Origin of the sequence: Mucilaginibacter sp. SG538B (genome assembly GCF_013376065.1) — a bacterium.
Taxonomy (GTDB): domain Bacteria; phylum Bacteroidota; class Bacteroidia; order Sphingobacteriales; family Sphingobacteriaceae; genus Mucilaginibacter; species Mucilaginibacter rubeus.
In genome coordinates this window covers 346,030-461,372 of the sequence record NZ_JABMJI010000004.1, presented here as the reverse complement: position 1 = coordinate 461,372, position 115,343 = coordinate 346,030, and the positions used below count along the sequence as shown (strand labels likewise).

At 42.5% G+C, this 115,343-nt stretch carries 105 protein-coding genes (2 of these 105 only partly in view); 56 read left to right on the top strand and 49 right to left on the bottom strand.

The annotated features are described in order from the left end of the window. Together FHW88_RS23000 and FHW88_RS22995 are read right to left on the bottom strand one after the other, a co-directional pair. Positions 1 to 170, bottom strand: partial view of a hypothetical protein gene (locus FHW88_RS23000; RefSeq protein WP_090528709.1) — the 5' portion only. Its footprint begins 376 nt before the window's first position; only the first 170 of its 546 coding nucleotides appear in the window; its start codon is at positions 168 to 170; its stop codon lies off the left edge, out of view. Then, entirely contained in the window at positions 170 to 1,021 is an 852-nt protein-coding gene (locus FHW88_RS22995; RefSeq protein WP_255485407.1) for a phytoene/squalene synthase family protein, read from the bottom strand. The genes FHW88_RS23000 and FHW88_RS22995 overlap by 1 nt, the downstream gene beginning before the upstream one ends. An 81-nt stretch (positions 1,022 to 1,102) precedes the next feature. Between FHW88_RS22995 and FHW88_RS22990 the strand changes: the two genes are divergently transcribed. Next, positions 1,103 to 2,578 (top strand): phytoene desaturase family protein, encoded by a 1,476-nt coding sequence (locus FHW88_RS22990; protein WP_176628038.1) that lies wholly within the window; start codon positions 1,103 to 1,105, stop codon positions 2,576 to 2,578. A gap of 93 nt (positions 2,579 to 2,671) precedes the next feature. Continuing rightward, positions 2,672 to 3,277 (top strand): helix-turn-helix domain-containing protein, encoded by a 606-nt coding sequence (locus FHW88_RS22985; protein ID WP_176628037.1) that lies wholly within the window; start codon positions 2,672 to 2,674, stop codon positions 3,275 to 3,277. Between the two features lie 86 nt (positions 3,278 to 3,363). Here the strand turns inward: FHW88_RS22985 and FHW88_RS22980 are convergent, their stop codons facing one another. Both FHW88_RS22980 and murB read right to left on the bottom strand, forming a co-directional pair. Beyond that, positions 3,364 to 3,900 (bottom strand): RNA polymerase sigma factor, encoded by a 537-nt coding sequence (locus FHW88_RS22980; RefSeq protein WP_090528721.1) that lies wholly within the window; start codon positions 3,898 to 3,900, stop codon positions 3,364 to 3,366. A 263-nt stretch (positions 3,901 to 4,163) separates the two neighbouring features. Next, on the bottom strand, positions 4,164 to 5,201 hold the full coding sequence (gene murB / locus FHW88_RS22975; protein WP_317171381.1) for a UDP-N-acetylmuramate dehydrogenase: 1,038 nt from the start codon (positions 5,199 to 5,201) through the stop codon (positions 4,164 to 4,166). A gap of 285 nt (positions 5,202 to 5,486) precedes the next feature. Between murB and FHW88_RS22970 the strand changes: the two genes are divergently transcribed. From FHW88_RS22970 to FHW88_RS22955, 4 genes are all read left to right on the top strand, one after another. Beyond that, positions 5,487 to 5,864 (top strand): BlaI/MecI/CopY family transcriptional regulator, encoded by a 378-nt coding sequence (locus tag FHW88_RS22970; RefSeq protein ID WP_091165901.1) that lies wholly within the window; start codon positions 5,487 to 5,489, stop codon positions 5,862 to 5,864. 4 nt (positions 5,865 to 5,868) lie between these two features. After that, positions 5,869 to 7,869, top strand: coding sequence for a M56 family metallopeptidase (locus tag FHW88_RS22965; RefSeq protein ID WP_176628035.1), 2,001 nt, complete (start codon positions 5,869 to 5,871; stop codon positions 7,867 to 7,869). Between the two features lie 173 nt (positions 7,870 to 8,042). Next, positions 8,043 to 9,731, top strand: a complete 1,689-nt coding sequence (gene recN / locus FHW88_RS22960) for a DNA repair protein RecN (RefSeq protein ID WP_176628034.1) — start codon at positions 8,043 to 8,045, stop codon at positions 9,729 to 9,731. 123 nt (positions 9,732 to 9,854) lie between these two features. Continuing rightward, positions 9,855 to 10,667, top strand: coding sequence for an enoyl-ACP reductase (locus FHW88_RS22955; protein WP_090528737.1), 813 nt, complete (start codon positions 9,855 to 9,857; stop codon positions 10,665 to 10,667). Positions 10,668 to 10,737: 70 nt separating this feature from the next. On the opposite strand, the gene FHW88_RS22950 is transcribed toward FHW88_RS22955, so the two are convergent. Then, positions 10,738 to 11,115 carry a hypothetical protein gene (locus FHW88_RS22950; RefSeq protein ID WP_090528741.1) on the bottom strand — a complete coding sequence of 126 codons (378 nt, stop codon included), beginning with the start codon at positions 11,113 to 11,115 and terminating at the stop codon, positions 10,738 to 10,740. A 148-nt stretch (positions 11,116 to 11,263) separates the two neighbouring features. Here FHW88_RS22950 and FHW88_RS22945 point away from each other — a divergent pair, with 148 nt between their 5' ends. After that, positions 11,264 to 12,373, top strand: coding sequence for a carboxypeptidase-like regulatory domain-containing protein (locus FHW88_RS22945; RefSeq protein WP_176628033.1), 1,110 nt, complete (start codon positions 11,264 to 11,266; stop codon positions 12,371 to 12,373). 245 nt (positions 12,374 to 12,618) lie between these two features. Here FHW88_RS22945 and FHW88_RS22940 read toward each other — a convergent pair whose 3' ends face one another. Further along, entirely contained in the window at positions 12,619 to 15,153 is a 2,535-nt protein-coding gene (locus tag FHW88_RS22940) for an ATP-dependent Clp protease ATP-binding subunit (RefSeq protein ID WP_090528747.1), read from the bottom strand. A gap of 524 nt (positions 15,154 to 15,677) precedes the next feature. Here FHW88_RS22940 and ettA point away from each other — a divergent pair. Together ettA and FHW88_RS22930 are read left to right on the top strand one after the other, a co-directional pair. After that, on the top strand, positions 15,678 to 17,360 hold the full coding sequence (ettA, locus tag FHW88_RS22935) for an energy-dependent translational throttle protein EttA (protein WP_176628032.1): 1,683 nt from the start codon (positions 15,678 to 15,680) through the stop codon (positions 17,358 to 17,360). Between the two features lie 53 nt (positions 17,361 to 17,413). Next, positions 17,414 to 17,830 (top strand): SMI1/KNR4 family protein, encoded by a 417-nt coding sequence (locus tag FHW88_RS22930; RefSeq protein WP_176628031.1) that lies wholly within the window; start codon positions 17,414 to 17,416, stop codon positions 17,828 to 17,830. A gap of 61 nt (positions 17,831 to 17,891) precedes the next feature. Here FHW88_RS22930 and FHW88_RS22925 read toward each other — a convergent pair whose 3' ends face one another. From FHW88_RS22925 to FHW88_RS22895, 7 genes are all read right to left on the bottom strand, one after another. Beyond that, positions 17,892 to 18,701, bottom strand: coding sequence for an SDR family oxidoreductase (locus FHW88_RS22925; RefSeq protein WP_139159984.1), 810 nt, complete (start codon positions 18,699 to 18,701; stop codon positions 17,892 to 17,894). A gap of 272 nt (positions 18,702 to 18,973) precedes the next feature. Beyond that, positions 18,974 to 20,296, bottom strand: a complete 1,323-nt coding sequence (locus FHW88_RS22920) for an MFS transporter (protein ID WP_317171379.1) — start codon at positions 20,294 to 20,296, stop codon at positions 18,974 to 18,976. A 139-nt stretch (positions 20,297 to 20,435) separates the two neighbouring features. Next, complete coding sequence (locus tag FHW88_RS22915; protein WP_176628030.1) at positions 20,436 to 21,818, bottom strand: M20/M25/M40 family metallo-hydrolase; 1,383 nt, start codon at positions 21,816 to 21,818, stop codon at positions 20,436 to 20,438. 209 nt (positions 21,819 to 22,027) lie between these two features. Further along, positions 22,028 to 24,127: an ATP-dependent DNA helicase RecG gene (recG, locus tag FHW88_RS22910; RefSeq protein WP_090528762.1), complete on the bottom strand. Its 2,100-nt coding sequence runs from the start codon at positions 24,125 to 24,127 to the stop codon at positions 22,028 to 22,030. Positions 24,128 to 24,545: 418 nt separating this feature from the next. Continuing rightward, complete coding sequence (locus FHW88_RS22905) at positions 24,546 to 24,923, bottom strand: RidA family protein (RefSeq protein ID WP_091165865.1); 378 nt, start codon at positions 24,921 to 24,923, stop codon at positions 24,546 to 24,548. Beyond that, entirely contained in the window at positions 24,920 to 25,063 is a 144-nt protein-coding gene (locus FHW88_RS22900; RefSeq protein ID WP_162997005.1) for a DUF6728 family protein, read from the bottom strand. Before FHW88_RS22900 ends, FHW88_RS22905 begins: the two co-directional genes overlap by 4 nt. Positions 25,064 to 25,200: 137 nt before the next feature. Beyond that, positions 25,201 to 26,565, bottom strand: coding sequence for an OmpA family protein (locus tag FHW88_RS22895; protein ID WP_090528769.1), 1,365 nt, complete (start codon positions 26,563 to 26,565; stop codon positions 25,201 to 25,203). A 148-nt stretch (positions 26,566 to 26,713) separates the two neighbouring features. Here FHW88_RS22895 and FHW88_RS22890 point away from each other — a divergent pair, with 148 nt between their 5' ends. Beyond that, on the top strand, positions 26,714 to 28,003 hold the full coding sequence (locus FHW88_RS22890; protein WP_176628029.1) for an aminopeptidase P N-terminal domain-containing protein: 1,290 nt from the start codon (positions 26,714 to 26,716) through the stop codon (positions 28,001 to 28,003). A gap of 69 nt (positions 28,004 to 28,072) precedes the next feature. On the opposite strand, the gene meaB is transcribed toward FHW88_RS22890, so the two are convergent. Then, a complete protein-coding gene (meaB, locus tag FHW88_RS22885) occupies positions 28,073 to 28,957 on the bottom strand; it encodes a methylmalonyl Co-A mutase-associated GTPase MeaB (RefSeq protein ID WP_176628028.1) in 885 nt (294 codons plus the stop codon). A gap of 99 nt (positions 28,958 to 29,056) precedes the next feature. Here meaB and FHW88_RS22880 point away from each other — a divergent pair, with 99 nt between their 5' ends. The 3 genes from FHW88_RS22880 to FHW88_RS22870 all read left to right on the top strand — a co-directional run bounded on the left by FHW88_RS22880 (position 29,057) and on the right by FHW88_RS22870 (position 32,058). Then, entirely contained in the window at positions 29,057 to 29,770 is a 714-nt protein-coding gene (locus FHW88_RS22880) for a hypothetical protein (RefSeq protein ID WP_090528777.1), read from the top strand. Positions 29,771 to 30,004: 234 nt separating this feature from the next. Continuing rightward, a complete protein-coding gene (locus tag FHW88_RS22875) occupies positions 30,005 to 30,997 on the top strand; it encodes a glycosyltransferase family 9 protein (RefSeq protein WP_090529660.1) in 993 nt (330 codons plus the stop codon). Further along, positions 30,988 to 32,058 carry a glycosyltransferase family 4 protein gene (locus FHW88_RS22870; protein ID WP_176628027.1) on the top strand — a complete coding sequence of 357 codons (1,071 nt, stop codon included), beginning with the start codon at positions 30,988 to 30,990 and terminating at the stop codon, positions 32,056 to 32,058. The genes FHW88_RS22875 and FHW88_RS22870 overlap by 10 nt, the downstream gene beginning before the upstream one ends. Here the strand turns inward: FHW88_RS22870 and FHW88_RS22865 are convergent, their stop codons facing one another. Further along, positions 32,059 to 32,796, bottom strand: coding sequence for a glycosyltransferase family 2 protein (locus FHW88_RS22865; protein ID WP_176628026.1), 738 nt, complete (start codon positions 32,794 to 32,796; stop codon positions 32,059 to 32,061). Between the two features lie 64 nt (positions 32,797 to 32,860). Between FHW88_RS22865 and FHW88_RS22860 the strand changes: the two genes are divergently transcribed. The 3 genes from FHW88_RS22860 to FHW88_RS22850 all read left to right on the top strand — a co-directional run bounded on the left by FHW88_RS22860 (position 32,861) and on the right by FHW88_RS22850 (position 37,086). Then, the gene (locus FHW88_RS22860; RefSeq protein WP_176628025.1) at positions 32,861 to 34,000 is read left to right on the top strand and encodes a glycosyltransferase family 9 protein; all 1,140 of its coding nucleotides are present in this window, start codon (positions 32,861 to 32,863) and stop codon (positions 33,998 to 34,000) included. Positions 34,001 to 34,069: 69 nt separating this feature from the next. Continuing rightward, positions 34,070 to 35,947 (top strand): ABC transporter ATP-binding protein, encoded by a 1,878-nt coding sequence (locus tag FHW88_RS22855; RefSeq protein WP_176628024.1) that lies wholly within the window; start codon positions 34,070 to 34,072, stop codon positions 35,945 to 35,947. A gap of 338 nt (positions 35,948 to 36,285) precedes the next feature. Then, positions 36,286 to 37,086 (top strand): DUF5672 family protein, encoded by an 801-nt coding sequence (locus tag FHW88_RS22850; protein ID WP_090528791.1) that lies wholly within the window; start codon positions 36,286 to 36,288, stop codon positions 37,084 to 37,086. Here FHW88_RS22850 and FHW88_RS22845 read toward each other — a convergent pair. The 3 genes from FHW88_RS22845 to FHW88_RS22835 are packed head-to-tail and all read right to left on the bottom strand — an operon-like array spanning position 37,083 to position 39,455. After that, the gene (locus FHW88_RS22845) at positions 37,083 to 37,448 is read right to left on the bottom strand and encodes a CoA-binding protein (protein WP_090528794.1); all 366 of its coding nucleotides are present in this window, start codon (positions 37,446 to 37,448) and stop codon (positions 37,083 to 37,085) included. The genes FHW88_RS22850 and FHW88_RS22845 overlap by 4 nt on opposite strands. Further along, complete coding sequence (locus FHW88_RS22840; protein ID WP_090528797.1) at positions 37,441 to 37,908, bottom strand: DinB family protein; 468 nt, start codon at positions 37,906 to 37,908, stop codon at positions 37,441 to 37,443. The genes FHW88_RS22845 and FHW88_RS22840 overlap by 8 nt, the downstream gene beginning before the upstream one ends. Continuing rightward, positions 37,905 to 39,455, bottom strand: coding sequence for an NAD(P)/FAD-dependent oxidoreductase (locus tag FHW88_RS22835; protein ID WP_176628023.1), 1,551 nt, complete (start codon positions 39,453 to 39,455; stop codon positions 37,905 to 37,907). The genes FHW88_RS22840 and FHW88_RS22835 overlap by 4 nt, the downstream gene beginning before the upstream one ends. A 509-nt stretch (positions 39,456 to 39,964) precedes the next feature. Between FHW88_RS22835 and FHW88_RS22830 the strand changes: the two genes are divergently transcribed. The 5 genes from FHW88_RS22830 to FHW88_RS22810 all read left to right on the top strand — a co-directional run bounded on the left by FHW88_RS22830 (position 39,965) and on the right by FHW88_RS22810 (position 43,441). Next, complete coding sequence (locus FHW88_RS22830; RefSeq protein WP_255485402.1) at positions 39,965 to 40,540, top strand: RNA polymerase sigma factor; 576 nt, start codon at positions 39,965 to 39,967, stop codon at positions 40,538 to 40,540. Positions 40,541 to 40,786: 246 nt separating this feature from the next. Further along, positions 40,787 to 41,368, top strand: a complete 582-nt coding sequence (locus tag FHW88_RS22825) for a LemA family protein (protein WP_176628021.1) — start codon at positions 40,787 to 40,789, stop codon at positions 41,366 to 41,368. 113 nt (positions 41,369 to 41,481) lie between these two features. Further along, positions 41,482 to 41,916, top strand: coding sequence for a TPM domain-containing protein (locus tag FHW88_RS22820; RefSeq protein ID WP_176628020.1), 435 nt, complete (start codon positions 41,482 to 41,484; stop codon positions 41,914 to 41,916). Positions 41,917 to 41,927: 11 nt separating this feature from the next. Further along, a complete protein-coding gene (locus FHW88_RS22815) occupies positions 41,928 to 42,710 on the top strand; it encodes a TPM domain-containing protein (RefSeq protein WP_176628019.1) in 783 nt (260 codons plus the stop codon). A 179-nt stretch (positions 42,711 to 42,889) separates the two neighbouring features. Next, entirely contained in the window at positions 42,890 to 43,441 is a 552-nt protein-coding gene (locus tag FHW88_RS22810; protein ID WP_176628018.1) for an NUDIX hydrolase, read from the top strand. A 2-nt stretch (positions 43,442 to 43,443) separates the two neighbouring features. Here the strand turns inward: FHW88_RS22810 and FHW88_RS22805 are convergent, their stop codons facing one another. Further along, positions 43,444 to 43,899 (bottom strand): nuclear transport factor 2 family protein, encoded by a 456-nt coding sequence (locus tag FHW88_RS22805; RefSeq protein WP_176628017.1) that lies wholly within the window; start codon positions 43,897 to 43,899, stop codon positions 43,444 to 43,446. 157 nt (positions 43,900 to 44,056) lie between these two features. Between FHW88_RS22805 and FHW88_RS22800 the strand changes: the two genes are divergently transcribed. Next, positions 44,057 to 44,941, top strand: a complete 885-nt coding sequence (locus FHW88_RS22800; protein WP_218117273.1) for a PhzF family phenazine biosynthesis protein — start codon at positions 44,057 to 44,059, stop codon at positions 44,939 to 44,941. Between the two features lie 91 nt (positions 44,942 to 45,032). On the opposite strand, the gene dnaA is transcribed toward FHW88_RS22800, so the two are convergent. From dnaA to FHW88_RS22785, 3 genes are all read right to left on the bottom strand, one after another. Then, positions 45,033 to 46,457 (bottom strand): chromosomal replication initiator protein DnaA, encoded by a 1,425-nt coding sequence (gene dnaA, locus FHW88_RS22795; protein ID WP_090528828.1) that lies wholly within the window; start codon positions 46,455 to 46,457, stop codon positions 45,033 to 45,035. A 433-nt stretch (positions 46,458 to 46,890) separates the two neighbouring features. Then, positions 46,891 to 48,441: a methylmalonyl-CoA mutase gene (locus FHW88_RS22790; protein ID WP_176628016.1), complete on the bottom strand. Its 1,551-nt coding sequence runs from the start codon at positions 48,439 to 48,441 to the stop codon at positions 46,891 to 46,893. Positions 48,442 to 48,445: 4 nt separating this feature from the next. After that, on the bottom strand, positions 48,446 to 48,976 hold the full coding sequence (locus FHW88_RS22785) for a hypothetical protein (protein ID WP_176628015.1): 531 nt from the start codon (positions 48,974 to 48,976) through the stop codon (positions 48,446 to 48,448). Between the two features lie 92 nt (positions 48,977 to 49,068). On the opposite strand from FHW88_RS22785, the gene FHW88_RS22780 reads away from it, so the two are divergent. Then, entirely contained in the window at positions 49,069 to 49,416 is a 348-nt protein-coding gene (locus FHW88_RS22780; protein WP_090528835.1) for a HesB/IscA family protein, read from the top strand. A 135-nt stretch (positions 49,417 to 49,551) separates the two neighbouring features. Here the strand turns inward: FHW88_RS22780 and FHW88_RS22775 are convergent, their stop codons facing one another. Beyond that, the gene (locus FHW88_RS22775) at positions 49,552 to 50,280 is read right to left on the bottom strand and encodes a TlpA family protein disulfide reductase (protein WP_176628014.1); all 729 of its coding nucleotides are present in this window, start codon (positions 50,278 to 50,280) and stop codon (positions 49,552 to 49,554) included. A gap of 153 nt (positions 50,281 to 50,433) precedes the next feature. Between FHW88_RS22775 and FHW88_RS22770 the strand changes: the two genes are divergently transcribed. Continuing rightward, positions 50,434 to 51,672, top strand: a complete 1,239-nt coding sequence (locus tag FHW88_RS22770) for an ABC transporter permease (RefSeq protein WP_090528841.1) — start codon at positions 50,434 to 50,436, stop codon at positions 51,670 to 51,672. Between the two features lie 438 nt (positions 51,673 to 52,110). Here the strand turns inward: FHW88_RS22770 and FHW88_RS22765 are convergent, their stop codons facing one another. The 5 genes from FHW88_RS22765 to FHW88_RS22745 all read right to left on the bottom strand — a co-directional run bounded on the left by FHW88_RS22765 (position 52,111) and on the right by FHW88_RS22745 (position 57,354). After that, a complete protein-coding gene (locus FHW88_RS22765; protein WP_090528842.1) occupies positions 52,111 to 52,851 on the bottom strand; it encodes a tyrosine-protein phosphatase in 741 nt (246 codons plus the stop codon). 2 nt (positions 52,852 to 52,853) lie between these two features. After that, the gene (gene rfbB, locus FHW88_RS22760; RefSeq protein ID WP_176628013.1) at positions 52,854 to 53,906 is read right to left on the bottom strand and encodes a dTDP-glucose 4,6-dehydratase; all 1,053 of its coding nucleotides are present in this window, start codon (positions 53,904 to 53,906) and stop codon (positions 52,854 to 52,856) included. A 15-nt stretch (positions 53,907 to 53,921) separates the two neighbouring features. Further along, positions 53,922 to 54,944, bottom strand: coding sequence for a UDP-glucose 4-epimerase GalE (gene galE / locus FHW88_RS22755; RefSeq protein ID WP_176628012.1), 1,023 nt, complete (start codon positions 54,942 to 54,944; stop codon positions 53,922 to 53,924). 113 nt (positions 54,945 to 55,057) lie between these two features. Beyond that, a complete protein-coding gene (locus FHW88_RS22750; RefSeq protein ID WP_090528849.1) occupies positions 55,058 to 56,041 on the bottom strand; it encodes a UDP-glucuronic acid decarboxylase family protein in 984 nt (327 codons plus the stop codon). After that, positions 56,038 to 57,354, bottom strand: coding sequence for a UDP-glucose dehydrogenase family protein (locus FHW88_RS22745; RefSeq protein WP_090528852.1), 1,317 nt, complete (start codon positions 57,352 to 57,354; stop codon positions 56,038 to 56,040). Before FHW88_RS22745 ends, FHW88_RS22750 begins: the two co-directional genes overlap by 4 nt. Before the next feature lie 154 nt (positions 57,355 to 57,508). Between FHW88_RS22745 and FHW88_RS22740 the strand changes: the two genes are divergently transcribed. From FHW88_RS22740 to hemH, 9 genes are all read left to right on the top strand, one after another. Beyond that, complete coding sequence (locus FHW88_RS22740; protein WP_317171378.1) at positions 57,509 to 58,759, top strand: glycosyltransferase N-terminal domain-containing protein; 1,251 nt, start codon at positions 57,509 to 57,511, stop codon at positions 58,757 to 58,759. Between the two features lie 224 nt (positions 58,760 to 58,983). Continuing rightward, positions 58,984 to 59,793 (top strand): alpha/beta fold hydrolase, encoded by an 810-nt coding sequence (locus tag FHW88_RS22735; protein WP_176628010.1) that lies wholly within the window; start codon positions 58,984 to 58,986, stop codon positions 59,791 to 59,793. 2 nt (positions 59,794 to 59,795) lie between these two features. Beyond that, on the top strand, positions 59,796 to 60,419 hold the full coding sequence (locus tag FHW88_RS22730) for a lysophospholipid acyltransferase family protein (protein ID WP_112652761.1): 624 nt from the start codon (positions 59,796 to 59,798) through the stop codon (positions 60,417 to 60,419). A gap of 122 nt (positions 60,420 to 60,541) precedes the next feature. Next, positions 60,542 to 61,168 carry a 1-acyl-sn-glycerol-3-phosphate acyltransferase gene (locus FHW88_RS22725; RefSeq protein ID WP_176628009.1) on the top strand — a complete coding sequence of 209 codons (627 nt, stop codon included), beginning with the start codon at positions 60,542 to 60,544 and terminating at the stop codon, positions 61,166 to 61,168. Positions 61,169 to 61,171: 3 nt separating this feature from the next. Then, positions 61,172 to 62,260, top strand: coding sequence for a glycosyltransferase (locus FHW88_RS22720; RefSeq protein WP_176628008.1), 1,089 nt, complete (start codon positions 61,172 to 61,174; stop codon positions 62,258 to 62,260). Continuing rightward, on the top strand, positions 62,239 to 62,916 hold the full coding sequence (locus FHW88_RS22715; protein WP_176628007.1) for a carotenoid biosynthesis protein: 678 nt from the start codon (positions 62,239 to 62,241) through the stop codon (positions 62,914 to 62,916). Before FHW88_RS22720 ends, FHW88_RS22715 begins: the two co-directional genes overlap by 22 nt. Positions 62,917 to 63,009: 93 nt before the next feature. Continuing rightward, positions 63,010 to 63,861: a 4-hydroxy-3-methylbut-2-enyl diphosphate reductase gene (locus FHW88_RS22710; RefSeq protein ID WP_176628006.1), complete on the top strand. Its 852-nt coding sequence runs from the start codon at positions 63,010 to 63,012 to the stop codon at positions 63,859 to 63,861. Positions 63,862 to 63,889: 28 nt separating this feature from the next. Continuing rightward, positions 63,890 to 64,579, top strand: coding sequence for a fatty acid desaturase (locus FHW88_RS22705; RefSeq protein ID WP_176628005.1), 690 nt, complete (start codon positions 63,890 to 63,892; stop codon positions 64,577 to 64,579). Between the two features lie 457 nt (positions 64,580 to 65,036). After that, positions 65,037 to 66,056: a ferrochelatase gene (gene hemH / locus FHW88_RS22700; RefSeq protein ID WP_090529663.1), complete on the top strand. Its 1,020-nt coding sequence runs from the start codon at positions 65,037 to 65,039 to the stop codon at positions 66,054 to 66,056. Between the two features lie 135 nt (positions 66,057 to 66,191). Here hemH and FHW88_RS22695 read toward each other — a convergent pair whose 3' ends face one another. The 14 genes from FHW88_RS22695 to FHW88_RS22630 all read right to left on the bottom strand — a co-directional run bounded on the left by FHW88_RS22695 (position 66,192) and on the right by FHW88_RS22630 (position 84,686). Beyond that, positions 66,192 to 66,383 (bottom strand): cold-shock protein, encoded by a 192-nt coding sequence (locus FHW88_RS22695; RefSeq protein ID WP_090528875.1) that lies wholly within the window; start codon positions 66,381 to 66,383, stop codon positions 66,192 to 66,194. A gap of 168 nt (positions 66,384 to 66,551) precedes the next feature. Beyond that, on the bottom strand, positions 66,552 to 68,489 hold the full coding sequence (locus tag FHW88_RS22690) for an alpha-amylase family glycosyl hydrolase (RefSeq protein ID WP_176628004.1): 1,938 nt from the start codon (positions 68,487 to 68,489) through the stop codon (positions 66,552 to 66,554). A gap of 209 nt (positions 68,490 to 68,698) precedes the next feature. Further along, positions 68,699 to 69,676 (bottom strand): glycoside hydrolase family 43 protein, encoded by a 978-nt coding sequence (locus FHW88_RS22685; RefSeq protein ID WP_176628003.1) that lies wholly within the window; start codon positions 69,674 to 69,676, stop codon positions 68,699 to 68,701. A 376-nt stretch (positions 69,677 to 70,052) separates the two neighbouring features. Further along, positions 70,053 to 71,057, bottom strand: a complete 1,005-nt coding sequence (locus tag FHW88_RS22680) for an arabinan endo-1,5-alpha-L-arabinosidase (protein WP_218117271.1) — start codon at positions 71,055 to 71,057, stop codon at positions 70,053 to 70,055. A gap of 2 nt (positions 71,058 to 71,059) precedes the next feature. Further along, a complete protein-coding gene (locus FHW88_RS22675) occupies positions 71,060 to 73,027 on the bottom strand; it encodes an alpha-L-arabinofuranosidase C-terminal domain-containing protein (RefSeq protein WP_255485400.1) in 1,968 nt (655 codons plus the stop codon). A 7-nt stretch (positions 73,028 to 73,034) separates the two neighbouring features. Continuing rightward, positions 73,035 to 74,207: an aldose epimerase family protein gene (locus FHW88_RS22670; RefSeq protein WP_255485398.1), complete on the bottom strand. Its 1,173-nt coding sequence runs from the start codon at positions 74,205 to 74,207 to the stop codon at positions 73,035 to 73,037. A gap of 211 nt (positions 74,208 to 74,418) precedes the next feature. Continuing rightward, positions 74,419 to 75,078 carry a fructose-6-phosphate aldolase gene (fsa, locus tag FHW88_RS22665; RefSeq protein WP_090528887.1) on the bottom strand — a complete coding sequence of 220 codons (660 nt, stop codon included), beginning with the start codon at positions 75,076 to 75,078 and terminating at the stop codon, positions 74,419 to 74,421. Positions 75,079 to 75,095: 17 nt separating this feature from the next. Continuing rightward, a complete protein-coding gene (locus FHW88_RS22660) occupies positions 75,096 to 76,796 on the bottom strand; it encodes a sodium:solute symporter family transporter (RefSeq protein WP_176628002.1) in 1,701 nt (566 codons plus the stop codon). Between the two features lie 507 nt (positions 76,797 to 77,303). Continuing rightward, a complete protein-coding gene (gene araA, locus FHW88_RS22655) occupies positions 77,304 to 78,794 on the bottom strand; it encodes an L-arabinose isomerase (RefSeq protein WP_176628001.1) in 1,491 nt (496 codons plus the stop codon). 46 nt (positions 78,795 to 78,840) lie between these two features. Continuing rightward, positions 78,841 to 80,202, bottom strand: coding sequence for a glycoside hydrolase family 27 protein (locus tag FHW88_RS22650; protein WP_176628000.1), 1,362 nt, complete (start codon positions 80,200 to 80,202; stop codon positions 78,841 to 78,843). Between the two features lie 5 nt (positions 80,203 to 80,207). Beyond that, positions 80,208 to 80,906, bottom strand: coding sequence for an L-ribulose-5-phosphate 4-epimerase (locus FHW88_RS22645; protein WP_176627999.1), 699 nt, complete (start codon positions 80,904 to 80,906; stop codon positions 80,208 to 80,210). Between the two features lie 7 nt (positions 80,907 to 80,913). Further along, the gene (locus FHW88_RS22640; protein WP_090528900.1) at positions 80,914 to 82,620 is read right to left on the bottom strand and encodes a ribulokinase; all 1,707 of its coding nucleotides are present in this window, start codon (positions 82,618 to 82,620) and stop codon (positions 80,914 to 80,916) included. Positions 82,621 to 83,047: 427 nt separating this feature from the next. After that, positions 83,048 to 83,839, bottom strand: coding sequence for an alpha/beta hydrolase (locus FHW88_RS22635; protein WP_090528903.1), 792 nt, complete (start codon positions 83,837 to 83,839; stop codon positions 83,048 to 83,050). Between the two features lie 172 nt (positions 83,840 to 84,011). After that, a complete protein-coding gene (locus tag FHW88_RS22630) occupies positions 84,012 to 84,686 on the bottom strand; it encodes an NAD-dependent epimerase/dehydratase family protein (protein WP_176627998.1) in 675 nt (224 codons plus the stop codon). Positions 84,687 to 84,828: 142 nt separating this feature from the next. On the opposite strand from FHW88_RS22630, the gene FHW88_RS22625 reads away from it, so the two are divergent. Both FHW88_RS22625 and FHW88_RS22620 read left to right on the top strand, forming a co-directional pair. Next, positions 84,829 to 87,339 (top strand): AsmA-like C-terminal region-containing protein, encoded by a 2,511-nt coding sequence (locus FHW88_RS22625; RefSeq protein WP_176627997.1) that lies wholly within the window; start codon positions 84,829 to 84,831, stop codon positions 87,337 to 87,339. 335 nt (positions 87,340 to 87,674) lie between these two features. Then, the gene (locus FHW88_RS22620) at positions 87,675 to 88,535 is read left to right on the top strand and encodes an RNA polymerase sigma factor RpoD/SigA (protein ID WP_090528912.1); all 861 of its coding nucleotides are present in this window, start codon (positions 87,675 to 87,677) and stop codon (positions 88,533 to 88,535) included. Positions 88,536 to 88,745: 210 nt separating this feature from the next. Here the strand turns inward: FHW88_RS22620 and FHW88_RS22615 are convergent, their stop codons facing one another. Next, the gene (locus FHW88_RS22615; protein WP_176627996.1) at positions 88,746 to 89,243 is read right to left on the bottom strand and encodes a helix-hairpin-helix domain-containing protein; all 498 of its coding nucleotides are present in this window, start codon (positions 89,241 to 89,243) and stop codon (positions 88,746 to 88,748) included. Between the two features lie 122 nt (positions 89,244 to 89,365). Next, positions 89,366 to 90,466: a glutamine-hydrolyzing carbamoyl-phosphate synthase small subunit gene (carA, locus tag FHW88_RS22610; RefSeq protein ID WP_176627995.1), complete on the bottom strand. Its 1,101-nt coding sequence runs from the start codon at positions 90,464 to 90,466 to the stop codon at positions 89,366 to 89,368. Positions 90,467 to 90,758: 292 nt separating this feature from the next. Between carA and panB the strand changes: the two genes are divergently transcribed. After that, positions 90,759 to 91,574: a 3-methyl-2-oxobutanoate hydroxymethyltransferase gene (gene panB, locus FHW88_RS22605; protein ID WP_176627994.1), complete on the top strand. Its 816-nt coding sequence runs from the start codon at positions 90,759 to 90,761 to the stop codon at positions 91,572 to 91,574. A 60-nt stretch (positions 91,575 to 91,634) separates the two neighbouring features. Next, entirely contained in the window at positions 91,635 to 92,381 is a 747-nt protein-coding gene (locus tag FHW88_RS22600) for an RluA family pseudouridine synthase (RefSeq protein ID WP_090528924.1), read from the top strand. Positions 92,382 to 92,406: 25 nt separating this feature from the next. Here the strand turns inward: FHW88_RS22600 and yiaK are convergent, their stop codons facing one another. Then, a complete protein-coding gene (gene yiaK / locus FHW88_RS22595; protein WP_090528927.1) occupies positions 92,407 to 93,390 on the bottom strand; it encodes a 3-dehydro-L-gulonate 2-dehydrogenase in 984 nt (327 codons plus the stop codon). An 89-nt stretch (positions 93,391 to 93,479) separates the two neighbouring features. Between yiaK and FHW88_RS22590 the strand changes: the two genes are divergently transcribed. Continuing rightward, entirely contained in the window at positions 93,480 to 93,986 is a 507-nt protein-coding gene (locus FHW88_RS22590) for a DUF5004 domain-containing protein (protein ID WP_176627993.1), read from the top strand. Positions 93,987 to 94,093: 107 nt separating this feature from the next. After that, on the top strand, positions 94,094 to 94,672 hold the full coding sequence (gene purN, locus FHW88_RS22585; protein WP_090528933.1) for a phosphoribosylglycinamide formyltransferase: 579 nt from the start codon (positions 94,094 to 94,096) through the stop codon (positions 94,670 to 94,672). 44 nt (positions 94,673 to 94,716) lie between these two features. On the opposite strand, the gene FHW88_RS22580 is transcribed toward purN, so the two are convergent. Together FHW88_RS22580 and FHW88_RS22575 are read right to left on the bottom strand one after the other, a co-directional pair. Then, a complete protein-coding gene (locus FHW88_RS22580) occupies positions 94,717 to 95,001 on the bottom strand; it encodes a type II toxin-antitoxin system RelE/ParE family toxin (protein WP_176627992.1) in 285 nt (94 codons plus the stop codon). Between the two features lie 14 nt (positions 95,002 to 95,015). Continuing rightward, the gene (locus FHW88_RS22575; RefSeq protein WP_176627991.1) at positions 95,016 to 95,252 is read right to left on the bottom strand and encodes a hypothetical protein; all 237 of its coding nucleotides are present in this window, start codon (positions 95,250 to 95,252) and stop codon (positions 95,016 to 95,018) included. Positions 95,253 to 95,447: 195 nt separating this feature from the next. On the opposite strand from FHW88_RS22575, the gene purH reads away from it, so the two are divergent. From purH to rodA, 6 genes are all read left to right on the top strand, one after another. Continuing rightward, complete coding sequence (gene purH, locus FHW88_RS22570) at positions 95,448 to 96,974, top strand: bifunctional phosphoribosylaminoimidazolecarboxamide formyltransferase/IMP cyclohydrolase (protein WP_176627990.1); 1,527 nt, start codon at positions 95,448 to 95,450, stop codon at positions 96,972 to 96,974. Between the two features lie 273 nt (positions 96,975 to 97,247). Then, positions 97,248 to 98,270, top strand: a complete 1,023-nt coding sequence (locus FHW88_RS22565) for a rod shape-determining protein (RefSeq protein WP_090528947.1) — start codon at positions 97,248 to 97,250, stop codon at positions 98,268 to 98,270. A gap of 116 nt (positions 98,271 to 98,386) precedes the next feature. Beyond that, positions 98,387 to 99,220 carry a rod shape-determining protein MreC gene (gene mreC / locus FHW88_RS22560; protein ID WP_176627989.1) on the top strand — a complete coding sequence of 278 codons (834 nt, stop codon included), beginning with the start codon at positions 98,387 to 98,389 and terminating at the stop codon, positions 99,218 to 99,220. Continuing rightward, the gene (locus FHW88_RS22555; protein ID WP_176627988.1) at positions 99,213 to 99,731 is read left to right on the top strand and encodes a rod shape-determining protein MreD; all 519 of its coding nucleotides are present in this window, start codon (positions 99,213 to 99,215) and stop codon (positions 99,729 to 99,731) included. The genes mreC and FHW88_RS22555 overlap by 8 nt, the downstream gene beginning before the upstream one ends. Further along, entirely contained in the window at positions 99,728 to 101,761 is a 2,034-nt protein-coding gene (gene mrdA, locus FHW88_RS22550; protein WP_176627987.1) for a penicillin-binding protein 2, read from the top strand. The genes FHW88_RS22555 and mrdA overlap by 4 nt, the downstream gene beginning before the upstream one ends. Then, complete coding sequence (rodA, locus tag FHW88_RS22545) at positions 101,758 to 103,023, top strand: rod shape-determining protein RodA (protein WP_176627986.1); 1,266 nt, start codon at positions 101,758 to 101,760, stop codon at positions 103,021 to 103,023. The genes mrdA and rodA overlap by 4 nt, the downstream gene beginning before the upstream one ends. 86 nt (positions 103,024 to 103,109) lie before the next feature. Here the strand turns inward: rodA and FHW88_RS22540 are convergent, their stop codons facing one another. Next, on the bottom strand, positions 103,110 to 104,177 hold the full coding sequence (locus FHW88_RS22540) for a hypothetical protein (protein WP_176627985.1): 1,068 nt from the start codon (positions 104,175 to 104,177) through the stop codon (positions 103,110 to 103,112). A gap of 73 nt (positions 104,178 to 104,250) precedes the next feature. On the opposite strand from FHW88_RS22540, the gene FHW88_RS22535 reads away from it, so the two are divergent. The 5 genes from FHW88_RS22535 to FHW88_RS22515 all read left to right on the top strand — a co-directional run bounded on the left by FHW88_RS22535 (position 104,251) and on the right by FHW88_RS22515 (position 107,840). Beyond that, the gene (locus tag FHW88_RS22535; protein WP_090528965.1) at positions 104,251 to 104,832 is read left to right on the top strand and encodes a thymidine kinase; all 582 of its coding nucleotides are present in this window, start codon (positions 104,251 to 104,253) and stop codon (positions 104,830 to 104,832) included. 138 nt (positions 104,833 to 104,970) lie between these two features. Continuing rightward, the gene (locus FHW88_RS22530) at positions 104,971 to 105,339 is read left to right on the top strand and encodes a response regulator (RefSeq protein ID WP_176627984.1); all 369 of its coding nucleotides are present in this window, start codon (positions 104,971 to 104,973) and stop codon (positions 105,337 to 105,339) included. A 368-nt stretch (positions 105,340 to 105,707) separates the two neighbouring features. Next, positions 105,708 to 106,034, top strand: coding sequence for a DUF6686 family protein (locus FHW88_RS22525; RefSeq protein WP_090528970.1), 327 nt, complete (start codon positions 105,708 to 105,710; stop codon positions 106,032 to 106,034). A 167-nt stretch (positions 106,035 to 106,201) separates the two neighbouring features. Further along, the gene (locus FHW88_RS22520) at positions 106,202 to 107,050 is read left to right on the top strand and encodes a helix-turn-helix domain-containing protein (RefSeq protein ID WP_176627983.1); all 849 of its coding nucleotides are present in this window, start codon (positions 106,202 to 106,204) and stop codon (positions 107,048 to 107,050) included. A 76-nt stretch (positions 107,051 to 107,126) separates the two neighbouring features. Next, positions 107,127 to 107,840 (top strand): SIP domain-containing protein, encoded by a 714-nt coding sequence (locus tag FHW88_RS22515; RefSeq protein WP_176627982.1) that lies wholly within the window; start codon positions 107,127 to 107,129, stop codon positions 107,838 to 107,840. Between the two features lie 305 nt (positions 107,841 to 108,145). On the opposite strand, the gene FHW88_RS22510 is transcribed toward FHW88_RS22515, so the two are convergent. After that, positions 108,146 to 108,622 (bottom strand): T6SS immunity protein Tdi1 domain-containing protein, encoded by a 477-nt coding sequence (locus tag FHW88_RS22510; RefSeq protein ID WP_176627981.1) that lies wholly within the window; start codon positions 108,620 to 108,622, stop codon positions 108,146 to 108,148. A gap of 740 nt (positions 108,623 to 109,362) precedes the next feature. Between FHW88_RS22510 and FHW88_RS22505 the strand changes: the two genes are divergently transcribed. The 6 genes from FHW88_RS22505 to FHW88_RS22480 all read left to right on the top strand — a co-directional run. Continuing rightward, positions 109,363 to 110,127, top strand: coding sequence for an ABC transporter ATP-binding protein (locus FHW88_RS22505; protein WP_176627980.1), 765 nt, complete (start codon positions 109,363 to 109,365; stop codon positions 110,125 to 110,127). Positions 110,128 to 110,268: 141 nt separating this feature from the next. Beyond that, entirely contained in the window at positions 110,269 to 111,393 is a 1,125-nt protein-coding gene (locus tag FHW88_RS22500; protein ID WP_090528984.1) for an ABC transporter permease, read from the top strand. Between the two features lie 234 nt (positions 111,394 to 111,627). Next, positions 111,628 to 112,365 (top strand): DUF2490 domain-containing protein, encoded by a 738-nt coding sequence (locus FHW88_RS22495; protein ID WP_176627979.1) that lies wholly within the window; start codon positions 111,628 to 111,630, stop codon positions 112,363 to 112,365. Positions 112,366 to 112,769: 404 nt separating this feature from the next. Next, a complete protein-coding gene (gene eno, locus FHW88_RS22490) occupies positions 112,770 to 114,065 on the top strand; it encodes a phosphopyruvate hydratase (RefSeq protein WP_090528991.1) in 1,296 nt (431 codons plus the stop codon). Between the two features lie 272 nt (positions 114,066 to 114,337). After that, positions 114,338 to 114,874, top strand: a complete 537-nt coding sequence (gene lspA / locus FHW88_RS22485) for a signal peptidase II (RefSeq protein WP_090528994.1) — start codon at positions 114,338 to 114,340, stop codon at positions 114,872 to 114,874. A 153-nt stretch (positions 114,875 to 115,027) separates the two neighbouring features. Continuing rightward, a protein-coding gene (locus FHW88_RS22480) for a DEAD/DEAH box helicase (RefSeq protein WP_176627978.1) crosses the window boundary here: on the top strand, positions 115,028 to 115,343 show its 5' end (the start). The gene runs 1,046 nt beyond the window's last position; the window shows 316 of its 1,362 coding nt (coding positions 1-316); the start codon lies at positions 115,028 to 115,030; its stop codon lies off the right edge, out of view.

Here is a 115,343-nt window from a genome sequence, read left to right as displayed (position 1 = left end):
TCTTTGATACTATTAAGATTATTATACAACGAATCGGTGGTTTTGCTTTTATCAATAGCAATAAGCATTTGCTTACGCAATACTTTCAGATTAGGCTCTTCGGCATTAGCGGTTTGCAACTTGAATACAACTGCCAATATACTGGCTACAAAAAAGATCTTCCTTAACATTAAATAACATTTAACTTTTGCTGCAGAACAGCTTTGATGTACAAACTCATTTTACGCGCATCAGAAACCCTGATGCGTTTTTGCAGTATTACGTTGGCAGGCGTGTAACTTATTTTTTTAAACAACTGCAGGTAGTAAATATAGGCAATATAAACCCCAAGCCTCGTACCAGCGGGCAGGCATTTTATTCCCTCAAATGCTTCGTCAAAATCGTGTTTAATTTCCGCCTCAATGGCAAGCTTATCATGCTCGGTAAAATTATTGAAATCAATCCCCGGAAAGTATGTACGCCCGCGTTCTGTATAATCTGCCTTAACATCCCGCAAAAAATTGATCTTTTGGAAAGCGGCCCCCAGGCTTCGGGCCTTGGGTACAAGAGCCTGGTAAAGACCATCATCATTGGTAAAAACACGCAGGCACATCATGCCGATAACTTCTGCCGAACCATAAATATAAGTTTGGTAGCTGCCCTTATCATAGGCTTTGTTATCCAGGTCCATTTCCATTGATCTCAGAAAAGCCCTGATCAATTCATGATCGATCTTAAACCGGTTAACTACCTGTTGAAAAGAATGAATTACGGGATTAGTGCTGATCCTTTCTCTGATAGCCTTGAAAGTCTCTTCCTCAAACCTGCTGATCAGTTGCTGCTGGTTATACCCATGAAAGGTATCTACAATTTCATCGGCGTAACGTACAAAGCCGTAGATAGCATAAATGGGATAACGAAAACTTTTATCGAAAGTTTTAATGCCGAGACTAAAGGAAGTGCTATATTTTTTAGTTATCAGTTTACTGCATTCAAAACAAGTTTCATCGTACAGGCTCATCATCGGCACTCGCGTGGTCATTTTTTCAAAAGTACAAATTCAAAGCGGTATTGTTTTTTATAGGCCTAAAACATTTTGCTTATCTTGGGCTTCACATTAAACATGAGCAGCAAGCATATTATTGTTATTGGTTCGGGCTTTGCTGGTTTATCGGCGGCCTGTGTTTTGGCTAAAGAAGGCTATAAAGTTACCATATTGGAAAAAAACGACCAGCCCGGCGGCCGTGCCCGGGTTTGGGAGCAGGATGGTTTCAGGTTTGATATGGGGCCAAGCTGGTACTGGATGCCCGACGTATTTGAAAACTTTTTTGCACTGTTCGGCAAAAAAACTTCCGATTATTACCAGTTAAAAAGATTGGATCCCGGCTACCGTATTTATTACAGCAAAAATGAAATATTTGATGTCCCCGCAGACATGATTGAGCTTGAAGCCCTGTTTGAACAAACCGAACCTGGCAGTAGTAAAGCATTACAGGATTTCTTAAACCAGGCGGCATATAAATATAAAGTAGGCATGGGTGAGTACGTTTTCCGCCCCTCCCATTCCATCACCGAATTTATCGACTTTAACCTGATCAAAAAAAGCTTCAGCATGCAGCTGCTTACCAGTATGAGCAGCCATGTAAGCAAATATTTTAAAAACCCCAAACTAATTAAACTACTGGAATTCCCCGTGTTATTTTTAGGAGCCACCCCACAAAATACCCCGGCCATGTATAGCATGATGAACTATGCCGACCTTGCCCTGGGCACCTGGTATCCCATGGGCGGTATGAACGAAATAGTAAAAGCTATGGTAAGCCTGGCTACCGAACTGGGAGTTGAGATCAGGCTCAATACAGAGGTTACAAAAATCAACATAGAAAATAAACAGGTTAATAAAATCCAAACCAATAATCGCGTGTTCACTGCCGATATGGTAATTGCAGGGGCAGATTATGAATATGTTGACCAGCATTTAATCGAGAAACCCCATCGTAACTATACTCCTAAATACTGGGATAACCGGACAATGTCGCCATCGAGTTTATTGTTCTATATCGGCACCAACAAAAAAGTGCCGGGCATACAGCATCATAATCTATTTTTTGACGAAGATTTTGAATTACATGCCAAAGAGATCTATGCTGTGCCCCAATGGCCTACCAATCCGCTGTTTTATGTTTGCTGCAGTTCAAAAACGGATAACAAGGTTGCCCCGGAAGGCGGCGAGAACCTGTTTTTCCTGATGCCGATAGCGCCGGGCTTAAATGATAACGAAACCATCCGCGAAAAATATTTTAACCTGATGATGGAAAGGTTTGCTCAGATTACCGGGCACGATATCAGGAGTTCGATTGTGGCGAAACGAAGCTATGCGCTTAATGATTTCAAAGTAGATTATCATTCATTTAAAGGCAATGCTTATGGGTTGGCAAATACACTTCCCCAAACTGCTTTTTTTAAACCCGCCATGCGGGCAAAACATATCAACAACCTGTTGTATACCGGCCAGCTCACTGTACCCGGGCCTGGTGTACCACCGGCAATTATCTCGGGGCAGGTGGTAGCGAAGGAAGCAATGAAGAAGTTGGCGTAGTAGCTTTAACAGCGATGTCGTAAACATGACGTAAACAAGTCGGCAGTTAATATCTTTAGGCTGTTATACTTTTGTTCAGCAAAATATATCAATATGAAAACCTATAACCCCGGAAAAAAGATTAAAGAATTGCGCAACCGTAAAGGATTAAGCCAGGAAGAATTGGCTGAACAAGCCCAACTAAGTTTAAGAACCGTACAACGAATAGAAAACGATGAAACAGACGCAAGGGGCGATACACTTAAAAGACTGGCAGCCGCGCTAAATATTACGCCCGAAGATTTAACAGAAATAAATGCCGAGCCAACGGAGATCTTGAGTAATGATAACCGAAACTTCTTGTTGCAATTCAATTTATCAGCCTTAAGTTTTATCATATTCCCATTATTAGGAATAGCATTGCCACTTGCCCTGTGGTTGTCTAACAGAAAAACATTAAACGATATCGATAAACCTTGCAAGCGGCTTATCAACTTTCAAATTTCGTGGTGCTTGTTTATCGCAGTAACGACAATCATCCTTATTAATAACGATTTTTTTCATATTCCATCTATACTAAATTTGGGCGCCGGCGAACTTTTACTTTTAGGTTTTCCGTTGTTTTATGCTATAAACTTTATTTATATTGTTTTCAACAGCGTACTTGTATATAACACCCGGCAAATATTTTATCAGCCAGCTGTACCTTTTTTAAGATAACACAAACCCGTTAATAACCCGAGCTAAAACAAGAAACCCGCCTCATGGGCGGGTTTCCTATATATATGATGGAGTTTAATTGAACATTAATTCTCTGCGTAAACGGGTTTGGCGATGCCGTTATCATATGCCTTAAGGTTTTTCTTGAGCAGCTTGCGTGCTACGTGTATGCGGGTTTTTACCGTACCGATCGGGATATCCAGGTGATCGGCAATTTCATGGTATTTATGGCCTTCAAAATACATAGTGAAGGGTACATAATAATCTTCGGGCAGCCTGTCTAAAGCTTTTTTAATATCATCCATAACAAATTTGGCTTCGCCCTGGTTTTTAGTTGAACTGAATACCAGGTTGGGCGACGATATTTCATCACTCTTGGTAACGAAAGTGCTCATTTTAACAAAACGGCGATAGTTGTTGATGAATGTGTTTTTCATGATGGTATATAACCATCCTTTTAAATTGGTGCCTTCCTTAAACTTGTTGTAGTAAGTTATGGCCTTCAACATTGTATCCTGGACAAGGTCGTTAGCATCGTCTGCGTCGTGCGTGAAATGTAAAGCGTATGATCTTAAAGAAGTCGCCTGACGTAGTACAAGGGTGTTAAACTCAATCTTTGTCATTTTGTTAAAGTTTTGTGTTAACAATTAGACAAGCATGATGCCATTAAGCCAAAGTGTGTAGTAAAAAGTCCACATTTAAACATCGGTATTGAAACTTACCCATTGTGTACTTTTCACACATTAAAAACAAATACAATACTGAAAAACAGAACGTTATGGATTTTTACATCAGAGAATCAAACTTATTTAGGGAACATTTGTAACAGGAATGTTATTCAGAAGAAATTTTATTAAAAATGAAAATTCACTTTAAATAAAGTTATTTAACTAATAATATTAACCTCTCGTTGTAGTGTAACGCCAAATTTAGTGTACACACTGTCTATGATTTGCGACGAAAAGTTATACACTTCCTGCCCCGTAGCGCCTCCGTGGTTCACCAAAACCAGGGCCTGGTTCTTCCATGTTCCTGTGTGCCCCACGGTTTTTCCTTTCCATCCACATTGTTCTATAAGCCATCCGGCAGCCAGTTTTACGCCGCCATCAGCAGCAGGATAGTTTACCACATCAGGAAATTTAGCTTGCACCACAGCAAATTCTTCGGCACTGATCACCGGATTTTTAAAGAAGCTGCCCGCGTTTCCTATAGTTGACGGATCGGGGAGTTTGGATACCCGGATATGCGCCACCACCTGCGATACATCTTTAATAGTAGGGTTTGAGATACCCCTGTTTTGTAATTCTTGCTCAATGGCCCCATACCTGGTGTTAATGCTTGCCACCAGCGATAAGTGGAACTTTACCGATACTATAATATACTGTTCTTTCAGTTCAGCTTTAAAAATGCTTTCGCGGTAACCAAATTTACAATCCTCTTTGCTGAAAGTTCTGAATGTTCCTGTCGCTATTTCAAAAGCGCGGCAACTGTGAAATACATCTTTAAGCTCAACGCCATAGGCGCCAATATTTTGTATAGGCGATGCCCCTACCGAACCCGGGATCAGGCTCAGATTTTCGACACCAGCATATTCATGTGCAACGCAATAATTAACCAGGTCATTCCATACCTCGCCACCACCCGCTTCTATATAAACATCATCATGACTAATCCGGTGCTCAATACCGCGGATGTTCATGCGCACAACCAGTCCGTCAAAATCATCAACCATAAGCATATTGCTGCCGCCACCGAGTATTAGTCGCTCTGTTTGCTGCCACTGCGGGTCGGCAAACAATTCTGTTAGTTCGGTTTCATGGGCTATCTCTACAAAATAACGGGCGCTGGTATCAATACCGAAAGTGTTAAAATTTTTGAGGGATACGTTTTCCTGTATTTGCAGCATGGGTATTTGATGTCGGATTTCGGATGTTCGATTTCGGAGTTTCCAGCGCAAAAATAGTTAAAAGATGGCGATTGTTTGATTTTGGATTTTTCACAATTTAATTGTTCTTTCAACGGTGTTCAAGAGGGCTACGCCGTTTCGGATGTTCGATTTCGGATTTTGTCTGAACAGACAAACCTCTTTCCCAATCAACTACTCGCTACCCACCCAACCGTTAAAATTTGTTAAATAATTTCAAAACCATTTGCAAATACGAAATCTATCGTAGATATTTGTACGAAGAAATTCGTAATAGAGAGACAGATGGAAATTAAACCAACAGAAAGCGAACTTGAAATTTTACAGGTAATCTGGAAAAAGGGCCAGTGCACCGTACGTGAGGTTCATGAAGAGCTTGCTAAAAACAAGGATGCCGGCTACACCACTACTTTAAAATTGATGCAGATCATGCATGATAAAGGAATGGTTGAGCGCGACACCACTTCAAAAACACATGTTTACAAAGCTTTATTCACAATGGAGCAGGCGCAAAGCAACGCTTTGGATAAAATCTTGTCTACTGTATTTAAAGGCTCCACTTCCGATTTGGTGATCCAGGCGCTTGGCCAGCACCGCGCATCAAAAGACGAGATTGACGCTATTAAAAATTTTTTGAATCAATTTGATCAGGATAAAAAATAAAGTGATGGAAAATTTATTCTATAATATAAGTCAGGTGTTGGGCGTAACTATTCTGCAATCGTTATGGCAGGGTTTGTTAGTATGGTTTGCCTTAAGGTTAGTGTTTATTTGCAGGCCGCAGTTATCGGCCATTAAAAAGCACAATTTGGCCATGGGCGCCATCCTTGCCATAAGCGCCTGGTTTATATATACGTTTATCCATCAGTTCAGGCTGCACGAGTGGATCAATTATACATCCGCCAATGCACCATCTTTATTACCACGTTTCTACCTTCCGCTGCATGAAGTAGCATTCAAACCGCAAAACAATTATTACGAATACGTTATAAAAGGCTATCTGCCTTATATATCAGCCCTTTACTTTGCTGGTTTGGTATTTAACCTGCTTAAAGTTAGCTTAAGCTGGCAAAGGATCAGCCTGATAAAACGTACCATGGTACCCGCCGACAGGCTGCAGGACTTTGCCGATGAGCTTTGCCAAAAGCTGGGCATTACTAAAAATGTGTGGGTAAACTTTAGCCGTATGGTTGATGCCCCTTGTATGATAGGCTTTTTAAGCCCCATTATTTTGTTGCCGATAACCCTTACTACATACTTATCGGCTACCGAGGTTGAAGCCATTTTACTGCACGAGCTATCGCACATTAAACGTAACGATTACCTGCTGAACCTGATGCAGCAATTTATTTCCATACTGTTATTCTTTAATCCCTTTGCCCAATTAATTAATCGAATCATTAACCAGGAGCGCGAAAACAGCTGCGATGACCTTGTTGTGCAAACAACACAGCAACCCTTGATCTATGCACACGCGCTTTTGAAGCTTGAGCAAACCAGGCAGCAGCATTTACAACTGGCCCTGGCTGCTAATGGCAAAAAATATCATTTATTAAACAGAATTGAACGCATTATGAAAACAAAGAAACCTATAGGCAATATCCGCCACCTGCTTGTGGCCATTGCCATAATGGCTGCCGGCGTTAGCAGCATTGCCTGGCTAAACCCCACCATAACAGATGGCAAGCTCACAGTTAAAAAAGTTGCTGCGCCTGTCGCCTTACATGCTCTATTTGTGGAAGATACCATACGCAAGGTGGCTCCTAAAACTAAAAAGCCTGTAACCTATAAAAAGAAAACCCAGGCCGAAATAGTTAAAGCCAAACAACGCCATGATTCTTTTAACTACGACGGTTTTAACGATACTGAGCTTGAAAAACTCAGCGCTGAAGTAAACAAACAAGGCGAGCTGATTGGTAAATACTACAACAGCAATGATTTCAAAAAGCAACAGGAAATGCTTGAAGCTAAAAGTAAAGCCCTGCAGGCCTATTATAACACTGAAGGTATGGAAAAAATGAAGCTGGAAATGCAAAAAATGGGCGAAGATTTTCAAAAGGAATATGGCGAAACATCCGAATCTAAAAAAACCAGTGAACAGATGGGTGAGATAGGCCGCAAGATTGGTGCTTATTACAGCAGTCCTGAGTTTAAAAAAATGAACGAAGAGCTGGAGAAAAAATATGGCATCCCGCATGATCGTGGGTATCGTGGTTATAACGACGATAGAGACCCTAACTACAAAAAATACCAGGACGAACTGCAAAGCAAGATCCCGGCTGATGTGAAGGCGCAAACAGAGCAGTTGAAAAACCTGGGCCAAAAAATCCGCAGCCGCTATGATTCGCCGGAGTTCATTGCTAAAAGAAACCGCATGCAGGCCATGGGCGATAGCATCAGGATGGCCTACAACAATCCCGACATGAAAAAACTACAGGAGGATATGAGGGACATTGGCCGGCAAATGCGCGGCTTCCAGGATAGCCCTGAAATTAGAGCGGCACAACAACGGCTTAAAGAGGCCAGCAAAAAACTGCGGGACTATATGAAAAGCCCGGCGTTTAAACAAAAAATGAAGCTTTACCGCGATAAAATGGATAAAGACTTTGATTATAAGTTTGATACCGACGATAAGGAAGATATAAAATCTGATACCGCTACAAACTGATGTTAAGTCAGAGGTCTTAAGTCTCAAGTCCAGCTTCGACTTTGAACTTTGGGCTTAAGACTTTTGACTTAGTCGATCAAGACTAAATAAATTAGCAATTAGCATTAAAAATCTTTTTTAAAGAACCTTAATTTGTAATTTAGTGTCCTCAATAAAATGAGGACACTTTTTTTATGCTTCAAAAGCTAACCATTAATAATTACGCGCTTATCGATAACCTGGAAATAGGTTTTGATAACGGCCTGAACATATTAACCGGCGAAACCGGTGCAGGTAAATCGATCATATTGGGTGCCCTTTCACTTATTTTAGGACAACGGGCCGAAAGCAAGTACTTTTTTAACCAGCAAAAAAAATGCGTTATTGAGGGCACTTTCAAAATCAGTGGCTTTCATTTAGCCGATTTTTTTGAGGATAACGATCTGGATTATGAAACCGAAACGGTATTACGCCGTGAAATTTCTGCCGATGGTAAATCCCGTGCTTTTGTAAACGATACGCCGGTTAACCTCACAGCATTGAAGCAACTGGGCGAAAAGCTGATCGACATCCATTCCCAGCATGCTACGCTGGAGATCAATGATCCGGATTTTCAACTGTTAGTGGTTGACTCCATCGCACGTCATTCAGATTTGCTATTTGATTATCAAACCAAATTCAAAGCATATAAAAAGTCGTTAAGCAAGCTGAACCAGCTCATAGCCGAAAATGATAAAGCCAAAGCCGATCTTGATTATTTCCAGTTTCAGTTTGATGAACTGGAAAAAGGCGCTTTAGTTGCTGATGAGCAGGAACATTTAGAACTGGAACTAAACACCCTCAACAATGCCGAAGAAATTAAACGCAACCTTTTAGGCGCAAACTATCTTTTACAGGATGGCGAAGCCGCAGCGTTGACTCAGCTAAAAGAAGCCGGACAGGCTTTGGGTTCTATAGAAAAATACAACCCAGCTGTGGCTGAATTGCACCAGCGCATCAATAGCACTATCATAGAATTGAAAGATATTGCTGCTGAAATTGATGCCATTGAACAGCATACTCTTATTGATGAAGCCCGTGCCGAAGAGGTGAACTACCGGTTAAGCATGATCTACAATCTGCAAAAAAAGCATCGGGTAAATACCATCGCCGAGCTATTGCAGATTCAGGAAGAATTATCAGACAAAGTGCAGCAAGCCCTTTTTGGTGACGAAGCTATCGAAAAACTGCAAAAACAAATTGCCGCCGATAAAGCCGAACTTGAAAAGCTGGCGACACAGTTATCAGTCAACCGCAAAAAAGCTATCCCGGATATTGAGAAACAGATATTGGCAACACTGGCCGAGATGGGGATGGGAAACTCGATGTTAAGCATTGAGCAAACGCCCCCCCCGCCCCCTAAAGGGGGAGCTACTGAGCAAGCTCCCTTACTTACTGCTACGGGGATCGACAACATTAAATTTTTGTTTTCGGCTAATAAGGGACATGCTTTGGCTGAGATGAGCAAGGTGGCATCTGGTGGCGAGCTTTCGAGACTGATGCTGAGCATTAAATCTATCGTAGCGCAATATACAGCCTTGCCTACCATTATTTTTGATGAGATAGATACAGGCGTATCGGGCGAAGTTGCCAACAAGGTTGGGCAGATCATGGAGCGCTTAGCCCAAAACCTGCAGGTAATTACCATTACCCATTTGCCGCAAATTGCCAGCAAGGGCCAAAGCCATTATTTTGTTTATAAGGATGACAGCGAGGCGGCTACTTTTACCCGCATTAAACAGCTGAGTAATGATGAACGGGTATTGGAAATTGCCAAAATGCTAAGCGGGGATAAACCAGGCGAGAGCGCTTTACAGAATGCGAGGGAGTTGCTTTTCAGTTAGCCGTTTTGAGTTTGCAGCAGGCAATAACTACCCTTATTTTAAACTGCCAATCAGCAACTGCAAACTGCGCACCGGCAACTGAAATAAAATTATAACTTTGCCCTAATTATAAAAACTTAACAAATGGCTTATAATTTATTAAAAGGTAAAAAAGGCATCATTTTCGGTGCACTAAATGAGCAATCAATAGCCTGGAAGGTAGCACAGCGTGCCGTACAGGAAGGTGCTGAAATTGTATTATCAAACGCCCCTATTGCTTTACGCATGGGCGAACTCAATAAACTGGCCGAAGAATGTAACGCGCCGGTTATTGGTGCCGATGTTACCAATGGCGATGATATCAATAACCTGTTCACCAAAACCATGGAGCATTTTGGCGGCAAGGTTGACTTCATCCTGCACTCAATAGGCATGAGCGTTAACGTACGCAAAAACATCCCTTACTTTGAAAACAATTACGATTTTACCCATAAAGGGTTTGATATATCTGCATTAAGCCTTCACCGCATTTTGCAGGCTGCCATGAAACATGATGCCATTAATGAATGGGGATCGGTATTGGCTTTAAGCTATATCGCCGCTCAGCGTTATTTCCCTGGCTACAATGACATGGCCGATAACAAAGCAGTATTAGAAAGCATTGCCCGTAACTTTGGTTATGAGTACGGCATGGCTAAAAAAGTACGTGTTAATACCATCTCTCAGTCGCCAACCCGTACAACCGCAGGTTCGGGCGTAAAAGGCTTCGACGGCTTTATTGAGTTTGCCGAAAAAATGAGCCCGCTGGGTAATGCTGATGCTGATCAGTGCGCTGATTACTGCGTTACTATGTTTAGCGATTTAACCAAAATGGTTACCATGCAAAACCTTTTCCATGACGGTGGTTTTTCTTACACTGGCGTAACCCAGGCGGTTATTGACCAGATGGGGAAATAATTTCAAATGTTCTTAAACAAAAAGGAGCGTTGCGTTTGCAAGGCTCCTTTTTGTTTTGAGTTAGATTGGATTACGGCACCAATACTATTTTCACTTTTCGGGGATCTGGTTTAGCCGGCACTGTACCATCAGCATTTTGAGCATCTATGTATAACACACCATTGCCGTACTCAGCTCTAAATGTTACACCTCCATACACATTAGGCAATTGCTCATACGTCCCATTGTTATCCAGATATACCAAAACAGCGCCATGCTTATCATAATAATCTGTAATTTCAGGAACATTTAAAGTTGATGTATATCCACCAACATCACTATTAGCAACAAAAGCTGGTAGGGTATCAAAAATAGTGGTAGCGCTCGGGCTGGTAGTTACATATTCCTTTTTACACGATGTTGCAGCAAGTACTATAGTGCAGCAAATTAAAGTCAAGATTTTTTTCATAAAGTATTGCGTTAGTTATATAACTGTTTGAACAAAAAATTGTTCAAAGGTTTAAACGTTTTTTAAATTATTTTATTTCGGATCATCGTTTCTGAAGATTTTTTATGCGTCTATATCGATTAACTAATGTTTTAGTTTAACTTTAACTATGCGTAAGTCCTTATTGCTTTTATTGTTACTGATACCTGCGTACTGTATGGCCCAGGTAAAAATTACCGGCAAAGTAATTAACATGACCGATACCAGGGCCGTGCCCAATGCCAGTGTGTTTTTAAACAATGCCCAGGTAGGCAACAAAACGGCTGATGACGGTACTTTCACCCTCAGCAACGTAAAGCCCGGCAAGTATGATTTCATTATATCTATAGTAGGTTATGAAACCTACACTTATAGTTTGCAGGCGGGCAGTACCAATATCAACCTGGGTACCATCAGCATTATCCCCAAAACTTTTCAGTTAAATGAAGTAAAGATCAGGCCTGATCCTAACCGTGAAAAATACTATGCTATTTTCAGGCAGCAATTTTTAGGCTATTCGGACAATGCCGCTAAATGTACAATCCTGAACTCAGATGTGCTTGATTTCGATTATGATGAAGCTACCCGAATCTTAAAAGCTACTTCTCACGATTTTTTGGAGATTGAAAACAAGGCACTGGGTTATAAGATCCGATACAAATTAACCAACTTCAATTACAACCCGGCAAAAGCTATGTTGTATTATGAGGGAATCTCCAACTTCGAAGTCCTGAAGGGAACCGAAAAACAAAAGCGTAAATGGCGTAAAGAACGACAATCAGCGTACCTTGGTTCATATATGCATTTCTATCGGTCGGCTATCAAGGATAGTCTCACACAAGAAAACTTCGTCGTGATGCGCCTGATCCGTAAACCCAATCCAAATTACCACGGTGGCCTCAATAATAAATACCTGCAAAGTCTTGTCAATAAACCCTTAGACAGGGCCGACTTTTTCAAGCTAACAGACCAGGAAGGCTTATTTGCTATAGGATTTACCGATTGCCTGTATGTTATGTATACTAAAAAAGGCCGAGCCCCTTCAGATAATACCGTACAGGCTTTTAATATGCCTAACAATGCCACAACCATTATTTCTTTCGATGAGCAATATGCCTTTTTTGATAACAATGGTATTGTAGCTAACCCTCATTCGGTAATCTATGAAGGTGACTGGGGCATAAGTCGCGTTGCCGAAATGTTACCGGTTGATTATGAGCCGGTGGTGGAAAAGAAGTGAGTCTGAATCAGAATTTTCAGAATTAAAGGATTTACAGAATATTGTCTGAACTCGAATTAAACGAATTGAGTGAATTATCAGAATGAAAAGGCACTTAAATAAATTCTTAAAATTCAAAAAATTCGAGTTCAGACAAAAATCCGATTAATCCCCAAAATCCACTAAAATCCCGGTTCAGACAGCAAACAAAACCCCGTTCCGAAAAATCGAAACGGGGTTTTAATATTACTTGCAGTACTGCAAAATTACTTTTGCTCTTCCTGCTCTGGTTTTTTGCTTTCGCCTTTACGGTCGGTGATTTTGATCTCTTTGGTTTCAGTATCAAAATCAACCACCATCACGTCACCTTCGGCCAATTCACCTTTAAGGATCTCTTCGGCAATTGGATCTTCCAGGTATTTCTGGATGGCACGTTTAAGCGGCCTTGCACCAAATTGCGAGTCATAACCTTTATCGGCAATAAACTCTTTGGCAGCTTCGGTAAGCTCGATTTTGAAACCTAAGCCATTTACACGGCTAAATAGGTAAGCAAGCTCGATATCGATGATCCTGAAGATCTCTTCTTTACCTAATGAGTTAAATACGATAACATCGTCAATACGGTTCAGGAACTCAGGGGCAAATGCACGTTTCAATGCATTCTCAATAACACCGCGTGAATGGCTTTCGGCCTGTAAAGTTTTAGCATTAGTGCTGAAACCTACGCCCTGGCCAAAGTCTTTCAACTGACGGGCACCGATATTTGATGTCATGATGATGATGGTATTCCTGAAATCAACCTTACGGCCTAATGAATCAGTAAGCTGACCTTCATCCAACACCTGCAACAGGATATTGAATACGTCAGGGTGAGCTTTTTCAATCTCATCCAGTAACACTACAGCATATGGTTTACGGCGTACTTTTTCAGTTAACTGACCGCCTTCTTCATAACCTACATAGCCCGGAGGCGCACCCACTAAACGGGATACCGCGAATTTTTCCATGTACTCGCTCATGTCAATCTGGATCAGGGCATCTTCAGTGTCAAACATAAAGCGGGCAAGCTCTTTAGCAAGCTCGGTTTTACCAACACCTGTAGGGCCCAGGAAGATGAATGAACCAATAGGTTTTTTAGGATCTTTTAAACCTGCACGCGTACGTTGTATAGCACGGGTTAGCTTTTTGATAGCCTCATCCTGACCAATGATCTTGCTGGCAACAGTATCGCTCATGTGCAACAGCTTTTGGCTGTCGGCCTGACCTACACGTTGTACAGGGATACCGGTCATCATTGATACAACTTCGGCAACGTTGTCTTCAGTTACAGTATAGCGTTTTGATTTTGTTTCGGCTTCCCAAACAGCTTTTGCCTGGTCAAGTTCAACCAACAAATTCTTTTCAGTATCACGTAACTGAGCAGCTTCTTCGTATTTCTGACTGCGAACAACTTTGTTTTTCTCAATCTTGATCTGTTCTATCTTCTGCTCAATATCTAAAATGTTTTGAGGCACGTGGATATTGGTTAAGTGAACACGTGAACCTGCTTCATCAAGCGCGTCGATAGCCTTGTCCGGTAAAAACCTGTCGGTAATGTAACGGGTGGTTAAATTAACACAGGCATTGATAGCTTCAGGAGTATAAGTAACACCGTGGTGCTCTTCATATTTATCCTTAATGCGGTTCAGGATCTCAATAGTTTCAGTCGGTGTAGCCGGCTCAACCATTACCTTTTGGAAACGACGGTCCAAAGCACCATCTTTTTCAATGTACTGGCGGTATTCATCTAAAGTGGTTGCGCCAATGCATTGTATCTCTCCCCTCGCCAAAGCTGGTTTAAACATGTTTGATGCATCAAGCGAACCTGAAGCACCACCAGCGCCTACTATAGTATGGATCTCGTCAATAAATAAAATTACATCAGGTGATTTTTCCAGTTCGTTCATTACCGCTTTCATACGCTCTTCAAACTGGCCACGGTATTTGGTACCAGCAACCAATGAGGCTAAATCAAGTGTAACTACACGCTTATTGAACAATACACGTGACACTTTACGCTGAACAATGCGTAATGCAAGCCCTTCGGCAATGGCCGATTTACCTACACCAGGCTCACCTATTAATATAGGGTTGTTCTTTTTACGGCGCGATAGAATTTGTGATACCCTTTCGATCTCTTTTTCACGACCAACAATAGGGTCAAGCTTGCCATCTTCAGCGGCGCGGGTTAAATCGCGGCCGAAGTTATCAAGCACCGGTGTTTTTGATTTGATGTCAGATACTTTTTTAGGCTGGCTAAATGATTCTTCTTCTTTAAAATCATCATCACCGCCTGTAGGTGATCCCGGCATTTCGTCAGTAACATCGTTTTTATGCGATTCAACTTCACCTTTAAATACTTCATAGTTCACATTGAACTGTACAAGTATTTGTGAGGCGATGTTGTCCTCATCGCGAAGGATAGACAGCAGCAGGTGCTCTGTACCAATCACATCGCTTTTAAATATTTTGGCTTCCAGATAAGTTATCTTCAATACCTTCTCGGCCTGTTTTGTTAACGGGATGCTGCCGATATGTACGTTTGTTCCAATAGTTCCCTTTACTGCATCCTCAACGGCGCGGCGAAGTTTTGCGGTATCAACGTTCAATCCCTTCAGCAATTTAATTGCTACACCATCCCCATCGCGGATAAGCCCAAGCAAAAGATGTTCTGTACCAATATAGTCATGCCCAAGGCGTAATGCCTCTTCCCTGCTATATTGAATAACATCCTTTACCCTCGGCGAAAATTTAGCTTCCATATATACCTTTCTAATTATTGAACGCCCTAATGTATAAATTATGTTTTTACAAATTACGACGCCTGTTTACTTTCATCAACAATATTGCCAACATTTAATGCTTTGCAGAAACAGACATTGTAATGATACGCAATGTATCAAAGTTTGGCATCAATCAACAGTTTTTATCTGAAAAGCCCGCTAACAAGCATTTTTTTTACAATATACGAACGAAACTTACCTGTTTGATATAAATATCCTAAAAAAGTTTAAACAAATTTCAAATATTTAATAACATTTCCACCTTTTAGGGCATTTCGTCATAAACATGACAATTAGGCATTAGCCAGCAGGTATCGTCATATAACTTATATACGGGAAACCCTCGGTGATGGTTGTGCGCTTCGCTTAAGATTCAATTAAATTTAAATTAACATTATAACTCAAAAAACAACTTAAAATTACTACCCCCTAATCATTAATCTACAACCTCCGTTTCATCTATTTTAGCCATATTTGAATTTCTATTTATTGATCCAATTATAATGGCAGACGAAAAGATAATTTTTTCAATGGCCGGGGTGAGCAAAGTTTATCCCCCGCAAAAAACAGTATTAAAAAACATATACCTGTCGTTTTTTTACGGCGCAAAAATTGGCGTTATCGGCTTAAATGGCTCCGGTAAATCGTCATTGCTCAAAATTATTGCAGGTATTGATAAAACCAATATAGGCGAAGTGGTGTTTTCGCCGGGCTATACCGTTGGCTACCTGAGCCAGGAACCGGAACTTGATCCTGAAAAAACCGTGCGCGAAATAGTTGAGGAAGGGGTTTCTGAAACTACTGCCCTATTAAAGGAGTACGAAGAGATCAACGAAAAATTCGGTCTTCCGGAATATTATGAAGATGCCGATGCCATGGAAAAACTCATGAACCGCCAGGGCGAATTACAGGATAAAATTGACGCTGTAAATGCATGGGAGTTGGATAGCAAACTGGAACGTGCTATGGACGCCCTCCGTTGCCCGGAACCCGACACCAAAATTTCGGTACTATCAGGAGGTGAGCGCCGTCGTGTGGCATTATGCCGCCTGTTATTAAAAGAACCGGATGTTTTATTGCTTGATGAGCCTACCAACCACCTGGATGCCGAATCTATTGATTGGCTGGAGCAACATTTACAACAATATAAAGGAACAGTTATCGCTGTAACGCACGACAGATATTTCCTTGACAACGTTGCCGGCTGGATCCTCGAACTCGACCGTGGAGAAGGAATCCCATGGAAAGGAAATTATTCCTCATGGCTGGATCAAAAAGCCAAGCGTTTGGCCCAGGAAGAGAAGAGCGAGAGCAAACGCCAGAAAACCCTGGAACGCGAGCTGGAGTGGGTACGCATGGGCCCGAAAGGTCGCCACGCCAAGTCAAAAGCCCGTTTAGGCAATTACGAAAAACTTGCATCCGAGGAAACCAAAGAACGCGAAGAAAAACTGGAGTTGTTCATTCCGCCGGGCCCGCGTTTGGGTAACGTGGTGATCGAGGCCAATAACGTTAGCAAATCATACGGCGACAAATTATTGTTTGATAACCTGAGCTTCTCATTGCCTCCGGCCGGGATTGTTGGTATTATTGGCCCCAACGGTGCCGGCAAAACAACGCTGTTCCGATTAATCACTGGACAAGATCAGCCAGATGCAGGTACTTTCCGTGTGGGCGAAACCGTAGCCTTAGGTTATGTTGACCAGATGCATGACGACCTTGACCCTAACAAATCTGTTTGGGAAAACGTAACCGGCGGTTTGGAAACCATTATGGTGGGTAACCGCCCGTTAAATTCAAGGGCATATGTATCCAAGTTTAACTTTAACGGTGCCGATCAGCAGAAAAAAGTAGGTGTTCTATCAGGCGGTGAGCGTAACCGAGTACACTTATCTATTACCCTCAAAAAAGGGTCGAACGTATTGCTGCTGGATGAGCCCACCAACGATATTGACGTAAACACTCTGCGTGCATTAGAAGAGGCACTGGAAAACTTTGGCGGCTGTGCCGTAGTGATCAGCCACGACCGCTGGTTCCTCGACCGCATCTGTACGCATATCCTGGCATTTGAAGGTAACTCACAGGTTTATTTCTTTGAAGGAAACTATTCTGATTATGAAGAAAACCGGAAGAAACGCCTAGGCGATGTTGCTCCGAAAAGGATTAAATATAAAAAGTTGACGGCATAATTGCCCCCTCTAAATCTCCCTCTAAAAGGGGAGATTTTCAATATTTTATTAATATGGAGAACCTTGTTGGACTACTAAGCAAATATGGTTTTGAACCACGATCCCAACCTTTGGCACTTGCCATCTTGGCAGCAATTCCTTTTGAACTTCCAGAAGACTACCTATTTTACCTGAAGAATTACGAAACATTTGAAGATTTTATCGTTAGTGAGTACGTTAGCCTTTGGACGGCAGATGAACTTTTAGAAACCAACGAGGGGTTCGGGATTACAGAAAATCTACCTAATGTTTTTGGCATAGGTGGCAATGGCGGCGGTGAATTTATAGGTATTGAGTTTTTAAGTAACGGGACTCATCGCATAATTCTTTCCGACTTAGTGAGTTTGGAAGAAGAATATTTTATAGAGATAGGCAAGTCTTTTTCAGATATGCTTATCCGATTGGATAATGGCAGAGAATGGTTTGAATAAAATTTAAAACAATAAAGCCACTTAACAGAGTGGCTTTATTGTTTATGCATGATACCAAAGCTTACTTTATACCATAATGATCATTCATCAATTTCTCAAACAAACCGCCCGGTAAAATCGCTTTCAGTGTAGGCACGATAGTTTGGCCAACCTGCCCAACCAAATAGCGGTGTTTAGGGCTTGATGAAGCTACTATCGAAACCAGCTTTTTAGCTAACGATTCCGGACTTGGGGCAATGCTTTCGTCTTTTTCCATAGCGGCAACTGCGGCATTATATTCAGTCTCGAGTTTATCGTTCTTGATTGGAAATTTAACCTTTGCGCGGTTCTGGCTAAAGTCAGATTTAAAGTCGCCGGGGTTAAGCAGCGTTACTTTAACACCGGTGTTGCGCAGTTCCATCCTCAAGCTTTGCGAATAACCTTCGATAGCGTATTTAGAAGCGCTATACATACCCTGATAAGGCAAACCGAACAAGCCGGCCAATGAGCTAATATTGACGATAAGTCCCTGACCTTTTTCGATCATGCCGGGTAATACCGCCGAACTAACACGGATCACACCGAAAAAGTTAACTTCAAACTGCTGCTTGGCGCTTTCAACCGGCATAGCATAAGCCGGACCGGTTACACCATTGCCGGCATTGTTCACCAATACGTCGATTTTGCCTTCGGCCTTAATAATAGTGTCGATTGCTGCCTTTACCGAAGCATCGTCGGTAACATCAAGTTGAACAGGTTTAAACGATACAGATTTCATGCGGTCGAGGTTACGTGATGACCCGTAAACCGTATGGCCTGCCGCCTGCAGTGCACTGGCACAAGCTAAGCCAATACCAGAAGATGCTCCTGTTACTAATATTACCTTTTTCATTGTTTGTAAGGGTGAGTTTGTTTTATTGTTTATTGGTTTGATGGTGCCGTTTTTTGGCAACGTAAAGATGTGAATTTATAATGCAGCAAAGCAAGGGGATAGATTAAAAATAATGCTGGCTACATAAAAAATTCATGATGGGAGAAGGAGGTTAAAACACATATCGTCATGCTGAACTTGTTTCAGCACCCCACGTGTTAAGTCGCCTTGCTAAGCAATTGCCGACCTTGCTTATGGGATGCTGAAACAAGTTCAGCATGACGGTTGGGGATCTATCCTTCCTTTATCCCCTCCTCACCCGGCGCGTGGATCTGTTGCAGGGATAGAGGGATCAGTTTCTTAGTTTTCAGATAAGTAATGCCAACTATAATCATCGTCATGCTCCCACCAAATAACACCGAGGGAACTGTACCCAGCAGTTGCGCAGCAGTACCCGATTCAAAAGCGCCGATCTCGTTAGATGAGCCGATAAACATCTGGTTCACGGCCGATACCCTGCCACGCATATGATCAGGTGTCAAAAGCTGCATCAGCGTACCTCGGATAATAACACTGATGCTATCAAAAGCTCCTTCAGTAAATATAAATAATAGCGAGAGGTAAAAATTAGTTGATAAACCAAAACATATGATTGACAAACCAAAACCGGTCACCGCAATAAGCAGGTTACGCCACGGCTTGCCCATCGGCGAAAAACGTGTCATCACCAACATAGTTAACACCGCCCCTAATGATGACATCGCCCTCATGATACCCAGTCCCTCAGCACCTACTTTTAATATTTCATTGGCAAAAACTGGCAGCAAAGCCACCGCACCACCAAAAAATACCGAAAACAGATCGAGGCTCATAGCGCCGATCATCATTTTGTTTCCAAACACAAAATGAATCCCTTCCGAAAGGCTTTTCCAGATACTTTCTTTAGGAACATATTGCGCCGGATATTGACGCAGCATGTATACCAATACCAGTGATACTAATAATAAAAATAGGATACAGCTAAACGTAGCGGTAATACCACTTAAGCCCTGTATTACTTTATCCGCATAACCGTATATTAAACCACCTGCTGCCGGGCCCAAAATAGATGCAACTTGCCAGCTGCTACTGCTCCAGGTACTGCCATTTGGATACAATTCTTTTGGGATACTGTTAGCGTAAATGGTGAATGTTGCCGGGCCATAAAAGGCACGCGCCACACCATTACAAAATATCATAGCGTACATAATAGGTACAATCCAACCAGTATGAATAATACCGCTCATGCTTTTGAGTGTTACGGTAAACATCACCAGGGATGTCAGTAACACTCCACTAAAGATCAGCAAAAGCATTTTTCGCTTTTCAGATTTATCGGCGATATAGCCGCCGTACAAAGCAATACCAATAGCCGGAATAGCCTCGCACAAGCCAATAAGGCCGAGGGCTATTTTACTATGGGTGATACTATAGATATAAAAGCCGAGGACTACGGCCTGCATGGAATATGCAAAGGTGAAACAAAAACGCATGCCTATGTAAGATCTGAAATCTTTATAACGCAATGCTGCAAAGGAGTCTATTTTCCGGGGTTTACTATCGCCTTCTTCGGTCACTATTTATTAATTTTAGATGTGCCGCAAAGGTAGCTATTTTTTTGAACCTTGATTTTTAGGATTAGAGGATTACTATGAATTTTATGCATGGTATCACATCAGGATCATCCTTTAATCCTAAAAATCATGGTTCGGTTCCTTACAATCCGTGCTGATCTATCAAATAAATTAACGCTGCCATGCCTGCCGCACCCAACTCAAGCTCACGTTTGTTTACGTTTTCAAAAACGTCTTTAGCGGTATGGTGCAAGTCAAAGTACCTCTGTGAATCCGGGCGGAAGCCAATCAATACTACGCCCGGTACCGTTTCTTTCATCGGTTCAATATCCGTACCTGCCCCTCCGATGCTCAACTTGTCAACATCGTATGGTTCCAGGATTGATTTGAAGTTAACATTCACTTTTTTGATAAAATCTTTTGATACATCGGCAAAGCTGAACCCGCGAGGCGTAAAGCCACCTTCGTCGGTTTCAATAGCGGCAATGTGCTGTTCTTTATTCTGAGCGGCCAGTTCGGCGTACTTGGTGCCGCCTTTATGACCGTTCTCCTCGTTCATGAAAAGCACGGCGCGTACCGAGTTTTTAGGTTTATAACCTACGGCCTTAAAAATACGCAATACCTCAACTGATTGCATGACTCCGGTACCATCGTCATGCGCGCCTTCGGCCAAATCCCATGAATCCAGGTGGCCGCCAACGGTAATAAATTTGTTAGGATTTTCAGAACCGGTAATTTCGCCTATAACGTTATATGATTTCACATCAGGCAGTAACTCGCAATTTTGCTTAAAGTAAAATTTTGCCGCCGGGAATTTCCTCAGCTTAAGCATAGCGCTTAACTTATTGGCTGCTTTTGTAGAGATGGCCGCAGCTGGAATCATTTTACTGCCCGGGGCAGCAAGGGTAGCGCCGGTATGCGGATAATCATCGATGATTTCAGTGAGCGAACGTACGATTACACCGGCTGCACCAAGTTTGGCGGCTACGGCCGGCCCCATAAAACGCTGATCGCCTGCTGTGCCGTAGGCCATACCTGTTTCAATAAAACGCGGGTCGAACGCGCGGTTAAAGAAAACGATCTTTCCTTTTATTACACTCTCGCCAAGGCCTTCAAGTTCTTTTATACTTTTAACCTCGATAACATTAGCTGTAATACCCGCTTTAGGCGTTGCTATCGACATACCCAGGGCAACAATTGGTACGGGGATGCGGGTTTTACCATCAATTATAGCGGCCTCCTCTTTCGCTCCGCGCACCCAATGCGGCACCATTACTTCCTGCAGGTAAACTTTATCGAAACCATAACCATCCATCAGTTTTTTACTCCAGTCGACAGCTTTTTGAGCATTGGCAGAACCGCTGAGGCGCTGACCTATATTTTTACACAGGTAATGGAGATTTTCATAACACTGGCCGTTAACCAATGCTTCATCATACATTTTGCGGATAGTTAATGAGTCCTGTGCCTTAACTTGTGTACACAGCAAGGCAGTAACAGAAAATAATAAAGTAAATTTCTTCATATATAAATAGTAAGATCAGTTTTAACAAATGTACTATTTGACAGCTAAAGGAGGAAGGGTTACGGGCATTATACTAAATTAAAAAAGACCTCATTGCGAGGTACGAAGCAATCCCAAACTTTACCGGGCGAACCTGCACAGCTACTCTGCACACCGGGGATTGCTTCGTTCCTCGCAATGACGCGGGATTATTCTGTAGTATTCCTGGCTTACGATATCTTATCCCAACTCAACCCTGCGTTCTTTACTTCAAAGGCATGATGCAAAATCTGGTTTTCGGGATGAGCCAGCTGCGGGTCTTTTTCAAATATGGCTTCAACACACTTGCGCACCTTAAAAAGCAGCTCCTGGTCGGTGGCCAGGTTAGCCAGCTTCAAATCTACCACGCCGCTTTGCTGGGTACCTTCTATATTGCCCGGTCCCCGCAACTGCAGGTCTATCTCCGAAATTTCAAAGCCATTGTTGGTTTTTACCATGGTATCCAAACGAATCTTGCCGTCGTGACTCAATTTATGACTGCTCATCAAAATACAATAGGATTGCTCGGCCCCGCGTCCTACCCTCCCCCTCAATTGGTGCAATTGCGACAGGCCAAAACGCTCGGCATTTTCAATGATCATCACCGAAGCATTCGGTACGTTTACCCCTACTTCTATTACGGTAGTGGCCACCATGATCTGCGTTTCTCCTTTAATAAAACGCTGCATTTCAAAATCTTTCTCGGCAGGCTTCATTTTGCCGTGTACAATGCTAAGCCGGTAATCAGGCAGCGGAAACTCGCGCGACATGGCTTCGATGCCGTCCTGTAGGTTTTTAAGGTCGAGCTTTTCACTTTCCTGGATCAGCGGATATACTACATAGATCTGCCTGCCCAATGCTATCTCCCGTTTCATAAAACCAAACATCCGTAAGCGCTGATTTTCATAAAAATGAACCGTTTGGATAGGTTTACGACCAGCCGGCAACTGGTCAATCACTGACACATCCAGGTCACCATATAATGTCATGGCCAATGTACGGGGAATAGGTGTAGCCGTCATTACCAATATATGCGGCGGAACAGCATTTTTTCGCCAAAGTTTAGCCCGTTGCTCAACCCCAAAGCGGTGCTGTTCATCAATTACCACAAAGCCCAGGTTTTTAAACTGTACTTTATCTTCAATAAGGGCATGGGTACCAACCAATATTTTAAGCGTACCTTCTTCAAGCTTTTGATGCAACACTTTACGCTCCTTTTGTTTGGTTGAACCCGTTAATAAAGCGACCTCAATAAAATCATCGCCTACGAGGCTTTTAATGGTTTGATAATGCTGGTTGGCCAGGATCTCGGTAGGCGCCATAATACAGGTTTGAAAACCGTTATCAATAGCTATTAACATGCTCATCAGCGCTACTACGGTTTTACCGCTACCCACATCACCCTGAAGCAGACGATTCATTTGTATGCCCCGTTGAGTATCCTGCCTAATCTCCTTCAATACCCGCTTCTGCGGATCGGTTAAGGTAAAAGGCAGCTTGTGATGATAAAACTCATTAAAATAATGCCCAACTTTATCAAATACATTCCCTTTAAACTTTTGCGTATGAAGCAGTTTATTTTTAAGTAGTTTAAGCTGAAGCAGAAACAACTCTTCAAACTTCAAACGGTGTAATGCTTCATTAAGAAATGTAGCATCAGCCGGGAAATGAATGTTACGATAAGCATCGGCCCGGTTGAGCAGCTTAAACTGATTGATGATATATAAAGGCAAGTTTTCGCGTATGTCCTTAGCATGCAGATCAAGCAATACCGCGGTAAGTTTTTGAATTCCTTTGCTATCCAGCGAAAACTGTTTAAGCTTTTCTGTTGAGTTGTAAACAGGTTGTAAGGATAGGTTGCCCTGTTTTTGAGCACCCGGCATATATAACTCCATTTCGGGATGCGCCATCTGTGGCATCATGTTAAAAAAGCCGGGCTTTCCGAACAATATATAAACCTTACCGGGAATAATGGTTTTCTCTATCCAGTTAATGCCTTTAAACCATACCAGCTCAATAATACCAGTATCGTCCTTAGCCTTTACCACCAGGCGGCGGCTTTGTTTTTCACCAACAATTTCTTTACTTATAATTCGCGCCAGCACCTGTACATAAGGCAGTTCTTCACGTATCTCCCTTACCTTATAAAAGCGGGTACGGTCAATATACCTGAACGGGAAATGGCGCAGCAGATCCTCAAAGGTGTGCAGTTCAAGTTCCTTTTTCAAAACCTCGGCCCTCGACTGGCCTACACCTTTTAAGTATACAAGTGGCGTTTGAAAAGGATTCATTGATTAACTGTTTTAACCTTTCTTTATAGCGGTAGAGTAAATGTAGTTTATGTGGTTTTCTTAAATTAACAGATGGCTATAAATAACCTATCGACTAATCTATAATATAACGAGACAATCGTTGGTTGGGCCAGGATGCAAGGTAAATGGAGCGTTCTTAAAATCTGCTTATCGAGTTTCATATGCAAACCTAATCTCTAACCTCTAACCGCCAATCTTTAATTTTGGGCGTTCCTGCGGCCGGACTATCCGCTCATACGCCTGCAGGCCTTAGGCTCAAGCCGGTATCCACTCCTATCCCTAACGCATTTGTCTGAATCAGAAATTACAGAATTTAGGAATTAGCAGAATTCAAAAAATTCAGTGAACCCCTAAATCCGTATAATCCCGGTTCAGACAAAATCCGAAATCGAAAAATCTACTTAACCGCAATAACCGAGATCTCAACGTTTACCCCTTTTGGTAAAGCGGATACCTGGATAGTTTCGCGGGCCGGAAAATCGGCAGTAAAATAGGTTCCGTAAACTTCATTAACCTGTACAAAATTTTGCAGATCGGTTAAGAAGATACTGGTTTTTACTATGCTATTGAAACCTAAGCCAGCTTCGGTTAAAATAGCTTTGATGTTTTCCATTACCTGTGTAGCCTCTGCCTTGATGTCACTGCTGATGAGTTCGCCACTTAGCGGATCAATAGGGATCTGACCCGAAACAAATAAAAAACCGCCGGCTAAGGTAGCCTGGCTATATGGCCCAATAGGGGCAGGTGCATTGTTGGTATTGATGATTGTTTTCATTTTTTAAGTATAAATACCTGTACCAGTTTCCAGATAATCCCGGCCAGGAACATAATAATAGCCAGCGCATTTATAAAATGCATCACCCTTAAATTAAAATTATCGGGGCGGTTCGGATCTTTTTTCCTGAAGAAATACATTACACAAACTTACGCAAAATTTTGCCGCTGTAAACCCATACCTATTATATAAGGTATAACTATCAAATACAAAACATTATAAAACAAAGAAGGCTCCGGGTTATCCGGAGCCTTCGCAAATAATATTTAATCAGATATTATTTCTTTTTGAATTGAACACGACGGTTAAGTACGCGACCTTCTTCAGTTGAGTTGTCAGCAATTGGGTTAGTTTCACCGTAACCTTTTACTTTCACTTTCTTAGCATCAACACCAGAGTTAACTAAGTAAGTTTTTACTGAGTTAGCACGGTCTTTAGATAATGATAAGTTGTGAGCAGCAGTACCTTCAGATGAAGCGAAACCGTCAACTTCAACAGCTGAACCAGATGAACGTAAATCAGCTGAAGTAGCATCTAATACTGGATAAGATGAAGTACGTAATACTGAGCTGTCAAATTCAAACTGGATGTTTGAGTAAGCAGTAGCAGGAGCAGCAACGGTAGAATCAGCTTTAGGGAATACGATAACGCAACCAGAGCCATCAACTACGCTACCTGCAGCAGTACCTGGGCATTTGTCAAACTGATCAGCAACACCGTCACCGTCAGAATCTTTTTTCAGGTCGTTAACTGCAGTTTCAACGTTAGCAACACGGCCTTTTAAAGCTTCAACTTCCTGACGTAAAGCTGCATCATACAGCTCGTCATACATCATAGCAACCGGGTTAACCCACTCTAATACTGGTTTCGATTTTGAACCTAAAGTAAATTCTAAACCAGCGTAACCGTATGAGTAGTGGTCTTTAGTAGGATAAGCCCTGTTGAAACCGTCAAGGTTATCGCCGTCAATATAGTTTTGAGTATAACCCAAATCTAAGGCAACCGCATCGCTTAAACGGAATTTAACACCTGCACCTACCGGGATAACCAGTTCTTTTACGTAATGAGTACCGTCAGTACCATTGTTTTTGAAATGACCGGTTATTTGGGTTCCACCGTTAATCCTTGTAATAGTTGGATCATACATTGCTAAACCAAAACCACCTTTGAAGTAGAAGTTAACAGCATTTTTACGACGGATGAAATCGATAGTAGCAACGTTAACAACCGCGCTTAAACTTCCCTGCCAGAATTTGGTATCATAGCTAACATAACCATTACGGTAAGTGCCGCCGGTACCATCATTTTCGCCTTTAATTTTACCGCCGTTCAGGTCTAATTGTAAAGCAAAAGAATGTGCTAATTGCTCTTTCAATGAAATACCATAACCAAGGCTAAGTTTTTTCTTTTGGAAATCGCTTGAACCACCGGTTGCTAATGATTGTGAGGTAACACCACCATTTACACCAATGCTAAATTTCCTGTACTGGCCTAAACCACCAAATACCTTAGCGGTTGAGGTTTCAGATGACGTTGTAGTTGCCGTTGTTTTGGTTGAATCGGTTTGCGCGTTCGCCAAACCTGCAACCATCAAAGAAGCAAAAGACAATGCGACTGTTTTCTTTAATGTAGAATAATTCATAGTTTTTAAGATTAAACGATTTTAATTGTGATTTTTTTCAAATTTAGTAATTATGTTTGAATCCATGACCAAACATTGTTCCAAAAATTGTAATAGTTACACAAATAACTAAAAAAAAATGATTTAATAAAATATTCAACCGATAAATATGAAATATCTGCCGATAAAAAATAGCTTATTTACAAATAATAGAAAAAATTTCGTTTCAAGAACAAAACCCAATTCAATCGCTATTTTTCATGCCAGTGACGAGTTCCCGCGCAGTGGTGATCAGGCATTTATGTTTAAACAAAACCCGGATTTTTTTTACCTAACGGGCATTGATCAGGAACAAAGCATCCTGGTTTTGTACCCCGATTGTCCTAATAAAGCATACAGAGAAGTACTTTTTTTAAGACAAACCAACGAACATATAGCTATTTGGGAGGGCCATAAATACACTAAAGAGGAAGCACGCGAAGCATCGGGCATTGAAAGTATTTTTTGGCTGAATGAATATGATACCATACTCCATGGCATTATTAACTACAGCGAAAATATCTACATCAATACTAACGAAAATGACAGGTACGCTCATACCGTTCCATATCGCGATTACCGCATGTATGAAGCTCTTAAATTAAAGTACCCGCTTCATAATTACACCCGTTCGGCACCGATTTTACGCGATCTTAGGGTAATAAAATCAGATATTGAAATAGAGCTCACGCAAAAAGCCTGCGACATTACGCGTGATGCTTTTGTACGTGTTTTAAAATATACCAAACCCGGTGTAACCGAGTATGAGATTGAAGCTGAGATCATTCATGAATTCATCAGACAGCGTGCTACGGGCCATGCTTACAATCCAATTATTGCTTCGGGCGGCAACGCTATTGTGCTGCACTACAATGATAATAACCAGGTATGTAACAAGGGCGATGTAATACTGCTTGATTTTGGTGCCGAATATGGCAATTATAATGCTGACATGACCCGGTCAATACCTGTTAGCGGCCGTTTCACTGAGCGGCAGCGCCAGGTTTATAATGCCGTTTTGAAAGTGATGCGGGAAGCTACAAAACTCATCGTGGCAGGCACAGTATGGAATGAATACCAGGATGAAGTTGGTAAAATCATGACGGGAGAGCTTATTGGCCTGGGCTTGCTTGACAGACATGATGTTGAAAAACAAGACAAAAACGCGCCTCTGTATAAAAAATACTTCATGCACGGCACCTCGCACCACCTGGGCCTGGATGTGCATGACTATGCCAGCAGGTATAAACCTTTTGAGGCGGGGAATATATTAACTTGCGAACCAGGCATTTACATTGCCGCTGAGGGGTTGGGTATCCGCCTTGAAAACAATATCCTCATCGCCGGCGCCGGCAATATAGATTTAATGGGTAGCATCCCGGTTGAAGCAGAGCACATTGAAGAAATTATGAACAGCTAAAACTCACATTAAATTTATATAAACAAAAAAGCTCAATCTGTATTTTCTTTACATTAAGCTATCAAATAACTATACATATGTATCCACAAAACTATACAGGTTAAAATTTCCGGCCCCCAAAGCTTTAGCTATATCAAGCTGAAGCTTTTTTTTATCGATTCCAGTCATCATTTTTTGCTGAATAAGTTTGTATACTTTTTCGGTCAGCAGCAATTTACGCCTGTTGTTTTGCTTTAAATTGGTGTGTTGTATAAAGGCGGCTATATCCCCGAGCCCCTGGTTTTGAGAGGCTATAGTTTTAAAAATTGGCGGCTGCTCGTCAACGCTGTGTCCAATGATCTTTTTTAAGTTATTGGCAAACACATCGGCCCCTTCCCGATCGGCTTTATTAATAATAAAAGCATCAGCAATTTCCATCAAGCCCGATTTAATATGTTGGATCTCGTCGCCTGCCTCAGGCACCAATACAACCAGCGTAATATCGGCCAGGCCGGTAATTTCAATTTCAGACTGCCCCACGCCTACTGTTTCAATCAGCACATAATCAAAACCTGCGGCCCTTAGCACATCGGCCATCTCAATAGTTTTTGCCGACAAGCCTCCTAAAGAGCCCCGTGTGGCTAATGACCGGATAAAAACATCGGGATGATTAAAATGGGATGCCATCCTGATTCTATCACCCAGTAATGATCCGAAATTAAATGGTGAAGTGGGGTCGATGGCTAACACGGCTATTTTTTTACCGCTGACCAAAAGTATATCAATGATACCGTTTACCAGGGTGCTCTTGCCGGCTCCGGGAGGGCCGGTAATGCCGATAACCGGGCAGCTTTTATCAAACTTAAGGCTTTTAAGCAATGCGCCGCTGCCATTAAGATCATTCTCAACGATAGTTAACGCGCGCGCAATTACACGAAAATCGTCACTTAGATTGATATCAGGTATTCCGTTCAATTAAATATTAATATAATATATAAAACATATTACAACATGTATATTATTTATATCTTCACAAGATTAATAACCTTAGCTCAAATAACCCAATTTATCTGTATGAAAAAAATCTTTCTAATTACAACCTGCCTATTTATTTTCTTAGGTTGTAGCAAAAATAACAACACCAATTTTACAGTTGTACCCAAACAAACAAAGTCCAAAGATCTTAATAAAAGTACCGGTACCGATAGCCTGCTTATTAACGATAGTGTCAAAAATGCTAAAAAAATCGCGATAAACAGTGATGTTTCATGTGCTTATTCAAAATCATATTCATCACCGTATCCGTCAAGCTACTATACAGTGATTTCACGTTTTCCAGTGGCTGGAGCCTCGTCTGTAATAATTCCTAAAGGATCATGGCAAGCAGGAATCTACGCATTCAATAACCAGGATGACGGAAACCTTGTTGTCTATGTAAAAAACACGGGCAAAGTATTATGGGCAAGCGGTACAAATAACAAAGTAACGAGATTAGACGCACAAAACGATCTGAATTTGGTGCTTTATCAGGTAAATGGCCCTCCCGTATTTGAATCTCAGACATATTATTATAAATGCGGCAGTAAAAACCCAAGAAACACGATGTTAGTTTTAACTAATGATGGAGACTTATCAATTATTGCAGATGGAATGGCAACATTTGGTCCTGTAACAGTAACGTTAGCGACAACCCGCACATTTGGGGGAGTAGTAAGCCCTAATAATGGTACGTTTTTCAAATTATACACAACATCTGGAGGCACCGGGGGTGTAAATTTTGTATATTAATTTTAAGAGATCCCAATCAAATTAGAAACAGAGCCAGGTTATTAATTAGTAGCAAAGGTGTGTAATCGAATAATAACGAGCACACCTTTGCTATTTTATCCATCGTATTAATTTTATCCATCGTATTAAATTATTTATATAATTAAAATACAAGAATAAAACTATTGTATAATTTAATCTTTATTATTGCCGTTGGTTAAATATAATAGCCGATCAACATCTGCAATAAAAATCATGTTCCAATTTCAGGATACAGAAGCGCCGCACATCTTAATAAGCAGGGTTGATGCTATTGGCGATGTTGTACTAACATTACCTGTGGCATCCTACCTTAAACAATTGTTCCCAGGCGCTAAAGTTTCGTTTTTGGGCCGAACATATACACAGCCGGTAATTAACGCTATGGCTTCGATAGATGCTTTTGTTAATTACGACGAACTAAAAACGCTCCCTGATACCAGCCAAATTGAATATCTGCAAAAGCAAAACATTGACGCAGTAATACACGTGCTGCCCAATAAACATATTGCCAGGATAGCAAAACAGGCAGGTATTAAACTCCGGATAGGAACAACCAACAGGGTTTTTCATTGGTACACCTGTAACAAGCTGGTAAAATTAAGCCGTAAAAAATCAGATCTGCATGAGTCGCAGCTTAACCTGGTCCTGTTAAAGCCATTAGGCCTTGAGCATATACCTTCCTTACCTGGAATTATAGCACATGATAATTTCCAGAATAATGTTGAGCTTACGCCAGCTTTGGGGGCTGTACTTGTAAACGATAAATTTAACCTGATCATCCATCCAAAATCGCATGGCAGTGGTATGGAGTGGGGCCTGGATAATTTTGCAGAGCTCATCAATAACTTGCCGCCCGACAAATTCAACATTATCATAACAGGGTCTGAAAACGAAAAAGCATTACTTGCAAACTGGATCAAAACACTCCCGACAACAGTACGGGATATGACCGGGCAGATGTCGCTGGGGCAATTGATAGCCTTCATAAGTAAAGCTGGCGGGCTTATTGCTTCAGGTACAGGTCCGCTGCATTTGGCCGCTCTAACCGGGATCAATACCCTTGGATTATTCCCCTCATTAAGGCCTATACACCCTGGCCGATGGGCACCTGTTGGCAAAAAGGCGGGCTATATTGAAAGCGGAACAAACAATTTAGAAACAATTACGCCGTTTATGGTGGCAGAACAAGTTAAAACATGGCTATAAATAAACCTCGTGTATTGGTAACGTTGGACTCCATGAGGTACCCGAATACCGGCCTATATCATTTTGGAAAGAGCCTTGGGAAAGCCCTGGCAAAAGAAAACACAGGTTTTAATTTGACATATTTTCTGCATAAATCAGTAACCGAATTTGATGCGGATGCGGCAATACACAGAACTTATTTACAAAAGCATCACAAGTTTTTTTTCTACAATAACAAAGGCATTGACCTATTCCATTTTACCGACCAGTTTTCAAGGCTAAAGCCTAAAAAAGTGCGGAGCAAATACAAAAAGATACTTACTATACATGACATTAACCAGGTGCATGAAAACGTAGGCAAAGAAAAACTGAACCTGTACCTTAAAAAGCTGGGGGAGCGAATTAATTCAAGTAATAAAATAGTAACAATATCAAACTTTGCTGCTAACGATGTTTTAACCTACTTCCCGCATATTGCAAACAGGTTAACAGTTATTCATAATGGTGCTGATAAATTGATATTAAAACAAGGGCACCAACCGGCTTACTTCCCTCAAAAACCTTTTTTATTTACCATTGGGATTGTGGCAGCCAAAAAAAACTTTCACGTACTACCTGCCTTACTTGCAAATAATGATTTTGAACTCGTCATTTCGGGCATCAAAACGCCCTATGAAGAAAAGATCATTGAAGAGGCAAAAAAACATGGCGTAGAAAACAGGGTTAAAATAACCGGGCCGATATCAGATGATGACAGGGCCTGGTATTATAAAAATTGTGAAGCATTTGTTTTTCCTTCCATTGCTGAAGGGTTCGGTTTACCAGTAATTGAAGCTATGCATTTTGGCAAACCTGTTTTTGTATCTACCCGCACCTCCCTACCCGAAATTGCGGGAGATTGTGCTTATTATTTTGACGATTTTGAACCTGCTGAAATGCAAAATGTATTTAATGCAGGTTTGGAAGATTTTCATAAAAATTCACCGTCAGATAAGATAATTGCCCACGCCGAAACTTTTAACTGGGATGAAACAGCTAAGCGGTATTTAGAGCTATATCAGGAAGTACTTAAAGGCAGGTAATTATGATTTGCCTCGCATTTTTCTGACCATAAACCTAAACCAGAATTTAAAACCAAAATTCTTTAATATCAGTTTAGGTTTATCCTTTTCAAATACCATATCTCGCGACTGGCCTGAAACACCATCATGACTAAAATTTGCTATTACATGGTTCAAATGCACAAACTTCAAACTTTTATCGCCAAAGCATTGCATATTCAGCGCAAAATCGGCCGAGGAACGATACTTAAAGTTATAGCTATATTTTTCAAAAACGATTTTAGGATAAATGATAGACTGTTGAATAATGCCGTGCTTGGCAAGATAGTAATCAGATACCTCGCCCAAGGGCTTTAATCCTCTTGTCAATACGCTTCCGTAATAAATGGTATCAGGCTCATTTAGTTCCATAGCCATATTTGAAAAATCAGGCAATAAATCATCATCAGCCCCTAAAAAATAAATCCAATCGCCTTTAGCTTGTTTTAAAGCCTTAGTCATAGCATCGTATATGCCGTTATCAGGTTCGCTTCTCCAGTAAGTGATCTTATCGTTATTGGCAATCAATATATCTTTTGTGCCATCGCTGCTGTTCCCATCAATAACAATGAGTTCAATATCAGGGTAACTTTGCATGTAAACGCTATCCAGGCTTTTTTGCAATGTGGCGGCAGCATTATAAGTAACAATTATAACTGTGAGCCTCCCTGCATACGCATCTACCTGTTTTGACGTTATATTTTGTGTATTTTCGCTCATTATTTAATTGTACAAAGTAAATATTATAAAGGCAAATACATTACCTTTTATCTGTTGTTTTTAAATGCAAAAAAACAGGAATCTATTCCGGCTAACACGCTTCATCTTACTAAAAATACCATACGTATTCCGATTTTTTGCTTTATTCAAACCCTCCAAAAAAAGAATACTAATCATTAAGGCCGATGCCATAGGTGATTACGTTTTGTTCAGAAATTTTATTGAGATCTTAAAGCAATCAACAAAGTACCGTAATTACGAAATAGATTTATTAGGTAACGAAATATGGCGCGATATTGCTACAACGCATGACGGACAATACATAACAAAATTTTTCTTTACAAAAGCAAATAATCTTTATTATTCGCCCGGGACAGTTTTTAAATTAGGATTGCAGTTATTTGGCAGAAGTTATGAGAAAGTTTTAAACCCTACCAGTACACGTACCTTTATTACGGATGGGCTCGCCGCGCTTTCGGGTTCATCAAACCTGATTGGTTTTGAAAGCGATACTGAAGGCATTGAACCTAAATACAAAGTTAAAACAGATAAATTTTATAAAACATTATTACCAATTCCCCCTTTAATACATTTTGAATTTGCCAGGAACCGATATTTTTTTGAACAGGCACTTGATCAACTTATCTCCATTCGAAAACAATTTATTGGTGCTAACCGAACAACAAAAAGTGGCATCATTGTCTTTCCGGGAGCAGGACTTAAAAGCCGGGGATGGGAAGCTGAAAAATTTGCGCTTTTAATTAAAAAGCTTAGGCAAAACACAAATGAAATCATTTACCTGGCGGGCGGTAAAGCTGAAATACCGCTCTGCAATTATATAATGGAACAATCGCAATCAGCATCAGTCGTCAACATCAGCGGTAAAACCAATTTAAACGAACTTATCGAGTTGGTTGCAAATTCAGCTATGATAATCTGTAATGATAGCAGCGCCGTTCACATAGCCGCGGCCGTTGACACTCCTTTTGTATGTATTGTTGGTGGTGGTCATTTCGATCGTTTTGTTCCTTATCCTGAAGACATCGTCAAAAACGGATCATTTATCTACGAAAAAATGGATTGCTATTATTGCAACTGGAACTGCGTATTTAAAGTACAAAGTGACGAATCTTTTCCATGCATTGCAGGTATAGATATCGAGCAAGTTTGGCAGGCAACCCAAAAGTATTTGCCCGTAGGATGATATGCTTTTAGACCACGTTACACGTTATTAGCTAATTACTATTAGCTTTGCATTTTATAATAAAATTTAATGAAGATTTATTTCAGGCTTCTTTCCTTCGCCCGTCCCATAGGTAAATTCGCGGTCCCTTATTTTATATGTACTTTATTTTCGGTAATATTTAATACTCTTAACCTTGCTTTACTGGCACCATTGCTAAAAACAATTTTTGACCCCAAAACCGGCGAAGCGGTTACCAAACCGGCAAACTGGTGGAACCCCCTAAAAGATTTCGACTATTTTGCCCACGAAGCCAATTTAACTTACGGGCCGCTTGGAGCTTTGAAATTTGTTTGCGCAGCTATAGTTGTGTCTGTATTACTAAGCAACCTGTTTCGTTATTTTTCACAGCGGATTATGGAAAACCTGCGTATATACACCCTGCTTAACCTGCGCCGTACTGTTTTTAACAATGTTATGAACCTGCACCTGGGTTATTTTAGTAATGAACGCAAGGGTGATATCCTTTCAAAGATCTCAGCAGATGTGCAGGTTGTTCAGTTTTCGGTAACAGGTACTTTGCAGGTTGCATTTAAAGAGCCTTTCCAGCTTTTAACCTATCTTGTATTTTTATTTGTAATATCAGTTAAACTGACGTTGTTTTCCATGCTGATAATCCCTGTTTCGGCATTTATCATATCAAGGATAGTTAAGCGTTTGAAAGAACAAGCTGCAGAATCACAGCAAACTTACGGCAACATGATCAGTAATCTTGATGAAGCCTTATCGGGTATTAAGATCATCAAAGCATTTAATGCCGTTTCGTTTATAAAAAACCGCTTTGATCACGAAAACAAAGAATATTCAAGAATTACCCGCTCTATGGCAAAGAGGCAGCAAATGGCCTCGCCGGTATCTGAATTTCTGGGTGTATTAATGGTTGCAGGAATAGTATTATATGGCGGCTCGTTAATTATCAGTCACCAGGGTACACTATCTGCCGATAATTTCATAGTTTATATTGCTATGTTTTCGCAGATCATGCGCCCGGCCAAGGCTATATCCGATTCATTTAGCAATATCCATTCGGGCATAGCAGCGGGTGAACGCGTATTGGCACTCATAGATGAGAAGCCATTAATTGTTAATGCACCCAATGCCACGGAGCTAACTGGTTTTGAGGATAGGATCAGTTTCGAAAACGTATCATTTGCATATACTATTAAACCTGATGCTGCCCAGGTTTCGGGTACCGAAAAACAGCTAATTGAAACTGAGAAATACGTACTTAAAAACATCAACCTCGAAATTCCGAAAGGAAAAACAGTAGCGCTGGTTGGGCCCTCAGGTGGTGGAAAATCTACTTTAATGGATCTACTGCCACGGTTCAGTGAGCCCCAGTCAGGTACGATCTCTATCGACGGTAAAAACATCCAAACTGTTACTATGGAATCATTAAGGGCTTTAATGGGCATTGTGAACCAGGAGTCGATTTTATTTAATGATACGATATTTAATAATATCGCATTCGGCAAGCCAAATGTGACCCAGGAAGAAGTTGAAGCGGCTGCCCGCATAGCTAATGCACATAACTTTATTATGGAAACAGGCAAAGGTTATCAAACCAACACCGGCGACCGCGGCACCAAACTATCAGGAGGCCAGCGTCAGCGTATCTGTATTGCCCGGGCGGTGCTGAACAACCCGCCGATTATGTTACTTGATGAAGCAACATCAGCCCTGGATACCGAATCAGAAAAGCTGGTTCAAGAAGCTTTAAACAATCTAATGAAGAACAGAACTTCACTTATCATAGCCCATCGCTTAAGCACCATTCAAAATGCAGACATTATAATTGTGCTTGAAAACGGCAGTATTGTTGAACGGGGATCACATGTAGAATTACTTCAAAACAATGGCGTATATAAAAAGCTGATAGATATGCAGGCTTTTAATGCCCAGGCGTAGGCTCTTATTTGCTTTGAAAGGTTTTTGATTTGCAAACCCAGGGCATGCTTACTTATAACTAAAGTGCACCTCCTGCCCTTATTATATACTAAAAAATCTAAAGATATTTCGTACATATATAGATTGCAGCCTGTTTATGTAGCTTAAGTGTTACACATTTTTTGATAACAATCTGTAGCGTTCGACGTTATTATTGCGCTAATATCACAGCAGTATTATTATAACGAACAACTGTTTTATCACAACAGCATTCGTGTGTGGAGTTTTTTCTAAACACAGCAACTGCCACAAACAGCTAAAGTTTAAAACAAAACATCAACTTTTTTCTTTTTTTACCCGTGAAAGCAGCAGTAGTGATCCCTTTTTATAAGCCTGTTATGAGCAATCTCGAACACACGGCTCTTGTACAGGCAACTAAAGTATTATCGGCCCATGATATAATAGTTATTAAACCACATAACCTTATATTGCCCGATGAAGCCCAATTAGATGCCATAGCTAATGTAATTAATTTCGACGACAGGTATTTTAAAAATATTAAAGGCTATAATGCACTTATGCTTTCGGAAGAATTTTACCGAAGCTTTTTAACTTACGATTTCATGCTGATACATCAACTGGATGCATTTGTATTTAGCGATGAATTAATGGAATGGTGCACACAGGGCTATGATTATATAGGTGCGCCATGGATCCATAAGTACGGTTACCCGGATGTTGTTAAAGCTGTAAAGTCCAAACTTCAGCGATGGCTGCATTTAAAGTTCGACGTTCAAAAAGATGGCCGGCCATCACCTATGCAATTTGAAAACGGGGTTGGTAACGGTGGTTTCTCCTTGCGCAGGGTAAATAAATTTCATGAACTCTGCATCAATATGAAAAACCAGGCAAAACGATATTTAAGCCTTAGCCATGATCATTACTTCAACGAAGATGTTTTTTGGAGCATCGAGGTTAACAGGAAAAGAAAAGTACTTAATATCCCTTCTTATAAAAAAGCCACGGGTTTCTCAATCGAATTATTTCCCGAACGAGCTATAAAAATAAACAATAATAAACTACCGTTTGGCTGCCATGCCTGGGATAAAAACCTTGACTATTGGCGGCCGGTAATTCAAAACTACGGTTACCAAATTTAATACTCCCCTATCGATAGCATTACCAGCGTACAGGCATACTCCGTTTCGATGCCTTGCTCATTAGCCTTGCGCCTCAGTTCGCTGTTTTCAGTCCCTGGATTAAATATGATCCGTTTTGGGTTTGTATTCAATATATAATCATACAGCGGAGGCTGATTCTGCGGGCCAACGTACAGCGTTATAGTATCAATATCATGGTGTATGGTTTCGGGCTTTTCAATAGCTACACCGGCAACTTCTCCTGTTTTTATGCCAACATTAACAATGGTATGCCCACTTTCAACCAAACGGGTAGCCGCAAAGTTGGCATACCTGCTGGTATCGGGCGTTGCCCCTAATATTAACGTTTTCTTATCAGCCATTGATCATCCTGTTTAATAACGCAATTTGCGCGGAATGATAAATATGATGTTGTATCAAACCGCTCACCTGATATTCGTAGGTTTCGGCTTCTTTACCGCCAACAGCTTTGTTCCAATTCTCCTCTGGAAAATTTTGAATAAAACCTGCCAGGTTTACGTTCACCAGTTTTAAATCTTCAACAATCCATTTCCATTTTTGTTCGTCGGGCAGGCCGGGTTCGGGCCAATCTCCACGCACCGGCAATTGGGCGTTCATGCCATTCATGCGGTCCATTACCTCTTCTGTCCAACCCACCATATGCAAAATGATTCCGGCAATGTTATGAATTGATCCGGCAGGCTTTTCATAAGCTGCCTCAAAACTGATGGCATCTACAATAGAATAAACCGACGGGCCATACCATGGTTCGCCAGACAAAACGCTTTGAAGCTGATTGAATAATTTTTGAGATGTTGTCATGATAATATTTTTAAAGCAGCAGTGGCACAATTAATCCCGTCAATAGCAGCAGAAATTATACCACCCGCATAGCCGGCTCCTTCACCACACGGAAATAAACCTGTAACCTGCGGATGTTGCAAGGTTTCCCTATCCCGCGGAATTTTCACAGGAGATGATGTGCGCGACTCAACACCTACTAAAATGGCTTCGTTGGTATAATAGCCTTTCATTTTTTTACCGAATACGGGCAGCGCTTTGCGTAGACGTTCGTTGATCCAATCAGGTAAAACTTCTTTCAGTTCAACACTTTTTGTACCGGGCAGGTATGAGTTAACCGGCAAATCGGCAGATAAACGACCCTGTACAAAATCAACCATGCGCTGGCCGGGCGCTACAAGATTACCGCCACCGGCTACAAAAGCAGCCTGTTCAACCTGCTTCTGAAAATTAAGCATCTTAAAAGGGTCGTTATCATCGCCGGCAACATCCTCTAAATTAATTTGCACCACAGTGCCCGAATTTGCGAAAGGGTTATTCCGTTTTGAGGGGCTCCAGCCATTAACTACGATCTCGCCGGGCTCGGTTGAACACGGTGCGATGATACCACCGGGGCACATACAAAAAGAAAACACACCGCGGTCGTCAACCTGCTCAACAAGGCTATAATATGATGGCGGCAGATCAGGGCCTCGCAATTCGCAATGATATTGCGCGCGGTCAATTATTTCCTGCGGGTGCTCTATCCTTACACCCAAAGCAAAAGGTTTAGCTTCGATCAGGATATTTTGGCTATGCAGCATTTCAAACACATCCCTTGCCGAGTGGCCTGTAGCCAGGATCACAGCATCAGCCACGATCTTTTCGCCTGTAGCTATTTTTACGCCTTTAATTTTTCCAAAATCCACCAGCAATTGGGTTACCTTGGTATCAAACATGATCTCTCCGCCAGCGTTCAGTACGGTTTCGCGCATAGCTGTAATGATCTGTGGCAGTTTATTGGTGCCGATGTGCGGTCGCGCATCAATCAAGATATCTTCGTCGGCACCATGGGCCACAAACATTTTAAGCACCTGGTTCACGTCTCCCCGCTTGGTTGAGCGGGTATACAGCTTACCATCCGAATAAGTACCTGCCCCGCCTTCCCCAAAGCAATAATTTGACTCGGGGTTAACGAGGCCTTGTTTGTTGATATTAGCCAAATCTCGGCGGCGTTGTTTTACATCCTTGCCCCGTTCAATAACAACTGGTTTTAATCCAAGTTCGATGCATTGCAGCGCGGCAAATAATCCGGCCGGGCCTGCACCAACGATGATTACTGGTCGGCCAAATTGCACGTTGGGGTAATTGATGGTAAATACTTCAGGGAGATAAGCTTCCTGCATAAAAACCCTCACCTGCATGCGGTAGACTACACGGCGGCCACGCGCATCAATGGAACGCTTTAAAATTTTTAATGCCGTAATATTTTTCAGGGGAATTTTAAGGGCTGCTGATGCCAGTTGCTTTAAAACCGCCTCATCTTCCTGTTGTCCGGGAGGACAAACTATCTCTGTTTCTTTTGTCATGACTAATGCCGGGTTTTTATCCCGGATGATGCAAAGTTAAGAAACCCCCTCTAAATCTCCCCCAAAGGGGGGGACTTTGATCAGCAATTTTTACCTGAGCTCATTTTCACCCGGAAGCTGTATCATAATCAAGATTAGCCTCTTTTTCTTATTAAGCTTTAGGCGGTATATAGTTTTGGGTTGGATTGACGCTGCTAGCAAATGGGGGTTAACAGGGTTAACAGAATTCAGGGCTAACATCTGCATATATATCTAACAATCAAACAATTGGGCGTTTTTTGTCCAAAAAAAGTGTTAACCCCCATTTTGTATAAATATTATCGGCTAAATTTTAATTATTACCCCCATTCTGTTAGTGCTCAATACGCTCAAAACCGTTCGGCTTTGCACATTGACCGTACGCTATCGAACAGTTTTAAAAACCAATAAAAAATAAAATACTGAAAATCAATAAATTACAAAATGGCACTTAGATTGGCATGCACCTCATGTATTTAAATAATAAAACAATGACTACCGCCGACGAACGCTTACAAACTATATGGAATGGCTGCATGACTAACGACAGGAAGAGCCAGGAACAATTATACAGGTTATTAGCACCACGTATGCTTGCTGTTTGCATGCGTTATGCAACCGATAAAGACGAGGCACAGGATATATTACAGGAAGGTTTTATAAAAATGTTCCGCAACATGAAAAACTACCGCGGTGAAGGAAGTTTGGAAGGATGGATCCGCCGCATCATGGTACATTGCGCCATATCACGTTATCGCAAGTTAAAGCCAATAGTTTTGGTTGATGATTTTGCAGCAGAGGAAGCCGCCGCTATACCTATCAGCAGCTCATTTAATGATAATGGACTTGAAGCTAAAGACCTGATGAAACTGGTACAAAAATTACCAAAAACATACCGCTCTGTTTTTAACATGTACGCCATTGAAGGATACTCGCACCAGGAAATAGGTTCGTCGCTGGGCATGAGCGAACTTTTATCACGCACTACACTGCACCGCGCCCGTATGCTTTTAAAAGATATGGTAGCGAAACTAACCATGCGCGAAGAACATTGCCTGGCAGGATAAGCCGGTCCCGCCATTAACCTTATACAAATCATTTACAAAGACGCAGCCCCTGATGGGGCTTTCGGCTTTTATAAAGAATAGATATTTGTGCAAAATTTTTCATATCGCACATCTTACACCTCCCATCTTTCTATAATTTACCAAAAAGCCGTAACTTGACACCTTGTCAGCAACTCACTCCCTTTGTAACAACGGTACGTGATTTGCACTCTAACCCAAAACGTCACAAAAACACACGAAAAACAAATGAAAAAGTTATTCACGGTTATATTAATCATAGCTGCAGCTATGTCCTTAAGTTCATGCAGCTATAACAGTATGGTTAAATTAGATGAAACTGTTAAAGCTAAATGGGGTGCCGTGCAAAGCGATTATCAGCGCCGCAGCGACTTGATCCCCAATTTAGTTAATACCGTAAAAGGCGCAGCAAATTTTGAAAAAAGCACCCTTACAGCTGTGGTTGAAGCCCGTTCAAAGGCAACATCGGTACAGGTTGACCCCAATAAGCTTACCCCCGAATCAATAAAAGCTTTCCAGGCCTCACAGGGTGAGTTAAGCGCGGCCCTGGGCAAATTGCTTTCCATTACCGAAAACTATCCCGATCTGAAATCGAACTCTAACTTCCATGACCTTCAGATTCAACTGGAAGGCACCGAAAACAGGATCAACGTATCGCGTAAAGACTTTAATGACGCCGTGCAGGAATACAACAGCAAGATCCGTTCGTTCCCAGCCAATATAACTGCCAAAATGTTCGGTTTCTCCGAAAAGGGTTATTTTACTGCCGAACCAGGCGCCGACAAAGCCCCTAAAGTAGAGTTTAATTAATTTGATGGGATTACACTGATTGTTCTGTGATTTCACCGATTTTTTGAAGGTTGGCGAAATCTCTGGTTATCGGTGAAATCATAACGAATCGGTGAAATCATAAATCAAAATATATGGCTGTATTTAACGAAGAGGAACAGCAGCGCATCCGCAAAGCTATTGAAGATGCTGAGCACCGCTCATCGGGCGAAATCAGGGTGTGCATCGAAAAGCGGTGCAGTGAAAATGTTCTTGACCGTGCTGCAAAATATTTCCAACAGCTCAATATGCATAAAACCAAGCTCAGGCATGGGGTGCTTGTATATGTGGCCACCGTCGACCGTAAATTTGCCATCATAGGCGATGCGGGCATTAACCAGGTAGTCCCACCCAATTTTTGGGACACAACCCGCGATGATATGCTGCAGCATTTTAAATATGGCGATATTGTTGAAGGAATTGTTACAGGCCTTAAAATTGCCGGCGAGCAACTGCAAAAGTACTTCCCTCACCTGGACGGCGATCAAAACGAACTTCCCGATGACATTGCCTTTATGGATGGCGATTAAAAACTAAAAACATGTTCAAAAAATTTATACTGTTCTTCGGGTTTATACTTTGCGTGATTGCCGCAATTGCTCAGGATTTTCCGGAACGCTCCAATACTCTCGTTACAGATTATACCAACACCTTAAACCCCGCTGATAAACAGCGACTGGAAACTAAATTGGTAGCCTTCAATGATTCCACTTCAACACAAATTGCAGTGGTGATCCTGAAATCTATAGGTAATTATGACATTAACGACTACGGCGTTCAACTGTTGCGGAAATGGGGCATAGGGCAAAAAGACAAAAATAATGGCGTATTGGTATTGGTTGCTATTGGCGACCGTAGAATGAGTATTCAAACCGGCTACGGCGCCGAGGGCGCCTTGCCTGATATTGTTACGCAGGATATTATCCAAAACGACCTTAAACCCCATTTTAAACAAGGCGACTATTATGGCGGCCTTGATGCTGGTACCAACAGTATCATCAAAGCCATGAAGGGTGAGTATAAAGCCGCTAAAAAACAAAAGCAAAGCAATGGTGGTCCGGCGGGTTTTATAGTTATAGTCATAATCGTAGTTATCCTGATCCTGGTGTTCCGCAACCGTGGGGGCGGCGGAGGCAGGCAGATCATCGGTCGCCGGGGGGGTGCAAGCCCGTTCTGGTGGTTCCTGGCAGGCAATATGCTTGGCGGCGGAGGCCGGAGCAGCGGTGGCGACTGGGGAGGTTTTTCCGGCGGTGGCGGAGGCGGTGGCTTCGGTGGTTTTGGCGGCGGAAGCGGCGGAGGAGGCGGCTCAAGCGGCAGCTGGTAACTGAACCATGATTGGCTTGATTTAAGGATAAGAGGATATGACTATCGCAACTCCACTTCAACCCGAAAACAACATTAAGTATCAAATAAAATTATTCACGAGCCTTGTATTCCAGAATAGGTTTATCCTCATGGTAATCCTTCAATCCTAAAAATCAAGGTTCAAATCTATAAGCATTAATGAGTAAAGATCTCACCTGGAAACTACTTTCATCATCATACATCCACAAAGGCCCCTGGGCCACCCTCCGCATTGATAAATGCGAAATGCCAAATGGCAAAATAGTTGAAGATTATTATGTACTTGAATATTCAAACTGGGTTAATGCAGTAGCCATAACCGAAGACAATAAAGTATTGATGGTGAAACAATATCGTCATGCGGCAGGTGTTATCTCGCTTGAAATCCCGGGTGGTGTAATTGATGCCGGCGAAGAACCTGTACACGCCATACGCCGGGAATTGCTGGAAGAAACCGGCTATCAGTTTGATGAATTTGAATTGATCTGCACCGTATACGGCAACCCATCAACAGCTAACAATAAAACATTTACCTATTTCACCAAAGGCGGCAAAAAAGTACAAGGCCAGCACCTTGACGAATTAGAAGACCTCATTGTTGAAGAATACACCATTGCAGAGGTAAAACAATTACTACTCAACAACGAAATAAAACAGGCCATGCATTGCGCCGGTTTATTTTATGGGATGATGAAGCTGGGAGTGATGTAAAATCACTCCGGGCAATTATCCTTTCGCCGGGTATCAACTATATAAATGATCTTCCAGCCATCGGCAGTTTTCATCAGCTGGAAAACATCTACCCCGCAATGGCTGTATTTATCATCTAAATAAAACTTATAAGGCGCCCAAACGCTGGCCAGCGGACCGTCGATCTTGATATCCGAAAAAGTTACGCGCTCATCGTATACGCCTTTGTGTGGCGTGCCAACCATTTTAACAAAGTCATCAGGGTTTTCAATTTCCAAAGCTGTTGAGCCATCTTTTTTGTTGGCTACGCTATGAAAAGCGATTCCTTTGGCAAAGGTGGATCTAAGCATCGTGCTATCGCCCTTGCGCATGGCATTAAACATAGTATTGATGGTTTGCTTAATAGCATCCGACTCCGTTTGCTGGGCGAAGGATTGGAACGATAATAAAATAAATACTGCAAGAATAAGTTTTTTCATAACTAAATATACCTCATTTGGAATCAAGTTGATATGCTGATTTAATCATTTGCTGATAAGAGAAAAAAACTATAATCCAATCTTTCTTCATTTTTAAACTGTGTTGACATTTAATCTGAAGACCTTCACTACTTTGCGACAAGCAAAAATCTACCAAATGAAAAAATTATCCTATTATATACTTGATGTATTCACTCACCAACGATATAAAGGCAACCCGCTATCGGTAGTGTGGTGTGACGACGAACTGGAATTATCTCAATACTACAACATAGCCCGCGAATTCGGCTATTCCGAAACATCCTTTGTACGGTACTCTGATGCTGAAAAATTATTGAAGGTACGTTCATTTACTCCGGGTAATTATGAGGTTGGTGGCGGCGGTCATAATTTGCTGGGCGCTGTATCCCTGGCTTTGCTTAAGGGATGGGATATTTTTAACGGTCAGGGTGATGAGCATTGGGTAACTATGAAGAATGAAAAATTGCCCGTTGTGATCAATGAAGAAAACGGCCTGATACTGGTATCAGTAAAACAGCAAGCTGCGAAGAACCTTGGTACTATTAGCCCGGAAATTGTGGCGCCAGCACTCGGCTTAGAAACAAGCGATCTGGAATTAAATAACTGGAAGCCTACCATCATGAAAACAGAAGTAGCCCACACCATGGTTCCTGTAAAAAACAGAGCGCTGCTTAATCAGGCTATACCCAACCCTGATAAGCTCAAAGAAATTTCAAAAAATTACGGCTTTGAAGGGTTTTACTTATTCACAACCGATGTTTCAGAGGGTGACTATCTAACCGAAACCCGCTTTTTTAATCCCGCATATGGCATTGATGAAGATCCTGCCACTGGAACAGCTGCTGGTCCCCTTGCCGGATTTTTGCAGCAGGTCAGTTACATAAACACCAACCAGGATTATACAATTTTGCAGGGAGTATTGGTAAATCATACATCTACCATCCATATCAAGGTAACAGCCGAAAATGTGCTGGTAAGTGGCTCGTCAGTGATTGTAATGGAGGGCACGTTGTTTTTATAAAACCAAACACAATCGCCTGCTTTAAAATTAATGCCAAACAAAAAAGCCCTGCATGAGATGCAAGGCCTTCGTATGTTAAATGTCGTGTTTATTACGACATTTTCAATTTCTTCTGAATATCTGCCACATAGCCTTTAAATTTCTTATCGGTATCGATCAAATCTTCTACAGTTTGGCAAGCATAGATCACGGTTGAGTGGTCACGACCGCCAAAGAAATGACCTATTGATTTCAATGAGCTTTTGGTATGTGCTTTGGCCAGGTACATCGATATTTGACGGGCCTGTACAATTTCACGTTTGCGGGTTTGAGATTTTACCATTTCAATAGGCACTTCAAAGTACTCGCACACTAAACTTTGGATATACTCCATCGAAATTTCTTTAGATGAGTTCTTCACAAAGTTTTTCAACATTTGTTTAGCCAGGTTCAGGTCAATCTCCTTGCGGTTAAGGGTTGATTGTGCCAGTAATGACACCATGGCGCCTTCCAGCTCACGTACGTTATTATCAATGTTATGGGCAACGTATTCGATCACATCGTTTGACAGATCGATACCATCCTGGTAAATTTTATTCTTCAGGATAGCCATACGGGTTTCCAGGTCAGGGATCTGCAAATCGGCAGATAAGCCCCATTTAAACCTCGAAAGCAGACGTTCTTCCAAACCAGCCAGATCCTTAGGCGCTTTATCTGATGTAATGATCAGTTGTTTGCCCGATTGGTGCAGATGGTTAAATATATGGAAGAAGAAATCCTGTGTTTTTTCTTTGCCGGCAAAGTTGTGCACATCGTCCATGATCAGCACGTCAATAGCCTGGTAAAAGTTCACAAAGTCGTTAATGTTGTTGTGCTTTAAGGCATCAACAAATTGCTGCGTAAATTTTTCGCATGATACATACAGTACCAGTTTATCGGGCAGGGTGCGCTTAATTTCGTTACCAATGGCTTGTGCCAGGTGGGTTTTACCCAAACCTACACCGCCGTAAATCATTAAAGGGTTAAATGAAGTACCTCCGGGTTTAGCGGCAACGGCATAACCGGCAGAGCGGGCCAAACGGTTGCAGTCACCTTCAACAAAGTTTTCGAAGGTATAGTTACGGTTAAGCTGAGGGTCTACGTTCAACTTTTTGAGCCCGGGTATAACAAAGGGGTTCTTAATATCCTTGTTAATTGAAATAGGTATCGGCATACTCTGATGTTTTGAATCAGCGCCATTTCCGTTTGAAGGCATATTAGTTGTGTATGGTTTACTTGATGATTGCTCAACAACTATATTATACTCTAAACGTCCTTCGTCGCCCAATTGTTTTTTGATCGTCTTGCGCAGTAACCCTACATAGTGCTCTTCAAGCCACTCGTAAAAGAATAAACTTGGTACTTGTATGGTTAATACGCTTCCCTCCATTCTCAAAGCTTTTATCGGCTCAAACCAGGTTTTAAAACTCTGGGCCGGTATGTTGTCTTTGATGATCTGAAGGCAGCTATTCCAAACGTTCGTACAAGTTTTTTCCATATAAATAAAAGTAAAATATTGATTTCCAACCCCCAGCGAAACAACTTTTGGCCTTGCTACGGAACATCGAATATTGCCAAAAAAAGCTTATAAAAAAATTAAATTTTCACTTTTTTAACATTTGGCTTTTTACTAACAAATTCGATTTTTTAATGAAATTTTCGTATGGATAACATAATTTTTGATATAAAAATCACAATCCGAATATTTCTCAATTGTTTTTTTCTTTTTTTGAAATTTCAAAAAAAAGAATAATAAAACTGTCAATTACAACCCTTAGTTATACGCCAAAACATGGGTAATGTTTGCGCTTTTTTGATGGTTACTGCAAACAAAAAAATAACGCACTGGTTTAGTGCCTTATAAAAAATAAAAACCAGGTTTGTTGATTTGTGGTGCACTATACTACATGCACGGAAGCCACACCACGACGCTAATACTCTCCAAAAACACCTCGCAATACATCGGCGATCTCCCCAAGGGTAGCATAGCTTTCTACCGAAGTTACGATAAAAGGAATTAAGTTTTCGGTACCGGTCGCAGCTATTCCCAAAAGGTGTAAACTTTTCTCAACATCGTTACTATTACGCTCCCTTTTTAGCTCAGCAATTTTTTCCGACTGCATTTTTCTGATCGCGTCATCCACCCTAAACACATTAACAGGGGCTTCCTCCTGCTGGGTAAACCGGTTAACGCCTACTATAACTTTTTCGCCCATTTCAATCTCCTGTTGGTACTGGTAAGCAGAGGCTGCTATTTCCTGCTGGATATAATCCTGCTCTATGGCTTTTACCGCGCCACCCATGGCATCAATCTTATCTATATACAATTGGGCAGCGGCTTCCATCTCATCTGTCAATGCTTCGATAAAGTATGAACCGGCAAGCGGGTCAACCGTATCGGTAACACCACTTTCAAACGCGATGATCTGCTGGGTGCGCAAGGCTATTTTGGCTGCGGCTTCTGTTGGTAACGACAAGGCTTCGTCATACCCATTGGTGTGTAATGATTGTGTGCCCCCCAGCACGGCAGCCATTGCCTGGTTGCTTACCCTTATAATATTATTAAGCGGCTGTTGTGCTGTTAACGTTGAGCCGCCCGTTTGCGTATGAAAGCGAAGTTTTTGGGCGCCGGCATCGGTAGCCCCCAATTGTTTGGTAATATGCGCCCACATGCGCCTGGCGGCACGGAACTTGGCTATTTCCTCAAAAAAATTACTGTGACAGTTAAAAAAGAAAGAAAGGCGCTTGGCAAACACATTAATATCAAGTCCCTTATCCAGCGCGGCCTTTAAATAGGCTTTGCCATTGGCCAAAGTAAATGCCAGTTCCTGCACGGCGGTTGAGCCTGCTTCGCGGATGTGATAACCTGATATGGAGATAGTATTCCATTTGGGCACCTCTTTACTGCAGTATTCAAATACATCGGTAATGAGCCGCATGGATGGCGCAGGGGGATATATATAGGTGCCGCGGGCAGCATACTCTTTTAATATATCGTTTTGTATGGTGCCGGAGATTTGCCTGAGATCTGCTTCCTGCTTTTTGGCCAGGGCAATGTACATGGCCAGCAAGATTGGGGCCGTGGCATTAATAGTCATGGAGGTAGTGATATTCTTAAGTTCAATACCCTCAAATAAAACCTCCATATCTTTTAATGAATCAATGGCTACGCCTACCTTGCCTACCTCACCCTCGGCAAGGGGGTGGTCGGAGTCATAGCCTATTTGTGTTGGGAGATCGAAGGCTACCGAAAGACCGTTTGTACCCTGGCTTAATAAATAGTGGTAGCGCTTGTTTGATTCTTCGGCAGTTGAAAAACCGGCGTATTGACGCATGGTCCAGGGTTTGCCCCGGTACATATCTTTTTGGATACCGCGGGTAAAGGGGAACTCACCGGGCAATTCACTCATATTTGAAGGTTCGGTATAAACCTCCTTAATTTCGATACCCGATGTAGTGGTAATTTTTTTATCCCTGGCCATAAGCTTAGTATAATTCTTCCATGTCCTGCCTGATGAGCCCAAGTGCCACATCATAAGGGTTATCTTCAAGCTTACTTAAATGCACCAGGATAACCTTACTTAACTCAATTGCTGAAGTATCAGGAGGTAAAGCCTTTACAGCATTATTGATCATGTTAATGGTATCGTCCTTTACCCTTTTTACCACAGTCCAAACCCGGGCGCTTACATAAATTTGCTGCGTAATGTTATGCTGAAACTCGTTGCGCACCTCGTTAACAATAATAGCCTGCAATTCGGCGGCAGTATCGGCCGATCCGTTGAGGCGGATAAGCAAACTTGCAGGATTAACCCTTTCAATAAAAAGTACAACCCTTTCATAGGCCTGTAAACGTAATGGCAGGGTTTGATTACTGATGGTACGCTTTAACTCCAATAACTGGATACTTTCTGATTTATCAAGATATGGTTTAAACAGGTAAAAAGCGATATACACAACGCCTAAGCCCGAAATAGTATATTTTAAAATATCAAACAAAAAAGGTAGAGTGGGCATGTTTATAAATGTTATACAGGGGTCATAAAATTATGACACTAACAAAAATCTGCATTTTACGTTATATTTGTGTGGAATAAATAAAAATAAAGATGAGTATAGCTGTTGAAGCTGCTCCGGTTTCTTTTACACCGGGCGCAGTAAAGGAACTTTTTAAATTAAAAGACCAGCAAGAAATAAACGACGAATTTGGTTTACGTGTTGGTGTTGAGGGTGGTGGCTGTTCGGGCATGAACTATATTTTAGGCTTCGACATGAAAAAAGACGGCGACCAGGAATATATTATTGATGGTATTAAAGTTTTCATGCACAAAGCGCACGGTTTATACCTGGCCGGTATGCAAATCGATTACCAGGACGGATTAAATGCCCGTGGTTTTACTTTCAACAACCCTAATGCTGCCAGCACCTGCGGCTGTGGTTCTTCGTTCTCGGTTTAATTACCCCCGGTTAAAATATAGGAAGCCGTTTCATTGTAAAACATGAAGCGGCTTTTGTTTTGAAGGGCTGCAACAATAACACGGTAAATCATTAAGCGGTATATATATTTAGTTAACGAGTGATATTTAAACCCACTATTTAATATCAGATATCGTTTTCCTGATCCAATCTGGCACCGTTCCATCGCCATAGCCCTGGCTGTTAAACCGTATAACCCCGTCCCTGTCAATAACCAGGCTCACCGGGCACTCATCAACTCCATAGTAAGAAAACAAAGGCATCGAATCGCTAACCACATGGTATTTAAACGGCGACACTTTCAGAAATCGCTCTACCTGTTCAGTTTTATCTAAAGAAATTGCAATAAATACAATATCCTTATTATCCTGATAAGCGTCGACAAGGCGGTTCAGTTCGGGCATTTCATATCTGCATGGCGGGCAGGCAATAAACCAAAAATTGAGCACAACTATTTTCCCTTTCAGCTCCGCAGCTGTAATTACATTACCGTTAACATCTCTCATATTGAAAAAGCTAAAGGTATTTCCCGTTTTAAAAAACCTGGTTTCGGGCGGCTTAATAGCATTAGCCGGCAAAATACCATCGGCAAGCGGGTCACGTTTGGTTAATATAAAAGCAGAGCTATCACTATCATGCTGTACTGGCTTCAACATATAATAGCCTGTTGCCATCAATTCACGCCATTTAGCGTAAGTATATTTCTCGCCTTTTGCATTGGTAACTACCGTTTTTTGATTGAAACCATATTGTTCTATTGGCCGTGTTATTTCAATCTGACCATATGCGCTTGAAATACTAAAAACAAGCGATGAGATAGCAAACAGGATGTAATAATTTTTCATTTTAAGCTTTAAATTCAACGGAAAATTATAACATAAATAGCACGTTACCAAATCGGGGCTTTAGCCACACCAATCACAAAAATTAAGTTAAATCAGCATGTAACAAACTGGTATAATGCTTAGTCATACCAGCAAGTTTTTTATATTTATACCATGCCGGTAAAAACCTCTTACAAAGAAAACATTTCCATTGCATTACAGTCTATAGCCGGCAACAGGCTGCGTACCTCGTTAACCGCGCTGATCATAGCGATAGGTATCATGGCGCTTGTAGGTATTTTAACGGCCATTGAAGGCATCAGGCAGTTCACCAACGATGCTTTCGCCGATCTTGGCGCCAACACATTCACCCTGCAAAACCGCGGCGAGGGGTTGAACTTCGGCAACGGCGGGCACCGTAAAGTGTATCCGGCCATTACTTATGACCAGGCTGTGCGTTTTAAAAATACTTTTAAATTGCCGGTAGCTGTAGCCATTAATTTAGAGGTAATTGGTACCGCGGTAGCCAAATACGGCAATCAAAAAACAAATCCCAATATATCCATCTCGGGCTCAAACGAAAATTACCTGGTTACAGCGGGTAAAAAGCTGGCTTTCGGGCGTAATTTTTCCGCTTCTGAGCTGGAACATGGATCGAACGTGGTCATTATTGGCGATGAGATCAAAAAGAAACTGTTTAAAACCGAAGACCCGATAAATAAATCGATATACCTTGGTACCGATAGGTTCAGGATAGTTGGTGTATTTGCATCAAAAGGTTCAAGCTCATTCGGGGGCGATAAATTTTGCGTGATCCCTGTATTGAAAGCTAAACAGATAGACAGTACCAAGAATGCGTCGTTCACGGTAACTATTAAAGTAGCCAGCCCCGGCGCCCTTGACGCTACCATTGGCGAAGCTACCTCCTTATTCAGAAACGTAAGGGGGCTTAATGTAATTAACCAGGATAACTTTGAAATCAGCCGGAGCGATTCCATTCAAAAGGAACTATCAGGCCAGCTTGCAGGTATTACTGCCGCCGGCTTTGCAGTTGGCATCATCACACTCATCGGTGCCGCCATCGGGCTTATGAACATCATGCTGGTATCAGTAACAGAACGCACACGCGAAATTGGTGTGCGGAAAGCTATAGGGGCAACTCCGGCAATTATTCGCAAACAATTTTTGATAGAGGCTATAGTGATCTGTCTTATAGGCGGTGCAGCAGGTATGATACTGGGCATGGCAGCAGGAAACCTTATTGCTGTACAAATAAGCGGATCGTTTGTAGTACCATGGGGATGGTTATTCTTTGCAGTGGTGTTGTGTACGTTTATCGGTTTGATATCGGGTTACTACCCGGCAAAAAAAGCAGCAAAACTGGATCCGGTGGAAGCGCTTAGGTACGAATAAAAACGATTGCAAAATCTTAGAGGCTGCCTACAAACAAAAAATGTCATTGCGAGTAACCATCAGGGAAGCCTGAAAAAAAACGTAATGACATGTAAAATATATTTTAGCGGTGTTGCGCGTGGGCCGCGTTAGGGATTGCAGTGTAAAGCCCGGAGCGTGTAGAGGGGTTGCGGGCAGGAAAGGCGAGGACTTGCAACGGAAAGCCCGGAGCGTGTAGAGGGGTTGCGGGCAGGAAAGGCGAGGACTTGCAACGGAAAGCCCGGGCCGTAGGCAACGCCCATGTTATAAAATCCATTAGAAAAATACACTTAATAATCAACAACTTACGATCACGCCATTATAGGGAACGAAGCAATCGTGAACCATACAGGGCGGACCTGCTAATCGGGGATTGCTTCGTTCCTCGCAATGACGCTTTTCTTGTTGGATAATACCTGTTTAAAACAACATCTTATTCTTAAGCGGATAGTCGACAAGCAATTTTTCAATATAGGTTGTTCTCAGCGCATCGCCAAATGCCGTGGCGTGCCTTAAGTGGTGCATATCGCTTGAAATGAAGTCTATCAAACTATTATCAACCAGGTCTTCGGCCATTTTTTTTATCTCTTTACCATAATACCCTGTGAGGGATATGGTATTAAGCTGAAAATCCAGGCCCCAACTATGCAGGTTTCTCAACATGTCTAAGTCAAGGTACTGGTAGCGCTCGGGGTGGGCCAAAATAGGTTTATACCCTTTATCATGAAGCTTTTGAATTACACTGTAAGTATTTGGCGGTTGATTTATAAATGAAAATTCAAATAATACGTGGTTGTCGCCCATGGTCATGATCGGGCCGTTCTCTACACGTGCTTCAAACGTTTCGTCAAAATAGTGTTCGGCAGCGGCTTCAACAGGTATATCAATCCCTTGTTTAACCAACTCGGCTTTTAATATAGTAAGCGCGTTTCCTATGGTTTCGGGGGTGTTGCGATAAAAATCTATCATGATGTGTGGCGTGGCGATAACTTTTTTTATCCCCAATTCCATCATCTTTTTTATCAACTCTACCGAATCTTCGGGTGTTTTAGCACCATCATCAATCCCCGGTAACACATGCGAGTGCATATCAACCATGATTCCTTCATAGTTGAGTTTTGATTCCCTTATTGCCTTCTTCTTCTTAAAAAGCCCGAACATTTTTATCTATCGTTATACTGACTGCTGTAATATTGCTGGTAATGTCCCGACGTTACATCATTAAGCCAATCTTCATTAGCCAGGTACCAATCAACTGTTTTTTCCAAACCTTCCTCAAAAGTTATACCCGGCACCCAACCTAAATCATTTTTTAATTTGGTTGCATCGATAGCATATCTCAGGTCATGCCCGGCCCTGTCTGTCACAAAAGTGATCAACTTAGCCGATTCTCCCTCAACCCTGCCTAATTTTTTGTCCAATATACTGCAAAGCAATTTGATGAGGTCAATATTTTTCCATTCGTTATGCCCGCCAATATTATAGGTTGAGCCCGATTTGGCATTATGGAAAATTACATCAATTGCCCGCGCATGGTCTTCAACCCAAAGCCAGTCGCGGATATTTTCGCCCTTACCATATACCGGTACAGGTTTACTTTGCTTGATATTATTAATTGCCAGCGGAATAAGTTTTTCCGGAAAATGGAATGACCCATAATTGTTTGAGCAATTTGATATAACGGTATCCATACCATAAGTATCCTGGTAGGCCCGCACAAAATGATCAGAACCTGCCTTTGAAGCCGAATATGGCGAATGCGGATCATAAGCGGTGTCTTCGGTAAACATGCCGTCTTCACCAAGCGTACCGTATACCTCGTCGGTAGAAACATGATAAAAACGGGTTTGATCATATTTGCCTTTCCAATGCTCGCGGGCGGTATTCAATAAATTTACGGTGCCTACCACATTGGTCATCACAAAATCAAGGGGGTTAGTGATCGACCGGTCTACGTGCGATTCGGCAGCAAGATGGATCACCGCATCTGGATTTTCAGCCGCAAAAAGCTCATTAATAAAAGCAATATCAACAATATCTCCCTTTACGAACTTATAATTAGGTTCATTTTCAATATCCTTTAAATTGGCCAGGTTACCCGCATAAGTAAGCTTATCTAAATTAACAATGCTGTAATCAGGATAGTTTTTCACAAACCTGCGCACTACATGCGAACCAATAAAACCAGCGCCCCCTGTTATAATGATCTTTTTCATTCCCTGCTGTTGATATTAATTGAACGGATTTTGAGCAATATATTTTTCCCACTCCCAGGCCGATGACATCATTTCGCCAATACCCAGTTCTGCCGTCCAGCCAAGTTTGGTTGATGATTTAGTAACATCGCCCCAAACCTGCTCTACGTCACCTTCGCGGCGCGGACCAATTTCATAGTTCAGTTTTTCGCCTGTTGTGCTTTCAAAAGCGTGAATTACTTCCAACACTGAAGTGCCGTTGCCTGTGCCCAGGTTAAACACATCATAACCTTTAAATTCGTCTTTTTCGGCAAGTCTTAACGCGGCTACGTGGGCTTTCGCTAAATCAACTACGTGAATATAATCGCGGATGCAGCTGCCATCAGGCGTGTTATAATCATTGCCAAAAACGGTTATTTTTTCGCGTTTGCCTATGGCAGTTTGTGTAATAAAAGGCACCAGGTTTTGCGGCACGCCTATTGGCAACTCCCCAATCAAAGCAGACTCATGGGCACCCACAGGATTAAAATAACGTAGCGAGATCACTTTATAATTGGTGCCGGAATTCACCATATCAACTAAAATTTCTTCGGCTATTTGCTTGGTATTACCATATGGCGACTGTGCGGGCTGTACCGGGGCATCCTCTGTAACGGGTAATTTTTCGGGCTGCCCGTAAACTGTACAGCTTGATGAAAATACAAAATTGATAGCCTTACCGTAATAAGCTTCGAGCAGATTGATAAGCGAATAAAAATTATTCCGATAGTATTTCATTGGTTTTTTTACCGATTCGCCCACCGCTTTAAAAGCTGCGAAGTGGATGATACCACCTATTTCGGGTTCGGCAAGAGCAAGTGATCTAACGGCGGCTTCATCGCAAAGGTCAAGCTTATGAAATACCGGGGTAAAGCCTAAGATCTTTGTAAGCTGATCTAATATTTTAGGGTCCGAGTTCGACAGGTCGTCAACGATAATGGGGGTATATCCCGCGTTAACCAGTTCAACAACGGTATGCGAACCAATAAAACCCAAACCGCCTGTTACTAATATTTTCATGGTTTAAATAGAGAGTATGTTTGAATGTTTGGCAAAGTAAGCAGATTGTGACAATTCATCCGCTTTTATATTATAAAAAAGGCCAAAAAAATTAATTTCCGGCCTCGTTACCCTTACTTATTGTAATACGTAAAGTCTTTATGATTTATTTCATGTTCGGGCAATGACTTGAAGTACTCTAAGGTGATCTTCAAACCTTCACTCCTGGATACTTTTGGCTCCCAGCCTAATATGGCTTTAGCCTTAGTAATATCCGGGCGGCGTTGTTTCGGATCGTCCGTTGGCAAAGGCAGGCTGATCAGCTCCTGGTTGGTGCCTGTCAGCTTAATGATCTCCTCGCCAAATTGTTTTATCGTGATTTCATCCGGGTTACCGATGTTCACCGGCTGGGCGTAATCGCTGTGCAGCAACCTGTAGATTCCTTCTATCAGGTCATCTACATAGCAAAACGACCGCGTTTGTGAGCCGTCGCCAAACATCGTCAGCGGTTCGCCCCGCAGTGCCTGCCCTATAAAAGCCGGTAATACCCTTCCATCGTTCAGTCGCATTCTTGGACCATAGGTATTGAAAATCCTGACAATCCTCGTTTCCAATCCGTGGAAGGTATGATATGCCATGGTAATAGCTTCCTGAAACCTTTTGGCTTCATCATACACCCCTCTCGGGCCTACCGGGTTTACATTACCCCAGTATTCCTCTGGCTGAGGATTGATGTTCGGATCGCCGTATACTTCCGAGGTGGAGGCAATCAGCATCCGTGCCTTCTTGTTCCGGGCCAGTCCCAGTAGGTTATGGGTTCCCAGTGAGCCCACTTTCAATGTCTGGATCGGAATTTTCAGGTAATCAATCGGGCTGGCCGGTGAGGCAAAATGCAGGATATAGTGCAGTTCACCTGGTACATATACAAACTTGGATACATCATGGTTATAAAACTCAAAGTTCTCCAGTTTGAACAAATGTTCGATATTCCTTAAATCGCCGGTGATCAGGTTATCCATCCCAATCACATGATAATCTTCCTTAATAAACCTGTCGCACAGGTGCGAGCCTAAAAAACCGGCCGCTCCCGTAATCAGGATCCTTTTTCTCGCTGTCATATTGCTACTATTTTACGGCCTATACTGTTATAATAAAACCCATATTCTTTCATCCTGTCCAGGTCATACAAGTTACGCCCGTCAAAGATCACCGGCGATTTCAGCTTTTCCTTCATAAAGTCAAAATCCGGCGTACGGAATACCGGCCATTCGGTCACAATCAGCAGGGCATCTGCATCATCAAGGGCATTGTACCGGTTGGTGGCATAGCTTATCTTATCGCCAAGTAGTTTTTTAACGTTTGGCATGCCTTCCGGGTCGTAGGCGGTAACTGTTGCCCCGGCTGCTAACAGCTCATCGATGATGTACAGCGCCGGTGCTTCGCGGATATCGTCGGTCTCCGGTTTAAAAGCCAGTCCCCACAAGGCAAAATGTTTGCCTTTCAGTCCGCCTTCACCATAATATTCACGCATTTTAACTACCAGCCGTTTCTTTTGAGTTTCGTTCACTTCCATCACCGAGTTGAGGATCTTGAAGTCGTATTTATTTTCTTCGGCTGCTTTGGACAGGGCCTGCACATCTTTAGGAAAACAGCTGCCCCCATAACCAACCCCCGGGAACAGGAAACGTTTGCCAATGCGGCCATCTGCCCCTACCCCCTTGCGTACCATATCTACGTCCGCCCCTACCAGCTCGCACATGTTGGCAATCTCGTTCATGAACGTGATCTTGGTGGCTAAAAATGAGTTGGCTGCATATTTGGTTAGCTCGGATGAGCGTTCGTCCATGTATAATATAGGGTTGCCCTGGCGCACATAGGGTGCATATAAATCGCCCATTACCTGGCGGGCTTTTTCATCCGTTGTGCCGATCACTACCCTATCCGGTTTCATGAAATCTTCTACGGCTACACCTTCGCGTAAAAACTCGGGGTTGGATACCACCGCAAACGGAACATCGGTATTGGCTTTCATCACTGCGGTTACCTTATCAGCCGTACCTACCGGTACGGTTGATTTGGTTACGATCACTTTATACTCGGTAATCAGTTTGGCTATATCTTTGGCCGCGCCGAGTACATAGCTCAAATCGGCTGCCCCATCGGCGCCCGGAGGCGTTGGTAACGCCAAAAAGATCACTTTGGCCGGGGCTATTGCTTCGGCAAGGTTGGTGGTAAAGGTTAACCTTTCCTGTTTAATGTTGCGCAGAAATAAAATATCAAGACCCGGTTCATAGATCGGCATCTCGCCATTCCGCATCTTGTTTACTTTTTCTTCCACGATATCCACACAGGTTACTTCATTTCCCGTTTCAGCTAAACAAGTTCCCGTTACCAGGCCTACATAACCTGTGCCAATTACTGCAATTTTCATAGTGTTAAATGTGTTTTAAATTAAGGTTAGCAATATTTGTATGATCAACCATATAACCAGCTTATTATAGCACCGGGCGGGCCATAAAACTAATATTGTAATTATTGTTATTACTTTTATGCCCGGCTAAGATAATCATTCAGCGTTAAAATTGATGTTATTATATAATATAGGTATCAAATTATATTCCCTTTTTATCCGTTTTGCCTCGCTATTTAACAACAAGGCAAAACTTTGGATTGCAGGACGTAAAAACATTGTTTTTGTACGTATAGATAGCAGTGTTTGGTTTCATTTTGCTTCACTTGGCGAATTTGAGCAAGGAAGGCCCATACTGGAAGCTATGAGAAATTTACATCCCGTAAAGAAAATAGTAATCACTTTTTTTTCTCCTTCGGGATATGAGATCAGGAAAAACACCCCATTGGCCGACTATGTTTACTACTTGCCTTTGGATACCGCCCGAAACGCCCGCAGGTTTATTGATGCCATTAACCCCAAAATTGTCATTTTTACTAAATACGAGTACTGGTTCCATTTTTTTAATGAAGCAAACAAGCGTAACATCCCTCTGTATATCGTATCGGGCATCTTCAGACCCGAACAGGTGTTTTTTAAATGGTATGGCGGTTTTAACCGCAAAATATTAAGCCTGGTAAGCCACTTTTTTTTACAGGATAACAAATCTAAGCAGCTATTGCAAAACATAGGGATTACCAATACATCGGTAAGCGGTGATACCCGTTTTGACCGTGTTTGGGCCAATGCACAAAATCCTAAACAATTGTCCCTGATTGAAGAATTTAAAAACGGGCATAAACTGTTTATCGCGGGCAGCACCTGGCCGCAAGATGAAGCCTTCCTGGCTAAACTGGTAATCCAATATCCCAACTGGAAATTCATCTTCGCTCCGCATGAAATACCGGAAGAAAAGATCAATAACTTGATAGAGTTGCTTCCGGAAGGAAAAGCCATCACGTTTTCACAGCTAAAAACCGAAGCCGAAGGTCTGAAGTCGGGAGATTTTATTAACCAATCGCTTACATCTAATAATCTTCAATCGCTGGTGATAGATAATATTGGCATGCTTTCATCGCTTTATGCTTATGCCGACGTTGCTTACATAGGTGGCGGCTTTGGTGTGGGAATTCATAATACCCTGGAGGCAGCCGCGTTCGGTCTGCCGGTTATTTTTGGCCCTAATTATCAGAAATTTAACGAAGCCAAGGAACTTATAGCCATTAAAGCTGGTTTTAGCATCAGCAATGAAACAGAATTAAAAGATATTGTTGACACACTGGTTAATGACGAGGCGTTTTATAATATTACCCGTAAAAAGGTATTTAATTATGTGAAGGAAAACGTAGGGGCTACGGACATGATCATGAAGTATATCGATAAATAAAAAAATGTCGTTTATCATATGAGGAACGGGTGAGAAATCTTGTACACCCGGTAAGTAAACCATGTATGGTGGATTTGCAGGAAGCAGAAGATTTCTCTTCACGCCCCGCTTCACCCCCTCCGCCGTTCATCGAAATGACAATTTTATAAAAAGACTATTCCATCATTCAAAACAAAACATGGTTGTTTACTGTACAAAAGCCATAAATTCTTAATATTGCCTTAATGGGGTTTTTACATCTGCCCGGCTTGGGCAAAGCACATTTTCACGAGTATGGTACCGGTCAAAAGCCGCTGCTGGCCTTTCATGGCTATGGCATGACAGGGAAGCAGTTTCATGTACTTGATCAATCTATCCTACCCCAATATCATATCTATGGTTTCGATCACTTTTTTCATGGCGAAAGCAGGCTGGATGGCTGGACAGAACAACAGATCGTGGCCGGGATGCCCAAAACCATGGTACGCAGCTACATGGAAGAATGGTTTAAGCTTTACGGCCGACAACGTTTTTCGGTAATGGGTTATTCTATAGGCGCCAACCTGGCCCTGATATTGGTTGAAGAATATGCCGATATGATCGATGATATCATTTTAATGGCCCCTGATGGCCTGGCTGTATTTAAAGGCTTTCATTTTATATTGCATAATAAGCTTGGACGCGCAATTTTCCGTACGGCCACAAAAAGCAAATGGCTGGCGCCTTTTTTAGTTAAAAGCATGAAAACCGTTGGCGCTATTGACGAAAGCCTTTACCGCATAGCTTATAATGAAATTGATACCGAACAAAAACGGCTTGACACCTATTATACCCTAAATTTGATCAGGCAGTTAAAGCCTGATGTGCAGAAAGTAGCACAACTAATCAATCAGCATAAAATTAAATGTTTGCTGATATTTGGCAGGCATGATAAGCTTTTCCCTAAATCGGCGGCAATGCCATTTTTAGGAATGCTCCATAATGCCGAAGTGCATGAAATTGAACTTGGGCACTGGTTGGTTACAAAGGCACTTGACGAGTATTTAGTTAAATAAACATGGTACCTTCGCGTAAAAAGAAATTTTGGAGTAAACTATTCATCCGTTGCGTAAAATGGTGGATCGGTCGTAATTTTAAAGAGGTTAATGTACAGCCCTTTGAGCCACGCCCGGGCCATTCAATATTGCTTTTGACCAATCATTTTAGCTGGTGGGATGGTTTCATTGCTAACCGGACAGCTGTTTATGATCTCAAAAAGCAATTCTACATCATGATGCAGCAGGACCAGTTCGATCAGCATCGTTATTTTCGGTACATTGGTGCTTACTCTATTCAAAAAGGGTCGAGGGCAATACTCGACTCGCTCAGTTACTCGGCCGGGATATTAAATGATCCTGATAACCTCATCGTGATATTTCCACAGGGCGAGCTCTATTCAAACCATGAAACGCATATCCGTGTTGAAACCGGTGTTTATAAACTGATGCGACAGATAAAAGGCCCCTGTCAGGTGGTTTATCATTGTACCCTGATCGATTACTTTGAAAGCCTGAAGCCCCGTGCCTATGTTCATTTGTTTGATTTAGGTGTTGCCGGCGAACTTAGTTTTGAGCAGTTGAAGGAGAACATTAATAACGCGCATCAGCAAGCGTTGAAGAACCAGATCAATATGGAGCACTAATTAATTGACACTAATTTCCTGAATTGTTTCGAATTGGTGCTAATTCCATTTGATAAGCCATCAGCAAAATTCGTGTAATTCGATAAAATTGTCGGCAACATGCAATACATTCGTGTCAAAATATGATCCGCAATAAAGAAAACCTTTTCATGAGCCGTATTGTCCATTATTATATTAAATGGATAGTTAGCAAAACGTTTCATGAGCTATTGTTTAACGATATTGTGATTGATGAAAACAAGTCGGTGCTGCTGATAGGCAACCATTTTAGTTTTTGGGATGGGTTGATATTATACTGCGTAAACGATAAATTGCTGAAGAAAAAGTTACATGTCATGATCCTGGAAGAGACTGCCCGTAACGAGCGCTTCCTGAAATATGTGGGTGCTTTTTCGGTAAAAAAAGATTCAAAAAGTATCATCCAATCACTTGACTATGCTGCCGGATTGCTTACCGATCCCGCAAATTTGGTTTTGATGTTTCCGCAGGGCAAACTGTACGCTAACTTTGTTACCAGCATAAACTTTGAAAAAGGGGTTATGAGAATCATTGAAAAAGCAAACGGGAATTTCCAGCTCGTTTTTGCTTCAACTTTTATTCAGTACTTTAAACATAAAAAGGCAACGGCAACCGTTTATTTAAAAAACGAACCAGAAAATTACACCGGTAAAAGCATAAGTAAATTACAAGAGGCTTACCAAAGGCATTATGAAGCCTCCAAAGCGCTGCAAACCGAATTTGATATATAAAAAGTGACCATAGCTATATTAATAACCCTCTTTTTTATCATACTCAGGTTTGCAGTAACGCTATTCAATTATATCTCCAACCCTAAGCTGCCCCATATAGGGCGGTATTATTCGGATAAAGTTTCTATCCTGATCCCTGCACGCAACGAGGCCGAAAACATATTAACCCTGTTAAATTCCATTCATCAGCAGGATTATAACAACTACGAGGTTATTATTTATGACGATGATTCAAGCGATGATACTTATCATGTTTGTACTGAATTTGCCGCCGGTCACCCTCATTTCAGGGTGTTAAAGGGAGGTAAATTACCGGATGGCTGGATGGGAAAAAATTACGCCTGCCATCAAATGGCTAAACAGGCCGATGGTAAATACCTGCTGTTTTTGGATGCTGACGAACAAGTTAGTAACCGCCTTATCAACAGCGCGGTACACCGTATGCATTTGCACCAGCTGGGTTTACTAAGCCTGTTCAGCAATCAAACCATGCTTACCTTTGGCGAGAACCTGGTAGTACCTCTCATGCATTTCATATTGCTAAACCTGCTGCCTTTACGCCTGGTATATATATTAAAAAACGCCTCAGTAGCAGCCGCCAGCGGGCAGTTTATGTTGTTTGATGCTGCTATTTATCACAAACACCAATGGCACAAAGCAGTAAAAAACAAGGTGGTGGAAGATGTGGAGATCATGCGCCTCATAAAAGCGGAGCGTTATAATGGCGAGGCCCTGCTGGCCAACGGCATGATCAGCTGCCGTATGTACCGGGGATATGGCGAAGCTATAAACGGGTTCAGTAAAAATTTCCTGGCGGCTTTTAACTATAGCATCATTGGTTTTTTGGTGTACATTACCATCACTATTGCCGGTCCGCTGATTATCCTGACAACCCTGAACATGCCGCTGATATTTTTTACCGCAGGGCTGATTTTTCTTACGCGGATCATGATCTCCCTTTCGGCCGGTCAAAAAGCGGAGTATAACATCCTTTTACATCCTGCCCAAATGTTTAGCCTGCTTGTCGTAGCTGTTTTATCCATCCAAAGGTATCTCACCAAAACCACGATGTGGAAAGGGCGAAAAATTTGAGACCCATAGCATCCGATAATTCTGACTGGCCAAAAAACAAGATCTGTATCATAGTTATTTTCCTGTTTCATTTGGTAGGGTTGGCAGGCTTTATTATCCCCTCATTAACCGTATTATTTATAACCCTGGTACCATGGCATTTACTATTGATGCTCGGGATTATCGTTTATAGTTATGACAATTTTGACAGCAGGTTTCTGCTGTTTGCATTGACCGCCTTCGGCATCGGCTTCCTGGCCGAATACATCGGTGTACATACCGGTTGGCTCTTCGGGCATTATCAATATGGCAGAACACTTGGCATTAAACTATTTGAAATTCCCCTGATGATAGGGGTAAATTGGTTCCTGCTGGTCTATGCCGCGGGCATTACCCTGCAGCGAAGCCGCCTAAAAAGCACATTAGTAAGGATACTTTCAGGAGCTACGATCCTTACCTTGCTCGATGTACTGATTGAGCCTATTGCCATACATTTTGATTACTGGCATTGGCTGGATGCCGGCGTTCCGTTTAAAAACTATGTTTGTTGGTTTGCGCTGAGTGCATTGCTGCTTTTTATATTTGAGCAGTTTAAATTTAAGCGGCAAGCTATTGTTGGTCCGGCATTACTGATTGCACAATTTGTATTTTTTGCTGTCTTGAATTTGATGTATTGAGCTAAGGGATCAACTATTTAGTGATATAATAATCATCAAAATCAACGCAATCATTACCATCAACGGTTATTTTTGCCGTAAATTTGCAACACCATGGGAGATTATCAGTTAAAGGTTACTATTGATCAGGATTCGGGCTTTTGCTTTGGGGTGGTTTATGCCATTGATATGGCCGAGGAGATTTTAGAAGAAGATGGCTACCTGTACTGCCTTGGCGATATTGTGCATAATGACGAGGAAGTTGAACGCCTTAAAGCAAAAGGCCTGCGTATCATTGAACACGACCAGCTTAAAGATCTCCGTAATGAAAAGGTGCTCATCCGTGCCCATGGTGAAGCTCCCGACACCTACCGTACGGCTTTAGAGAATAACATCACCCTTATTGATGCCTCATGTCCGGTAGTGCTTAAACTACAAAACCGCATCAAAACCTCATATGACTCGAACGAGAAGATCCTGATTTTTGGCAAGCACGGTCATGCAGAAGTGGTTGGCCTGCAGGGACAAACCAATAATGAGGCGATAGTTTTCCAGGATATTGCCGAGCTTGACAATGTAGAATTACCGCACAACATTACGTTGTATAGCCAAACCACCAAGAGTATGGATAAATTCTACTCGGTTAAAGATGAGCTTATTTCACGCGGCTACGCCCTTAAGGCTAATGATACTATTTGCCGCCAGGTAAGTAACCGGGATAAAGACCTGCCCAAATTTGCAACGCGCTTTGATAAGATTGTTTTTGTATCGGGCAAAAAATCATCAAACGGTAAGGTATTGTATGAAGTATGCCGCAAGCACAATCCCAATACTTACTTCATATCCTCAACCGACGAACTGGATAAAAACATGTTTGCACCAAATGATACCATTGGTATTGCCGGTGCAACATCAACCCCCATGTGGCTGATGCAGAAAGTAAAAGCCACTATAGAAAGCTTTTAACAGCACGCTTTTTGCTGTAATAGGTAACATGCAAAAAAGTCCGTCAAATACTGGTTTATTTGTAGCCGCGCTGGTAATTGGCTGTTGGGTAACAAGCATTACATTACTGATGCAATGGCATTTCAGTTTCAGCAATCCTCTTGTTTATGTACTGATGCTGGTGCAAATGCACCTTTATACCGGGCTGTTCATCACCGCACATGATGCTATGCATGGTACAGTTTCGCCTGATAAGGGCTTAAATAACTTTGTGGGTTACCTCAGCACGTTCCTATATGCCTCGTTCTGGTACCCGCAATTGTACACTAAACACCACAGGCACCATAGCCACGTACATACCCATGAAGATCCGGATTATCATCAGGGCAGCTTTTTTGCATGGTATGCACAATTTATCCGCAATTACCTGTCCATATGGCAAATTGTGGTGATGGCTGTTGTATTTAATATCCTGAAGATCTGGATCCCACAGCCAAACCTGATCATGTTTTGGGTTGTACCATCATTACTGAGCACATTACAGTTATTTTACTTTGGTACGTACCAACCGCATAAAGGCGAACACGATAACCGGCACTTTGCCCGGAGCCAACGCCGTAATCATTTGGCTGCATTTTTTAGCTGCTATTTTTTTGGTTATCATTATGAGCACCATGAATCGCCTGGTGTACCGTGGTGGAGATTGTGGAAAGCTCCGTTGCCGAAAAGCAGAGATTAACCAATCCATAATCCGCTGCTCGTCATCGTATCCACTATTAAGCTCGGAAAAAATCGTAATGACACATAAAATATATTTAGGGATGTTGCGCGGGGCAGCGTTAGGGATTGCAGCGGAAAACCCACAGCCTTGTGCAAGCCTCAGTGCGTACAGACAAGGCGAGGATTTGCAGCGTAAAGCCCGGGCCGCAGGCAACGCCCACATCATGAAACCCATTCAAAAAAGCCTTAATAATCAACACATTACAATCACATCATAATAAAAAAACGAAACAATCCCCACAAACAGACAGGTAATCGTGCAAATCTCCCTGCAAAGCTGGAAATTGCTTCGTCCCCTATAATAACGGGAGTATACTGTGACAGGGAATAAATAAACCTTACACCTCATTTATTTGTAAATTGTGACCACCGTCATAACTTACGGGGCATTTTTTGCTATTTTTGCGCCTACAGTTATGGCTAAAAAAGGAATTTTACTGATTAACCTGGGCACCCCGGATAGCCCCAGCACAGCAGATGTAAAGCGTTATTTAAATGAATTTTTGATGGATCCGCGGGTTATTGATATCGGGGCCATTTCACGTACCCTTTTAGTTAAAGGCCTTATTGTTCCGTTCAGGGCGCCTAAATCGGCCAAATTGTACCAGGCCATCTGGGATCCTAAAACAGGCTCACCGCTGTTACACTACAGCATTTTACAACAGCGGGCCTTGCAACAGCGCCTTGGCGATGACTATATGGTTGAGCTGGCTATGCGTTACCAAAACCCTTCTATCGAATCGGCTTTGGAGAAACTGAAGGCAGCCCTCGTTGAAAGTATCCAGGTAATCCCTTTGTTTCCGCAATATGCCTCGGCCAGTACCGGGTCTGTTTATGAAAAGGTGATGGACATTGTTGGCAAATGGCCAACATCGCCAAATATTACGTTCATCAACTCTTTCCATGATAATGAGCTGATGATTGAAACTTTTGCTGATAACGCTCAAAAATATAATCCTGAAACGTACGATCATGTTTTATTTAGCTTTCACGGACTGCCGCAAAGGCAACTGATTAAAGCCGATCATACTCATAATACCTGCCTTAAATCTGCAGGCTGCTGTGAAACGCTTACTGATGCCAACAGGTTTTGCTATTCGGCACAATCGCACCATACCGCGAAACTGATAGCTGAAAAAATGGGCATTCCGAAAGAGAAATATACCATCTGCTTTCAATCGCGCCTGGGCAACGACCCATGGGTGCAGCCTTACACCAGCGAAATTGTAGCCAAACTGGCCGGCGAAGGTAAAAAACGTCTCCTGGTATTTTGTCCCGCCTTTGTAGCCGACTGCCTTGAAACCGTATATGAAGTAACTACCGAATATGGTGACGAATTTAAAGCCCTCGGCGGTGAGCATGTGCAACTGGTTGAGAGTTTGAATGATGCACCTAAATTTATTGATGCCTTAGTGCAGATGGTAAAGCCTTTTTAGGAAAACTCCCCTGTTGAATATAATTATTGCCTAACGGAGCTGTTTTATAGCATACGTTAGGCTTTTTTTATTGTATAAAAAAAGCATCTGCCCATTGCTGAACAGATGCTGTACGATTTTTATATAATTGATAGTTTAACCTACTTTTACATTTACCGCATTTAAGCCTTTTTTGCCTTGCTCTACATCGTAGGTAACGCTATCGTTTTCACGGATAGTGTCGATCAGGCCTGATACGTGTACAAAAACTTCGGCACCACCATTAGTTGGCGTAATAAATCCGAAACCTTTGGTTTCATTAAAGAATTTTACTGTTCCTTGCATTATATTTTTATTTAATTACTACAAAGGTAACATTAATTATTAACAATCAATTAAAAATAAGGCCATTACACGTTTAAAGTTTTCGGAAGTGTAATTCCCTGTTGAAAACTACGTCGTAAAAACAGCATTTATCAACTCCCTGAAGCCTTAACACTTAGTGTTTTAACCTCGTTATTGCTGTAAAGGAACACTGCTGTAAACATGATATTCGCCGGGTTTCAGCGTCATGGAATATTGCAATGATGTTACACTTATACTGGTTTTGGTAATGTTATCGTACCAGATTCCGGTAGCCGGGAAGCTGATATTGCCGGTTTGCGGCACCACGTCAAAATTGCCTACCACCTCAACATTCGCGCCGGCATCTTTTAGTTGGATTGTTTTAATGGGACCGGCAAGATCATAAGTATAATTGGTTGAGGCAAATACAGCGTTCTTTTCCTTCATCTTAATCATCTTTGCATAAACACCATATAAATGCCTCCTGTTAGGATCGGTGTTATAGTTCCAGTAGATAGGTTTATTGCTGGTGCGGCCTCCCTGGTTAATACTTACATCGTAACCAAGCTCGCCAAACTGCCACAGCATCTTAGGTCCCGGAACCGAGAACAGGAACGCGGCTGCCATTTCTTCGCGCGCCAAACCTGTGTTTTTATCTTTTACATTGTAGCTGCCAACCGCATTGCCATAACTTTCATTTTTAAACTGCAAGCGTTCCTCATCATGGCTTTCAAAATAGCCTACCAGGTTATACGGCTGCGTAAACGTATGCTGATCATAAAACAAACCCTGAAAATTGGAGTTGGTTAGCCAGCCCATAGTAGCTTCGTTGGCATTATAGTTCAGGTTGTTCCAAAGCATCATGCCTTCGCCGGCCAGTTCTTTTTCTTCCTGGTTAGCCGCAAAATGTTCCAGTATTACGTAGAAATTATTATTATCGATGCTTTTGATGTAGTTGTTATAATCTTTCCAGATGGCTACACGACTGGCATCATATTGGCTCCATGCGTTCACGGCTGCATCAGACGTGCCATAGTTAACCTGGGTAAAACCTTTTGAAAGGTCAAAGCGGAAACCATCTATCTTATACTCCGTCATCCAGAATTTGAGCACGTTTTTTACAAAATATTTAGTGTCGGCGCTTTCATGGTTAAACTGGTAACCTACATTGTAAGGATGCGTTGGATCCACATTATACCAGGGATTGTTGGCCGCAGGTTTGCCCGCTGTTATGTTAAAATACATCTGTACCATTGGTGATTGGCCAAAGGAATGATTAAGCACCATATCCTGGATCACCGCTATACCCCGCGAGTGGCACTCATCAATAAAAGCTTTCAAGGCGTTTTTGGTACCGTAGTATTTATCAGGCGCAAAATAAAAAGACGGATTATACCCCCATGAAAGATTACCTTCAAACTCATTAAAAGGCATCAGTTCAATAGCATTAACTCCCAGGTTTGAGAGATACTTCAAAGTATCTGTAAGGGTTTGATAGTTATGGGCATCAATAAAATCTCGTAATAATAATTCATAAATAACCAGGTTCTTTTTATCGGGGCGGGTAAAGCTGGTGTTTTTCCAGCTATACGCAGGCTGATTGGCCTGAAAAACGCTTACATTACCGGTAGTTTTCCCGGTTGGATACTTTTTTAAGTTGGGATAGGTATCTGAAGAAATGTATGAATCGTTATCAGGGTCAAGCACCTTTTCGGTATATGGATCAGCTACCTTCAATGATTTATCAATATAAAACTGATAACCATATTCAGCAGCGGGATCGATGTTATCTATTTGTACCCACCAGCGTTTGCCATCGGGTGTGTTGTTCATCACGGCCTTGGTGTCATTTACATCCCAACCGTTAAAATCACCTGTTACTGATACGGATTTTTTGCCCGGCGCATACAGGTTAAAAATTACCGATTTACCCGAATTGATAAAGGTAACCCCGTCTTTTGCACCCGCCGGCAACGCCTTTCCGGTGTTTACCACCGTATCGCCGGGAACGTTCCCGGAATCGCCCGGCAAAACTTCCTTCTTTTTGCATGAAGTAAAACCGGCCAATAAAAGTCCGGCAAGTAATAAGTAAACATTTTTAATGATCATATTTTGTTATAATTGGTTTCTTACCAAAGCAATCATAGTCAACTGGTTACAGGCCATATTGCTTCAGCAACGCAATATCAGTAAAATAATTGGTAAAATTACTTTTCATCAAATTATGTATTTATCAACCGGAATAATTCGCCCCTTGGACTATCTGTAAGGAAAACATCAAAGCCCTCCCTACCGAGGGAAGGCTTCAGTGGGACTAATTATTTGGCCGGCTTAACCCCTTCGCTGGTCATTACCACCCGCTTAATGCTTCCATCTTTATTGTAATACAAATAATCGATGCAAACGGAACGGTGGAAACTGCCCGCATCAGGCACTAACGCCCCATTATGATATATAAAATACCATTTGCCCTTAAACTCAATAATAGCCTGGTGATTGGTATTGGAGTTTCCAGCTATCTCGTTGATAATCCCTTTATATTCCCATGGCCCGTTGATATTCCGGCTCATAGCATACGCTATTTTTTCGGGGAACTCATAAGCATAAGATAAATAATACCAGCCGTTACGCTCGTGGATCCACGGCGCTTCTGTATAATGCGGCAGGGTAATCGTTTTAATCTCGCCGTCAAGCTCGGTCATGTTGCTTTTAAGTTTAGCATAATAGCAAATGCCGTTACCCCAAAACAGGTAGGCCTGCCCGTCTTTACCAATAATAACTGTTGGGTCAATATCATCCCAGGAATGCTTAACGGCTTTCGTCATATCATTGGTAACCAAAGCACTGCCGCGCGCATCCTTAAACGGCCCCAGCGGACTATCGGACACCGCTACACCGATAGCTTTACCGTGGATAGTACCATGTTCAACAGCCACATACCAGTAAAACTTGCCATTCCGTTCTATCACCTGTGAAGCCCATGCATCATCCTTAGCCCATTTAAACTCCTTAACATTCATAGGCGAAGGATGCTCTGTCCAGTTCACCATATCGGTTGTAGTGAAGCAGGTCCAGTCGTGCATAGTATAGCCGTTATGACCGGGAGCAGCTTCATCATGTCCGGTGTACAGGTATACCTTATCCTTATAAACCATAGCCGCCGGATCGGCGGTATACTTGTGCCTGATAATGGGATTACCACCCGAATGGAAAGTGGTATCGCGGGTTGTGGCATTGGCGTATGTCAGGCTGCCAAATGCCAGGCCTAATGCGATCAGGTATTGTGATATTTTCATATTGTAATCGATTTAAATTCACCGGCCAACAGGCCTGTGCTCCTTTTCCAATTCCCTCCCTTGGGAGGGGTGCGGCCGATAAGTGCGGTGGCAGGGAGGGGTTTCTACGCTTTTTATATTGACGAAATCCTTCTCTACACATGGGCATAGCCGTCAACTTAAGCAGCTATTGAACAAAATCCCCTCTCGAGAGGGGGCGCGGAGGGACGAGCGGTGCAGGGGTGTGTTTCTGCTGTAGGCTTATCAAAGCAGAGACACACCCCTCCGCCCCTCTCAAGAGGGGAATCGCACCTTCCCCGCTTTTTATTCCTTAAGTTGACGGCTATGCTCCCAGGGGGAATCGCACGGCTCTACCTTGTTTTTCAGGTTAATTAATTCATTTCCCCACTACCGGCCATCCATCAACCCAATCCAGCTTCTCTATCCTCAGTTTCGAGATCCCCCTATCCGCCGCATCATAGCCATGGAAGATGATGTAATCGACACCGTCAAAAGTACTTACGCCATTATGGCCCACGCCATACCAGTTAGTGTCACCTGCCAGCAGGATACTGCCGCCGCCCTTGTTCATGGCTATGCCTTCTTTATCCAGGTATGGCCCTTTCAGTGTTTTTGAACGCCCGATAATCATTTTGTAAGTGCTCTTCGGCCCTTTACAGCAATAATCTATCGAAGCAAATAGGTAGAAATATTTATCGTGCTTAAATATAAAGGGCGCTTCAATGGCGTTGCCGCCGGCATCAACCGGGTTACCATCAACAGCTGGGAGATTTTCTGACGCTGTTTTTCGACGTGTAGCAATGGTTGGGATGTTATTAGGGTCCTCTGCCACGCTCAACCTGTCTTTATTCAGTTTCACCAGTTTAAGACCATCCCAAAATGAGCCAAAAACCAAATATGGCGTGCCGTCTTTGTCCGTAATTAAATTGGGGTCGATGGCATTCCAATTGGTTTTGCCGGGGATAGACTGGATCACCTTACCATGGTCGACCCATTTATAGTTGGGATTATTAGTATGAAGCGTGGTATTGGTTGCTACCCCAATAGCCGAAGTATTTTTACCAAATGCCGATACCGAGTAAAAAAGGAAATATTGTCCGTTGTAAAAAGAAATATCCGGCGCCCAAATATGTCCCTTAAAACCAGCAATAGCGTCAAGAGCCCATTGCGGAGGTGTGGCAAATACTGGTTTCTCGGCTTTCCAGTGTATCCTATCTGCCGACGACCACATGGCAATGCCGTTGCCCGTACAAAAGATGTAATACGTACTATCCTGCCGGGTCATTACCGGATCGTGTACCGATATATCAGTCCTTAGTTCCTGGGCATTGCAGAAAATGCCCGGGAACAATAAGGATATGATCAATAGGATCTTTTTCAAGGCTATTTATTTTTAAGCCTTACTACTTTAAACGAGTAAGGTTCAACTGCCAGTTTTAGGGTATTGCCCGAAATATCAATCTTGCTTTCAACAGGGCTAACTGCTGTTGGCGCCGTCAAAGAGTTTTCAGCATCCTTGTCATCGGCTTTTAGTGTAGTAACCGTGGCCTGTTTTTGATAACCTTTTGAGCCGGTAATCTTAAAGCTTACATTTTGTGCCGAAGTGCTGGTATTCACAAATTTGATCACCAGTTCATTGGTATTCTTATCTAAACTGGCAGTAGCATAGCTATCATTTTGGCCGGCTACGGCTTCGTTGTTTAACGTAAGCGGCACTACATCTGTTCCTTTATTAATGGAAAACAGTTGCTGCACATAATAATTCGGCGTAGCATAACTTTTCAGGTTATCAAACCAGATCAGGTTTGGTGTCCACTGCCAGCCTTCTACGTGTGCGAAAAGAGGGGCGTATGAAGCCATGTTCACTACATCGGCATTACGCTCCAAACCGGTCATGAAGGCCGCTTCAGACAATGCACATTCCCAATTGTTTTTGTTATCGGGGTTTACGGTTGATTTGCTTTGCGCAGCATATTCACCGGCGAAGATCTTAGGGCCTTTACGGTCGTAGTTATCATAACGGCGGGCATTATCCCTAAACCATTTTGCAGGCGCATAATAATGCTCATCCAAAATATCGGCACCTAAACCGCGGAAGGTTTTATTTAACAGTTCAAACTCTTTACCATCAGGTGATGGGCCTAAAGCCGATACGATCTTGATATCCGGGTATTTAGTTTTGATGGCTTTGGTAAAGATTTTCCAACGGTCGATATATTGCGGGCCCCATTGCTCGTTACCTACACCGATCATTTTTAAATTAAACGGTGCCGGGTGACCGAGATCGGTACGCAGCTTACCCCATTTGGTGCTGGCATCGCCATTAGCAAACTCAATCAGGTCGAGCGCGTCCTGTACGTAAGGATCAAGTTTATCCAAAGGCACCAGCTCACCGGTGTTGAATTCGCAGGCCATACCGCAATTCAGGATAGGCAGAGGCGAAGCGCCAATATCCTCGGCAGTCATGAAATACTCCATAAAGCCCAGACCGAAAGTTTGGTAATAATCAGGCGTTGGACGGTGTTTAAACTCGGTATTCCAGCGGTTAATGATATTCTCGCGTTTATCAACCGCGCCGATAGTTTTTTTCCACTGATAGCGGTTGCTCAACTCGCGGCCTTCAACAATACATCCACCGGGGAAACGTAAAAAGCCGGGCTTAAGATCAGCCAATCGCTGTACCAGGTCGGCACGCAGGCCAGCCGGGCGGTTTTTCCAGGTGTGCTCGGGGAATAGGGAGATCATATCCAGGTCGATTACGCCCTTACCGCTCATCCAAACATACAATTGGGCTTTCTGCGTTGTAGCATCCGATTTAAACTTCACGCTGTAACGGTTCCATTCTTTATCAGTTGGCGTAAGTTCGGCTTTACCTATAACGGCATCGTTATCGCCGTGCAGCTCAATATTCAGTTTTACATTGGTATCACCTTCCTGTTTGGCTATCACCGAAAAGCTGTATTCCTCGCCTTCCTTAACCCCCATCCCGCGGAAACCCTCGTTCGAGAAACCGTAAAAACCGGCATCAGTTGTGATGTAGCTTTTTATAAAGTGCGCATTCTCCGGCCGTTCAACGGCACGGTTTATTACTTCTGTACGGCCATCGCCGCCGTCCTTTTTATGTTCCTTCCATCCCATCAAAGGCATGTTGAACTCAAACGAACGGTTTTTTACCAGTTCTGCATAAACACCGCCATCGGCAGCAAGGTTAATATCCTCAAAAAATATCCCATACATGGTTGGCTGAATGTGTGCCTTTACCTTATCAGCCGCTATGGTATATTGTGTTTGCGCATGCAGCGCGGTAAAAGTACCGGCAGCACACAGCATTAAAAAAGCTCTCTTTAGCATCGCTTATTTATTTGGAGAATTTGTAAATGGTTACCGTATGGTAAGTTTGGCCTGGCTTTAACACGGTTGAAGCAAACGCCGGCTGGTTTGGCGCATCCGGAAAATGCTGGGTTTCCAAACAAAACGCCGAACGGTAAGGATAGGCTTTGCCGCCTTTACCATCTTTGGTTTCGCCGGTTAAAAAATTGCCTGAGTAAAATTGCAAGCCGGGCTCTTCGGTGAATACCTCCATAGTAATGCCGGTAACTGTACTCTTAACAGTAGCAATTGGAGTGCTAAGGTCATGCTTGTTCAATACAAAGTTATGATCATAACCTTTGCCGTTTTTCAGTTGCTCATCAGCAATGCCAATGTCTTTACCAATGGTTTTTGAAGTGGTAAAATCAAATGGGGTACCTTTAACCGGCTGCAGCTTGCCTGTCGGGATCAACGTGGTATCTACCGGCAAAAATGCATCCGCATTTATTTGCAGTACATTGTCGGTAATAGTTGGGTTGCCCGCGCCATTCAGGTTAAAGTATGCGTGATTGGTTAAATTAACGATGGTAGTTTTATCGGTAGTTGCTTTATATTCAATCTTAAGCGCGTTGTCATCACCCAAAGTATAAACCACTGTTGCAGTTAAATTGCCCGGATAACCGCCTTCGCCGTCTTTTGAAATATAAGTAAATTCCAGCTGCGAAGCGCTCAGTTGCTTAGCCGCAAACACCTTTCCGTAAAAGCCGTTGAAGCCGCCATGCAGGGTGTTTACACCATCGTTAATATCCAGCTGATAAGCTTTGCCATCCAAGGTAAATTTACCTTTGGCAATACGGTTACCATAGCGGCCTATAATGGCGCCGAAATACGGCTCCTTTGGTTTTTGATAGCTTTTCAATGAATCGTAACCTAAAATAACATCGGTAGCCTTACCGTCTTTATCAGGTACCAGTAAGCTTACCAGCCTGCCGCCATAATTGGTAACGGCCACTGTTGCGCCGCTGTTATTTTTCAGGGTAAAGAGTTTTACTTTCTTCCCCTGTACATCGGCCTCAAAATTGGCCGAATCGGGTATTGACTGGGTAGTTACCGAGGTCGAATCTTTCACGGTTGAATCAGTTGCTTTTGGATTACCGTTACAAGCCGCAAAAAGCGCTGCCGAACAGCTTAACATCATTAATAAATTCTTGTTATTCTTCATAATTTGAGGTTGTTAGCTTGCTTTTTAAAGCATTTTCCGTTTAACTATTATAATTTCCGGAACAAATAAATTGGTTTAACTAATGGTTTGGGAATCAGTGAGACCAATGTATAAAAATTAATTTATAATTGTTAAAAAAACACTTAAAATATTTAATTTAAAAAAGCCCGCCTCGCGCGGGACTTTCTTATTCAAAAATCAAATATTTCAACTAAACACCTGCAGCCTTGGCATGGTCGGCCAGGAACTGCGCAAGTCCGTTATCTGTAAGCGGATGTTTTAGCAAAGCGGTAATAGCACTCAGCGGACCGGTTATCACATCGGCACCCAGCTTAGCGCAGTTAACGATGTGCATAGCATGGCGTACCGAAGCTGCCAGGATCTGTGTTTCATAACCGTAGTTATCATAAATCAGCCTGATATCTTCAATCAGTTGCAAACCATCAGTTGAGATATCATCTAAACGACCAATAAACGGTGATACGTAAGTAGCACCAGCCTTAGCCGCCAAAAGGGCCTGACCTGCCGAAAACACCAGCGTACAATTGGTTTTAATTCCTTTTTGCTTAAAATACTTTAAAGCTTTCACGCCATCTTTTATCATGGGCAGCTTTACCACAATGCGCTCGTGAAGAGCAGCCAGCGCTTCGCCTTCGGCAACCATCTCGTCAAAAGTGGTTGATATAACTTCGGCACTTACATCGCCATCGGTAATTTCACAAATGGCTTTGTAGTGGTTAATGATATTTTCATGGCCGGTAATACCTTCTTTAGCCATCAATGATGGGTTGGTGGTAACGCCGTCTAATACGCCCAGGTCGTGGGCTTCTTTAATTTGTGCCAGGTTGGCTGTGTCAATAAAAAACTTCATTTTATAAATTATTGTACTTACCAGAATTTAGCATAAAGCATGGTAAGCAGGATAAGTGTAACTACAATTAATGCCATGGTTGATTTCTCAACCTTGAACATACTACGCGGAATTTCAAATGCTTTCGGATTAACTTTCGGTCCGGCAAGGCTTATGGCCACCATCACAATAATGGTAAACATGAAAGATAGCCCCATACAAATCAGGAACGGAATCTCATAGCCGCCTTTTCCATTAGGGAAAGCTGTATAAAGCAGGGTTTCGTTACCAAACAATTTTGGTGCATAGTTATTGAACAATACCGACATGCCAAAGCCTGTCAAAATACCTGCAATAGCGGCTGCGCCTGTGGTACGTTTCCAGAAGAAACCTAAAATAAAAATGGCGAAGATCCCCGGGCTGATAAAGCCGGTGTATTTCTGGATAAAGGTGAAGCCGCCTTCGCCGCCTATGCCTAAAAGATCTTTCCAGGTAAGCATGATAGAGAACACTAATGCAGCCAAAATAGTAAGCCTGCCTACATTAACCATACTTTTTTCACTGGCCTCTTTAATGATGTGTTTTTTGTAAATATCAAGCGTAAAAATAGTACTGATACTGTTAGCCTTACCCGCAAGCGAAGCCACAATAGCAGCCGTCAAAGCCGCAACAGAAAGACCTTTCAAACCGGTTGGCAAAAAGCCCAATATAGCCGAGTAAGCATTATCCGAATTAAAGTGACCACCCGATGCCATTTCTTGTTGCAAGCCACCGTTTTTGTACAATACGTAAGCAGCAATACCCGGTAATACCACTATAACAGGCATAGCCAGTTTCATTAAACCTGCAAAAAGGATCCCTGTACGGGCAGTTTTCAGGTTAGCACCCAAAGCCCTTTGTGTGATGTATTGGTTACAGCCCCAGTAGTTCAGGTTCACTATCCACTGACCGGCAAAATACATAGCAATACCAGGCAGCGCAAGGTATTTGTTGATCTCTGCCTGCGGAGCGCCCGGTTTAGGTTTAGCCATCATCATTTTAAAGTGATCTGGTGCATCGCTCATCATTTTATTTAGACCCGCCATGGCGTCTTTGCCCAAACCAAAATGCTCGCTAACCAAAGTAAGCGCTATATAAGTGGTAGCCAAACCGCCAACAACCAGCACCAATACCTGTATAACATCGGTAAAACCGATCACCTTCATACCGCCAAGGGTAATGAACAAGGCAAAAATAGACAGCGCGATAATGATCTCGTGCAGGTATCCGCCACCCATTAAGTTGTTAATGGCCAATGCACCCAGGTAAAGTATAGAAGTTAGGTTAACTAACACATACAACAATAGCCAGAAAATGGCCATGATAAAACTTACCGTTTCATTATACCGCGTATGCAGAAATTGCGGCATGGTGAAAATCTTATTTTTGAGGTATACCGGTATAAACCATACAGCCACAATGATCAGCGCTATGGCAGCAACCCATTCGTAAGCTGCAACGGCCAAACCCACGGCAAAACCCTGTCCGCTGGTGCCTATAAATTGCTCGGCAGATATATTCGACGCGATTAGCGAAGCACCAATGGCCCACCATGTAAGCGACCCCTCGGCCAGGAAAAAGTCGTGACTATCAGATACGCCTTTGATCTTTTTACGGCTGTATACCCAGTACCCGTAGCTCGTAACTACAATAAAATAGATTACGAAGATCACGTAATCGATAGTGGAAAATTTGTTCATTATTTGGTTTAAAATTTAGTTTTATTGGGAGTTTATTAGTTTATGGCTTACTTGCGATTTGCATTTAGTTTTATTTCCTTATTAGTACTGTTACAACTACAGATACCCATTATTAATAGTTGTGTGTTATTTATGCTAACCGAGTATTTCTTTTCAATTTTTAATATCAATTATTAAACATCATCATCAGGGCGTTACCTGCGGCCGGGCTATCCGCTCATACTGCACAAGGCCTTATTCACTGGCCGGTATCCGCTGCTATCCCTAACGCGTTTTATTACTTATGTCATTGCGAGCGTAGCGCGGCAATCTCGTAGCCATGCTCTGTAAGGCGGCTATGCATTGCTACGAGATTGCCACGTCGCCCCGTTTGCACAATCCCTTACCGCTCCTCGCAATGACATTTTATTTTTTACGTCATCCTCGTCTGCCGCCACTCGGCCGGAGTCGGGCGGCGGCTTTTTATATTTTTTAAAGTCCCCCTTTCAGGGGGAGATTTAGAGGGGGCTATTTATAAGCCGCGTCATTCCACCTGATCTCGTTCCTGAACTGATCAAGCTTGGTGTCTTTGCCTATACGCAAAAACTCGATACCAGCCATATCAGCGAAATCATTGATCAACTCGGCCGACAGGTTTTGGCTGTATGCGGTGTGGTGTGCACCACCGGCGTAGATCCAGGCCGCGCAACCGGTTTTCATATCGGGCAGTGGCTTCCAAAGCACCCTTGCAACTGGCAATTTCGGCAGGTCTTCAATAGGCTCAATGGCTTCAACCTCGTTAACAATTAAACGGAAACGGTTACCCATATCCACGATAGAAGCGTTCAACGCAGCACCGCCAGCCACGTTAAATACCAAACGTGCCGGATCGGCCTTACCGCCAATGCCTAAAGCATGTACTTCTAACGCTGCTTTGCCATTAGCTAAGCTGCTGTCAACCTCAAGCATGTGTGAGCCTAAAACCAAGGCATTGTTCGGATCAAAGTGGTAAGTATAATCTTCCATGAAAGCGTTACCGCCTGGTAAACCAGCACCCATTACTTTGAATGCACGTACCAGGGCAGCAGTTTTCCAGTCGCCTTCACCAGCAAAACCGTAACCATCGGCCATTAAGCGCTGCGAAGCAATACCCGGTAACTGGATCATGCCGTGCAGGTCTTCAAACGTATCGCTGAAACCTTTGAAGCCGCCATCTTGTAAAAATTTACGTAAGCCAAGTTCAATTTTAGCAGCGTCATAAACCGACTGATACCTCGCACCGCCTTGCTTAAGGTCATCGGCCATAGTGTAAGTAGCCTCGTACTCATCTGTAAGGGCTTTAACCTCAGCATCGCTGATGCTGTCAACAACGGCAACCAGATCGCCGATACCATAAGTATTTACCGCGAACCCAAATTTCAATTCGGCCTCAACTTTATCACCATCGGTAACAGCTACAAAGCGCATGTTATCGCCAAAGCGAACAAATTTAGCGCCTTGCCAGTCGTACCAGCCTGCTGCCGCACGGCTCCAGCTTTCAATGTCTTTCAATACTTCGCTATCCTGCCAGTGGCCAACAACTACTTTACGGTTCAAGCGCATACGTGATACCATGAAACCGAATTCCCTGTCGCCGTGGGCGCTTTGGTTCAGGTTCATGAAATCCATATCAATTGAACTCCATGGAATATCGCGGTTATATTGGGTATGCAGGTGCAGCATCGGTTTTTTAAGGATGCTTAACCCACGAATCCACATTTTAGCAGGCGAAAAAGTATGCATCCAGGCAATAACACCGATACAGTTTTCAGCAACGTTAGCCTGCTGTAAAGTGTTATAGATTTCTTCGGTTGATTTAACAACTGGTTTGTACACTACCCGCACAGGAATATTGGCAGCGCCATCAATACCTTTAGCAATTTCCTGCGAGTGCTCGGCAACTTTTTTCAGTGTTTCTTCTCCGTATAAATTCTGGCTCCCGGTTATGAACCATACTTCAAATGTTTTCAGATCGATCATTATAATTAATTATTGATTTAGCGAATGAGTGATTTAGTGAATTGGTTTAGTTTTTTGGCGACAGCCTGAATAATGCTGCGCCGTGTTTGTTTATTTTTTGCTGATAGCTTGTTTTGTACTGGCCAACATCCTGTTTTTTCCACAGGTCGCGTACAGTTACCTTGCCTTTCAGGCCCAGGTCTTTGAAGTTCAGGGATACGGATTTATCATCATCGCCGATATTGAAAAAGGCGGCATAAATATCCTTGCTGCCGGGGATCTGCGAATACCAGATCATGGCGCCACCTTTTTTGTATAACTGCTTGGGATTCGATCCTTTTTGGTTTACCGCAATTACCTCATCATTGGTAAAAAGCTTCAACTCAAAATCGCGGTTCTCGGGCAGGTTGCCTCCTATCATCAGTGGTGAACGGAAGATACTCCAAAACGTCATATGGGTATATTCCTCATCTTCAGTAAAACGGCTAAAGCGCTCCTGGCCTACAGGTCCACGTTTACTCAGCTTGCCAATCTGGATCATGTCGCAATCGGGCCAGTGACCGGGGCCGCTTACGCCTTCCCAGCTTTTAGCATAATCAAACATGTGCAGGATCTCTTTCCAGTTATCCCAAAAATCATCAGCCATGCGCCACATATTGGCATATTTGGTAGCATGAGCCGCTTGCGCAACCGGGGTTTCACCGGGCGATAAGCTTAATACAACAGGCCTGCCGCATTGCTGAATGGCTTTCTGATAACCTTCAACCTCGGCATTACTATATGGGCGTGAAAGGTCATCTACCTTAATAAAATCAACTCCCCACGAAGCATAAAGCTCCAGCAGCGAGTTCAGGTATTCCTGCGCGCCGGGCTTTTTCATATCCAGCCCGTACATGTGGTTCATCCATGGGCATTTTGAGTTGGTGTCAGCCACCATATCGGCAGTAATGCCATTGGTACCTTTAACCGGCGATTTTGACCAAACAGCTTGTCTCGGGATGCCGCGCATAACGTGGATCCCAAATTTTAAGCCTTTGCTGTGAATATAATCGCCCAGCGGTTTAAAACCGTTACCGCCAAACGCTGATGGAAATTTAGTGGGTTGCGGAGTTAACCTTCCCCATTTATCCATAGTTAACCATGGAACATATGAACCATCCTGTAAACGCAATTGGAAGGGGTTGCCGATATTGCTGCCCGGCGGGTTATCGTACGACCATAAAAAGTCGACTACCACATACTCCCAGCCATGTCGTTTCAGATGCTCTGCCATGTAATCGGCATTGGCCTTAACTTCATCTTCATGTACTGCCGAACCAAAACAGTTATAACTGTTCCAGCCCATAGGCGGTGTAGCTGCCACCTGTGCCGATAAACGGGTGCAGGCAAAAAAACAAAGCAGCAGGAAAAACAGGTTTATTTTTTTCATCAGGCTTATTGTCCGTAATATGAATCGGGTCCGTGTTTACGTTCGTAATGCTTTTTAATTAGTGCATCTTTTAAGCGGGGGGCGCTTTTATCAATTTGCTCGGTAAGGTAAGCCATCTGGGCTACAGCTTCCAGTACGGCGCTGTTATACACCGCTTTTTCGGCGGTTTTACCCCAGGTAAACGGCGCGTGGTTACCAACCAACACCATTTCAACCTCTTTATAATCCAGGCCTTTTTCTTCAAAGCATTCCATGATCTGGAAACCGGTTTGATACTCGTAGTTACCTTTAATCATTTCGTCATTCATGGGTGGGGCGCAAGGGATATCAACCGTTAAATGATCTGCATGGGTAGTACCGAAGATCGGGATATCACGTTGCGACTGTGCCCAGGCTGTTCCGTAGGTGGAGTGTGTATGCACAATACCATTGATGCCTTCCCAGTGTTTATAAAGTACGGCATGTGTTTTGGTATCGCTTGATGGGCGCAGATCGCCTTCGATGGTGTTGCCATCAAAATCAACGATTACCATTTTTTCCGGTGACAAGTCTTCATAAGGCACGCCGCTTGGTTTTATCGCAAATACACCTAATTCCCTGTCGGCGGCGCTTACGTTACCAAAAGTGAACAGCACCAGGCCCAATTTGGGCAGCTGCATATTGGCATTATAGGCACTAAGCCTTATATGATCATATTTACTCATGTCTTTATTAAGCGTTTTGCAGTTCAGGATTATTTTTCAAAGCAACTTCGGCAGCTACAAACTTGCCCAATATGCTGTATTGGTTATAGCGTTGCTGATAAACTTCCTTCAACGCGATGTTTGGCTCATAAACCACGTCAAAGCCGCGGCCCATGGCTGTCATAGCCTCTTCGATAGTTGGGTAGATACCGGCAACCACCGCAGCAAACATCGCAGCGCCCAAAGCACAGGTATGTTTAAACTGGTGAATGCGGATAGGCATTCCCAAAACATCAGCCATCATTTGCATCACGAAAGGTGATTTTTTTGCTACGCCGCCGATACCGATGATCCCTTTAACCGGGATACCCTCGCTGATAAAGCGGTCAACAATGCTCTTGGCACCAAAGCAGGTGGCCTCGGCCAGCGCACGGAATACCCGTGGTGCATCGCTGCCTAAACCCAAACCGGTAATAGCTCCTTTTAATTCCTGGTTGGCATCCGGTGTACGCCTGCCGTTAAACCAATCAATAGCCAGCTCATTGCTTTCTTCGATGGGTAACAATGCTGCCTGCCTGCTCAATTCAGGGATGATCATTTCTGAAATTTCTTCCTTCAACGCTTCGGCAGTGGCCGCGTCAATTACCTGCGATTGTGAAAGCAGGTTATTTAATGGCCAGGCCAGGATGTTTTTGAACCAGGCATAAGTATCACCAAAAGCCGATTGACCAGCCTCTAAACCTGCCATTCCCGGAATAACCGAGCCATTCACCTGTCCGCAGATACCGCGTACCAGTTTGCCTTCCATCTCTGATGTTGGGGCAACCAGGATATCGCAGGTTGATGTGCCCATTACCTTGCTCAGGTGATAAGGCTCAATCTGACCGCCAACAGCGCCCATGTGCGCGTCAAAAGCGCCGGTACCTACAATCACATCGGTTGAGAGTCCCAATATCTCCGCCCACTCCGCGCTAAGGTTTCCGGCTGCTTCATCGGCCGTGTATGTATCTTCATATAATTTATCCCTGAAACCAGCCAGCACCGGATCAAGAGAAACAAAAAATTCTTCAGGAGGCAGGCCATTAAATTCTTCGGCCCAAAGGGCTTTGTGACCAGCAGAGCAACGGCCGCGTTTAATGGCCTTAACATCGGTACCACCGGTTAACAGGAAGGGGACCCAGTCGCAATGCTCGACCCATGAGGCAGCAGCATCACGTACACTTTTATCAACCCTTAGTACATGCAGCAGTTTAGCCCAAAACCACTCTGACGAGTAGATACCGCCAACATATTTCAAATAATTGGTATCAAATTTTGCAGCATGTTCATTGATCTGCGCTGCTTCTTTAACCGAAGTATGATCTTTCCACAATACAAACATGGCATTGGGGTTAGTTTCAAAACCGGGGGTTAAGGCAAGCGGAGTACCGGCAGCATCAACCGCAACGGGGGTTGAGCCGGTGGTATCAACAGAAATGCCTTTTATATTTTTTGCGATGGCTTCACCGCCGGCCTGTGCAATACAATCTTTAATAGTGGCTTTAAGTCCGTCGATATAATCCTGCGGATGCTGGCGGAACTGGTTTTCGGCAGGTACACAATACTTGCCATCGCGCCAACGGGGGTAATTAAATACTGATGATGCTATTTCTTCTCCGTTGGCCGCGTTTACTATCACGGAGCGCACGGAGTCAGACCCGTAATCAACCCCGATCACTAATTGGTTATTGCTCATATAAAGATTTATAATTATTGTCGAAATAACACTTAATTTTTGACAAAGAAAAATTTTATTTAAAATTTTATTCAGATAAAATGCATTATTTACTTAAAGGAACCTTTTGGCCTGTAAAAAAGTCATTACATAGTTCAAGTACCTGTCGAAAAAATCGCCGGTACGTCTATTCAGCCCGGCAATAATTAGTGTTCTTTTAACAATATAAAATAAGCTTTACAAAACGGATTGGCTGTTTTGGGGTGGTAAAACGTTTAATTTACTCATACAGTATATAGCGTTGCCGTTACTAAAAATGAATCCGGCGCACTGGGAAAATCAAATAACATCTTTGCCCTTGTGACAACACTTTTCCGGCAAACCAATAAAAAAGCGGAACAGTCAATCACGACCAATTCCGCTTAAAACTGTAACAAAAACTATCTGATTATTTAACGCCATTTGCCGCGTCCATGATGACTTTGGCAACGGCCTCAGGCTGCGAAATGAAGATCACGTGGCTGCCTTTTACCTCTGTTACTTTTGCACCGGCACGTTTGTACATGGTACGCTCAACATCGGGCACAATGCTTTTATCTTCGGTGGCCACTATAGCATAGCTTGGTTTGGTTTTCCATGCCGCTTCGGCAACAGGCGTAACAAAACATTGAACCGAAGTTGGCCCCTGCGATGCAAACATGAAGTCGGCTTCGGCTTTACTTAGGTCGCCGGCAAAACCGCCATGAAATTTGGCTTTATCATAGTAAACAAAACCTTTATCATCCGGCGGCAAAATACCGTTTTCGGGAGCCGGAGGAGCCGACTGTACCCATTTTATCGTATTTTCCCCTTTATCGGGCATAAAAGCGGCTATATAAACCAACGCTACTACTTTTGAATTATTCCCGGCTTCGGTAATTACCGTACCACCATAAGAGTGGCCTACCAATACCGTCGGGCCATCCTGTTTATCCAGGATCCGGTTGGCAGCGTCAACATCGTCCTTTAAAGAAGTAAGCGGGTTTTGCACCACGGTAACATTATAACCTTTTTTTGTAAGGATATTGTACACGGCCTTAAAGCCCGAGCCATCGGCAAAGGCCCCATGCACTAATACAATGTTTTTAACAGGCTGTGCCTGGGCAGCGGCCTTAAAAGTAAAGGCAAACAAGCTGCCTAATAAGATAGTCGCCGCAACTAAATGTGCTTTTAAGCGGCCTTTCATGAATTTTGTGTTCATTTTTTACTAGAGTTTAAGTTTCATAAATAATACTGTTGACAGCACCATTTCAAAGCTTGCTCCAAAAACACAAAATACTATTAATCAATGCATTAATTAAAATACAGCTACCCAACATTTACGATATATCGGGTTTTACACGATAGCTTTCTCCATATATCATTACCCATTGTTAGCTATTCGCCATGGCAACAATATCTTTTCCATCTAATATCCAGCGGCCGGCGCTGCGGTTCGCGGTATTGATCATGGCTTTCCCAACTTCCTCAAGCGTAATAAAACCTTTTGGGTAAATAAGGCGGCCTATGGGGTACATCCAACTGATGTATTTATAAAACGGCAATGTGTTTTTTGCCCCCTTAAAGCTTTTCATAAATCCCGGCCTGAAGTTGAATACCTGTTTGAAGGGCAGCTTCATCAAATCATTTTCGGTTTTGCCTTTTACCCGGGCCCACATACTGCGGCCTTTTTCTGTACTGTCTGTACCGGCACCAGATACATAACAAAAAGTCATATCCGGATTAATTCGGCTCAAAATTTCGGCCACGTGCATAGTGAGCAGGTAAGTCACTTTATAATAAGCTTCTTCGCTCATCCCTACCGACGAAACGCCTAAACAAAAAAAGCAGGCATTGTAACCTTCTAACTGATCCTGAATGGGTGTAAGGTTAAAAAAATCAGTATGTATAATTTCCTTTAGTTTAGGATGTGTTACACCGCAGGGTTTACGGTTAATAACTAATACTGCTTCAACCTTATCGCTCAATAAGCATTGGTGCAATGCACCCTCGCCTACCATGCCGGTGGCTCCTGTTATAATAGCCCTTACTTTATTGGTTGTTTCCATGATACTGATGTAGCCGATTATACCTTTAAAATATTGTATCTTATAGCAGATTTATTTACCTATTCCTATACCGTGTGTTAATTATATGTTACAATACAAACAATTATATAACCATAACGCTTTAACAATAAATTAGTTGAAGATGCCGAAATGGTTAAAGGTAACCTTAAAGATCGCCGGAGCGCTTGTTGGTTTAATTATAATTATGTTTACTGCCTTTACTGTTTATGTTAATAATAATAAACAGAAGGTGCTTGCTATGATCACCTCCGAGCTTAATAAAAACCTGAACGGCACACTAACCATTGGCACTATTGATCCAACATTATTTAAAGGTTTTCCGGGAGTGTCTGTCGAACTGAAAGATGTAGTACTGAAAGATAACCGCTGGGCGCAACATCATCATACATTGCTTACCGCCAAAGAGCTTGAAGTATCCGTAAATGCCTCGGCCCTTTTAAAGGGCGAAGTGGTAATCAATAAAGTCGATATCAGCAATGCTGATATCGACCTGTTTACCGACAGCACCGGTTATAGCAATACATCTATATTTAAAACAAAACCTACAGTTGAAAAAGACCCGAAAGAAAAACAAACCAGCTCTTCCACACAAATTGGCAGATTTTCTTTAAACAAGGTAAACTTTGTTGTTGACGATCGTCATGCTTCCAAACTGTTCAAATTTGCGGTTAACGATATCCAGGGCCGGATGGAGTATCCTGCTAAAGGGTGGAACGCCGATATCGACCTGAATACCATGGTAAACAGCTTTTCCTTTAATACCAAAAAGGGGAGCTTCATGAAAAACAGGCTGCTCAAGGGGCATTTTGATATTAGCTATAATTATGACTCGCAGGTTATTAACGTAGCACCTAATAACTTAAATATAGGTGATGACACATTCAACGTTACTGCCAGGTTTGAGCTTAAAAAACCTGAAACCCCTTTTACAATTAACTTAAAGGTTAATGACATTTTATGGACCAGCGCTGCCAATCTGCTTGCGGCCAACATCACCAAAAGCCTCAAAATGTTCGACCTGAAAAAGCCCATTGATGTAACCTGCGATCTGAGAGGGGCTTTCGGCGTTAAGGGCGATCCATCTATTTACGTTACTGCCAAGGCAAAGAATAACGTTTTGAAAACCCAGGGCGGTACAATCGAAAATTGCAGCTTTAACGGAACGTTCAGCAACAACTATATTAATGGCAGGGGTCTGGGCGATGAAAATTCGGTAATCAGGCTTTATCATTTTAACGGCAACTATAAAGAAATCCCTTTTACTATCGATACTGCGTTTATCAACAACCTGAATACACCTGTCGCCACAGGGATTTTCAGGTCACGCTTTCCGGTTAGCAAACTCAACGCCATCATAGGAGATGAAAGCCTTAAATTTACTAAGGGGATTGCCGATCTGAAACTGGCTTATAAGGCTGATATCGTGAATTTCAAATTCACCAAACCCTTCGTTACCGGTAATGTAGATATAAAAAATGCAGATGTAAGTTACCTGCCCCGCAACCTGGTATTTAAAAACAACTCCATTGCCTTAAAATTTACCGATAAAGATCTCTACATAAATAATATCCGCCTGCAAAATGGCGGTAGCGTAGTGTACATGCAGGGTAAGGTGAGCAATTTCCTCAACCTGTATTATACCGATCCACAAAAGATTTTGATTGTATGGCAGATCACCAGTCCGCAGATATATCTTGGCGAGTTTTTAGGCTTCCTGAACAACCGCGGATACGAACGCAGTAAAAGCAGTGCAGGAACGGGCAAAAGGATGTCCAATGCTAAAATTACCAGCCAGCTTAATACCGCCTTTGATAAAGGGCAGGCCGAACTTCATCTGCGCTTAGCCAAAGTATATTATAAAAAGTTTTTGGCGACAGATGTTAATGCCGATATCCTTTTAGCCGACAACACCATGAAAATGCGCAATGTAAGCCTTAAAAGCTCGGGCGGGTCATTAAACTTAAGCGGCCTGGTACAGCAGGGACCAATCAATAATTTTGCTATCAGTACTACCATTAACCATGTTAATACTAATACATTCTTTGCATCGTTTAACAATTTTGGGTTAAAGGATTTTACGAGTGATAACCTCAGGGGCTTCCTTTCGGCAAGGGCCGATATTAAGGGGGGGATCAATAATGCGGGTAACCTGGTACCTAAATCAATAAGGGGAACCGCTATGGTAAACCTGAAAGAGGGTGCCCTGGTCAATTTTTCGCCGATAAAAAGTGTGGGTAAGTTTGCTTTTCCCTTCCGCGATCTGGATAACATTACTTTTAGTGACCTGAAAGCCCAATTTGATATCAATGGCGATAAAATCAAAATTGCGCCCATGCAAATTAACTCCAGCGTGCTCAATATGGACATTGAGGGTACTTATTCGCTATCGCGGGGTACTAACATTGCACTTGATGTACCGATACGAAACCCGAAGAATGACAGCAAAATAGCAGATGAAACCGAACGTAATAAAAAACGTATGAAAGGCATTGTTTTACACATACTTGCCACCGATGGCGATGAAGGTAAAATAAAAATTAAGTGGAACAAAAACCATAAAAAAACAAAAGCAGATGATGATGAGCAGAAGACAGATGACACCCAACAAGCGCCTGAACCTAAACAAGATTAGCTTAATTGCATACAATCGTTACTTTAACCGTTGTTTCATGGTGTTTAAATGACACTATAATAGCAAATAAATGTTTATCTTTGTGCTGTTCATTATAGGGTAATATGTTGATTAAACATTTATTGGTTAGCACATTATTTTAAAACTTTTAAACCGCTCGTTCCTTACAGCAATAATATCAGAAGAAAACCCTCGTTTTAAATATTAAATACTTATCCCGGGTTCACAAATAAAGAAGGAAGCAAAGTTTAATGTAGTCTGTTTTAACTCCGGTTGTTTAACCCGGCACATGTATCTTATTGAACCGTTTTTAGCTTAATAATCTGTATTAAAAAATGAGACAACTTAAAATATCCCAATCAATCACTAACCGCGAATCGGCATCGCTCGAAAAATACCTGCATGATATTGGCAAGGTAGATTTGATCACAGCTGAGGAGGAAGTGATCCTGGCGCAAAAGATCCGTGAGGGCGACCAGGTAGCGTTAGAACGTTTGACAAAAACAAACCTTCGCTTTGTGGTATCGGTTGCTAAGCAGTACCAAAACCAGGGCCTTACCCTGGGCGACTTAATAAACGAAGGAAACCTTGGTTTAATTAAAGCGGCAAAACGCTTTGACGAAACCAAAGGCTTTAAATTTATTTCATATGCCGTATGGTGGATCCGTCAGTCAATCCTGTCGGCCATTGCCGAGCAATCGCGTATTGTGCGTTTACCACTGAACCAAATTGGTTCATTGAGCAAAATACACAAAGCAGCTTCAAAACTGGAGCAGGAATTTGAAAGACAGCCAACACCCGAAGAACTTGCAGACAACCTGGAAATTTCGGTTGATAAAATTGCCGATTCGATGAATAACGCCGGCAGGCAGATTTCAATGGACGCACCTTTTATCCAGGGTGAAGAAAACACCTTGCTTGACGTATTGGCCAGCTCTGATGCAGCAACCGATACCGAAGTAATGGCCGATTCATTATCACAGGAAATTAAACGCTCATTAGGCATCCTTGCCGAGCGCGACCGTGAAGTGCTGATGTTATTTTTTGGCCTTGGTGGCCATGCACCTCACTCATTAGAGGAAATAGGTGAAAAATTTGATTTAACCCGCGAGCGTGTCCGCCAGTTGAAAGACAAGGCTTTGATGCGTTTACGCCACAATTCAAAATCAAACCTGTTACAATCATACTTAAACTAATCCAGGATATCCGCCTGAGTTTTTATACCAAAACCGCGAATGAGATTTCATTCGCGTTTTTTTTTGTGGGATGATGTTTTTAATTCCCTCCCTTGGGAGGGATGTGTTGGAATGTGTAATGACAGGGAGGGGTTTATACAACATTGCCCAATTGAAGAAACCCCTCCCTACACCCTCCCAAGGGAGGGAATCGCACAATCCCGTACTTTTTTATTTACTCCCCGCAAACCCTTTCCCCTTACGATACTGCGGCAACTCGTACCACGCCTTTGCAGGTCGGCTTGCAGGGAAGCCATGCTCGGCCCGGTAAGCTTTTCGCTCGGCAGTGAAATGCCACCAGCTTTTGCCAGTGTTACCATGTTTAATATAATCTGCCAATAATCGGTATGAATCCTCCACGCATGGATCGGCCCAGGCACCCACATGCCGTTCAAATGCATTGAATAGTTCAACCGGGTCTTTTCCTTCCAGTTGTTGTAATGAGTAATACCCTTGCTGTATCAGTTCAGTTGCAAAATTGATCCCTAATGACGGAATACTTTGGAACTCAATCAACGCGTTGATCTCCCTGGCACGTTCGGTATCCGCATTCAATATCATTGCAACTTCATCCGGGGCGAAAGTAGTGAGATCGGCTATTTTTGTTTTTTGAGCCCGGAGAATAGCTTTCTCTTCTGCCGTTAAAAGCAGGTTAATTGATTTCTTCATAATTCAGGCAGGTATATAACTAAGTTAAAAAGGAATCCTGAGAAATAAAAAAGCCTTCCAAACTAAATTGAAAGGCTTTCGAACATCCGCACATTTAAAATCTGTACAGGTGCAATCAAAATTTATTTCATCAATTTGATAAAGTCATCAAACAAATACCTTGAATCATGCGGACCAGGTGAAGACTCAGGGTGATATTGCACCGAGAAGGCTTTTTTACCTTTTACGCGAATGCCTTCGATAGATTGGTCGTTCAGGTTAACGTGGGTGATCTCTACCTTATCCGAAGCACGTACGGCTTCCGGCACTACACCAAACCCATGGTTTTGAGAAGTAACCTCGCAATGGTTAATGATGATATTTTTTACCGGGTGGTTTAAACCACGGTGACCGTTAAACATTTTTTGAGTTGGGATATCGTTAGCCAAAGCCAGCAACTGGTGGCCTAAGCAAATACCGAACATCGGCTTATCAGCAGCTAAAATCTCCTTTACAGTTTCAACCGCATAAGGCATCGCTGATGGATCGCCGGGACCGTTTGAAATGAAATAGCCTGTAGGGGCAAAATCTTTCTCCATTTCGGCATAAGTAGTTTTTGCAGGGAATACTTTGGCATAAACCTCGCGCGAATCAAAATTGCGAAGGATGTTTTTCTTTACACCAAGGTCAAGCACCGCTACACGATAAGGAGCATCCTCGCTGCCAAAAGTATAGGTTTCGGTAGTTGATACCTGCGATGAAAGCTCCAGGCCATCCATAGAAGGCACCAGGTCAAGTTTTGCTTTCAGTTCATCCAGGTCTAATATTTCTGATGAAATGATGGCGTTCATAGCGCCTTTATCACGAATGTGGCGAACAAGCTGACGGGTATCTATATCAGATATACCAACTATGTTTTGCTCCTGGAAATAATCCTGTATCGATTCATCGGCCTGTTTACGGCTGTAGGCGATGTTATAGTTTTTGCAAACCAGGCCTGCAATCTGGATCCTGCCCGATTCAACTTCTTCGTTAGCAATACCGTAGTTACCAATGTGCGCATTGGTGGTTACCATAATTTGCCCAAAGTATGAAGGGTCGGTAAAAATTTCCTGGTAGCCGGTCATGCCGGTATTAAAACAAATCTCGCCGGTGGTAGTACCCATTTTGCCCGCAGCTTTACCGTAAAAAACGGTACCGTCGGCAAGCAGCAATATAGCCGGTAATTTGGTGAAATAATTCATCGCTTAAAAAAATTGAAAGGGTTAAATGATCGGATCGCCTGGTTCAAAGCCCCGTGAAAACTGATAGAAATATTGAAGTAAGGAACTTCCGGATTCACGGCGCAAAAGTAGAAAATAATTTCGGATTTCGGGTGTGAGATTTTGGAATTATTTTGATTTCGGATTTATTAGGCTTTCTGCCGATAAAATAACAAATCAAAAACAGAAAAATCCGAAATCGAAATTTCGAAATCCGAAATCCAATTAATCCAAAATCAAAAAGTACCTTTGCACTGCGATAACACATTTATCAATGTCTGTAAATAAAGAAATAAAGCGTATCACCACCAATACCATCCAGGAGATGAAGGTTCGTGGCGAAAAGATCTCTATGCTTACCGCATATGACTATTCGATGGCTACCATAGTCGACGATGCCGGGACTGATATCATCCTTGTTGGTGATTCGGCCTCCAATGTGATGGCGGGTCACGAAACTACGCTGCCTATAACGCTCGACCAGATGATCTATCATGCATCATCTGTGGTACGTGCGGCTAAACGTGCATTGGTGGTTGTCGATCTGCCTTTTGGATCATACCAGGGCAACTCAAAGGAAGCGCTGAACTCAGCCATCCGCATTATGAAGGAAGCCGGGGCACACGCCGTTAAAATTGAAGGCGGCGTTGAAATAGCCGAATCAGTTAGCCGGATCTTAACCGCCGGCATCCCGGTAATGGGGCACCTTGGCCTTACACCGCAATCCATATATAAATTTGGAACGTACACCGTACGCGCCAAACATGAAGCCGAGGCACAAAAACTGCGTGATGATGCCCTTAAACTCCAGGAACTTGGCTGCTTTGGTATTGTATTGGAAAAAATCCCGGCCAAACTGGCGCAGGAAGTATCTGAAAGTCTGCAAATCCCTACAATAGGTATCGGCGCTGGTCAGCATTGCGACGGCCAGGTACTGGTAATCCATGATATGCTGGGGATTAACAAAGGCTTTAAGCCCCGCTTTTTACGCCAATACTCCAACCTGTATGATATCATGCACGATGCGATCAAAAATTACAATACCGACGTAAAAAGTAACAGTTTCCCTAACGAGAAAGAGCAGTATTAATTAGCCTATAGTTGATAGTTTATAGATCATAGTAAAGATGATGGCCATGAACTATTAACCATGAACCATGAACTAACACAAATGGCCCGTCCTGAATTTAATTATAGCAATGCCGATATTACCGATAAGGATGTTCTTTATGAGGACAACCACCTTATTGCCATAAATAAACGTGCGGGAGATATTGTACAGGTTGACGAAACCGGCGATGAGCCGCTGGACGAAAAGGTAAAAAAATACATCGCCAAAAAATACAGCAAGCCTAACGGCGCTTTTTTAGGCGTGGTACACCGCCTTGACAGACCGGTAAGCGGCGTGATCCTGTTTGCCAAAACCAGTAAAGCGCTCGACCGGATCAACAAAATGTTTAAAGCCCGCGAAATGCATAAAACCTATTATGCAGTAGTGCGCAAAAAACCATTTCCCGAAGAAGGCACCCTGGTACATTGGCTGGTAAAAAACTCACAGAAAAATGTAACCAAAGCCCATGACCGAGAAGTACAGGGCAGCTTACGCTCGGAGCTAAGCTATAAATTGGTGGGCGAGCTAAACGGATACTATTTAATTGAGGTTGACCCGATAACCGGTCGCCCGCACCAGATCAGGGTACAGCTTTCAACCCTCGGCTGCCCCATCGTAGGCGATAATAAATATGGCTATCCCCGCGGCAGCCTGCGCAAAAGCATTTGCCTGCATGCACGCAAGCTTACGTTTGTACACCCGGTAAAAAACGAACCGGTTGCTATTATCGCTCCCGTACCGCGCGATGGCTTTTGGGAAAAATTTGAGGGAATGATGGTAGGGTAAATTTGTCAGTAGTCAATCCATCGGTTCACATCGCCAAAACCCTTTCCCAGATCTCCTCATTAACAGGTATCCCATCCCGTAAATTCCGCTCTCTTGTTTTGAGCATATTTTCGCCAGGGTATGAAACCTGCTCACCATCAACAGGATTGCTGCTTTTGGTGTAGCCCAGGATTTCATTTATTAAACGCTCATTTTGCTCAGTGTCTGTTTTCAGGCAGATAAACACTTGCGATACGCCCCACTCCTTTTCGTGTTCGCTGATTTTTGAGGTAGATTTTCCTCCGCTTAGTAATGTCGCCAGCAGATCAAGCATCAGCGATAAACCCGACCCTTTCCAAAAACCAATAGGCAACATCCGTTTTGACTGCAAAATGGCATCGGCATCAGTACTTAAATTCCCTTCATGATCATAGCCACCGGGCAATGGCAAAGGTTTATTTTGCGATTTGCTCTCCATCAGCTTACCTACCGAGTATTGCGAAATAGCCATGTCCAATAAGACATGTCCGCCTTTACGCGGCACCGCAATAACCAGGGGATTATTACCAAGCCGCGGGTCGAGCCCGCCCCAGGGCGGCAGGTTAGCAATGGTGTTTGTAAAACAAATGCCTATAAATCCGGCATCAGCCGCCTGTAATCCATAAGTGCCACCACGCATCCAGTGGTTGGTATTTTTGATAGCCACACAGCCTATGCCGTACTCTCCGGCCAGTTCAACAGCCCGGCTCATACATGTGCTTGCGTTTAACATGCCAAGACCAAAATTACCGTTCCATTGCTCAATTGCACCCAGATTGTCTACCATTACAGCTTCCGCATCCGGTTTAAACAAGCCTTCCTTTACAGTTTGTACAAAAGCAGGAAACCGGTTAAGGCCATGACTGTAAACACCATCCCTGCTGTTGGCGGCGAAAATGGCGGCGCATTGCCGGGCTTTTGCAAGCGGCAGATCAATACTTAATAGTACTCTTTCAAATTCGGCTTCAAGTTTTTGGTATGGAACGCGCATTGGTTTTGAAATAAATTTAATTTATAGCGTTTATTACAGTGTACTGATGCAAGGTAATCAACCATATTTTATAATTTTGCCTTTAATAAATGAAAAGAACCCCGCTGTTGTTTTTCCTGTTTTTAATAAGTATTGCGCTGATTGTTAATTCATGCAAGAAAGATAACTTAAGCCACATACCCGGATTATTAGCAGGTAACTGGCAATTGGCTTCTATAACCGTTACCAATTATGTGGGTGATGCCCAGGTATCTTTAGATACCTTAAACCAAACTTGCCAGGATACCCAACTTTTTACCTTCAATGCCGACAATTCCTGCAGCTACACTAATTTTCAATGCAAATCAGATACCGCGAAGGGCCGCTGGTCGCTTACTGCAAATAAATTATTTTTAATTTCGGATATGGTTTGTAACGATACCACCAAAGCATCGGGCGGTACCTCAAAGCCATTTGAAAACACTAAAATAGTTACCTTGGGTAATTATTCGCTGGTATTAGAAACAGGGGATGTTGAACCAAACTATTCGGCAACAAAAAAACGACGCATTATGCGTTATGGGTTTATCAGGCAAAAAGTAACTGCCACCCAATAGTTTTAATATTTTTAATTGTAAAATGGTTTTAATAGTTTCAATGCCAAGTAAACAGTCAGCCCGATGAAACTATTGTAGCTTCATCTTCGTTGAAAAACAAATTATCGATGAAAAAAAGAATTGCCATTTTCGCTTCAGGTTCCGGCTCAAACGCCCAAAAGTTAATGGAGCATTTTAAACGCAATGCCGATGCCGAAGTTGTGCTAATACTTACCAATAATCCTCAAGCTTACGTTTTACAGCGTGCCGATAACTTTGAGGTACCCTCGCATATTTTCAGTCGCCATGAGTTTTATGAAACAGACGGTGTTATCCGCTTGCTTAAAAATTTACAGGTTGATCTGATTGTATTAGCCGGTTTTTTATGGCTTGTGCCCCAATCATTATTAAAAGCATTTCCCAATAAGATTATTAATCTGCATCCTGCCCTGTTACCCAAATATGGCGGCAAAGGCATGTACGGCGATAACGTACACCGCAAAATATTGGAAGACAAAGAAGAGGAAAGTGGCATCACCATTCACTTCGTTAACGAAAACTTTGACGAAGGCGAGATCATCCACCAGTCGAAATTTAAAATTGAACCGGGCGATACGCTTGAGATCGTAAAATTTAAAGGCCAGCAGTTAGAGCATAATCATTTCCCGAAAGTTGTTGAGGCGTTGTTGAAAAAGATGAAAAGCTGAGTTTTTTAGTGATTAGGGGGGTATCTAAGTTCTTTTATGGGTTATTAAAACAACAATGACCCATGTATAATTTCGTAAACAGTCAATTCACCATCAACAATTTTAAAGGCTATAACCCAGTCATTGAAATGACTGCAAGAATATTTGAACGCGGCTAAAACCTCATGGTTACAAATGGAATGCTGTACTCCGGGTACAGCTAATCTTTTGATAGCTGTCTTGAATTTCAAAGCAAATCTTGCACCGCTTCCCGGCGTATTTTTCGATTCTACAAAATCAACAATCGCATCAATAACCTTTAAGGCCTTAGGCTTAATAGTAACGTTCAAAATACAGAATGGGCTTATTGAGTATATTTAGAAAAAGCTTTATCTAACGGGATAGCTTCTTCATCAAGATCTTTATTTAAATAATTAATCAGCTCTTCGTTTGTTGCTTTTCTTCCAATCCCCCTCGCGACGTCAATTGTATTCAAATCCTTAACTTCTTGTGTTTGCGCAGAAAGACCAAGCTCTTCAGCAAGCTGCATCAACAAGCGGGTCTTTTTTTCCGAATTTGATTGAATAATCACCGTAGTCATATACTAAGTTACCAATTATTTATGAATACCTCAACAATTAGCCTATCGAACGCACGGTAATACACATTAAATATCGCCTGCTATAAAATTTCGATGTGGATAAATATCGATCCTATGCTAATAACTAATCTCTAATTAACTAACCTCCAATTAACTAAATATCACTACCTTTGCGGCTCAAAAAACAGTGTGTACATGAGCCAGTCAGTTCAAATAAAAAATGCTTTAATTTCTGTTTATTACAAAGATAACTTAGAGCCCATCATTCATGAGTTAAACCGCCTTGGTGTAAATATCTATTCAACCGGAGGTACCGAAACTTTTATCCGCAATTTAGGTGTAAATGTGATCCCGGTTGAGGACCTTACTTCATACCCTTCGATACTGGGTGGCCGTGTTAAAACCCTGCACCCTAAGGTTTTCGGTGGTATTTTGGCCCGCAGGAGCTTTGATGGAGATAAACAACAATTAGAGCAATATGAAATTCCTGAAATTGATTTGGTAATTGTTGACCTGTACCCGTTCGAGGAAACTGTACAATCAGGTGCCGGTGCCGAAGATGTGATCGAAAAGATCGATATCGGTGGTATTTCTTTGATCCGTGCAGCTGCAAAAAACTTTAAAGATGTAGTGATCGTAGCTTCAAAAGATGACTACGCAGGCCTTGAAAATATCCTGAAAACGCAGGAAGGTGCTACCACAATTGATCAGCGCCGTTCATTCGCTCAAAAAGCATTCAACATCTCGTCAAACTACGATACACATATTTTCAACTACTTTAACGAGGCAGAACCACTCCCGGTATTTAAACAAAGTATCCAAACCAGCCAGGTTCTGCGTTACGGCGAAAACCCTCACCAAAAAGGAACTTTTTATGGTAACCTTGATGCCATGTTCAACAAACTGAATGGTAAAGAGCTTTCATACAACAACCTGGTAGATGTTGACGCTGCCGTTGCTATTATTGATGAGTTTACTGAGCCTACTATCGCTATCCTTAAGCATACCAATGCCTGCGGTGTAGCTTCGCGTTCATTTATTAAAGAAGCATGGATCGATGCCCTGGCTTGTGACCCTGTATCGGCCTTTGGTGGTGTTATTATTGCCAATGCCGAGATCGACGCAGAAACTGCAACTGAGATCGACAAGATATTTTATGAGGTGCTGATCGCTCCGGCATTTACAGACGAAGCAGTACGGATCCTATCAGGCAAAAAGAACCGCATCCTGTTGGTTCGCCAGCCGGTTGAACTGCCTGTTAAGCATTTCAAAACTTTATTGAATGGTGTAATTGAGCAGGATAAAGACGCCGTCATTGAAGGTCCGGCCCAAATGACTACTGTTACTGAAAAAGCACCGACTGAGGCTGAATTGAAAGACCTGTTCTTCGCTAATAAAATTGTAAAGCATACCAAATCGAACACCATTGTATTTGCTAAAAATAACCAGCTAATGGCAAGTGGCGTTGGTCAAACCTCAAGGGTTGATGCACTTAAGCAAGCCATTATTAAAGCTCAAAGCTTTGGTTTCGACCTGAACGGTGCGGTAATGGCGTCCGACGCTTTCTTCCCCTTCCCTGATTGTGCCGAACTGGCTGCCGAAGCTGGGATCACCGCCATTTTACAACCGGGCGGATCGATTAATGACAAGCTTTCGGTTGCCATGTGCAATGAAAAAGGTTTGGCTATGGTTACTACCGGCGTACGTCACTTTAAACACTAACATTTAAGGTTGACCGGGTTGATTTGGTGAGTAGTTTATTAGGTTAAAAACGTTTGATTGAAGAGTAGGGATTGATTTGGTGAAAAGGAAAAATGTTTTTAACCTGTTTTAACTTAATTTACCTGTAAATCCGGTCAACCATCTAATAAATAAGCTCTATCAACCCAACCCCAACACAATAAATGTGATTTTTTAACGCTTAAGTTTGCAAAATGCTAATTTATTTAAGCGTATTTTTATAAACTTTGCATAACATACTGAAAGAAATACCAGATGGGTTTATTTAACTTTTTTACACAAGAAATTGCTATCGATTTAGGTACAGCAAATACCCTCATTATACATAACGACAAAGTTGTTGTTGACGAACCCTCGATTGTGGCGTTTGACAGAACAACCAATAAAGTGATTGCCATAGGCAGGCAGGCTATGCAAATGGAAGGTAAAACGCACGATAATATCCGTACCGTGCGCCCGCTTAAAGACGGTGTAATTGCCGACTTTAACGCCGCCGAGCACATGATCCGTGGGATGATCAAAATGATTAACCAGGGCAAGGGATGGTTCTTTCCATCGCTGCGTATGGTGATCTGTATCCCATCAGGTATTACCGAGGTAGAGAAACGTGCCGTGCGCGACTCGGCCGAGATTGCCGGCGCTAAAGAGGTTTACCTCATCCATGAGCCTATGGCTGCCGCTGTAGGTATCGGCATCGACGTGGAAGAGCCGATGGGCAACATGATCATCGATATTGGTGGTGGTACTACCGAAATTGCCGTTATTGCTTTATCAGGTATTGTTTGCGACCAGTCAATCCGTGTTGCAGGAGACAACTTTGATTCGGACATTGTTCAATATATCCGTCGCCAACATAACATCATGATTGGTGACCGTACTGCCGAAAAAATTAAAATTGAGGTTGGCGCCGCGCTTCCTGAACTAAGCGAGCCACCGGGTGATTTTGCCGTACAAGGCCGTGACCTGATGACCGGTGTGCCAAAACAAATTATGGTATCATATACCGAGATTGCACATTGCCTTGATAAATCAATTTCAAAAATTGAGGAAGCGATATTAAAAGCGTTGGAAATTACCCCTCCCGAGCTTTCGGCCGATATTTATCAAACCGGTATCTACTTAACCGGTGGGGGTGCTTTATTGCGCGGTTTGGATAAGCGTGTGGCTGCCAAAACCAAACTACCCGTTCACGTTGCCGAAGACCCTCTTCGCGCCGTAGTACGCGGAACCGGCACCGCCCTTAAAAACATTGGCAACTTTAAATTTTTAATGCAGTAAATTAGAAACAAGAATTTAAGAATTAAGAGACAAGAAGGAAATAAGTTGAATGTTGTTCTCCTTTTCTTGTCTCTTGGTTCTTGTTATCTTGATTCCAATTTCAAATCTGAAAAGCAATGCGTAACCTTTGGATATTTATAACTAAGTATAACGCGTTTTTTTTATTCCTGATTTTTGAGATTAGCTCGCTGCTTATTTATATTAAATACAACTCGTTTCAAAAAGCGTCTTTTATTAACTCAACCAATAAAATAACAGGCTCGTTGTATAGCCAGGTTGACGCCTTAAAAGAATACCTGTCATTAAAAGAAACCAACGATAGCCTTGCCCGCGAAAATGCTAAACTTCGCGGCCAGCTCAAAGCTTCCATGTATGTCGATACTGTTGAAAAGCACAAGGTTAATGATACCGTTTACAAGCAGCAGTACAGTTATATTGTAGCCAAAGTAATCAATAACTCATTCAATAAACGCAGCAACTATATTACTATTAACCGGGGTAGCAGGGACGGCATCCAAAAAGATATGGGTGTAATAACAAGTGCAGGTGTTGTGGGCCAGGTTATTGCAGTAACCGAGCATTTAGCTATTATCCAATCAGTTTTGCATAAAAACACGCGGTTTAGCGCCATGCTTGCAGGTACTAAAGATATAGGCTCGTTTGTATGGGGTAACGATCTTGATCCGCACAGGGGTGTATTGATAGATATACAGAATAATGCTCAGCCCAAAATTGGTGATACGGTGGTTACCTCGGGCTATTCGCTCTTCCCTACCGGTATACCGTTTGGCAAAGTTACCAACCTGCATGCCAAAGGCGGCGGTTTACTCATCAACGTTGAGGTAGCCTTAGCTGTTGATTTTACAAAGCTTCAATACGTTTACGTGGTAAATAACAAATTTGCCGGTGAACAAACGGTACTGGAGGCCGTACAAAACAAAAATGAGTAGGACTATCCTTATTAACCTTGCCAGATTTATTATACTGGTTTTTATGCAGGTTTTCCTGTTAAAAAACATAACGTTTTATAACCTTGCTACACCATATTTTTATATACTGTTCATCTTGCTGCTTCCGTTTGAAGTTCCAAACGTGCTGTTGTTTGTACTTGCTTTTGTTACCGGGCTAAGTATTGATGCCTTTTATGATACACCCGGCCTGCACGCCGCGGCTTGTATTGTACTGGCGCTTGTACGTGTTTTATTCATCAGCATCACGGTACAAAAGGATGGCTTTGATAACGAGCCCGAACCTACTTTGAGTATCATGGGTTTCAGGTGGTTTTTTACTTATGTGTTGATACTTACTTTATTCCACCACTTTTTCCTGCTTAATTTAGAGGTTTTTAGTTTTTCTGAAATACAATACACACTAAGCCGTGTTGTTTTGAGTTCATTGTTTACCGTATTTTTAATACTAATTTCGGGCCTGCTATTTTTCAGAAGGAAAGAACGTAAATGAATAAGTTTTTTGAACGCCGCTACGTTGTTACCGGTATTTTTATAGCTATCATATTAGCCCTGCTGGGAAGGCTGTACTATATCCAGATAGTTGATGATAAGTACGAGATCTATGCCAACAGTAACGTAAGGCGTACTACCATACTTTACCCTGCCCGCGGGCCTATACTTGACCGTAACGGCAAAATCCTTGTACAAAACGAACCCATTTATGATGTTACCGTTAACCCCAAGGAAGTAAAACCTTTTGATACCATGTTATTTTGCAAAATGATAGGTATCGACAAAGAGGGTTTCGACAAACGCTTTACCAAGGCTAAAAAACAATCGCCCAATACAGCATCCGTATTTGAAAAACAACTTTCTGTTCAGTTGTATGCTTCATTGCAGGAAAAGCTGTTTGAGTTTCCGGGCTTCGCTATAGTGCCCCGCACCATACGCACTTATCCCGACTCGGTAGCCGCACAGTTTTTAGGTTTTATTGGCGAGGTCACCGACAGGGATATCAAACGCTCAAACGGATATTACCGCCTTGGCGATTATATCGGCGTTACCGGCGTTGAAAAGGCATACGAAAATGTATTGCGCGGTCAGCGCGGCGTACAGGTACAAATGGTTGATTCGCACGGTGTACCCAAGGGTTCATTTGCCAATGGCGCGCTTGATACCGTACCCCGTTCGGGCGAACGTCTGACCTCGTCGTTAGACGTTGACCTGCAAAGGCTTGGTGAAAAACTAATGCAAAACAAACTGGGCAGTATTGTGGCCATAGAGCCATCATCGGGCGAGATCTTATGTTATGTGAGCAGCCCTACTTACGATCCTAACCTCATGGTGGGCCGTCAGCGAGGCAACAACCTCGCCAAAATGTACAATAACCCATATAAGCCATTTTTCATCAGGCCTATCCAGGCACAATATCCTCCCGGTTCATCATTTAAACCATTAAGTGCCCTTATCGCGCTGCAGGAGGGCATCATTAACCCGAGCGAAACTTTTTATTGTACTGGTAATTACCGGGCAGGCAACCGCATTGTACACTGTAACCATGGCGAAGCACACGGCACGGTAAATATGGCCCGGGCCGTGGCCGAGTCATGTAACGGCTACTTCTCAATGGTGTTTCAACGTATTGTTGACCGGTACGGGGTAAAAAATACAGAAGCCAATTTCACCGCATGGCGAAATAATGTAATGAAATTTGGCCTTGGTGCAAGGCTGGACCTGGATATGCCTGCCGAAAGCCGTGGTAACGTTCCAACGCCTTTACATTATGATAATGTTTATCATAAAGGCGGCTGGCGTTCAAGCACCATCGTTCCGCTGGCCATAGGCCAGGGCGAGTTATTAGCAACACCTTTGCAAATGGCTAACCTGGAGTGTACTATTGCCAATCGCGGGTTTTACTATAAGCCTCACCTTATCAAGGCAATCGGTACTAAAAACGTAATTAAAAAAGAATACGTTGAAAAAAACTATGTTGGGATAGATTCGGGATATTTTGAACCTGTTATTAACGGGATGCAGGCGGTAGTTGAAAACGGTACAGCCCGCAGGTCAAAGATACCTGATATTATTATGTGCGGTAAAACCGGTACCGCGCAAAACCCGCATGGTGAGGACAACTCGGTATTCGTGGCCTTCGCCCCACGCGATAATCCTAAGATAGCGATTGCTGTTGTAGTTGAAAACTCGGGCGAGGGTGCGCATTGGGCCGCTCCTATTGCAAGCTTCATAGTTGAAAAATATCTAAAAGGTAAGATTACCCCGCGCGAATCGGGAATTACAGTTGATTATTATGCAAATGCTAATCGCCTGCCCGATCTTAGCCTTTATGCTCAAGACCTGCAAAAAGAACGCAGGCGTGACAGTATCAGGGCGGCAAAGGTTGATTCCATCAAAAAGCTCAAAGCCGATTCAATTAAAAAATTCAAGGCCGATTCGATAAAAAAAGAAAGGCGCGAATCAGCTTATAACAATAGGCCTGCGAACTGGATTAAATCATTAACGGGCGGGAGGGCAAGATCATGAGCACTCAGCAGCGGAGCTTCTTCTTCAATGTAGATTGGCTTACAGTTTTTTTGTACCTGGTACTTTGCACCATTGGTTGGTTTAATATTCATGCTGCAGTTTTTGACCCAAATCATCAAAGCTTAGTCGATGCCTCTACCAATTACGGCAAGCAGTTTATTTACATCTGCGTATCCATTGTGGTCGGTATTGTGATCCTCCTGCTCGAAAGCCGGTTTATTGCAGCCTTAGCCCCGGCATTTTACGTGGTGATTGTGCTATTATTGATACTGGTGCTGGTGATAGGCCGAAACGTAGGCGGTAATCAGGCCTGGATCAACATGGGCGGCGGCTTCCGGCTGCAGCCTTCGGAGTTTGCCAAGTTTGCAACCTGTTTATTGCTTGCGCGATATTTAAGCGGCACCAACATCCGGGTTACCGAACCCAAATCATTTTTAACGGCCGCCGTGATTATCGGGTTCCCGATGTTGCTGATCATGCTACAGCCCGATACCGGTTCGACACTGGTATTTTGCTCTTTGATATTTGTTTTATACCGCGAAGGGCTTTCTCCTTATTTCCTGGTGATAGCTGGGTTGTTCATCACCCTTTTCGTTACGTCGCTATTATACAATCCGCTGTATATTATCCTGATCCTGGCTGTAATAACCGCTTTCATTATCTTTTTATTTAAGCGTAACAGGCAGCTCATCAAAACCGTGATCATCGGCCTTGCAATCTCGATAGCGTTTATATTTAGTGTAAAGTTTATTTATACCCACGTTTTAAAGAAACATCAAACAGAGCGTATTAACATACTCCTGGGTATCACTACCGATTTAAAGGGAAAAGGCTATAATGTAAACCAGTCGAAAATAGCTATAGGCTCCGGAAAAATGTGGGGTAAAGGCTATTTACATGGCACACAAACCCAATACTCGTTTGTACCCGAGCAAAGTACCGACTTTATTTTCTGCACCGTCGGCGAAGAATGGGGCTTTGCAGGTTCATTAACGGTAATAAGCCTTTTCATGTTCCTGATATTGCGGGTAATTCTTATTGCCGAACGGCAGCGATCGCCTTTTACGCGTATTTACGGTTACGGTGTAGCTTCAGTGTTGTTTTTTCACGTAGTGATCAATATCGGTATGACCATCGGGGTAGTACCCGTTATTGGGATCCCTTTACCGTTCATCAGCTATGGAGGCTCGTCATTACTAAGTTTCACCATGCTCCTGTTCACGCTTATCAAACTCGATTCAAACAGGAAATCAAATGTTTGATAATTTAGTCAGAAGTCCGTAAGTCAGAAAGTTGGGGCACCTCTAAAATTGTCTTCACCATGAACCATCGACTATGAACTAAACCGCTACGAAGCAGGATATCTCCGTCGTAACAAAGCGTAAAACTTATCGGCTGTTGATGCTTTACTTTCCCAGTTGTTTTTAACTACGTAGTTTGTTTTCAGGAAACGTTCGGCTTCTTCAAAAGTGTTAAAGCGATTTACTATCTCGATAGCTTCACTATAGGCCAGGCTGTAACCATTAAACAGATCTTTTATATAAAGCAGCTTATCATTCAGGTTTATGGCCGATTTAAGATCGGTAACCGGTAGCTCAGCAGTGGTGCTTGCCCCGTTGTTCGCTTTCTCGGCCTTTTGGGCCATGATCCTTTGATTAAAGGTCAGTACCTGCTGGTTGTCGCTTGTATCTGCTGAAGGAGCTGTAGCAACAACAGGTTCTGCTGCGGGTTTTACGGGCTCAATTACCGGCACGGGCTGTTCGGCTATGGGTACTATCTCAACCGGCTTTTCGGGAAGTTCACCAATCAGTTCTTCCTGCTCAAACCTGTCAGCCTCATCATCCCACGTATCAGCCTCGTTTAAATTTAGCTCAAAACCGCTTCCTTCAGGAATTTCCTGTTGAAAAGAATAAGTATCTGCCTCTTTTTCGGCAGCAATATTTATTTGCGGTTCGGGTGTTTCTTTTATTTCGGGAGCGGGATTGATCACCTCTATTTTTACCGGGTTAAACGGCACCGGGGCCGGCGGTTCGGCATCGCTGGTAAGTTCTATCTTATCAACCGGCACAGGGACATGCTGTTGTACTACCGGTTCAAAAAAGCGCTGCTCATGCAAAGCTTCCTCCTTTGCAGGCGGAGGTGTTGCCGGCACCGGAGCGGGAGGTAACACCAGTGTCACCGGTGTGTGTTCTTCAGCTGCCGGCTGGTTTTTTTCTGCAAGCAGTGCAGGAGCAGCCGAGCGCTCGTTGATGCGGCGCAGTATTTCGGCATGGTCTTTTAAAAAATGGGCATTGGCTACAAAAAGTTCTAATTCAAGCTCGTTAAGTTCGCTGGGATCAGCTGCGAGGTAGTCGTATTGATCATTAAGCTCCTTTAAAATCCCACCTATCTTTTTAAATACATCCATTTGCTTCATGGCCTCAATGTTAGGAAAATGCTTACCAAAAATAGGATTAAATTCTGATATTTGCCGACTATAAAAGTCATAAATGGTATATCACGAAGAGGTTTTCAGGCGTAAAAGCGAAGTAGGCGGCAGTATTGAGGTTATCTGCGGATCAATGTTTTCGGGCAAAACCGAAGAGCTGATCAGGAGGCTTAACCGTGCCCGCATTGCCAAGCTTAAGGTTGAGATTTTTAGCCCTAAAGCCGATACCCGTTATGGCGAAGATGCCATCATTTCGCACAATGCCAGCAAAATAACCTCTACCCCGGTTGATAGCGCTTCGGCTATCTTACTGCTGGCCAGTGATGCCCATGTAATAGGTGTAGATGAAGCGCAATTTTTTGACGATGAGCTCCCCGAGGTATGTACCGTACTGGCCAACCGCGGCGTACGCGTGATTGTAGCCGGTTTGGATATGGATTTTAAGGGCCGGCCATTTGGCTCTATGCCCAACATTATGGCCATTGCCGAATCGGTAACCAAACTACAGGCCGTTTGCGTAAGGTGTGGCAACCCGGCCCAATACTCGTACCGCCTGGTACATGATAATTCAAAAATATTATTAGGCGAAAAGGAAAGCTATGAGCCCCGCTGCCGGGCCTGCTATAATACCGTTGCAGGTTAACATTTAATTAAATAATATATTTTTTATTTAATACTATAGCTAAAACAAATACCGGGTATTTGATTGTTATGTACTTAAACACAGCAGCTTCAAAAAGAAGGTGCTTTAATTTTAATAAAGTATAAAGCAATCAAGCTTATGGCCAAAAAGGTTTTAGTTATAGAGGACGATAAAGATATCCGCGATACCGTGGTGTATGTATTGGAGGAAGAAGGTTACGAAGTAGTACAATCCGACAATGCCCGAATCCTGCGTACCCTGACTACTATTAACCCCGGCCTGATTTTGCTTGATAACTGGCTCACCGATTGGAGCAGTGACGCAAACGGGCAGCAGCTAAGTAAAAGCATAAAAGACAATCCGGCTACCAGCCACATCCCCGTGATCATTATTTCGGCCGTGAGCAATATCAAAGAAATTGCCAAAGCCGGTAACGCCGATGGGTACCTTGCCAAGCCATTTGATCTGACATCACTTTCAGAGATCGTAAAAAAGCATATCAAGTAATCAACCCTTATCAGTATAAATAAAACGGCCCTCCATTAATTTGAAGGGCCGTTTTGTTAAAAACTACAATCCTCTAAGGAGAAGATTTTGAATAAATATCGTTGATATACAAATACTTAATTAAGCCCATTCTCTTAAATTCTGAACACATTTTGGAGTTTTCTTTATTTTTATTTGGATTTATTCTAAATAACATATTTCTTTGTTGCTGTTAATACGCTATGCGCAAAATAGTAAGCCGCAAGCCCATTAACAATTATTTGATTATTAATGCTTAAAATATAAAGTCCTGTTCTGTAGTTTAATTGTTTATATCAAACATTTAATCAGCAGAGCAGGCACCAATTCATTTTTAATTACCGGAATTTATGTGCGATGCTAAAATACTCAGCCAAAAGGGAACATCGGTAGTAAGCCGTTGCTCCGAATGCCAATGCCTATTTATATGGCACCATAACCTGATCCTTAGCTTTACACCCGATCAATTTATCCAGTTTAAAAATTTCGCTATCGATCTTGATTTCGGTGATCATTCTTTCCCATTTCCCGACGGACAGGAGCGCGTGGTGATGCGTACGCCGGTCAATGATATCCAGCTTACCTTTACTGTTGATGAATGGGAAGACTTTCATGTTGCTATGGATGAAGCTATTTACATGCAGGAGATTTATGCACTGGTTGATGGCGGTAAATAAATCCCCGAATTATTGTAATTATATAGCTGAAAGCAGAATGCACAAAGCCAAAAGTTAATTTAGCTAAATATTTAACAAATTCCATATAAAATAAATTCCTTAGCCTGGAGAAAATGTACCTCACGGTTAAAGATTGCGTTACCATAATACAATAACTACCCTGCAAAATGAAAGATATCCCTGTACACCAGCTACATGAACGATCAAACATAGGCTTTGAAATCAGGCACTTTGAAAGCGGCGAAGATTCAAAAAAAGTGCCGATGGGCGCCCATCGCGACGATCATTACCTGTTTTTTTTGATTGAAAATGGATCAGCATCACTGATGATAGATTTTAACGAGGTTCATTTTTGCGAAAACACATTTTATTATATTTTGCCGGGACAGGTACATCACCGGATAAATAATGCACTTGCCGGTGGCTGGTATGTAGCCATCGATTCACAGCATATTCCGGCCGACTTTCGGAATATATTTGAAAACCAGCTTTTTTTGCAACAGCCTTATCAGCTCAACGATATTGAATTAAAACAATACCAGCAGCTCCTTTGCCTGTTGCGCGAAAAAAATAGCGAGGATGATAACAGCGCTTTCTTTCTACCTGTTTTGCAATCGCTCATACAATCATTTGCCGGCATGGCAGCAGCCACTTTCAGTAACGTTTATACGCCCGAAAAGCAGCTTTCAAGGCCGGCACAAATTTCACATCAGTTTAAAAAGTTGTTATTGAGGCATGTGCGCACAATTAAAGGCCCTTCGGCATACGCGGGTATGCTTAATGTTTCCGAATCATATCTTAACGAGGTTTTAAAGAAAACCACCGGTTTCCCGGTAAGTTACTGGATAACTCAGGAAGTGATGCTGGAAGCAAAAAGATTACTGTATTACAGCGGCCTCAACGTAAAGGAAATTGCGCATGCACTGGGCTATGATGATCATACCTATTTTTCCCGGTTGTTTAAAAAAGCAGCATGCATTACGCCACTTGAGTTCAGGGACAAACACCGTAAATAATCCAATATTTACCCCGAAATTACTATTTCAGGAGGCTAAAATTCAATGTTTCTTTGTAGTATCAAAACACTACACCATGGAAACATCCACTCTTCATAAATTAAAAAGAAAGGCTGGCAGCTTGTTTGAAAACCAACTTTTACAAAGCGGCAGGGTGCTTGAAGTAAGGCACTGGGAGCCGTCGACCATGATTGAGATCGACTTGCACTTACCACAGGCCGATATGCAAAGCTGGCACGAAATACCCTACATAAAAATAAAAGTTGATAACCTTACCTACCGCGATTATACCCCTGCCGGCTGGGATGCCGAAACCAGCACCTGCACCCTGTATATTGATGCAGCCCATAGCGGTCCCGGCAGTAAATGGGCTAAACAACTTCAAAAAAACGATACCGTACGCTATTTAAAAATCCGTTCTACCCGCCACGCACCGGCCGGCACCCCGGCCATAATAGGCCTTGGCGATGAAAGCAGCATGGGGCATATGCTGGCCTTACAGCAAATGGTATTACCCGCAACGCGTTTTTCGGGCGCTATAGTTATGGCCGATGAAAATCACAGGGGTTTATTTAGCGAGTATTTCAAATCGCCATTAAAGCCTATTGAACGTAATGATGTATACGGCCACCACAGCCTTATCCAGTGGGTAATGGAACAACAGTATAACCTGGAACACTCGGTATTTTACATTGCCGGCAACCATACCATGGTAGGCGAATTACGTAAATTATTAAAACTGCAGGGGTACCCGTCAAGCCAGATTAGGATACAGGGTTTTTGGTCGTAGAAGCTTGTTTAAAAGCGCTTCTCCCTTACCTGAAACTCGTTCACCGACATTTTATGCCGTTTCACCTAAAATAACTGTTCAACAATGAGCTAACGGCACATCTTTGCGGCAAATAACATTATCATGAAAACATTCTACAATCCACTTATAGCTGTGATGATCTCCCTGCAGGAGCATACGGTAACCGTTATCCAGGCGTTGGCTAACCTGATCAGTTAATATATTCATCTGCCTATGAAAAACAAAGCCGCGTTGCGATCTTGCAAAGCGGCTTTTTAATATTGAAAATTTATTTGAAACCTCAATTAGTCGACTATTTTAATTTTGACGTTTGTTCCATTGGGTAGATCTTTTATTTGCTCACCAATAATGCCGGTTAATTCGAAATGACCTTTAATATCAACAGGCTTAAGATTGTCAATTGTGTATTCTCCTCCTAAAACCGGCATTTTCTTATAGCTGTAAACCTGGTGATCACCTAAATAAATACAGGCATCTTCAAGTTCCTTTAACAATTGAGGCATGAACCAGTTATCCACTTTTTCATCGTCATTTAAAAAACTGTAAAACTCTTGTTTATTATCAGCAACTTTCGATAAATCACACATATCCGTTGCAAGCCAGTAAATACAATCATCATATCCTATAAAGAACAGATCGCCGGGCTTTGATATCATTAAAATTTCCTTAAAATCTTTTATCAACCATAACCAGGTATCCATTAAGCCGGCAGTATTTATACCGTTTAAATTTATTACAAGCTCATCTAAATAGTAATCCATATAAGTTAGATTGTTAACACCTACTCTCAAAGTTAATATCCCTTCTGAGGTTTTTGCTTTTTACTCTCCAAAGTTTTACCGACGATATCACTTTTTTACCGGTATTTCTCCGATGTTTTACTGCCGTTCACCGATAACCGCACTTGCTTCGCCTAATAAACCTAACGGCAGGGTGCCTTTTGTGTGCAATTTTGGATCACTAAACAACAACAAATAATGCCATGAAAACTTTACTTGCAATTCAATTGATCCATTTAGTTATGAAAGCCGCGGAACATGCCGTTGTTATCGTTCACTCTATCGGTCATTTAATAAAATAATTCCCGGCACCCCGAGGGACGGTTATTTCATCTTTGATAATCAATAATTAACCATACATGTTATCCTTTAAAAGGGTGAGCGTATGAAAAAAGGAGATGAAGTAACCTGGAAATGGGGAAAATCACAAGCTGAAGGCTATATCATTAAAAATACGAAAGGCCGGTAAGCAAAACTATAAAAAGTGCAAAAGTGAAATAAGGCCCCCTAACCCTGATAGGCGAACTTTTGCGGAGAGTATTACAAGCCTGGATGATGATCATCCGGGCTTTTCATTTTAAGACATCCGGGGGCCGGTACAGGGTTTTCGAAGATGATAAATAATATCAATTACCCATCGCAAAATTCTCTTTCACCGTAAAAATTCCGTAGTTCGCCGAAAAACTCATGGTTATTTCATGAATGAGATGCATTTTTACCCTATGACAAAACAACCTATCATCACTGTAAACAACCTGGTAAAAAACTATGGCGATTTTGCAGCCGTTAAAGGCATTAGTTTTGAAGTTTATGAAGGCGAAATCTTCGGCCTGCTTGGCCCCAACGGCGCCGGTAAAACAACTACTCTCGAAATCATTGAAACCCTTCGCGAAAAAACATCCGGCAGCATTATTGTTGATGGCTTTGATATTGAAACCGACGCCGATAGCATCAAAAAACGTATAGGCGTACAGTTACAAGCCGCCGGTTATTACCCCAACCTCAACCTGTCGGAGTTGATCGTACTGTTTTCAGGCCTGTACGGTATCGACAAAACACCTATGGAGATGCTGGAAAAAGTTGCTCTTACCGATAAGGCAAAGGCTAAATATAAAGACCTTTCCGGGGGGCAAAAACAGCGTTTTTCTATCGCCACTACATTAATCAATAACCCAAGGATCATATTTCTGGATGAGCCCACAACCGGCCTCGACCCGCAGGCCCGCCGTAACCTTTGGGATCTGATCCGCGAAATCCGCGACCAGGGAACCACCGTGGTGATCACTACCCACTATATGGATGAAGCCGAAGTACTATGCGACCGTGTTGCCTTTGTCGACGGCGGCTACATCATTGGCATTGATACCCCCGACCATTTTATCGACGAGCTTGTAGCCACAGGCTTTGAACGCAAAAAGCAGGTAAAACTGGCCAATCTGGAGGATGTATTCATTAATTTAACCGGCAAGGAATGGCGGGAAGGATAGCCCCCAGCCCCCTGAAGGGGGGAGCCAGTATGCAGTTTTGAGTTTGCAGTTAGCACTCTAAAATGCTCCATGCCCCAATGACGCTGACAGGCAAAATGACTCAATGACCTAATGACGCCTAATGGCAAATGACATAAAAGGATGAACAATAAATACAGCAATACAAAAGCAACCCTGGCCATTGCCAAAGCCAGTTTCCGGTCGATATTACGCAGCCCTTCGGCGGTGGTGTTTACACTGGCTTTCCCCTTGATATTTATCATTGTTTTTGCCAATATTGGGGGTGGCGGTATGTCGATAGATGTGGGCGTAGCCAAAGGCAGCGATACATCCGCCAATAACCCGGTTTACACTGCGCTTAAAAAAAACAAGATCATGCACCTTATCCATGATCAAACAGCTGATGAAATGAGCAAAAACCTGGCAAAAGGTAACCTTGATGCAATACTTGATCTTAAACCTTTTGCTCCACCAGCGTCAATGACCGTTCATGTACAGTACAGCCAGGCATCGGGCGATAAAGGAAGTGTATTAAAATCAGCCCTGAACAACATTTTTTATCGTATTCAGTCGGAAGAATTGAAACGCATTCAGTCGTACACCACAGTTAAAGTCCCCAACCTGATCGACCTTAAAGAAGAAACCATAAGCGGCCGCCCATATAAATACATCGATTTTATTTTACCCGGACAGTTGGGTTTTTCGTTGCTAAGCAGTGGTGTTTTTGGTACAGCTTTTGTATTTCTGAGCTTACGGTTAACATTGGTTATCAAACGCTTTTTTGCAACCCCGGTTAAACGTTACAGCATTGTTTTGGGCGAGGCTATTGCGAGGCTGGCCTTTTCCCTGTTAGGTTCGTTATTTATTATACTGGTCGGGCATTACATGTTTGGTTTTACGCTGATCCACGGTGTAACAACTGTATTAAATATGCTGGTACTTTCGGCCATCGGGTTGATCATTTTCATGGGATTCGGCTTTACTGTATCTGGCATCGCCAAAAACGAAAGTTCGGTGCCACCGCTTTCCAATATTATCACGCTGCCGCAGTTCCTGCTTTCGGGTACTTTTTTTTCAATCACCGCCTTCCCCAACTGGCTGCAATATATCAGCAAGGTGTTACCGCTAACCCATTTAAACGATGCTATGCGTAAAGTGGCTTTTGAAGGCGCTGGCTTAGGTGACGTTACACACCAATTACTGATTCTTTTTGCCTGGTTTATCGGAATTTATGCGGTAGCGGTAAAAACATTTAAGTGGGAATAGCAGGAAAGATGCAGGAATTTGAGATTTCCGAATAACCGCGCTTGATGCCTTTTTGCTTCGTACTACCCCCAATTTTAAAATCCAGACTTACGAAGTTTTAGAAACTTCGTAAGTCTCAACCATATTACCAACATAATCCAAACTCAAATACTTAACATTATGTTAACATTAACGGTGTTAATATTAACATTAAGATAACATTTAGGAAATATATTTGCAGAAATAATCTCTGCAATGACAATCAAGCCCGTCAATTCCATCGCTTTAGTGCTCTTTTTATTAACTATATGTTCAATTACTGTTAAGGCACAGGATTCAAAAGTAGGCACCTGGGGCATAGTAACCGTAGTTTTGCCGGGCGATAGTTCCCACAAATGGGGTGGTTACACCGAGTTTCAAACCCGTACCAATAATGTATTCAGCCAGTTTCAGTATTACGAGGTAAAGGCTGGTGTAAGTTATGATATAGACAGGAACTTTACCGCGCTTTTAGGTACCGGCCGCTACACTACTTTTGATTATATGGATATTGGCAAAGGGCCTACAACTACCGAAACCCGTTTTTGGGAACAGATCACCAGCAACCAGTTCCTGTACCGCTTAAAATTGGAACACCGCTACCGGGTAGAGCAGCGCTGGGTTAACGGCGATTACCGTAACCGTTTCCGTTACAGGCTAAATGTGTTTGTGCCATTGAACAAAACCAAAATTGAAGCCAAAACCTGGTTCATTTCTGTTTTCGACGAAGTATTTCTTAATAATAAGGTACCTAACTTTGAACGTAATCGGATATCAGCCGCATTAGGTTACCAGTTTGATAAATCGTGGATCTTACAGGCTGGCTGGATCAACCAATATAATTATTCGGCTGCTGCTAAAAGCGATAAGGACAATATCATGCTCATCCTGATGTATCGCATCCAGCGCAAAAATGCCGTGCAGCGTGAGCACGTCCCTACTACGAGCGATTAATCACTGTTGAGTGGGATGATTATGTTGATTTTATTTCTGGGATTACACTGATTCTTTTTCTGATTACACCGATTTTTTTTAAACTGAATTAAAAAACCTCCCCACGTTGCCGTGTCTCCACGGCAACCAAATTTCAAACCTTACATGTTGCCGTGGAGACACAGCAACCGGGGAAGCAAGGAAAGAAAAATCCTATAAATCATAAAAATCCACCCAAATCCCGGTTCAGACATCCGTTTTCATGAAAAAACCACTCATTCTATATTAATTTCATGTTAAATCGCATCATTAATTGCCTATAATCGTTACAAATACAAAATTTCAATTGCGTTTTCCTTATTTACGCATTAACTTAGCCGCCGTTATTAATAGTATTCATTCAAACCACACTCTGACAATTCACTATGAGCATAATAATTGATGTGCATGCCCGCCAGATCTTAGATTCGCGCGGTAACCCTACTATTGAGGTAGAAGTTTTAACCGAAAACGGCGCATTTGGTCGCGCTGCTGTACCTTCAGGTGCATCAACCGGCGTTCACGAAGCTGTTGAGCTTCGCGATAACGACAAATCAAAATACATGGGCAAAGGCGTTTTAAAAGCCGTTGAAAATGTAAACGAAGTTTTAGCTCCTGAATTAAAAGGTATCGATGTGTTTGAACAAAATGCTATCGACGCTTTGATGATTGAGATTGACGGTACCGAAAACAAAGGTAAAATTGGTGCCAATGCTATTTTAGGTGTTTCATTAGCTGTAGCTAAAGCTGCTGCCCAGGAAAGCCGCCAGCCTTTATACCGCTACATTGGTGGTGTAAATGCTAACACGCTGCCAATCCCGATGATGAACATCGTTAACGGTGGTTCACACTCTGATGCGCCTATCGCTTTCCAGGAATTTATGATCATGCCGGTTGGCGCTCCTTCATTCTCTGAAGCTTTACGTTGGGGTACCGAAGTATTCCACAACCTGAAAAAGATCCTTCACGATCGCGGTCTTTCAACTGCAGTAGGTGACGAAGGTGGTTTTGCTCCAACTTTTGAAGGTACTGAAGATGGTGTTGAAACCATTTTGAAAGCTATTGAAAAAGCAGGTTACAAAGCTGGTGAAGATATCTTCATCGCGTTTGACTGTGCTGCTTCTGAATTTTACAAAGACGGTAAATACGACTATACTAAATTTGAAGGCGAAAAAGGTGCTATCCGCACCAGCGCTGAGCAAGCTGATTACCTTGCCGAATTAGTTGCAAAATACCCTGTTATCTCTATCGAAGACGGTATGGCCGAAGACGATTGGGAAGGATGGAAAATCTTAACCGACAAAATTGGTAAAAAAGTACAGTTAGTAGGTGACGATTTATTTGTAACCAACACTAAACGTTTACAAAGAGGTGTTAGCGAAGGCATTGCAAACTCAATCCTGGTAAAAGTAAACCAAATTGGTTCATTAACCGAAACTATCAATGCGGTTACTTTAGCTCAAACCAACGGCTTCACCTCAGTAATGAGCCACCGCTCTGGCGAAACTGAAGATTCGACCATTGCTGACCTTGCTGTTGCATTAAATTGCGGCCAGATCAAAACCGGTTCGGCTTCACGTTCAGACAGGATCGCTAAATACAACCAGTTGTTACGTATCGAAGAAGAATTAGGCGCTAACGCCAAATTCATCGGTAAAGATTTCAAATACTTTAAAAAGTAATTTTTTGACGATGTGAAAGGCCATCTGTGTAAAGCAGGTGGCTTTTTTTGTTTTAGCTAAAAAAAGAGGGCCGTCACCCTGAGCCCGTCGAAGGGTCGCGCGCAGAGGCCTGCCCACATGCTTCGAGGACCTACCCATGACACCCTGATAGATGTGCATTGTTATAGTTATCTATCTCAATCACCTATTTTTTTATACCTTTGCCTCCTGCAACTAAAGCCATATAATTAAACTAAGGCAACCACGTTATAATAACTTGTTAAAATAAACTAATGAACAAAAAAGGGATTTTGAGGATATTGGGTATAGTGCTGGTATTAGTTTTAAGCATCGGGCTTGACAGGGTTACTAAAATTTACGTTAGGGAGCATATTCACATCAGCGATAACATTTTTGTTATCAAAAACTTTTTCACCATTCTGCATGCCGAAAACACGGGAGCTTTTTTAAGTCTTGGCGATTCGCTGCAAAACCCATGGAAATTCATCCTGCTATCATTGCTGCCCTTACTGGCCCTTGCCTTTGGCGTTTTTTATGTCATGCTAAAACCATCAATAGGTAAATTAACCACCACAGGTATCGTTTTGGTTATTGCCGGTGGCGCAGGTAACCTCTACGACAGGATGCTTTATGGCAGCGTAACAGATTTTATGCACATGAACTTCGGAATCTTCCAAACAGGCGTATTTAATGTGGCCGACGTATCCATTATGATAGGTATGGGCTTAATCCTGCTGGAATCATGGCAAAAGGACCGTAAGGCCAAAAAGGAACAAGGAACTCCTGATACCGAAACGCTGGCAGCCTAATCCAGTGTAGTTCTTGCTCTTAAAAATTTCTTAACAATAAAAAGCGTATCTTTGCAGCTAATTACCCGTTCGCTTACGGTTTTGAGCCCAGCAAACTCTTCAGATCCGCTTATGCTTTCGCGTTAGCACATTATATATTACAAACAATCAAGAATGTCATTCGAAAATTTAAATTTAATTGAGCCAATCCTCAAGGCTTTAAAAACAGAGGGATATACCACACCTACTCCAATACAGGCACAAGCCATTCCTATTATATTACAACACCAGGATTTATTGGGCTGTGCCCAAACAGGCACCGGCAAAACCGCGGCTTTTGCTATCCCTACCCTGCAATTATTACACCAGGACAGGATAGCCCACAAAGAGCAAAAAACCATTAAAGCATTGGTTTTAACCCCAACCCGCGAGCTTGCCCTTCAAATTGGTGAAAGTTTTACCAATTATGGCAAACATACAGGCCTTAAAA

Excerpts from the sequence above, each read along its gene's own strand:
- FHW88_RS22705 (WP_176628005.1), top strand. The coding sequence starts at position 63,890 with ATGCAAAAAAGTCCGTCAAATACTGGTTTATTTGTAGCCGCGCTGGTA.
- FHW88_RS22790 (WP_176628016.1), bottom strand. The coding sequence starts at position 48,441 with ATGGCCAGGGATAAAAAAATTACCACTACATCGGGTATCGAAATTAAG.
- FHW88_RS22840 (WP_090528797.1), bottom strand. The coding sequence starts at position 37,908 with ATGACAACATCTCAAAAATTATTCAATCAGCTTCAAAGCGTTTTGTCT.
- FHW88_RS22565 (WP_090528947.1), top strand. The coding sequence starts at position 97,248 with ATGGGTTTATTTAACTTTTTTACACAAGAAATTGCTATCGATTTAGGT.
- FHW88_RS22860 (WP_176628025.1), top strand. The coding sequence starts at position 32,861 with ATGCAAAAAAACAGGAATCTATTCCGGCTAACACGCTTCATCTTACTA.
- FHW88_RS22815 (WP_176628019.1), top strand. The coding sequence starts at position 41,928 with ATGTTCAAAAAATTTATACTGTTCTTCGGGTTTATACTTTGCGTGATT.
- FHW88_RS22845 (WP_090528794.1), bottom strand. The coding sequence starts at position 37,448 with ATGGCTGATAAGAAAACGTTAATATTAGGGGCAACGCCCGATACCAGC.
- FHW88_RS22600 (WP_090528924.1), top strand. The coding sequence starts at position 91,635 with ATGAACCATGAACTAACACAAATGGCCCGTCCTGAATTTAATTATAGC.
- FHW88_RS22675 (WP_255485400.1), bottom strand. The coding sequence starts at position 73,027 with ATGCTAAAGAGAGCTTTTTTAATGCTGTGTGCTGCCGGTACTTTTACC.
- FHW88_RS22745 (WP_090528852.1), bottom strand. The coding sequence starts at position 57,354 with ATGAAAATTGCAGTAATTGGCACAGGTTATGTAGGCCTGGTAACGGGA.
- mreC (WP_176627989.1), top strand. The coding sequence starts at position 98,387 with ATGCGTAACCTTTGGATATTTATAACTAAGTATAACGCGTTTTTTTTA.
- FHW88_RS22500 (WP_090528984.1), top strand. The coding sequence starts at position 110,269 with ATGAACAATAAATACAGCAATACAAAAGCAACCCTGGCCATTGCCAAA.
- FHW88_RS22810 (WP_176628018.1), top strand. The coding sequence starts at position 42,890 with ATGAGTAAAGATCTCACCTGGAAACTACTTTCATCATCATACATCCAC.
- FHW88_RS22660 (WP_176628002.1), bottom strand. The coding sequence starts at position 76,796 with ATGAACAAATTTTCCACTATCGATTACGTGATCTTCGTAATCTATTTT.
- FHW88_RS22520 (WP_176627983.1), top strand. The coding sequence starts at position 106,202 with ATGAAAGATATCCCTGTACACCAGCTACATGAACGATCAAACATAGGC.
- FHW88_RS22775 (WP_176628014.1), bottom strand. The coding sequence starts at position 50,280 with ATGAAAAATTATTACATCCTGTTTGCTATCTCATCGCTTGTTTTTAGT.
- FHW88_RS22855 (WP_176628024.1), top strand. The coding sequence starts at position 34,070 with ATGAAGATTTATTTCAGGCTTCTTTCCTTCGCCCGTCCCATAGGTAAA.
- FHW88_RS22770 (WP_090528841.1), top strand. The coding sequence starts at position 50,434 with ATGCCGGTAAAAACCTCTTACAAAGAAAACATTTCCATTGCATTACAG.
- FHW88_RS22900 (WP_162997005.1), bottom strand. The coding sequence starts at position 25,063 with ATGTATTTCTTCAGGAAAAAAGATCCGAACCGCCCCGATAATTTTAAT.
- FHW88_RS22830 (WP_255485402.1), top strand. The coding sequence starts at position 39,965 with ATGACTACCGCCGACGAACGCTTACAAACTATATGGAATGGCTGCATG.
- FHW88_RS22575 (WP_176627991.1), bottom strand. The coding sequence starts at position 95,252 with ATGACTACGGTGATTATTCAATCAAATTCGGAAAAAAAGACCCGCTTG.
- FHW88_RS22670 (WP_255485398.1), bottom strand. The coding sequence starts at position 74,207 with ATGAAGAATAACAAGAATTTATTAATGATGTTAAGCTGTTCGGCAGCG.
- FHW88_RS22505 (WP_176627980.1), top strand. The coding sequence starts at position 109,363 with ATGACAAAACAACCTATCATCACTGTAAACAACCTGGTAAAAAACTAT.
- FHW88_RS22915 (WP_176628030.1), bottom strand. The coding sequence starts at position 21,818 with ATGAAGAAATTTACTTTATTATTTTCTGTTACTGCCTTGCTGTGTACA.
- FHW88_RS22940 (WP_090528747.1), bottom strand. The coding sequence starts at position 15,153 with ATGGAAGCTAAATTTTCGCCGAGGGTAAAGGATGTTATTCAATATAGC.
- FHW88_RS22615 (WP_176627996.1), bottom strand. The coding sequence starts at position 89,243 with ATGAAGAAATCAATTAACCTGCTTTTAACGGCAGAAGAGAAAGCTATT.
- FHW88_RS22625 (WP_176627997.1), top strand. The coding sequence starts at position 84,829 with ATGCCGAAATGGTTAAAGGTAACCTTAAAGATCGCCGGAGCGCTTGTT.
- FHW88_RS22535 (WP_090528965.1), top strand. The coding sequence starts at position 104,251 with ATGGTATATCACGAAGAGGTTTTCAGGCGTAAAAGCGAAGTAGGCGGC.
- ettA (WP_176628032.1), top strand. The coding sequence starts at position 15,678 with ATGGCAGACGAAAAGATAATTTTTTCAATGGCCGGGGTGAGCAAAGTT.
- FHW88_RS22970 (WP_091165901.1), top strand. The coding sequence starts at position 5,487 with ATGGAAATTAAACCAACAGAAAGCGAACTTGAAATTTTACAGGTAATC.
- FHW88_RS22650 (WP_176628000.1), bottom strand. The coding sequence starts at position 80,202 with ATGAAAAAAATAAACCTGTTTTTCCTGCTGCTTTGTTTTTTTGCCTGC.
- dnaA (WP_090528828.1), bottom strand. The coding sequence starts at position 46,457 with ATGGAAAAAACTTGTACGAACGTTTGGAATAGCTGCCTTCAGATCATC.
- FHW88_RS22805 (WP_176628017.1), bottom strand. The coding sequence starts at position 43,899 with ATGAAAAAACTTATTCTTGCAGTATTTATTTTATTATCGTTCCAATCC.
- FHW88_RS22965 (WP_176628035.1), top strand. The coding sequence starts at position 5,869 with ATGGAAAATTTATTCTATAATATAAGTCAGGTGTTGGGCGTAACTATT.
- FHW88_RS22950 (WP_090528741.1), bottom strand. The coding sequence starts at position 11,115 with ATGAAAAAAATCTTGACTTTAATTTGCTGCACTATAGTACTTGCTGCA.
- FHW88_RS22925 (WP_139159984.1), bottom strand. The coding sequence starts at position 18,701 with ATGAAAAAGGTAATATTAGTAACAGGAGCATCTTCTGGTATTGGCTTA.
- FHW88_RS22800 (WP_218117273.1), top strand. The coding sequence starts at position 44,057 with ATGAAAAAATTATCCTATTATATACTTGATGTATTCACTCACCAACGA.
- FHW88_RS22955 (WP_090528737.1), top strand. The coding sequence starts at position 9,855 with ATGGCTTATAATTTATTAAAAGGTAAAAAAGGCATCATTTTCGGTGCA.
- FHW88_RS22820 (WP_176628020.1), top strand. The coding sequence starts at position 41,482 with ATGGCTGTATTTAACGAAGAGGAACAGCAGCGCATCCGCAAAGCTATT.
- FHW88_RS22905 (WP_091165865.1), bottom strand. The coding sequence starts at position 24,923 with ATGAAAACAATCATCAATACCAACAATGCACCTGCCCCTATTGGGCCA.
- FHW88_RS22735 (WP_176628010.1), top strand. The coding sequence starts at position 58,984 with ATGGGGTTTTTACATCTGCCCGGCTTGGGCAAAGCACATTTTCACGAG.
- FHW88_RS22865 (WP_176628026.1), bottom strand. The coding sequence starts at position 32,796 with ATGAGCGAAAATACACAAAATATAACGTCAAAACAGGTAGATGCGTAT.
- FHW88_RS22980 (WP_090528721.1), bottom strand. The coding sequence starts at position 3,900 with ATGACAAAGATTGAGTTTAACACCCTTGTACTACGTCAGGCGACTTCT.
- rodA (WP_176627986.1), top strand. The coding sequence starts at position 101,758 with ATGAGCACTCAGCAGCGGAGCTTCTTCTTCAATGTAGATTGGCTTACA.
- FHW88_RS22750 (WP_090528849.1), bottom strand. The coding sequence starts at position 56,041 with ATGACAGCGAGAAAAAGGATCCTGATTACGGGAGCGGCCGGTTTTTTA.
- FHW88_RS22895 (WP_090528769.1), bottom strand. The coding sequence starts at position 26,565 with ATGAATTATTCTACATTAAAGAAAACAGTCGCATTGTCTTTTGCTTCT.
- FHW88_RS22645 (WP_176627999.1), bottom strand. The coding sequence starts at position 80,906 with ATGAGTAAATATGATCATATAAGGCTTAGTGCCTATAATGCCAATATG.
- FHW88_RS22945 (WP_176628033.1), top strand. The coding sequence starts at position 11,264 with ATGCGTAAGTCCTTATTGCTTTTATTGTTACTGATACCTGCGTACTGT.
- FHW88_RS22890 (WP_176628029.1), top strand. The coding sequence starts at position 26,714 with ATGAAATATCTGCCGATAAAAAATAGCTTATTTACAAATAATAGAAAA.
- hemH (WP_090529663.1), top strand. The coding sequence starts at position 65,037 with ATGGCTAAAAAAGGAATTTTACTGATTAACCTGGGCACCCCGGATAGC.
- FHW88_RS22930 (WP_176628031.1), top strand. The coding sequence starts at position 17,414 with ATGGAGAACCTTGTTGGACTACTAAGCAAATATGGTTTTGAACCACGA.
- FHW88_RS22590 (WP_176627993.1), top strand. The coding sequence starts at position 93,480 with ATGAAAAGAACCCCGCTGTTGTTTTTCCTGTTTTTAATAAGTATTGCG.
- FHW88_RS22780 (WP_090528835.1), top strand. The coding sequence starts at position 49,069 with ATGAGTATAGCTGTTGAAGCTGCTCCGGTTTCTTTTACACCGGGCGCA.
- FHW88_RS22730 (WP_112652761.1), top strand. The coding sequence starts at position 59,796 with ATGGTACCTTCGCGTAAAAAGAAATTTTGGAGTAAACTATTCATCCGT.
- purH (WP_176627990.1), top strand. The coding sequence starts at position 95,448 with ATGAGCCAGTCAGTTCAAATAAAAAATGCTTTAATTTCTGTTTATTAC.
- FHW88_RS22785 (WP_176628015.1), bottom strand. The coding sequence starts at position 48,976 with ATGCCCACTCTACCTTTTTTGTTTGATATTTTAAAATATACTATTTCG.
- araA (WP_176628001.1), bottom strand. The coding sequence starts at position 78,794 with ATGATCGATCTGAAAACATTTGAAGTATGGTTCATAACCGGGAGCCAG.
- FHW88_RS22725 (WP_176628009.1), top strand. The coding sequence starts at position 60,542 with ATGATCCGCAATAAAGAAAACCTTTTCATGAGCCGTATTGTCCATTAT.
- FHW88_RS22635 (WP_090528903.1), bottom strand. The coding sequence starts at position 83,839 with ATGAACACAAAATTCATGAAAGGCCGCTTAAAAGCACATTTAGTTGCG.
- FHW88_RS22530 (WP_176627984.1), top strand. The coding sequence starts at position 104,971 with ATGGCCAAAAAGGTTTTAGTTATAGAGGACGATAAAGATATCCGCGAT.
- FHW88_RS22990 (WP_176628038.1), top strand. The coding sequence starts at position 1,103 with ATGAGCAGCAAGCATATTATTGTTATTGGTTCGGGCTTTGCTGGTTTA.
- eno (WP_090528991.1), top strand. The coding sequence starts at position 112,770 with ATGAGCATAATAATTGATGTGCATGCCCGCCAGATCTTAGATTCGCGC.
- FHW88_RS22630 (WP_176627998.1), bottom strand. The coding sequence starts at position 84,686 with ATGGAAACAACCAATAAAGTAAGGGCTATTATAACAGGAGCCACCGGC.
- mrdA (WP_176627987.1), top strand. The coding sequence starts at position 99,728 with ATGAATAAGTTTTTTGAACGCCGCTACGTTGTTACCGGTATTTTTATA.
- FHW88_RS22880 (WP_090528777.1), top strand. The coding sequence starts at position 29,057 with ATGAAAAAAATCTTTCTAATTACAACCTGCCTATTTATTTTCTTAGGT.
- FHW88_RS22835 (WP_176628023.1), bottom strand. The coding sequence starts at position 39,455 with ATGACAAAAGAAACAGAGATAGTTTGTCCTCCCGGACAACAGGAAGAT.
- FHW88_RS22620 (WP_090528912.1), top strand. The coding sequence starts at position 87,675 with ATGAGACAACTTAAAATATCCCAATCAATCACTAACCGCGAATCGGCA.
- recG (WP_090528762.1), bottom strand. The coding sequence starts at position 24,127 with ATGAATCCTTTTCAAACGCCACTTGTATACTTAAAAGGTGTAGGCCAG.
- FHW88_RS22875 (WP_090529660.1), top strand. The coding sequence starts at position 30,005 with ATGTTCCAATTTCAGGATACAGAAGCGCCGCACATCTTAATAAGCAGG.
- galE (WP_176628012.1), bottom strand. The coding sequence starts at position 54,944 with ATGAAAATATTAGTAACAGGCGGTTTGGGTTTTATTGGTTCGCATACC.
- yiaK (WP_090528927.1), bottom strand. The coding sequence starts at position 93,390 with ATGCGCGTTCCATACCAAAAACTTGAAGCCGAATTTGAAAGAGTACTA.
- FHW88_RS22710 (WP_176628006.1), top strand. The coding sequence starts at position 63,010 with ATGGGAGATTATCAGTTAAAGGTTACTATTGATCAGGATTCGGGCTTT.
- FHW88_RS22540 (WP_176627985.1), bottom strand. The coding sequence starts at position 104,177 with ATGAAGCAAATGGATGTATTTAAAAAGATAGGTGGGATTTTAAAGGAG.
- FHW88_RS22985 (WP_176628037.1), top strand. The coding sequence starts at position 2,672 with ATGAAAACCTATAACCCCGGAAAAAAGATTAAAGAATTGCGCAACCGT.
- lspA (WP_090528994.1), top strand. The coding sequence starts at position 114,338 with ATGAACAAAAAAGGGATTTTGAGGATATTGGGTATAGTGCTGGTATTA.
- FHW88_RS22825 (WP_176628021.1), top strand. The coding sequence starts at position 40,787 with ATGAAAAAGTTATTCACGGTTATATTAATCATAGCTGCAGCTATGTCC.
- fsa (WP_090528887.1), bottom strand. The coding sequence starts at position 75,078 with ATGAAGTTTTTTATTGACACAGCCAACCTGGCACAAATTAAAGAAGCC.
- FHW88_RS22870 (WP_176628027.1), top strand. The coding sequence starts at position 30,988 with ATGGCTATAAATAAACCTCGTGTATTGGTAACGTTGGACTCCATGAGG.
- FHW88_RS22740 (WP_317171378.1), top strand. The coding sequence starts at position 57,509 with ATGTTATTATATAATATAGGTATCAAATTATATTCCCTTTTTATCCGT.
- FHW88_RS22690 (WP_176628004.1), bottom strand. The coding sequence starts at position 68,489 with ATGATCATTAAAAATGTTTACTTATTACTTGCCGGACTTTTATTGGCC.
- rfbB (WP_176628013.1), bottom strand. The coding sequence starts at position 53,906 with ATGAAAAAGATCATTATAACAGGGGGCGCTGGTTTTATTGGTTCGCAT.
- FHW88_RS22765 (WP_090528842.1), bottom strand. The coding sequence starts at position 52,851 with ATGTTCGGGCTTTTTAAGAAGAAGAAGGCAATAAGGGAATCAAAACTC.
- FHW88_RS22495 (WP_176627979.1), top strand. The coding sequence starts at position 111,628 with ATGACAATCAAGCCCGTCAATTCCATCGCTTTAGTGCTCTTTTTATTA.
- FHW88_RS22995 (WP_255485407.1), bottom strand. The coding sequence starts at position 1,021 with ATGACCACGCGAGTGCCGATGATGAGCCTGTACGATGAAACTTGTTTT.
- FHW88_RS22515 (WP_176627982.1), top strand. The coding sequence starts at position 107,127 with ATGGAAACATCCACTCTTCATAAATTAAAAAGAAAGGCTGGCAGCTTG.
- FHW88_RS22640 (WP_090528900.1), bottom strand. The coding sequence starts at position 82,620 with ATGAGCAATAACCAATTAGTGATCGGGGTTGATTACGGGTCTGACTCC.
- carA (WP_176627995.1), bottom strand. The coding sequence starts at position 90,466 with ATGAATTATTTCACCAAATTACCGGCTATATTGCTGCTTGCCGACGGT.
- FHW88_RS22525 (WP_090528970.1), top strand. The coding sequence starts at position 105,708 with ATGTGCGATGCTAAAATACTCAGCCAAAAGGGAACATCGGTAGTAAGC.
- recN (WP_176628034.1), top strand. The coding sequence starts at position 8,043 with ATGCTTCAAAAGCTAACCATTAATAATTACGCGCTTATCGATAACCTG.
- FHW88_RS22510 (WP_176627981.1), bottom strand. The coding sequence starts at position 108,622 with ATGGATTACTATTTAGATGAGCTTGTAATAAATTTAAACGGTATAAAT.
- purN (WP_090528933.1), top strand. The coding sequence starts at position 94,094 with ATGAAAAAAAGAATTGCCATTTTCGCTTCAGGTTCCGGCTCAAACGCC.
- panB (WP_176627994.1), top strand. The coding sequence starts at position 90,759 with ATGTCTGTAAATAAAGAAATAAAGCGTATCACCACCAATACCATCCAG.
- FHW88_RS22555 (WP_176627988.1), top strand. The coding sequence starts at position 99,213 with ATGAGTAGGACTATCCTTATTAACCTTGCCAGATTTATTATACTGGTT.
- FHW88_RS22685 (WP_176628003.1), bottom strand. The coding sequence starts at position 69,676 with ATGAAAATATCACAATACCTGATCGCATTAGGCCTGGCATTTGGCAGC.